At 70.2% G+C, this 115,343-nt stretch carries 108 protein-coding genes, 1 pseudogene and 1 riboswitch (1 of these 110 running past the window's edge); of the genes and pseudogenes, 28 read left to right on the top strand and 81 right to left on the bottom strand.

Features of this window, described 5'->3' with window-relative positions:
- Positions 1–251: 251 nt before the first annotated feature.
- From lgt to E1161_RS06215, 6 genes are all read right to left on the bottom strand, one after another.
- The gene (gene lgt, locus E1161_RS06190) at positions 252–1,424 is read right to left on the bottom strand and encodes a prolipoprotein diacylglyceryl transferase (RefSeq protein WP_132620528.1); all 1,173 of its coding nucleotides are present in this window, start codon (positions 1,422–1,424) and stop codon (positions 252–254) included.
- Positions 1,425–1,593: 169 nt separating this feature from the next.
- Entirely contained in the window at positions 1,594–2,373 is a 780-nt protein-coding gene (gene trpA, locus E1161_RS06195) for a tryptophan synthase subunit alpha (RefSeq protein WP_132620530.1), read from the bottom strand.
- The gene (gene trpB, locus E1161_RS06200) at positions 2,373–3,629 is read right to left on the bottom strand and encodes a tryptophan synthase subunit beta (protein ID WP_132620532.1); all 1,257 of its coding nucleotides are present in this window, start codon (positions 3,627–3,629) and stop codon (positions 2,373–2,375) included. The genes trpA and trpB overlap by 1 nt, the downstream gene beginning before the upstream one ends.
- A 40-nt stretch (positions 3,630–3,669) precedes the next feature.
- Positions 3,670–4,482 carry an indole-3-glycerol phosphate synthase TrpC gene (gene trpC, locus E1161_RS06205; protein ID WP_132620534.1) on the bottom strand — a complete coding sequence of 271 codons (813 nt, stop codon included), beginning with the start codon at positions 4,480–4,482 and terminating at the stop codon, positions 3,670–3,672.
- Positions 4,483–4,748: 266 nt separating this feature from the next.
- Positions 4,749–5,354 carry a Trp biosynthesis-associated membrane protein gene (locus E1161_RS06210; RefSeq protein WP_132620536.1) on the bottom strand — a complete coding sequence of 202 codons (606 nt, stop codon included), beginning with the start codon at positions 5,352–5,354 and terminating at the stop codon, positions 4,749–4,751.
- Entirely contained in the window at positions 5,338–6,900 is a 1,563-nt protein-coding gene (locus E1161_RS06215; protein WP_132620538.1) for an anthranilate synthase component I, read from the bottom strand. Before E1161_RS06215 ends, E1161_RS06210 begins: the two co-directional genes overlap by 17 nt.
- Before the next feature lie 85 nt (positions 6,901–6,985).
- Here E1161_RS06215 and E1161_RS06220 point away from each other — a divergent pair, with 85 nt between their 5' ends.
- On the top strand, positions 6,986–7,600 hold the full coding sequence (locus E1161_RS06220; RefSeq protein ID WP_235874825.1) for a TetR/AcrR family transcriptional regulator: 615 nt from the start codon (positions 6,986–6,988) through the stop codon (positions 7,598–7,600).
- A 13-nt stretch (positions 7,601–7,613) separates the two neighbouring features.
- Here the strand turns inward: E1161_RS06220 and hisI are convergent, their stop codons facing one another.
- The 8 genes from hisI to E1161_RS06260 form a co-directional block, all read right to left on the bottom strand.
- Entirely contained in the window at positions 7,614–7,964 is a 351-nt protein-coding gene (gene hisI / locus E1161_RS06225; protein ID WP_132620542.1) for a phosphoribosyl-AMP cyclohydrolase, read from the bottom strand.
- Positions 7,961–8,734 carry an imidazole glycerol phosphate synthase subunit HisF gene (gene hisF, locus E1161_RS06230; RefSeq protein WP_132620543.1) on the bottom strand — a complete coding sequence of 258 codons (774 nt, stop codon included), beginning with the start codon at positions 8,732–8,734 and terminating at the stop codon, positions 7,961–7,963. Before hisF ends, hisI begins: the two co-directional genes overlap by 4 nt.
- A gap of 78 nt (positions 8,735–8,812) precedes the next feature.
- Positions 8,813–10,267, bottom strand: a complete 1,455-nt coding sequence (locus tag E1161_RS06235) for an alpha/beta fold hydrolase (protein WP_132620545.1) — start codon at positions 10,265–10,267, stop codon at positions 8,813–8,815.
- 106 nt (positions 10,268–10,373) lie between these two features.
- Entirely contained in the window at positions 10,374–11,105 is a 732-nt protein-coding gene (gene priA, locus E1161_RS06240) for a bifunctional 1-(5-phosphoribosyl)-5-((5-phosphoribosylamino)methylideneamino)imidazole-4-carboxamide isomerase/phosphoribosylanthranilate isomerase PriA (protein ID WP_132620547.1), read from the bottom strand.
- Positions 11,106–11,248: 143 nt separating this feature from the next.
- Positions 11,249–11,449 carry a hypothetical protein gene (locus tag E1161_RS06245; protein WP_132620549.1) on the bottom strand — a complete coding sequence of 67 codons (201 nt, stop codon included), beginning with the start codon at positions 11,447–11,449 and terminating at the stop codon, positions 11,249–11,251.
- Positions 11,446–12,075 (bottom strand): imidazole glycerol phosphate synthase subunit HisH, encoded by a 630-nt coding sequence (gene hisH / locus E1161_RS06250; protein ID WP_132620551.1) that lies wholly within the window; start codon positions 12,073–12,075, stop codon positions 11,446–11,448. The genes E1161_RS06245 and hisH overlap by 4 nt, the downstream gene beginning before the upstream one ends.
- An 18-nt stretch (positions 12,076–12,093) precedes the next feature.
- Positions 12,094–13,005, bottom strand: a complete 912-nt coding sequence (locus E1161_RS06255; protein WP_132620553.1) for a transketolase family protein — start codon at positions 13,003–13,005, stop codon at positions 12,094–12,096.
- Positions 13,002–13,703: a thiamine pyrophosphate-dependent enzyme gene (locus E1161_RS06260; protein WP_132620555.1), complete on the bottom strand. Its 702-nt coding sequence runs from the start codon at positions 13,701–13,703 to the stop codon at positions 13,002–13,004. The genes E1161_RS06255 and E1161_RS06260 overlap by 4 nt, the downstream gene beginning before the upstream one ends.
- An 85-nt stretch (positions 13,704–13,788) precedes the next feature.
- Between E1161_RS06260 and soxR the strand changes: the two genes are divergently transcribed.
- Positions 13,789–14,250, top strand: a complete 462-nt coding sequence (gene soxR, locus E1161_RS06265; protein WP_132620557.1) for a redox-sensitive transcriptional activator SoxR — start codon at positions 13,789–13,791, stop codon at positions 14,248–14,250.
- Positions 14,251–14,407: 157 nt separating this feature from the next.
- Here the strand turns inward: soxR and E1161_RS06270 are convergent, their stop codons facing one another.
- Positions 14,408–15,088, bottom strand: a complete 681-nt coding sequence (locus tag E1161_RS06270; RefSeq protein WP_132620559.1) for a response regulator — start codon at positions 15,086–15,088, stop codon at positions 14,408–14,410.
- Positions 15,085–16,662: an ATP-binding protein gene (locus E1161_RS06275; protein ID WP_132620561.1), complete on the bottom strand. Its 1,578-nt coding sequence runs from the start codon at positions 16,660–16,662 to the stop codon at positions 15,085–15,087. The genes E1161_RS06270 and E1161_RS06275 overlap by 4 nt, the downstream gene beginning before the upstream one ends.
- A 156-nt stretch (positions 16,663–16,818) precedes the next feature.
- Here E1161_RS06275 and E1161_RS06280 point away from each other — a divergent pair, with 156 nt between their 5' ends.
- Positions 16,819–18,162, top strand: a complete 1,344-nt coding sequence (locus tag E1161_RS06280) for a cation:dicarboxylate symporter family transporter (RefSeq protein ID WP_132620563.1) — start codon at positions 16,819–16,821, stop codon at positions 18,160–18,162.
- A gap of 59 nt (positions 18,163–18,221) precedes the next feature.
- Here the strand turns inward: E1161_RS06280 and E1161_RS06285 are convergent, their stop codons facing one another.
- The 4 genes from E1161_RS06285 to hisD form a co-directional block, all read right to left on the bottom strand.
- A complete protein-coding gene (locus tag E1161_RS06285) occupies positions 18,222–18,755 on the bottom strand; it encodes a phospholipase domain-containing protein (RefSeq protein WP_132620565.1) in 534 nt (177 codons plus the stop codon).
- Between the two features lie 173 nt (positions 18,756–18,928).
- Entirely contained in the window at positions 18,929–19,546 is a 618-nt protein-coding gene (gene hisB / locus E1161_RS06290) for an imidazoleglycerol-phosphate dehydratase HisB (protein ID WP_132620567.1), read from the bottom strand.
- The gene (locus E1161_RS06295) at positions 19,543–20,661 is read right to left on the bottom strand and encodes a histidinol-phosphate transaminase (protein ID WP_132620569.1); all 1,119 of its coding nucleotides are present in this window, start codon (positions 20,659–20,661) and stop codon (positions 19,543–19,545) included. Before E1161_RS06295 ends, hisB begins: the two co-directional genes overlap by 4 nt.
- A 92-nt stretch (positions 20,662–20,753) precedes the next feature.
- A complete protein-coding gene (gene hisD, locus E1161_RS06300; protein ID WP_132620571.1) occupies positions 20,754–22,064 on the bottom strand; it encodes a histidinol dehydrogenase in 1,311 nt (436 codons plus the stop codon).
- Positions 22,065–22,485: 421 nt separating this feature from the next.
- Between hisD and E1161_RS06305 the strand changes: the two genes are divergently transcribed.
- Positions 22,486–23,751, top strand: coding sequence for a M14 family metallopeptidase (locus E1161_RS06305; RefSeq protein WP_132620573.1), 1,266 nt, complete (start codon positions 22,486–22,488; stop codon positions 23,749–23,751).
- A 74-nt stretch (positions 23,752–23,825) separates the two neighbouring features.
- Positions 23,826–24,500, top strand: coding sequence for a YqeB family protein (locus E1161_RS06310; protein ID WP_132620575.1), 675 nt, complete (start codon positions 23,826–23,828; stop codon positions 24,498–24,500).
- Positions 24,501–24,712: 212 nt separating this feature from the next.
- Here the strand turns inward: E1161_RS06310 and E1161_RS27045 are convergent, their stop codons facing one another.
- From E1161_RS27045 to E1161_RS06340, 7 genes are all read right to left on the bottom strand, one after another.
- Positions 24,713–24,871 (bottom strand): hypothetical protein, encoded by a 159-nt coding sequence (locus tag E1161_RS27045; protein WP_165939704.1) that lies wholly within the window; start codon positions 24,869–24,871, stop codon positions 24,713–24,715.
- A 67-nt stretch (positions 24,872–24,938) separates the two neighbouring features.
- The gene (locus tag E1161_RS06315; RefSeq protein ID WP_132620577.1) at positions 24,939–25,580 is read right to left on the bottom strand and encodes an ABC transporter ATP-binding protein; all 642 of its coding nucleotides are present in this window, start codon (positions 25,578–25,580) and stop codon (positions 24,939–24,941) included.
- Entirely contained in the window at positions 25,574–26,539 is a 966-nt protein-coding gene (locus E1161_RS06320) for an ABC transporter ATP-binding protein (protein ID WP_235874826.1), read from the bottom strand. Before E1161_RS06320 ends, E1161_RS06315 begins: the two co-directional genes overlap by 7 nt.
- Positions 26,536–27,402, bottom strand: a complete 867-nt coding sequence (locus E1161_RS06325) for an ABC transporter permease (protein WP_132620579.1) — start codon at positions 27,400–27,402, stop codon at positions 26,536–26,538. The genes E1161_RS06320 and E1161_RS06325 overlap by 4 nt, the downstream gene beginning before the upstream one ends.
- Positions 27,395–28,402, bottom strand: coding sequence for an ABC transporter permease (locus tag E1161_RS06330; protein WP_235874827.1), 1,008 nt, complete (start codon positions 28,400–28,402; stop codon positions 27,395–27,397). The genes E1161_RS06325 and E1161_RS06330 overlap by 8 nt, the downstream gene beginning before the upstream one ends.
- On the bottom strand, positions 28,366–29,850 hold the full coding sequence (locus E1161_RS06335; protein ID WP_235874828.1) for an ABC transporter substrate-binding protein: 1,485 nt from the start codon (positions 29,848–29,850) through the stop codon (positions 28,366–28,368). Before E1161_RS06335 ends, E1161_RS06330 begins: the two co-directional genes overlap by 37 nt.
- Positions 29,851–30,156: 306 nt before the next feature.
- Positions 30,157–30,825 carry a DUF2848 domain-containing protein gene (locus tag E1161_RS06340; RefSeq protein ID WP_235874829.1) on the bottom strand — a complete coding sequence of 223 codons (669 nt, stop codon included), beginning with the start codon at positions 30,823–30,825 and terminating at the stop codon, positions 30,157–30,159.
- A 79-nt stretch (positions 30,826–30,904) separates the two neighbouring features.
- On the opposite strand from E1161_RS06340, the gene E1161_RS06345 reads away from it, so the two are divergent.
- A complete protein-coding gene (locus E1161_RS06345) occupies positions 30,905–32,206 on the top strand; it encodes an MFS transporter (protein ID WP_132620585.1) in 1,302 nt (433 codons plus the stop codon).
- Here E1161_RS06345 and E1161_RS06350 read toward each other — a convergent pair.
- A complete protein-coding gene (locus E1161_RS06350) occupies positions 32,172–32,795 on the bottom strand; it encodes a GntR family transcriptional regulator (protein WP_132620587.1) in 624 nt (207 codons plus the stop codon). The genes E1161_RS06345 and E1161_RS06350 overlap by 35 nt on opposite strands.
- 270 nt (positions 32,796–33,065) lie before the next feature.
- On the opposite strand from E1161_RS06350, the gene E1161_RS06355 reads away from it, so the two are divergent.
- Complete coding sequence (locus E1161_RS06355; RefSeq protein ID WP_132620589.1) at positions 33,066–33,857, top strand: carbon-nitrogen hydrolase family protein; 792 nt, start codon at positions 33,066–33,068, stop codon at positions 33,855–33,857.
- Here E1161_RS06355 and E1161_RS06360 read toward each other — a convergent pair.
- From E1161_RS06360 to nadA, 4 genes are all read right to left on the bottom strand, one after another.
- Entirely contained in the window at positions 33,821–34,723 is a 903-nt protein-coding gene (locus E1161_RS06360) for a CPBP family intramembrane glutamic endopeptidase (RefSeq protein ID WP_235874830.1), read from the bottom strand. The genes E1161_RS06355 and E1161_RS06360 overlap by 37 nt on opposite strands.
- A 101-nt stretch (positions 34,724–34,824) precedes the next feature.
- Positions 34,825–35,673 carry a carboxylating nicotinate-nucleotide diphosphorylase gene (gene nadC / locus E1161_RS06365; protein WP_132620591.1) on the bottom strand — a complete coding sequence of 283 codons (849 nt, stop codon included), beginning with the start codon at positions 35,671–35,673 and terminating at the stop codon, positions 34,825–34,827.
- Positions 35,670–37,268, bottom strand: coding sequence for an L-aspartate oxidase (locus E1161_RS06370; RefSeq protein ID WP_132620593.1), 1,599 nt, complete (start codon positions 37,266–37,268; stop codon positions 35,670–35,672). Before E1161_RS06370 ends, nadC begins: the two co-directional genes overlap by 4 nt.
- Positions 37,265–38,278: a quinolinate synthase NadA gene (gene nadA / locus E1161_RS06375; protein WP_132620595.1), complete on the bottom strand. Its 1,014-nt coding sequence runs from the start codon at positions 38,276–38,278 to the stop codon at positions 37,265–37,267. The genes E1161_RS06370 and nadA overlap by 4 nt, the downstream gene beginning before the upstream one ends.
- A gap of 94 nt (positions 38,279–38,372) precedes the next feature.
- Here nadA and E1161_RS06380 point away from each other — a divergent pair, with 94 nt between their 5' ends.
- Genes E1161_RS06380 through E1161_RS06390 form a run of 3 tightly spaced genes read left to right on the top strand, consistent with a single transcriptional unit; the run spans position 38,373 to position 40,651 of the window.
- Entirely contained in the window at positions 38,373–39,077 is a 705-nt protein-coding gene (locus E1161_RS06380) for an NUDIX hydrolase (RefSeq protein ID WP_408011951.1), read from the top strand.
- A 58-nt stretch (positions 39,078–39,135) separates the two neighbouring features.
- Positions 39,136–39,816 carry an LON peptidase substrate-binding domain-containing protein gene (locus E1161_RS06385; RefSeq protein WP_328591221.1) on the top strand — a complete coding sequence of 227 codons (681 nt, stop codon included), beginning with the start codon at positions 39,136–39,138 and terminating at the stop codon, positions 39,814–39,816.
- Positions 39,817–39,856: 40 nt separating this feature from the next.
- Positions 39,857–40,651 carry a hypothetical protein gene (locus E1161_RS06390; RefSeq protein ID WP_132620597.1) on the top strand — a complete coding sequence of 265 codons (795 nt, stop codon included), beginning with the start codon at positions 39,857–39,859 and terminating at the stop codon, positions 40,649–40,651.
- Between the two features lie 78 nt (positions 40,652–40,729).
- On the opposite strand, the gene E1161_RS06395 is transcribed toward E1161_RS06390, so the two are convergent.
- Positions 40,730–41,341, bottom strand: a complete 612-nt coding sequence (locus tag E1161_RS06395) for a DUF2567 domain-containing protein (protein WP_235874831.1) — start codon at positions 41,339–41,341, stop codon at positions 40,730–40,732.
- A 166-nt stretch (positions 41,342–41,507) separates the two neighbouring features.
- Between E1161_RS06395 and E1161_RS06400 the strand changes: the two genes are divergently transcribed.
- The gene (locus E1161_RS06400; RefSeq protein ID WP_132620601.1) at positions 41,508–43,505 is read left to right on the top strand and encodes an arabinofuranosyltransferase; all 1,998 of its coding nucleotides are present in this window, start codon (positions 41,508–41,510) and stop codon (positions 43,503–43,505) included.
- Positions 43,506–43,537: 32 nt separating this feature from the next.
- On the opposite strand, the gene E1161_RS06405 is transcribed toward E1161_RS06400, so the two are convergent.
- The 6 genes from E1161_RS06405 to dnaE all read right to left on the bottom strand — a co-directional run bounded on the left by E1161_RS06405 (position 43,538) and on the right by dnaE (position 52,871).
- Complete coding sequence (locus tag E1161_RS06405) at positions 43,538–44,464, bottom strand: hypothetical protein (RefSeq protein WP_132620603.1); 927 nt, start codon at positions 44,462–44,464, stop codon at positions 43,538–43,540.
- 117 nt (positions 44,465–44,581) lie between these two features.
- Positions 44,582–45,226 (bottom strand): response regulator transcription factor, encoded by a 645-nt coding sequence (locus tag E1161_RS06410; RefSeq protein ID WP_132620605.1) that lies wholly within the window; start codon positions 45,224–45,226, stop codon positions 44,582–44,584.
- Positions 45,223–46,404: a sensor histidine kinase gene (locus E1161_RS06415; protein WP_132620607.1), complete on the bottom strand. Its 1,182-nt coding sequence runs from the start codon at positions 46,402–46,404 to the stop codon at positions 45,223–45,225. The genes E1161_RS06410 and E1161_RS06415 overlap by 4 nt, the downstream gene beginning before the upstream one ends.
- A 41-nt stretch (positions 46,405–46,445) precedes the next feature.
- A complete protein-coding gene (locus E1161_RS06420; protein ID WP_132620609.1) occupies positions 46,446–47,693 on the bottom strand; it encodes a cytochrome P450 family protein in 1,248 nt (415 codons plus the stop codon).
- 270 nt (positions 47,694–47,963) lie between these two features.
- Entirely contained in the window at positions 47,964–49,181 is a 1,218-nt protein-coding gene (locus tag E1161_RS06425) for a cytochrome P450 family protein (protein WP_132620611.1), read from the bottom strand.
- A 105-nt stretch (positions 49,182–49,286) separates the two neighbouring features.
- The gene (gene dnaE, locus E1161_RS06430) at positions 49,287–52,871 is read right to left on the bottom strand and encodes a DNA polymerase III subunit alpha (protein ID WP_132620613.1); all 3,585 of its coding nucleotides are present in this window, start codon (positions 52,869–52,871) and stop codon (positions 49,287–49,289) included.
- Between the two features lie 197 nt (positions 52,872–53,068).
- Between dnaE and E1161_RS06435 the strand changes: the two genes are divergently transcribed.
- Positions 53,069–53,956 (top strand): AsnC family protein, encoded by an 888-nt coding sequence (locus tag E1161_RS06435; RefSeq protein WP_165939705.1) that lies wholly within the window; start codon positions 53,069–53,071, stop codon positions 53,954–53,956.
- Positions 53,957–54,060: 104 nt separating this feature from the next.
- On the opposite strand, the gene E1161_RS06440 is transcribed toward E1161_RS06435, so the two are convergent.
- The 12 genes from E1161_RS06440 to ftsZ form a co-directional block, all read right to left on the bottom strand.
- Entirely contained in the window at positions 54,061–54,345 is a 285-nt protein-coding gene (locus E1161_RS06440) for a hypothetical protein (protein WP_132620615.1), read from the bottom strand.
- A 208-nt stretch (positions 54,346–54,553) separates the two neighbouring features.
- On the bottom strand, positions 54,554–55,438 hold the full coding sequence (locus E1161_RS06445; RefSeq protein WP_132620862.1) for an RluA family pseudouridine synthase: 885 nt from the start codon (positions 55,436–55,438) through the stop codon (positions 54,554–54,556).
- Positions 55,439–55,479: 41 nt separating this feature from the next.
- Complete coding sequence (lspA, locus tag E1161_RS06450; RefSeq protein ID WP_207920131.1) at positions 55,480–56,088, bottom strand: signal peptidase II; 609 nt, start codon at positions 56,086–56,088, stop codon at positions 55,480–55,482.
- Complete coding sequence (locus E1161_RS06455; RefSeq protein ID WP_165939706.1) at positions 56,085–56,672, bottom strand: hypothetical protein; 588 nt, start codon at positions 56,670–56,672, stop codon at positions 56,085–56,087. The genes lspA and E1161_RS06455 overlap by 4 nt, the downstream gene beginning before the upstream one ends.
- A riboswitch (SAM riboswitch) is annotated at positions 56,641–56,742 on the bottom strand. Its footprint overlaps the gene before it by 32 nt.
- A 188-nt stretch (positions 56,743–56,930) precedes the next feature.
- Entirely contained in the window at positions 56,931–60,083 is a 3,153-nt protein-coding gene (gene ileS, locus E1161_RS06460) for an isoleucine--tRNA ligase (protein ID WP_132620621.1), read from the bottom strand.
- A 255-nt stretch (positions 60,084–60,338) separates the two neighbouring features.
- Complete coding sequence (locus tag E1161_RS06465; protein WP_132620623.1) at positions 60,339–60,755, bottom strand: DEAD/DEAH box helicase family protein; 417 nt, start codon at positions 60,753–60,755, stop codon at positions 60,339–60,341.
- 96 nt (positions 60,756–60,851) lie between these two features.
- On the bottom strand, positions 60,852–61,691 hold the full coding sequence (gene wag31, locus E1161_RS06470; protein ID WP_132620625.1) for a DivIVA-like cell division protein Wag31: 840 nt from the start codon (positions 61,689–61,691) through the stop codon (positions 60,852–60,854).
- A gap of 51 nt (positions 61,692–61,742) precedes the next feature.
- Positions 61,743–62,054 carry a YggT family protein gene (locus E1161_RS06475; RefSeq protein ID WP_132620627.1) on the bottom strand — a complete coding sequence of 104 codons (312 nt, stop codon included), beginning with the start codon at positions 62,052–62,054 and terminating at the stop codon, positions 61,743–61,745.
- Positions 62,051–62,707, bottom strand: a complete 657-nt coding sequence (locus E1161_RS06480; RefSeq protein ID WP_132620629.1) for a cell division protein SepF — start codon at positions 62,705–62,707, stop codon at positions 62,051–62,053. Before E1161_RS06480 ends, E1161_RS06475 begins: the two co-directional genes overlap by 4 nt.
- Before the next feature lie 71 nt (positions 62,708–62,778).
- On the bottom strand, positions 62,779–63,513 hold the full coding sequence (locus tag E1161_RS06485) for a YggS family pyridoxal phosphate-dependent enzyme (RefSeq protein ID WP_132620631.1): 735 nt from the start codon (positions 63,511–63,513) through the stop codon (positions 62,779–62,781).
- Positions 63,510–64,223, bottom strand: a complete 714-nt coding sequence (gene pgeF, locus E1161_RS06490) for a peptidoglycan editing factor PgeF (RefSeq protein WP_132620633.1) — start codon at positions 64,221–64,223, stop codon at positions 63,510–63,512. The genes E1161_RS06485 and pgeF overlap by 4 nt, the downstream gene beginning before the upstream one ends.
- Before the next feature lie 73 nt (positions 64,224–64,296).
- The gene (ftsZ, locus tag E1161_RS06495; protein WP_132620635.1) at positions 64,297–65,733 is read right to left on the bottom strand and encodes a cell division protein FtsZ; all 1,437 of its coding nucleotides are present in this window, start codon (positions 65,731–65,733) and stop codon (positions 64,297–64,299) included.
- Positions 65,734–66,220: 487 nt separating this feature from the next.
- On the opposite strand from ftsZ, the gene E1161_RS06500 reads away from it, so the two are divergent.
- Positions 66,221–67,138 (top strand): SDR family oxidoreductase, encoded by a 918-nt coding sequence (locus E1161_RS06500; RefSeq protein ID WP_132620637.1) that lies wholly within the window; start codon positions 66,221–66,223, stop codon positions 67,136–67,138.
- Here the strand turns inward: E1161_RS06500 and E1161_RS06505 are convergent.
- The 13 genes and pseudogenes from E1161_RS06505 to E1161_RS06560 form a co-directional block, all read right to left on the bottom strand.
- Positions 67,129–68,091: a helix-turn-helix transcriptional regulator gene (locus E1161_RS06505; protein WP_132620639.1), complete on the bottom strand. Its 963-nt coding sequence runs from the start codon at positions 68,089–68,091 to the stop codon at positions 67,129–67,131. The genes E1161_RS06500 and E1161_RS06505 overlap by 10 nt on opposite strands.
- Before the next feature lie 447 nt (positions 68,092–68,538).
- Positions 68,539–68,850, bottom strand: a complete 312-nt coding sequence (locus E1161_RS27940) for a transposase (protein WP_328591225.1) — start codon at positions 68,848–68,850, stop codon at positions 68,539–68,541.
- 1 nt (position 68,851) lies between these two features.
- Positions 68,852–69,055, bottom strand: a pseudogene (locus E1161_RS27945) (transposase); the annotation flags it as partial.
- A complete protein-coding gene (locus E1161_RS28635) occupies positions 69,033–69,287 on the bottom strand; it encodes a helix-turn-helix domain-containing protein (RefSeq protein WP_408011953.1) in 255 nt (84 codons plus the stop codon). The pseudogene E1161_RS27945 and the gene E1161_RS28635, both read right to left, overlap by 23 nt.
- 135 nt (positions 69,288–69,422) lie before the next feature.
- Positions 69,423–70,655, bottom strand: coding sequence for a nitric oxide synthase oxygenase (locus tag E1161_RS06520; RefSeq protein ID WP_235874833.1), 1,233 nt, complete (start codon positions 70,653–70,655; stop codon positions 69,423–69,425).
- A gap of 59 nt (positions 70,656–70,714) precedes the next feature.
- Positions 70,715–71,440 (bottom strand): cell division protein FtsQ/DivIB, encoded by a 726-nt coding sequence (locus E1161_RS06525; protein ID WP_235874834.1) that lies wholly within the window; start codon positions 71,438–71,440, stop codon positions 70,715–70,717.
- On the bottom strand, positions 71,437–72,894 hold the full coding sequence (murC, locus tag E1161_RS06530) for a UDP-N-acetylmuramate--L-alanine ligase (protein ID WP_132620641.1): 1,458 nt from the start codon (positions 72,892–72,894) through the stop codon (positions 71,437–71,439). The genes E1161_RS06525 and murC overlap by 4 nt, the downstream gene beginning before the upstream one ends.
- On the bottom strand, positions 72,891–73,982 hold the full coding sequence (gene murG / locus E1161_RS06535; RefSeq protein WP_132620866.1) for an undecaprenyldiphospho-muramoylpentapeptide beta-N-acetylglucosaminyltransferase: 1,092 nt from the start codon (positions 73,980–73,982) through the stop codon (positions 72,891–72,893). Before murG ends, murC begins: the two co-directional genes overlap by 4 nt.
- 53 nt (positions 73,983–74,035) lie before the next feature.
- Positions 74,036–75,457: a putative lipid II flippase FtsW gene (gene ftsW / locus E1161_RS06540; protein ID WP_132620643.1), complete on the bottom strand. Its 1,422-nt coding sequence runs from the start codon at positions 75,455–75,457 to the stop codon at positions 74,036–74,038.
- Positions 75,458–75,461: 4 nt separating this feature from the next.
- Entirely contained in the window at positions 75,462–76,865 is a 1,404-nt protein-coding gene (murD, locus tag E1161_RS06545; RefSeq protein ID WP_132620645.1) for a UDP-N-acetylmuramoyl-L-alanine--D-glutamate ligase, read from the bottom strand.
- A 214-nt stretch (positions 76,866–77,079) separates the two neighbouring features.
- The gene (mraY, locus tag E1161_RS06550; protein WP_132620647.1) at positions 77,080–78,147 is read right to left on the bottom strand and encodes a phospho-N-acetylmuramoyl-pentapeptide-transferase; all 1,068 of its coding nucleotides are present in this window, start codon (positions 78,145–78,147) and stop codon (positions 77,080–77,082) included.
- Positions 78,144–79,616 carry a UDP-N-acetylmuramoyl-tripeptide--D-alanyl-D-alanine ligase gene (locus E1161_RS06555; RefSeq protein WP_132620649.1) on the bottom strand — a complete coding sequence of 491 codons (1,473 nt, stop codon included), beginning with the start codon at positions 79,614–79,616 and terminating at the stop codon, positions 78,144–78,146. The genes mraY and E1161_RS06555 overlap by 4 nt, the downstream gene beginning before the upstream one ends.
- 94 nt (positions 79,617–79,710) lie before the next feature.
- Positions 79,711–81,357, bottom strand: a complete 1,647-nt coding sequence (locus tag E1161_RS06560) for a UDP-N-acetylmuramoyl-L-alanyl-D-glutamate--2,6-diaminopimelate ligase (protein WP_132620867.1) — start codon at positions 81,355–81,357, stop codon at positions 79,711–79,713.
- Positions 81,358–81,614: 257 nt separating this feature from the next.
- Here E1161_RS06560 and E1161_RS06565 point away from each other — a divergent pair, with 257 nt between their 5' ends.
- Positions 81,615–82,133, top strand: coding sequence for a CHAP domain-containing protein (locus E1161_RS06565; RefSeq protein ID WP_408011961.1), 519 nt, complete (start codon positions 81,615–81,617; stop codon positions 82,131–82,133).
- Positions 82,134–82,243: 110 nt separating this feature from the next.
- On the opposite strand, the gene E1161_RS06570 is transcribed toward E1161_RS06565, so the two are convergent.
- Positions 82,244–83,962 carry an IlvD/Edd family dehydratase gene (locus tag E1161_RS06570; RefSeq protein WP_132620653.1) on the bottom strand — a complete coding sequence of 573 codons (1,719 nt, stop codon included), beginning with the start codon at positions 83,960–83,962 and terminating at the stop codon, positions 82,244–82,246.
- A gap of 202 nt (positions 83,963–84,164) precedes the next feature.
- On the opposite strand from E1161_RS06570, the gene E1161_RS06575 reads away from it, so the two are divergent.
- Positions 84,165–85,502 (top strand): MFS transporter, encoded by a 1,338-nt coding sequence (locus E1161_RS06575; protein ID WP_235874836.1) that lies wholly within the window; start codon positions 84,165–84,167, stop codon positions 85,500–85,502.
- 205 nt (positions 85,503–85,707) lie between these two features.
- On the opposite strand, the gene E1161_RS06580 is transcribed toward E1161_RS06575, so the two are convergent.
- The 4 genes from E1161_RS06580 to mraZ form a co-directional block, all read right to left on the bottom strand.
- Positions 85,708–87,462, bottom strand: coding sequence for a peptidoglycan D,D-transpeptidase FtsI family protein (locus E1161_RS06580; protein ID WP_132620655.1), 1,755 nt, complete (start codon positions 87,460–87,462; stop codon positions 85,708–85,710).
- Positions 87,456–88,121 carry a hypothetical protein gene (locus tag E1161_RS06585; protein ID WP_132620657.1) on the bottom strand — a complete coding sequence of 222 codons (666 nt, stop codon included), beginning with the start codon at positions 88,119–88,121 and terminating at the stop codon, positions 87,456–87,458. Before E1161_RS06585 ends, E1161_RS06580 begins: the two co-directional genes overlap by 7 nt.
- On the bottom strand, positions 88,118–89,152 hold the full coding sequence (gene rsmH / locus E1161_RS06590) for a 16S rRNA (cytosine(1402)-N(4))-methyltransferase RsmH (RefSeq protein ID WP_132620659.1): 1,035 nt from the start codon (positions 89,150–89,152) through the stop codon (positions 88,118–88,120). The genes E1161_RS06585 and rsmH overlap by 4 nt, the downstream gene beginning before the upstream one ends.
- A gap of 174 nt (positions 89,153–89,326) precedes the next feature.
- Complete coding sequence (mraZ, locus tag E1161_RS06595) at positions 89,327–89,758, bottom strand: division/cell wall cluster transcriptional repressor MraZ (RefSeq protein ID WP_132620661.1); 432 nt, start codon at positions 89,756–89,758, stop codon at positions 89,327–89,329.
- Positions 89,759–90,267: 509 nt separating this feature from the next.
- Here mraZ and E1161_RS06600 point away from each other — a divergent pair.
- From E1161_RS06600 to E1161_RS06610, 3 genes are read left to right on the top strand one after another with little or no spacing between them, the layout of a single operon-like run.
- Entirely contained in the window at positions 90,268–91,299 is a 1,032-nt protein-coding gene (locus tag E1161_RS06600; protein WP_132620663.1) for an AAA family ATPase, read from the top strand.
- Between the two features lies 1 nt (position 91,300).
- Entirely contained in the window at positions 91,301–92,551 is a 1,251-nt protein-coding gene (locus tag E1161_RS06605) for a DUF58 domain-containing protein (RefSeq protein ID WP_132620665.1), read from the top strand.
- On the top strand, positions 92,548–94,800 hold the full coding sequence (locus tag E1161_RS06610; RefSeq protein ID WP_235874837.1) for a transglutaminase TgpA family protein: 2,253 nt from the start codon (positions 92,548–92,550) through the stop codon (positions 94,798–94,800). The genes E1161_RS06605 and E1161_RS06610 overlap by 4 nt, the downstream gene beginning before the upstream one ends.
- An 83-nt stretch (positions 94,801–94,883) precedes the next feature.
- Here E1161_RS06610 and E1161_RS06615 read toward each other — a convergent pair whose 3' ends face one another.
- Both E1161_RS06615 and E1161_RS06620 read right to left on the bottom strand, forming a co-directional pair.
- Positions 94,884–95,303, bottom strand: coding sequence for a DUF3040 domain-containing protein (locus tag E1161_RS06615; RefSeq protein WP_132620667.1), 420 nt, complete (start codon positions 95,301–95,303; stop codon positions 94,884–94,886).
- A 293-nt stretch (positions 95,304–95,596) separates the two neighbouring features.
- Positions 95,597–96,325 carry a class I SAM-dependent methyltransferase gene (locus tag E1161_RS06620; protein ID WP_132620669.1) on the bottom strand — a complete coding sequence of 243 codons (729 nt, stop codon included), beginning with the start codon at positions 96,323–96,325 and terminating at the stop codon, positions 95,597–95,599.
- A 116-nt stretch (positions 96,326–96,441) separates the two neighbouring features.
- Between E1161_RS06620 and E1161_RS06625 the strand changes: the two genes are divergently transcribed.
- Entirely contained in the window at positions 96,442–97,272 is an 831-nt protein-coding gene (locus E1161_RS06625; RefSeq protein ID WP_132620671.1) for a ParA family protein, read from the top strand.
- 4 nt (positions 97,273–97,276) lie between these two features.
- A complete protein-coding gene (locus tag E1161_RS06630) occupies positions 97,277–98,056 on the top strand; it encodes a DNA-formamidopyrimidine glycosylase family protein (protein ID WP_132620673.1) in 780 nt (259 codons plus the stop codon).
- Between the two features lie 20 nt (positions 98,057–98,076).
- Here the strand turns inward: E1161_RS06630 and E1161_RS06635 are convergent, their stop codons facing one another.
- The 7 genes from E1161_RS06635 to rimO form a co-directional block, all read right to left on the bottom strand.
- Positions 98,077–99,345, bottom strand: coding sequence for a uracil-xanthine permease family protein (locus E1161_RS06635; protein ID WP_132620675.1), 1,269 nt, complete (start codon positions 99,343–99,345; stop codon positions 98,077–98,079).
- A 157-nt stretch (positions 99,346–99,502) separates the two neighbouring features.
- On the bottom strand, positions 99,503–100,315 hold the full coding sequence (pspM, locus tag E1161_RS06640; RefSeq protein ID WP_132620677.1) for a phage shock envelope stress response protein PspM: 813 nt from the start codon (positions 100,313–100,315) through the stop codon (positions 99,503–99,505).
- A 16-nt stretch (positions 100,316–100,331) separates the two neighbouring features.
- Positions 100,332–101,162: a PspA/IM30 family protein gene (locus E1161_RS06645; protein ID WP_132620679.1), complete on the bottom strand. Its 831-nt coding sequence runs from the start codon at positions 101,160–101,162 to the stop codon at positions 100,332–100,334.
- Between the two features lie 287 nt (positions 101,163–101,449).
- Positions 101,450–101,881 (bottom strand): helix-turn-helix domain-containing protein, encoded by a 432-nt coding sequence (locus E1161_RS06650; RefSeq protein ID WP_132620681.1) that lies wholly within the window; start codon positions 101,879–101,881, stop codon positions 101,450–101,452.
- Between the two features lie 206 nt (positions 101,882–102,087).
- Positions 102,088–102,579, bottom strand: coding sequence for a CinA family protein (locus E1161_RS06655; protein ID WP_132620683.1), 492 nt, complete (start codon positions 102,577–102,579; stop codon positions 102,088–102,090).
- Positions 102,576–103,166 carry a CDP-diacylglycerol--glycerol-3-phosphate 3-phosphatidyltransferase gene (gene pgsA / locus E1161_RS06660; protein WP_132620685.1) on the bottom strand — a complete coding sequence of 197 codons (591 nt, stop codon included), beginning with the start codon at positions 103,164–103,166 and terminating at the stop codon, positions 102,576–102,578. Before pgsA ends, E1161_RS06655 begins: the two co-directional genes overlap by 4 nt.
- Positions 103,163–104,581: a 30S ribosomal protein S12 methylthiotransferase RimO gene (rimO, locus tag E1161_RS06665; protein WP_132620687.1), complete on the bottom strand. Its 1,419-nt coding sequence runs from the start codon at positions 104,579–104,581 to the stop codon at positions 103,163–103,165. Before rimO ends, pgsA begins: the two co-directional genes overlap by 4 nt.
- A 132-nt stretch (positions 104,582–104,713) precedes the next feature.
- On the opposite strand from rimO, the gene E1161_RS06670 reads away from it, so the two are divergent.
- The 3 genes from E1161_RS06670 to E1161_RS06680 all read left to right on the top strand — a co-directional run bounded on the left by E1161_RS06670 (position 104,714) and on the right by E1161_RS06680 (position 106,522).
- Positions 104,714–105,214: an amino-acid N-acetyltransferase gene (locus tag E1161_RS06670; RefSeq protein ID WP_132620689.1), complete on the top strand. Its 501-nt coding sequence runs from the start codon at positions 104,714–104,716 to the stop codon at positions 105,212–105,214.
- A gap of 42 nt (positions 105,215–105,256) precedes the next feature.
- Positions 105,257–105,775: an amino-acid N-acetyltransferase gene (locus E1161_RS06675; protein WP_132620691.1), complete on the top strand. Its 519-nt coding sequence runs from the start codon at positions 105,257–105,259 to the stop codon at positions 105,773–105,775.
- Positions 105,776–106,018: 243 nt separating this feature from the next.
- Entirely contained in the window at positions 106,019–106,522 is a 504-nt protein-coding gene (locus E1161_RS06680) for a phospholipase (protein WP_207920132.1), read from the top strand.
- A 74-nt stretch (positions 106,523–106,596) separates the two neighbouring features.
- Here the strand turns inward: E1161_RS06680 and E1161_RS06685 are convergent, their stop codons facing one another.
- The gene (locus tag E1161_RS06685; protein ID WP_235874853.1) at positions 106,597–107,838 is read right to left on the bottom strand and encodes a sialidase family protein; all 1,242 of its coding nucleotides are present in this window, start codon (positions 107,836–107,838) and stop codon (positions 106,597–106,599) included.
- A 219-nt stretch (positions 107,839–108,057) separates the two neighbouring features.
- Positions 108,058–110,547 carry an FtsK/SpoIIIE family DNA translocase gene (locus E1161_RS06690; RefSeq protein WP_207920133.1) on the bottom strand — a complete coding sequence of 830 codons (2,490 nt, stop codon included), beginning with the start codon at positions 110,545–110,547 and terminating at the stop codon, positions 108,058–108,060.
- A gap of 93 nt (positions 110,548–110,640) precedes the next feature.
- Here E1161_RS06690 and E1161_RS06695 point away from each other — a divergent pair, with 93 nt between their 5' ends.
- The gene (locus E1161_RS06695) at positions 110,641–111,477 is read left to right on the top strand and encodes a lysophospholipid acyltransferase family protein (RefSeq protein WP_408011956.1); all 837 of its coding nucleotides are present in this window, start codon (positions 110,641–110,643) and stop codon (positions 111,475–111,477) included.
- 126 nt (positions 111,478–111,603) lie between these two features.
- Positions 111,604–113,178, top strand: coding sequence for an alpha/beta hydrolase (locus E1161_RS06700; protein WP_132620697.1), 1,575 nt, complete (start codon positions 111,604–111,606; stop codon positions 113,176–113,178).
- A 185-nt stretch (positions 113,179–113,363) separates the two neighbouring features.
- Here E1161_RS06700 and E1161_RS06705 read toward each other — a convergent pair whose 3' ends face one another.
- The gene (locus tag E1161_RS06705; RefSeq protein ID WP_132620699.1) at positions 113,364–113,594 is read right to left on the bottom strand and encodes a hypothetical protein; all 231 of its coding nucleotides are present in this window, start codon (positions 113,592–113,594) and stop codon (positions 113,364–113,366) included.
- A 146-nt stretch (positions 113,595–113,740) separates the two neighbouring features.
- Between E1161_RS06705 and E1161_RS06710 the strand changes: the two genes are divergently transcribed.
- The 3 genes from E1161_RS06710 to E1161_RS06720 form a co-directional block, all read left to right on the top strand.
- Positions 113,741–114,601, top strand: coding sequence for a helix-turn-helix domain-containing protein (locus E1161_RS06710; RefSeq protein WP_132620701.1), 861 nt, complete (start codon positions 113,741–113,743; stop codon positions 114,599–114,601).
- A 15-nt stretch (positions 114,602–114,616) separates the two neighbouring features.
- Complete coding sequence (locus tag E1161_RS06715; RefSeq protein ID WP_132620703.1) at positions 114,617–114,817, top strand: DUF397 domain-containing protein; 201 nt, start codon at positions 114,617–114,619, stop codon at positions 114,815–114,817.
- A 291-nt stretch (positions 114,818–115,108) separates the two neighbouring features.
- A protein-coding gene (locus E1161_RS06720) for a hypothetical protein (protein ID WP_132620705.1) crosses the window boundary here: on the top strand, positions 115,109–115,343 show its 5' portion. 86 nt of this gene lie beyond the right edge of the window; 235 of the gene's 321 nt are visible here — the first part of the coding sequence; the start codon lies at positions 115,109–115,111; the stop codon falls past the right edge of the window.

Here is a 115,343-nt window from a genome sequence, read left to right on the forward strand (position 1 = left end):
CCCAACGGCACCCCCGTCATCGCCCCCACCCGCCTCGATTGACGGGATTCCAGCGGAAATCCGGCACCCGATTTCCACTGGAGTTCGAGACCCGCGACCTCGGACCGGACTCCCACTGAATCCCGGTGCCCGACTTCCACTGAGATCTTGGACCGGACTTCCACTGAAATCCGGTCCGGGGTGTGAAGAAGCCGAGGCCGCGAGCTCCCGGGGGAGTCGCGGCCTCGGCTCTTGGGGTTCTGGTGAGGTCGTCAGGACTGGGTCTTGGCGTCCGTGTCGTCCACTTCGGACTTGGTGGCTTTGTCGTCGTCCCGCTTCGAACCGGTGTCCTCGTCCGGTTCCGAGGTCTCCCCGTCGATGTCCTTGGCTTCGCCGTCGGAGTCCTTGGTCTCGGGCTCGTCGGCGCCGGATTCCCCGGACCCGGTCTCGTCTCCGTCGGAGCCCTCGGTCTCGTCTCCGTCGGAGTCCTCGGTCTCGTCGGCCTCGGAGTCGCCGTTCGACTTGGGTTCTGCTGTGGAGGGGATGTCTTCGGGATAGGGCTTGCCGGCCAGCAGGGCTGGGTCTTCGCGCTTGCCCCGGACGACGAGGAGGTAGATGACCGCGCCGAGGAGGACCACCACCGAGGTGAAGACGTTGATGCGGATGCCCAGGATGTGGGTCGCCTCGTCGCTGCGCATCATCTCGATCCACACCCGACCGGCCGTGTACCCGGCGACGTAGAGCGCGAACACGCGGCCGTGGCCCATCCGGAACTTGCGATCAGCCCACAGCACCAGCAGGAACACGCCGACGTTCCACAGCAGCTCGTACAGGAACGTCGGGTGCACCACGGTGATCGGCGTCGGGTCGACCGCCACGCCCGCGATCGGGTCGGCGAGCCCGGTCTCCGGGTCGATGCGCCGGTAGATCTCCAGGCCCCACGGCACATCCGTCGGACCGCCGTAGAGCTCCTGGTTGAACCAGTTGCCCAGTCGGCCGACGGCCTGCGCCAGCACCAGACCGGGCGCGACGGTGTCGGCGAACGCGGGCAGCGGCACGCCTCGCTGGCGGCAGCCGATCCAGGCGCCCACGGCACCGAGCGCGACCGCGCCCCAGATGCCGAGGCCGCCCTCCCAGACCTTCAACGCGTCCAGCGGGTTGCGGTCCGGGCCGAAGTACTTGTACCAGTCAGTGGCCACGTGGTAGAGCCGCCCGCCGATGAGGCCGAACGGCACCGCCCACACCGCGACGTCGACGACCGTGCCCTCGCGACCGCCGCGGGCGATCCAGCGACGGTTGCTGATCCACACCGCGAGCACGATGCCGGCGATGATGCACAGCGCGTACGCGCGCAGCGGGATCGGCCCGATGTACCAAACCCCCTGCGGAGGGCTCGGGATGTTGGCCAGGAGCGGACTAGCCGAAGTGGCAACCGTGGCATTCACGACGCTTACGGTATCGGGCGCCCCACCACAGGTGAGCACCCCCCGTGCAGCATCACGGCAGGACGACGAACCCGTGACCCGGCGGCGAAGAACCTTCCGGACTGCTCATCACCGCAGAACCGCTCAGAACCCGCAGCGGTGCCAGTTGCTCGAGTCGTGCTGCCTTGCTTCAGCCTCCGCGCACGCCCGCTGCGAGGTCTGCGGCGAGGGCGCGAACGCCCTCCGGGCCGTCCTGCTCCGCGCTGGTCACGAACGCCGAGCCGACGATCACGCCGTCGGCGAAGCGCGCCACCTCGGCCGCCTGCTCGCGGGAGCGCACGCCCAGACCGACGCCGATCGGCAGATCGGTGTGCGCGCGGGTGCGCTCCACCAGGCCGGACGCGGCCGAGCCGACCGAGTCGCGGGCACCGGTCACGCCCATCACGGACGTGGCGTAGACGAAACCGCTGCTGGCCTTGGCGGTCAGCGCGAGCCGCTCCTCGGTGGAGGACGGTGCGACCAGGAAGATCCGGTCCACACCGCGCTCGTCGGTGGCGGCGATCCAGTCCTCGGCCTCGTCGGGGATGAGGTCCGGGGTGATCACGCCGAGCCCGCCCGCCGCCTGGAGGTCGCGGGCGAAGGCGTCCACGCCGTAGCGGTGCACGGGGTTCCAGTAGGTCATCACCACCGCGTTGCCACCGGCCTCGGCGATGGCGGAGACGATGTCGAACACCTGCCGAACGCGAAAACCGGCGCGCAGGGAGGTCTCGCTGGCGGCCTGGATGGTAGGCCCGTCCATCACCGGGTCGGAGAACGGCAAACCGACCTCGACGAGGTCGCAGCCACCGTCGATCATCGCCTTGAACAGCTCCTCGCTGCCCTCGACGGTCGGGTAACCGGCGGGCAGGTACCCGATCAAAGCCGCCCGGGACTCGTCGCGGCACGCCTGGAAGACCTCACGCAGGCTCATCACGCCTCCTCGTCGACGAGCCCGAAGTACTTCGCCGCAGTGTCCATGTCCTTGTCGCCCCGGCCTGAGAGGCTGACCACGATGAGCCCGTCCGGGCCCAGCTCCTGGCCGAGCTCGATCGCCCCCGCCAGGGCGTGCGCGGACTCGATCGCCGGGATGATGCCCTCGGTGCGCGACAGCAGCTGGAACGCCTGCATCGCCTCGTCGTCGGTCACCGAGTGGTACTCCGCCCGGCCGGTGTCCTTGAGGTAGGAGTGCTCCGGGCCGACACCCGGGTAGTCCAGCCCCGCGGAGATCGAGTACGCCTCGATGACCTGCCCGTCCTCGTCCTGGAGCAGGTATGAGCGGGCGCCGTGCAGCGTGCCCGGGGTGCCCTCGCCGAGGGTCACGCCGTGCTCACCGGACTCGATGCCGTGACCGGCGGGCTCGTAGCCGACCAGCCGCACGTCGGCGTCGTCGATGAAGCCGTGGAAGATGCCGATCGCGTTCGAACCGCCGCCGACGCAGGCCACGACAGCGTCGGGCAGCCGACCGGCCATCGCCAGCGTCTGCTCGCGGGCCTCGTCACCGATGACGCGGTGGAAGTTGCGCACCATCATCGGGAACGGGTGCGCCCCCGCGGCGGTGCCCAGCAGGTAGTGGGTGTGGTCGACGTTGGCGACCCAGTCGCGCAGCGCCTCGTTGATGGCGTCCTTGAGCGTCGCCGAACCGTTGGCCACCGGGATGACCTCGGCGCCGAGCAGCCGCATCCGGGCGACGTTGAGGGCCTGGCGCTCGGTGTCGACCTTGCCCATGTAGATCACGCACTCCAGGCCCAGCAGCGCGCAGGCGGTCGCGGTGGCCACGCCGTGCTGACCGGCACCGGTCTCGGCGATGACGCGGCGCTTGCCCATCCGCTTGACCAGCAGCGCCTGCCCCAGCACGTTGTTGATCTTGTGCGAGCCGGTGTGGTTGAGGTCCTCGCGCTTGAGCAGCACGCGGGCGCCGCCCGCGTGCTCGGCGAAGCGCTTGGCCTCGGTCAGCAGCGACGGGCGACCGGCGTAGTTGCGCAGCAGGTCGTCGAGCTCGGCGAGGAACTCCGGGTCCTGCTGGGCCTTGGCGTACTCGGCGGCGAGCTCGTCCTGTGCCGCGATCAGCGCCTCCGGCATGAACCGGCCGCCGTACTCGCCGAAGTGCCCGCGCCCGTCCGGATCGTGCCCCTCGGGCACGGGCGTGCCCTGGCGGTGGGCGCGCGCGGCGTCAGCCCCGACGGTCATTGCCTTACCTCCTGTGCTTCGCACGCCGCGCCGTCGAGCCTCAGCGGCTCGGACGCGGACATGCCGGGTGCGACCCGGCCGTCACCAGCTGGTTGACCGCCGATTTCGGGTTGTCGCTGGTCACCAGGCCCTCGCCGACCAGAACGGCGTCGGCGCCGGAACCCGCGTAGGCCATCAGGTCGCTGGGGCCGCGAACACCGGACTCGGCGACCTTGAGGATGTCCTGCGGCAGCCCCGGAGCGATCCTGCCGAAGACGTCGCGGTCCACTTCGAGGGTATGCAGGTTGCGCGCGTTGATGCCAATGATCTTCGCCCCGGCCTCCAACGCGCGGTCGGACTCCTCGGCGGTGTGCACCTCCACCAGCGCGGCCATGCCCAGCGACTCCACCCGATCGAGCAGCGCCTCCAGCACGTTCTGCTCCAGGGCGGCCACGATCAGCAGCACCATGTCCGCGCCGTGCGCGCGGGCCTCGTGCACCTGGTAGGGGCTGACCACGAAGTCCTTGCGCAGGACCGGTGTGGCCGGAACGCGCTTGCGCACCGCGGTCAGGTCGGCCAGCGAACCGCCGAAGCGGCGCTGCTCGGTGAGCACGCTGATCACGCGGGCACCCGCGTCGGCGTAGTCGGCGGCGAGATCGGCCGGTTCTGCGATCTCAGCCAGCTCGCCCTTGGACGGGCTGCGCCGCTTGACCTCGGCGATGACGCCCACGCCCTGCGATTTGAGCGCGGCCAGCACGTCGTGCGGCGGCGTCGCCGCCGCGGACAGCTGCTTGATCTCGTCGAACGGAATCGCCGATTCGCGCACCGCGAGATCCTCGCGAACGCCTTCGATGATGTCTTCCAGTACGGTCACGCGAACACCTCGCCGGCTGTGCCCCGAACACTCACCCGCAATGCCCAGACCCTGCTGAATGCGCGGTTGAACTCATTGCGCTCGATCACGACACTCCCCTTCCCGCCGTGCCGTCGCATGGCCGATGCTAAACCTCACCGACCGACCCCCTTACCAAGGGGTGGGCCGGGAGTCCCAGCGCAGCAAGGACCTTTGGTCCTGTCGCGAGGAGGACGCACCGGCTCCGGACGACGTCGAACAGCAGTTTTGGCAACCCTGGAGATCTTTCAGCGATCGTCTTCGTCCGTGGGATCACGACCGGCGTCCAGTTCGTTCCACAGCCGCCTGTCCGGATCCTGGGATTTCTGCTCCTTGGCGGCTCCCGGCGCCGAGTAGCGCGCGCCCATCGCCGGCATCCGGCCCGCACGCACGATCACCAGCACACCCGCGATCACCAGCAGTAACGCACCCAGCGCCATGAGCGACGGCCCGATCGGCGAGCTGGAGAGCTCACCGATCGGCGTGCTGCCCTGCGGTACGTCGCCGTTGGCGTGGGTGGACCAGCCGCCGCTGAAGTGCCCGAAGGCGCGCCAGGCCAGCAGCCCACCGGCCAGCGCGATCAGCACGCCGACCAGGCGGCGCAGCAGCCCGCCGGTGGCCAGCACCGCGGCGACGGCGGCCAGCGCCGCCAACGCCATCGGACCCAGTTCCGGGCGGAGCACCGCGCCGGTCATGCCGCTGGTCGTCTCGGTGCCCATCGGAGTGCGGAAGCGCTGGCTCAGCCAGGTCAGCCCCGAGGCTCCCCACAGCGCACCGGCACCCGCGAGCACCAGCAGCAGCACCGACCACAGCAGCCCCTTCGAGGGCGGCCGGGGCTCAGACCCGCTGGTCAACGGCCGCCTCCCGGTCGCTCGGCGCCGCCAGCGTCTCGGCGGTGGCCACGGCGTTGAGCACAGCACGGGCCTTGTTCAGGCACTCCTGGTCCTCGGCGACCGGGTCCGAGTCGGCGACGATGCCGCCACCGGCCTGCACGTAGGCGCGGCCGTCGCGGACCAGGGCGGTGCGGATCGCGATCGCGGTGTCGGCGTCCCCGGCGAAGTCCAGGTAACCGACCACACCGCCGTACTGGGCGCGCCGCGTCGGCTCCAGCTCCTCGATCAGCTCCAGCGCGCGCGGCTTCGGCGCACCCGACAGCGTCCCGGCCGGGAAGCAGGCGGTGATCGCGTCGAACGCCGTCTTGTCGTCGGCGAGCTGGCCGGTGACCGTGGAGACGATGTGCATGACGTGGCTGTAGCGCTCGATGCGGAAGAAGTCGACCACCCGCACCGAACCCGGCTTGCAGACCCGGCCCAGGTCGTTGCGGCCGAGGTCGACCAGCATCAGGTGCTCGGCGCGCTCCTTCTCGTCGCTGAGCAGGTCCTTCTCCAGCAGCACGTCCTCGTCCTCGTCGGCGCCGCGCCAGCGGGTACCGGCGATCGGGTGCGTGGTGGCCTGCCCGTCGTGCACGGTGACCAGGGATTCCGGGCTGGAGCCGACGATGTCGAAGGGCGTGCCGCCGTTGGGGTCGTCCAGCCGCAGCAGGTACATGTACGGGCTCGGGTTGGTGGTGCGCAGCACCCGGTAGATGTCCAGCGCGTCGGCCTGGGTGTCCACTTCGAAGCGCTGCGAGACGACCACCTGGAACGCCTCGCCCGCGCGGATGGCCTCCTTGGCCTTCTCCACCGCCGCGTGGTGCTCCTCGGGCCGGCGCTTGCGCTGGAAGTCCGGCTTCGGGCGGGAGAAGGTCGCCACCGTGGGCGCCGCCGGGGTCTGCAGCCGCTCGGTCATCTCGTCGAGCCTGCGCACCGCGTCGTCGTAGGCGGCGTCCACCCGCTCCGGACTGTCGTCCCAGTTCACCGCGTTGGCGATCAGCGTGATCGTGCCCTCGTGGTGGTCCAGCGCCGCCAGGTCGGTGGCCAGCAGCATCACCATCTCCGGGATCTGCAGGTCGTCCTCGGTCAGCTGGGGCAGCCGCTCCAGCCTGCGCACGGCGTCGTAGCCCATGTAGCCGACCATGCCGCCGGTCAGCGGCGGCAGGCCGGGAAGGGGGTCGGTGTGCAGCAGGCGGACGGTTTCGCGCAGCGCCTGCAGCGGATCGCCGCTGCTGGGCAGGCCGACCGGCGGGGTGCCGGTCCAGTGCGCCTCACCGTCGCGGACGGTCAGGGCGGCGGCGCTGCTGGCTCCGATGAACGACCACCGCGACCAGGATCGACCGTTCTCGGCGGACTCGAACAGGAAGGTGCCGGGTCGGTTCCCGGCGAGCTTGCGGTAGACCCCTAGCGGGGTTTCGTCGTCCGCGAGCAACCGCCGCACCACCGGAATCACCCTGCGGTCCGCCGCCAGGGTTCGGAACTCCTCGCGTCCTGGGCTGATACTGCCGATCTCACCATCGCCGACCATGGGTGTCATTGTGCCGCGCACCCGTCGGGCCCGGTGCGGGACCTCCGCTTTGCCTCGCCGGTGCCGGTGCCGCCAGGATGGGTGGGTGAGCACGACCGAACCGAAGCGGCGTGGCCGCAGGCCCCACGGCGCCGACACGAAGGCGGCACTGCTGACCGCCGCGCGCGAGGTGTTCGCCGAGCAGGGTTACGACGCGGCCACCGTGCGCGCCATCGCGGGCAGCGCCGGAGTCGATCCGGCCATGGTCAAGCACTGGTTCGGCGGCAAGGAGGGGTTGTTCACCGCCGCGGTCCAAATCCCGATCAACCCCGCCGAGATCGTCCGCCAGGTGCTGGAGGGACCGCGCGAGCAGATCGCCGAGCGGATCCTGCGCCGGTTCGTCGCCGCCTGGGACACCGTCGGCGGCGGGCAGTTCGCGGCGCTGATGCGCAGCGTCGCTGGCAACGAGCAGGCCGTCACCATGCTCCGCGAGTTCGTGCAGAACGTGCTGTTCAACCGGCTGATCAAGGTCCTGGACGTCGACCACCCGGAGCTGCGGGTGGCGCTGTGCGGCTCCCAGCTGATCGGCCTGGGCATGGCCCGCTACGTGGTCCGCATCGAGCCCCTGGCCTCGGCCGACGCCGACACCGTCGCGGCCACCATCGGCCCCAACCTCCAGCGCTACCTCACCGGGGACCTGTCAACGACGAACTCCAGCTGATACCGCGGACTGCTCAGGATTCGACGGCCAGCAGGACGTCGGCGTCGAAGCAGGTGTGATCGCCGGTGTGGCAGGCCGCGCCCTGCTGGTCGACGACCAGCAGCAGCGCGTCGCCGTCGCAGTCGAGTCGGACCTCGTGGACGTGCTGGGTGTGCCCGGACGTCTCGCCCTTGACCCAGTGGGCGCCGCGGCTGCGGGAGAAGTAGGTGGCGCGGCGGGTGGTGAGGGTGCGGTGCAGGGCCTCGTCGTCCATCCACGCCATCATCAGCACCTCGCCGGTGCCGCGCTGCTGCGCGATGGCGGCGACGAGCCCGTCGGCGTTGCGCTTGAGCCGGTCGGCGATCTCCGGGTCGAGCTCGCTCATCGGACCGTGATCCCTTCCGCCCGCATCGCGTCCTTGACCTCGCCGATGCGCAGTTGTCCGAAGTGGAAGACGCTGGCGGCCAGCACCGCGTCCGCCCCGGCGTGCACGGCGGGAGCGAAGTGCTCCACCGCGCCGGCCCCGCCGCTGGCGATCAGCGGCACCTCGACGACCTCGCGCACCGCGCGGATCATCTCGAGGTCGAAACCGGCCTTGGTGCCGTCGGCGTCCATCGAGTTCAGCAGGATCTCGCCGACGCCCAGCTGCTGCCCCTTCGCGGCCCACTCGACGGCGCAGATGCCGGTGCCCCGGCGTCCACCGTGCGTGGTGACCTCGAAACCGGACGGCGTGGGCTGCCCGTCCTCGGGAACCCGGCGGGCGTCGACCGACAGCACCACGCACTGCGCGCCGAACCTCTTCGAGGCCTCGTTGAGCAGCTCCGGCCGCGCGATCGCGGCGGTGTTCAGGCTGACCTTGTCGGCCCCGGCGCGCAGCAGCCGGTTGATGTCGTCGGTGCTGCGCACGCCGCCACCGACGGTCAGCGGGATGAACACCTGCTCGGCGGTGCGCCGGACCACGTCGAAGGTCGTCTCGCGGTCCGAGGAGGACGCGGTGACGTCGAGGAAGGTCAGCTCGTCGGCGTGCTCGGCGTCATAGGCGTTCGCCAGTTCGACCGGGTCACCGGCATCGCGGAGATCGGTGAAGTTGATTCCCTTGACGACCCGCCCCTGGTCCACGTCCAGGCACGGGATGACACGCACCGCAACACCCATGCGTCCAGCCTACGGTGACGGCCCGCGAACTTCGTCGTGGCCCCGACCACGCATGATCGAGGCCACGACGACCGTTCGTCACCAAGGTGCGGTGGGGGTTTCCACCGGGCTCGCCGCCGCGGGCACCTCCGGCTGGACGGCCGGGCAGTGGGCGCCTTCGGCGGGCATCACGCCGTCGATCAGGTAGGTGTGCGTGGCGTCAAGGGTGCACCGGTTGCGGTCGTAGACGCCGTGGCCCCAGCCGTCGTAGGTGAGCAGCGTGGCCTGCTCGATGTGGGAGTCCACAGTGGTCGCCCAGTTGTACCCCGTCGCCGGGTCGTGCAGGGCGTTGAGGATGAGGACCGGTGCGTCCGTGCGGATTCGCGGAACGTGCTGCGGGTTCTGCACCGGCGCCCGCCAGCCGAGGCAGGACGGGGCCACCACGCCGCCCACGCCGGCGCGCACGTGCGGGGCCGCCTGCTGCTGCCGCCGGAACAGTTCGGCGTAGTGCTCGGCGGAATCGACCTCGATGCGGTGGTCGTTGCAGAACGCCGCCGCCGGGTTCGGGACCGCCTCCTGATGCTGCGCGGGGGAGATCGGCGCACTGTCGCGCAAGGCGTCGAGCTCGGCTGCCAGCGCGTGCCAACTCGGCCCGTAGAAGCCGCCGACGGCTCCGCGGGTGAGCTCGACCGGCGTCATCGGCCCGGAACCGCCCGGCTCCTGCAGCTCACCGGCCTCGGCCCGCTCGTAGAGCTCGTCGTAGACCGCGCCGACGTCCTCGCCGTGCAGCGCGCACGCGGTGTCCCGGTCGCACCACTTCGCGAACTCGTGGAACGAGTCCTCCGCGGCCTCGGCTTGGGTGACCAGGAAACCGGCGGTGTCCTGGCTGTGGTCGAAGACGCTGTCGAGCACCAGCGACCGGACGCGCTCGGGGAATTGCTCGGCGTACATCTGCCCGGTCAGCGTCCCGTAGGAGATGCCGTAGAGGTTCAGCTGCTGCTCGCCGAGAGCTGCGCGGAACGCGTCGATGTCGCGGGCCGCGCTCGCCGTGTCCATGTGGTCGACGATCGCGCCGCTGCGCGCCCGGCAGTCGTCGGAAGCGCGGCGGTTGTGGTCGAGCAGCCGCTGGAAGTGCTCGGGTCCGTCCGGGAGGGGGTCCGGCGCTTGGTCGATCAGCGCGGGATCGCACTGCACCGGGTGGCTGGCGCCGAATCCGCGCGGGTCGAAGCTGACCACGTCGAACCGGGCGGCCAGGTCGGGCGCGAAGGGATTGGCGGCGACCAGCGGATCCACTCCGGTGCCGCCCGGGCCGCCGGGCATGTGGACCAGCGTGCCGATGCGGTTCTCCGGATCGGTCGCGGGACGCCGGGCCACGGCGATCTCGATCTGCTCGCCATGCGGGTTCGCCCAGTCCAGCGGGACCCGCACGGTCGAGCACTCGACCTCGGCGTTCTGCGCGCAGGGCTGCCAGTCCAGGGCGGGTTCGGCGTAGGCGGGCGCGGCCGCGCCCGCCGTGACTCCGACGGCCAGCAAGGCCCCCAGCAATCGTCGCATCGAGTTCCTCCAGGGTGGTCGGATCCGTGCTTCGGATCACGACCACCACCGTGGTGATCTCAGGCGACGGAGTCGATCAGGGTTTTCCCGGAGGAGGTCCGGAGTTTCAGCGAACGGCCGCCAGTGCCTCTTCGAGGGTGAAGTTCTGGGCGTAGAGGGCCTTGCCGACGATCGAGCCCTCCAGACCGGCCGAGGCGAGCTTCGACAGCGCGACGAGGTCGTCGACGCTCGACACCCCGCCGGAGGCGATCACCGGGGCGTCGGTGCGGGAGCAGACCTCGTGCAGCAGCTCGGTGTTCGGGCCCTGCAGGGTGCCGTCCTTGCTGACGTCGGTGACGACGTAGCGGCGGCATCCGGCGGCGTCGAGTCGGGCCAGCACCTCCCACAGGTCGCCGCCGTCCTTGGTCCAGCCGCGCGCGGCCAGGCGGTGGCCCTGCTCGGTGATGCGCACGTCCAACCCGACGGCCACCCGGTCGCCGTACTCGGCCACCACGCGGTCGGCCCACTCCGGGTTCTCCAACGCGGCGGTGCCGAGGTTGACCCGCGCGCAGCCGGTGGCCAGCGCGGCTTCCAGGGAGGCGTCGTCGCGGATGCCGCCGGAGAGCTCGACCTGCACGTCCAGCTCCCCGGTGACCTCGGCCAGCAGCTCGCGGTTGCTGCCGCGGCCGAACGCGGCGTCGAGGTCGACCAGGTGGACCCACTCCGCACCCGCGCGCTGCCAGGTCAGCGCGGCCTCCAGCGGATCACCGTAGGAGGTTTCGGTACCGGCGGCGCCCTGCACGAGGCGGACGGCCTGCCCATCGGCAACGTCAACAGCGGGAAGCAGAGTGAAGCTCACGCCCACAACCCTAATGACGCCGCGTCGCGCCCGAACACCCGGCCACCACCTCCGCCTGCCCCTTCGCAGCCGCGCCAGGTGGAGTCCCGACCGCGGGGTCGGGTCCCTCGCGCGGTATCCGAAGCCGGGACCGTCCGCGAAGGTCAGCGGCGGGACTTCTCGCTGCGGAGGATGGCCACCAGCGGAACGGCGAAGACCAGCAGGCTCAGCGCGACCACGCCCAGCAGGGGAACACCCGCCTGGATCAGGTACGGGGCGCCGACGGTCGAGGCCATGCCGACCGCGAGCACCAGCGCGATGATCCGGACCGCGTTCGGGCCGAACAGCCCGTGCCGGCGGGTCACAGGGCTTCCAGCCAGTTGCGCAGCAGCCGGGCACCGGCGTCGCCGGACTTCTCCGGGTGGAACTGGGTGGCCATCAGTGCTCCGTTCTCGACGGCGGCCACGAACGGCTCGCCGTGCTCTGCCCAGGTCACCTGGGGGGTGGCGATCGCGTCGGAGCTCTCCAGCTCCCACTTGCGGACCGCGAAGGAGTGCACGAAGTAGAAGCGGGCGTCGGCGTCCAGGCCGGCGAACAGCACGCTGTCGCTCGGCGCCTGGACGGTGTTCCAGCCCATGTGGGGCAGCACGTCGGCCTGCAGCCGCTCCACGGTGCCGGGCCACTGGCCGCATCCGTCAGCCTGCACACCGTGCTCCACGCCCTGCCCGAACAGCACCTGCATGCCCACGCAGATGCCCAGCACCGGTCGACCACCGGAGAGCCGCTGGTCGATGATCTTGTCGCCGCCGACCGCGAGCAGCCCTTCCATGCAGGCCGCGAACGCGCCGACGCCCGGGACCACCAAGCCCTGCGCCTCGACGGCGGCACGATGGTCAGCGGTCACCTCGACGTCGGCGCCCGCGCGCTGGAGAGCGCGTTCGGCGGAGCGGAGGTTGCCTGATCCGTAGTCCAAGATGACGACTCGTGCCACGGGTTCAGGCTACCGGCCTCACGCGACCCGTTCTCCGGCCCCGTGCAGGAAGTGCGCCACCTCGCCCGCGATGCCGGTCGGTCCGAGGCCGTGCGCGGCCTCGTGCTCGTCCGCGGTGCCGTAGGCGCGCAGCTCCCGGTCCCGGCGCACGCCCAGCGACAGCACCCGGTGCGGGGTGTCGGCCAGCGCCTCGGCGACCTCGTGGGCGGAGGTGCCCCTCAGGTAGGGCTCGACGAGCACGACGTCCGGGCTCGCGGTGCGGACGGCGGCGCGCAGCCCGTCGGCGTCGAAGGGCCGGATCGTGGCGGTGTAGAGGACGGTGACGTCCATCGCGGCGGTGGCCGCCAGCACCGGCGCGAGAATCGGGCCCACGGCCAGCACAACGCCGTCGCGGCCGTGCCGCACCGGGTGCCAGCCGGGCCCGGTCACCAGCGGTTCGACGTTCGCGCGATCGGACAGTCGCAGGTAGACCGGGCCGTCGTGGGCGAACTCGCGACTCAGCAGGGCATCGACCTCGTCAGGGTGGCCGGGCACGTGCACGGTCCAGCCGGGCAGCGTGTCGATCAGCGCGACGTCACCCGGAGCCATGTGGGTGCGCCCGGCCGCCGGGTAGTCGTAGGAGGCGCCGGTGCTCACCGCGATCGCCCCGACTCCCTGGTGGCCGAGGTCGAGCTTGAGCTGCTCGAAGGGTCGTTCCACGACGAACGGCGTGATCGAGTGCAGCACCGGCCGCATCCCCGCCAGGGCCAGTCCCCCGGCGACACCGACCATGGCCTGCTCCCGGATGCCGACGTTGAACACGCGGTCGGCGTGCCGGTCGAGGGCGTCGGTGAAGCGGTCGGCGGAGATCTCCGCCAGCACCAGCGCGACCCTCGGGTCGGCGTCCATGGCCTCGGTGGTGGTGCGCACGAACTGCTCGCGCATGCTCATCGGTTCCCCCCTCGGGGCTCGACCTCGGCGACCACCGCGAGGGGGCGGTCGGTGGAGGTGGCGCTCAGCGCCTGGTGGAGCGCGGTGTGGTCGCGGCCGTCGACCGCGCGGGTCGCCCAGCCCTCGCGCGCGAAGCGGTCGGCGATGCCGCCGGGCCAGCCGGTGCTGGACGAGCGGTTGTCGATCACCACGGTGGTCAGCCGGCCCAGTCCCCAGCGCCCGGCGACCTGGATTGCCTCGTGGTTGCTCCCCTCGTCCAGTTCGGCGTCGCCGACGAGCACGACCACGCGCGGCCGATCGAGCCCCCGCGCGCGCAGCCCCAGAGTCACGCCGAGGGCGAGCGGGAGGCCGTGCCCGAGCGAGCCGCTGCCGATCTCCACGCCGGGCGCCAGCATCCGGTCGGGGTGGAAGCCCAGTCGGGAGTCGAACTCGCCGAAGCGGTCCAGTTCGGCCGGGTCGAGGAAGCCCTTGGCGGCCAGGACCGCGTAGTAGGCCATCGGCCCGTGCCCCTTGGACAGCAGGAACCGGTCGCGCTGCGGATCGTCGACGCGGTCCGGGTCGACCGACAGGACCTGGTCGTAGAGCACCCACAGCACGTCGAGGGTGGAGGTGGCGGCGGAGTCGTGCTTCTCGTCGCCGGTCATCCTGGTCATCAGCGGACGCAGGTCCGCGTGTTGGTAGTCCGTCCTGATCGCCATGCGCACCAGGATGGGACTTCGAGTTAAGTCGAAGTCAAGCGCGGAATCCTCCACCATACTGAAGGTTTGAGCTAGCCTTGCCAGCGTGACGAAACTACCCGCCCTGCTGACCATCGGGGAGGTCGCGCACCGCAGCGGAGTCGCCCAGACCGCGCTGCGCTTCTACGAGGAACGCGGCCTGATCAGCTCCACCCGCACCACCGGGAACCAGCGCCGCTACCAGCGGGCCGTGCTGCGCCGGCTGGCGTTCATCCGCGCCGCGCAGCGGGTCGGTCTGAGCCTGGAGCAGATCTCCGAGGCCCTCGCCACGCTCCCCGACGACCACGCGCCCACCAAGACCGACTGGTCCCGGCTCTCCCGCCGATGGCGCGACGAGCTCGACGCCCGCATCGACGGCCTGCAACGGCTGCGGGACAACCTCACCGGCTGCATCGGCTGCGGCTGCCTGTCGCTGCGCACCTGCATCCTCAACAACCCCGACGACCGCCAAGCCGAGAACGGCCCAGGAGCCCCCCTCCTCCGCCCCGAGTCCGACCACGCGACCTGACCCCGCGCCCCGGCCGAAGAACAACACTCCCACCAGCTGATCACCACCAACGTCCCCACCGGCCGATCACCAGGATTCCAGTGGAAATCGGGGTCCTGATTCCCACTGAGATCCGGTACCGGAGGTGACCGGGTGGGGTCGGAACCCGTGGGATCGGTCAGGATTCGCCTGTCCAGGTGTAGGTCATCTCCGGGCGGCCGACCGCGCCGTAGGTGGGGAGGCGTTCGACCATGCCGGTACCGGCGAGGTATTCGAGGTAGCGGCGGGCGGTGACGCGGGAGACACCGGCGGCTTCGCCCACGGCGCCCGCTGAGCCTCCGGAGGGCATGGCCCGGAGGGCGGTGACGATCGCGGCGAGGGTTTCCTCGCCCATGCCTTTGGGCAGGGCCGCTCGGTGCACTCCCCGGAGCGTGGAGAAGGCGCGGTCGATCTCGGCCTGACCCTGGACCTCGCGGTCCTGGCCGAGGGTGGCGCGGAAGCGGGCGTAGTGCTCCAGCTTCTCGCGCATGGCGGCGAAGGTGAACGGCTTGAGCAGGTACTGCACGACACCGCTGGACACCGCAGCGCGCACCACCTTCAGATCCCGCGCCGAGGTCACCGCGATGACGTCGATGGGCAGTCCGGCGGTGCGCAGCGCGCGGGCCACCTGGAGCCCGTCCATGTCCGGTAGCCGCAAGTCCAGCAGAACCAGGTCCACCGAGGTGTGCTCGACGAACTGCAGCGCGGACTGACCGGTGCGGACCCGCCCGGCCACGGTGAAGCCCTCGACGCGGTTGACGTAGGCCTCGTGGGCCTCGCCGGCCACCGGGTCGTCCTCGACCACCAGAACCGAGATCACCGCGACGCCCCCGGGAGCCGGACGGTGAACACCGCACCGTCATCGCCACCGACGCCGACGGTGCCGCCGTGCCGCCGCACGCTCTGCCCGACCAGGGCCAGCCCGAGGCCGCGGTCGTCGGACTTCGTCGACCAGCCGCGCCGGAACAGCTCGGAGGTGTCGGCGGGGACACCGGGTCCGTTGTCGGCGACCCGGATCAGCAATTCGTCCGATGTGGATCGTATGGTCACCTCGACGCGCGGGCCCGGCCGATCGGCCACGGCCTCCACGGCGTTGTCGATCAAGTTCCCGAGGATGGTCACCAGGTCCCGGGAGTCGAGGTGCTCCAGCGCGGCGTCGTCGACCTCGGTGTCCTCGCTGAGCACCACCTCGACACCCCGCTCCCCAGCCTCGGCGCTCTTGCCCAGCAGCAACGCGGCCAGCACCGGTTCGCCGACGGAGCCGACGACCTGGTCGGTGAGCCGCTGCGCGAGGTCCAGCTCGGCGGTGGCGAACCCGACGGCTTCCTCGGCGCGTCCCAGTTCGATCAGCGAGACGACGGTGTGCAGCCGGTTCGCGGACTCGTGGGCCTGGGAGCGCAGCGATTCGGCGAAGCCGCGCATCGAGTCGAGCTCACCGCTGAGCGCCTGCAGCTCGGTGTGGTCCCGCAGCGTGACGACGCTGCCCAGGTCGCGGCCGCCGCTGCGCACCGCGGAGACGTTGACCAGCAGCACCCGGTCGTCGGTCAGGTGCACCTCGTCGAGGACCGCGCGGCGACCAAGGGTGTCCACGAGGGACGGCGGCAGGTCCAGCGCGGACACCTGCTCACCTTCGATCTCGGCGGGATCCAGCGAAAGCAGCACAGCGGCACCATCGTTGCACAGCGTCACGCGGCCGTCGGGCGCCACCAGCAGCAGGCCTTCGCGCACCGCGTGCAGGATCGCGTCGTGGTACTCGTACATCCGCGACAGCTCCGCCGGGCGCATGCCGTGGGTGTGCCGCCGGATCCGCGCGTTGACCAGGTAGGTCAGCGCGCCGCCGAGCAGCAGCGCACCGCCCGCGACGAGCACCAGCACGGTCACCTGCCTGCTCAGCTCGTCGGTGAGCACGCGCACGGTGATGCCGTCGGCCACCAGTCCCACCATCTGGGAACCCCGGTGCACCGGCACGACCGCGCGCACCGACGGGCCCAGCGTGCCGGTGTAGGTCTCGACGAGCACCCGATCGGGATCGATGTTGCCTCGGAACGGCTTGCCGATGCGGGACGGGTCGGGGTGGGTGTGGCGGATTCCCTGCGGCGACATGATCGTGATGAAGTCGACCCCCGCGTCGGCCCTGACCCGCTCCGCCAGCGGCTGCAGGGTCGCGGTCGGGTCGGGCGCGACCAGGCCGTCGGCAACGGCGGGCTGCGCGGCCAGCGTGCGCGCCACTGCCACGACCTTGTCGCGCGCGGCGTCCTCGGTCCGGCGCCCGGCGTCGTACCAGGCCAGGGCCGCTCCGGCGAGCACGACGAAGGCCACGACGAAGATCTGGAGCACGAACAGCTGGCGCGCCAGGCTCCACCGCGGGGAGAACCGGTTCCGGTATCTGGACATCACTTACTCATGTCGACGATGTGAACACAATGAACAGAAGCGAGACGGGGTTGATGCAAAGCTCGCATAGTCTCCGTCCAGATCTTTCCGTGACCTGGGACACGCACGGTGAATCGTATGTGACCCGGAGACACCGGCACCGCAAGGAGTTCAACAGTGGCTAGCAATGATGCTGCGCCGACGAAACGTCGGGACAGAACGCACTACCTCTACATCGCGGTGATCATCGCCGTGGTGGCGGGCATCGCCGTCGGCTTCGCAGCCCCCGACGTCGGCAAGGCCCTCAAGCCGTTGGGCACCGGATTCGTGAACGTGATCAAGATGATGATCTCGCCGATCATCTTCTGCACGATCGTGCTCGGCGTCGGAAGCGTCCGCAAGGCCGCCAAGGTCGGCCGGGTCGGCGGTCTCGCGCTGGCCTACTTCCTGATCATGTCTGTGGTCGCGCTGGTCATCGGCCTGGCAGTCGGCAACGTGCTGCACCCGGGCGAGGGTCTGCAGATCACCGACGAGCTCCGCGGCTCGGGCGCCGAGCAGGCCGGCGAGGAAGCGCAGAGCACCACCGAGTTCCTGCTCGGGATCATCCCGAAGACGCTGGTGTCCGCCCTGACCGAGGGCGAGGTGCTGCAGACGCTGCTGGTGGCGCTGCTGGCCGGTTTCGCGCTGCAGGGCATGGGCGAGAAGGGCCTGCCGATCCTCCGCGGCATCGAGCACATCCAGCGCCTGGTGTTCAAGATCCTGGCGATGGTCATGTGGGCAGCCCCGATCGGCGCGTTCGGCGCCATCGCGGCCGTGGTCGGCGCCACCGGCGTGGACGCGCTCAAGAGCCTCGCGGTGATCATGCTCGGCTTCTACACGACGTGCGTGCTGTTCATCTTCGTCGTGCTGGGATCGGCGCTGTGGTTGTTCGCGCGGGTCAACATCTTCTCGCTGCTCCGCTACCTGGGCCGCGAGTTCCTGCTCATCGTGTCGACCTCGTCGTCGGAGGCGGCGCTGCCGCGGCTGATCGCGAAGATGGAGCACCTGGGCGTGAGCAAGCCGGTCGTGGGCATCACGGTTCCCACCGGCTACTCGTTCAACCTCGACGGCACGATGATCTACCTGACGATGTCGTCGCTGTTCATCGCCAGCGCTCTGGGCGACCCGCTGTCGATCGGTGAGCAGGTCGGTCTGCTGCTGTTCATGATGGTCGCGTCGAAGGGCGCGGCGGGCGTCAGCGGCGCAGGCTTGGCCACCTTGGCCGGAGGTCTGCAATCGCACCGCCCGGAGCTGCTCGACGGTGTCGGCCTGATCGTGGGCATCGACCGGTTCATGTCGGAGGCCCGCGCGCTGACCAACTTCGCGGGCAACGCGGTGGCCACGGTCCTCATCGGCTCGTGGACCAAGGAGCTCGACCGCGCCCAGATGCAGCAGGTCTTCGCCGGCGACTCGCCGTTCAACGAGGAGACGTTCGTCGATGACGGTGGCGTGACCGAGGAGAAGACTCCCGAGAAGGTCTGACCCCGAACCCGGAACCGCCCTTCGCCCAGCGCGAGGGGCGGTTCCGCGTTTCCCGGGTACTACTCGGCTCTGCCGACGATCCTGCGGTGGAAGGTCTCGTCCTCGGCAGCGGTGACCTCGAGGTCGTAGTGGCCCCGCGGAGCGGGCCAGAACACCGGCAGGGCTCCGCCGGCGGCGACGCGGATGCGCTTGTCGTGCTCGGCGTGGGCGAGGGCTCGCAGGTCGAGCTGGAGCTCGTGCGGGCCGTTGTTGCGCAGTTCGAGCCTGAGCCCTCGGTCGGCGTGACGGGCCTGGACCTCGATCGCTGCGGCACGGCCGTCCAGGGAGCCGCTGAGCTCCATCCGGAGGTCGCCGGGGCCGTCGATCGTGCAGTGGTAGTGCGAGGCGACCGGAACCGGCACGAACTTCTCGCCGAGCACGTCCACGTGGTGCGGTTCGCCGTGGCTGGTGCGGATCGCGAAGCGCGCGAAGCCGGGGCCCACGCAGCCCAGGCGCAACGAGATCGTCTCACCGACCACGACCCCGCCGACCTGCGGCTGAGCCGTCGCGGCGGCGGGCCGCTCGGTCACCGGGGTCTCGGAGGAATCGCGCACACGCCCGATCGTCGCCCCACCAGGACACGTCCAGGAGACCTCCTGGTGACCCGGGGGTGAATCATGCCTACCCGCGAAGCACGACCCTCCGCCGCAACGCGATCGACAGCGGTGATGCCTCGGTGGATGCGCCGCCCACCCCGTCGGTGTGACGGGGTGGGCGCGAGTGGTCGCTACAGGGCGCCCTTGGTGGAGGGGACGACCCCGGCGAAGCGGGGGTCGGGTTCCACGGCTGCGCGCAGGGCTCGGGCGATGGCCTTGTACTCGGCCTCGGCGATGTGGTGCGGGTCGCGGCCGTGGATCACCCTGGTGTGCAGGTTGATCTGGGAGTGGAAGGCCAGCGACTCGAACACGTGCCGGTTGAGCACGAACGGGTAGTTCCCGCCGATGGTGAAGGAGTTGTACTCCTCCGGCTCACCGGTCATCACGCAGTACGAGCGGCCCGAGACGTCCACCGCGGCGTGCGCGAGGGTCTCGTCCATCGGGATCCAGGCGTCGCCGAAGCGGCGGATGCCCTTCTTGTCGCCCAGCGCCTGGCGCAGCGCCTGGCCGAGCACGATCGCGGTGTCCTCGACGGTGTGGTGGGCGTCGATGTGGATGTCACCGGTGGACTTGACCTCCAGGTCGAACGCGGCGTGCGTGCCCAACGCGGTGAGCATGTGGTCGTAGAACGGGACCGTGGTGTCGATGTCGACCTGCCCGGTGCCGTCGAGGTCGAGCTCGACCAGCACCGACGACTCCTTGGTGGTGCGCTCGACGCGACCGACCCGCGTGCCTGGCTGGAAACTCACCGTTCGATCTCCTCAATGACTGCCTTGCTCGCCGCCAGGAACGCGTCGTTCTCGGCGGGCGTGCCGATGGTGACCCGCAGGTGGCTGGGGATGCCGACGTCGCGGATCAGCACGTCGGAGTCCAGGTAGCGCTCCCAGGCGCGGTGCGCGTCGGTGAAGCGTCCGAACAGCACGAAGTTGGCGTCGCTGGGCACCGCGGTGAACCCGAGCTCCCGCAGCGCGGCCACGACCCGCTCGCGCTCGCCGATCAGCGCGCGCACCGAACCCAGCGTGGCGTCGGCGTGCCGCAGCGCGGCGCGGGCGGCGGCCTGGGTGACCGCCGAGAGGTGGTACGGCAGCCTGACCAGCAACAACGCCTCGATCATCGCCGGGGCTGCGGCCAGGTAGCCCAGCCGCCCGCCCGCGAAGGCGAAGGCCTTGCTCATGGTGCGGCTGACGATGACCTTCGCCGGGTAGCGCTCGATCAGCTCGACTGCGCTGGGCCGCGCGGAGAACTCGGCGTAGGCCTCGTCGACCACGACCACGCCGGGCGCGGCGTCGAGGACGGCCAGCAGGTCGTCCGGCGAGATCGACGCACCGGTGGGGTTGTTCGGGCTGGTCACGAACACCACGTCGGGCTGCTTCTCGGCCACCAGGCGGGCCGCTTCGGCACCGTCGAGGCTGAAGTCCGCGCGGCGCGGCGCCGGCAACCAGTCGGTGCGGGTGCCTGCGGACAGGATCGGGTGCATCGAGTACGAGGGTTCGAAGCCCAGGGCGCTGCGCCCGGGACCTCCGAACGCCTGCAGGATCTGCTGCAGGACCTCGTTCGAGCCGTTGGCGGCCCACACGTTGTCGATCGCTAACCCGACACCGGTCGCGGTGCTCAGGTAGGCGGCGAGGTCGCCGCGCAGCTCCCTGGCGTCGCGATCCGGGTACCGGTGCAGGTCAGCGGCCACTTCCTGGACCGCTGCGGTCACGTCGGCGACCAGTTCCGGCGGCGGCGGGTAGGGGTTCTCGTTGGTGTTCAGCCGGACCGAGACGTCCAGCTGCGGCGCGCCGTAGGGGTTGCGGCCGCGCAGGTCGTCCCGCAGCGGCAGGTCGGCCAGCGTCGTGTCGGCGCCGAGCACGTCACTCATGGGTGTCCTTCATCGTCATTTCGCCACCTCGGCAACCGCATCGTCGGAGGTTGTCCGCCGCACCGTTGCGGCGGTCGAGGTCTGCATCGTCTCTAGAAGCGGGCGGTCACGGCTTGGCCGTGGGCGGGCAGGTCCTCGGCGTCGGCGAGTGCGACGACCTGGTCCGCGACTTCGCGGAGCGCCTGCTCGGTGTAGGAGATGACGTGGATGCCGCGCAGGAAGCTCTGCACGCTCAGGCCCGAGGAGTGCCGGGCGCAGCCACCGGTGGGCAGCACGTGGTTCGAGCCGGCGCAGTAGTCGCCGAGCGAGACCGGCGCGTGCGGGCCGACGAAGATCGCGCCGGCGTTGCGGACGCGCGCTGCGACCGCGTCGGCGTCGGCGGTCTGGATCTCCAGGTGCTCTGCGGCGTAAGCGTTGACCACCCGCACGCCGTCGTCGATGTCGGAGACGAGGATGCAGCCCGACTGCTGCCCGGTCAGGGCCGTGCGGATGCGCTCGACGTGCTTGGTCCGGCCGACCTGGCGCTCCAGCTCGGCGTCGACGGCGTCGGCCAGCTCGGGCGAGGTCGTGACCAGCACGCTGGCGGCCAGCGTGTCGTGCTCGGCTTGGCTGATCAGGTCGGCGGCGACGTGCACAGCGTCGGCGGTGCCGTCGGCCAGCACCGCGATCTCGGTGGGCCCGGCCTCCGAGTCGATGCCGATCAGGCTGCGCAGGTGGCGCTTGGCGGCGGTGACGTAGACGTTGCCGGGACCGGTGACCATGTCGGCGGGCAGCAGCTCGCCGTCGTCGGTGTCGCGGCCTCCGTAGGCCAGCAGCGCGACGGCCTGCGCACCACCGACCGCCCACACCTCCTCGACGCCCAGCAGCTGCGCGGCGGCCAGGATCGTCGGGTGCGGCAGGCCCCCGAACTCGGCCTGCGGCGGGCTGCACACCACCAGCGACTCGACGCCGGCGGTCTGGGCCGGGACGACGTTCATGACCACGCTCGACGGGTAGACCGCGAGACCACCCGGCGCGTAGAGGCCGACGCGCTCGACCGGCACCCAGCGCTCGGTGACGGTACCGCCGGGCACGACCTGGGTGGTGCTGTCGGTGCGCTGCTGGTCGGCGTGCACGCGGCGAGCACGGGCGATGGACTCCTCCAGCGCGGCGCGCACGGCCGGGTCGAGCTCGTCGAGCGCGCGGTTGACCTCCGCGGCGGGCACCCTCACCCGTTCGGGACGGACCCCGTCGAACTTGTCGGTGTAGTCGAGCACGGCGTCGACGCCGCGGTCGCGGATGTCCTCGATCACCGGACGGACCCGATGCAGCACGTGCTCGACGTCCATCTCGGCGCGCGGCAGCGTGGCGCGCAGCGTAGCGGTGGACGGAACACGACCGCGCAGGTCGGTACGGGTGAGCATGAGCATCCTTCCAACACCTCGGGACTACACCTACCAGGGTAATCGCAGCCCGCCCCACCCGTCCGCGAGCCCAGCCCAGGGTCACAGCAGCACGCCCCTAGACCACGTCAGGCAAGCACCGGAGGTGCTTCCTCACCACACCGCCCCAGCAACCGGCACCGCCGCGGGTTCTGAGCGGCTCCCTGGGGAGGCCAGCCGCAGCGCCGTGTATCGGACATGCACGAGTCTCGGATCCCGGAGCCGGAGAGCCGCTCAGGGTTCCGCTACCCGCACCGCCAGGCAAGATGACCACTGAGCATCTGATCATTCGACAATACGGGGAAAATTGTTCAACTGAGGCCATAGTTCGCCAGGGAGTTGCCACCACCGAGAACCTCTTGGACTCTTCGGAAGTCACCTCCAGTGATCGATCGGAGATCCGATGTTCAGTTCCCGGCGCAAGGCAGCACTGGTGGCCGCGGCCGCTGGTCTGGTCCTGCTGGCACCGGTTCAGGCGGGCCTCGCCGCAGAACCGACCGGTGCATCCGCACAGGACCGTGCGATCTACACGGTTCCCAACACCGACAGCGCATCCCGCACGGAGATCAACCGCAGCGGCGCGGAGGTCCTCGGCGTCACCAAGGACCGGGTCGCCAGCGTCGAAGCGACGGCGGCGGAGGCCGAGCAGCTGCGCGCCCGCGGCTTCCAGCTCACCGAGCAGACGAAGGTCGCCGACGCGCTGCAGCGCCGCAACGGCACGCAGCCGAAGGCTCCGGGCGACTTCCCGCCCGGTGACGAGGCGTACCACAACTACGACGAGATGGTCGCCGAGCTCGACAAGACCGTGGCCGACCACCCGGACATCGCCGCGAAGGTCAGCGCGGGCAAGTCGTTCGAGGGCCGCGACATCCCGGTGCTCAAGATCAGCGACAACGTGGCGACCGACGAGGACGAGCCAGAGGTCCTGTTCGACTGCAACCAGCACGCTCGTGAGCACCTGACCACGGAGATGTGCCTGCACGTCGCCCAGCGGTTCACCGACGACCACGCGGATCCGGCCGTGAAGGACTCGGTTGACAACCGCGAGATCTGGATCATCCCGTCGGTCAACCCGGACGGGTCGTCCTACGACGTGGAGTCGGGCGAGTACCAGGGATGGCGCAAGAACCGCCAGGACCAGGGCACCGACATCAACCGCAACTGGGGCCACAAGTGGGGCTGCTGCGGTGGTTCCAGCGATGACCCGGCCGACGAGACCTACCGGGGCACCGCGGCGTGGTCCTCGCCGGAGGCGGCGGCGATGCGCGACTTCATCGACTCGCGCGTGGTGGGCGGCACCCAGCAGATCAAGGCCGCGGTGGACTTCCACACCTATTCCGAGCTGGTCCTGTGGCCCTTCGGTCACACCTCGGACGACGTCACCGAGGGCATGACCCAGCAGGAGTACGACCGGTTCGAGAAGGTCGGCACCGAGATGGCGCAGACCAACGGCTACACGCCCCAGCAGTCCAGCGACCTGTACGTCACCGACGGCGACAGCCTCGACTGGATGTGGGGCCAGCACAAGATCCTGGCGTTCACCTTCGAGATGTACCCGTCGAGCAGCGGTGGTCTCGACGGCTTCTACCCGCCGGGCGATGTGATCGAGCGGGAGACCGCCCGCAACGACGCCGCAGTGGACATCCTGCTGCGCGAAGCGGGTGCCTGACCCGTCCAGGAGGGGGATGGGGGGAGGGCCCGGGGTGTGCGCGCCCCGGGCCCTCCCCTCGCGATAATGAAGCCATGGGCACCGCGACGACGATTCACCCGCCCGCACTGGTGCGCCGGGGCTCGTGGATCTACTGCCCGCTGCTCGGCGCGGTGGCGGGGTTCCTGCTGCGGGTGGTCGCCGCGTGGGTGGCGGGTCTGCAGTGGGCGCCGTTCCAGGGCGTGTTCGAGCTGGCCGCCTCCGGTGCGGATCCGTGGGGGATGTTGGTGGCGATCGCGCTGGGCCTGATCATCGGCCTGGGTTTCGCGGGGTTGTTCGCGCAGGAGCGGCTGACGGTGACCGTCGGGCCTGAGCAGGTCGTGCTGGCGACCGGCCGCAACGCGCACGAGATCGCCGGGGCCGAGGTGGACGCGGTGTTCACCGAGCGCGGACACCTGGTGCTGCTGGACGACACCGGCGCCGAGCTGGCCCGCCGCAAGTCGGGGCTGGACCGGCTGGCGCTGCGCGCCGCGTTCCGCGAGCACGGCTACGCCTGGCGGGATTGCGACCCCTACGCGGGCCGGTACGTGCTCTGGACCGAGGACACCGATGAGCTCTCGCTGCGGGTCAACGCGCTGATGACCGAGCGCGACCGAGCGCTGCGCAGGCGCGACCACAAGGAGGCCGCGCTGCTGCGAACCCAGTTGGCGGAGCAGGGGGTCGTCCTCAGGGACGGCCACCGCAAGCAGTACTGGCGCCGCGTGGACTGACGCACCAGGCGAGGTCGGGCAAGCGACGAAGTCGCCCTCGCACTGCCCCACCTGAGCACACGGCACCGCCGCGGGTTCTGAGCGGCTCTCCGGGGACAACCGCAGCGCCGTGTAAGGGACACATGCACACGTCTCGGATCCCGGAGCCGGAGAGCCGCTCAGGTTCCGCTACTCGCTCCGCTCCGCAGCAAGACCACTGGGGTCGGGGAGCATCAGGAAAGCATCAGCACGATCGAGCCGATGGCGATGCCTGCGACCACGACGACTGCGGCCACGATCATGATCATGCGGATCTTCGGGCGGTCGTCGGCGACCTCGCTCTGCGCGCGCTCTCGCCACTGGACGAACGTGGTGCCTTCTTGCTCGCTCACTTCAGCTCCTGAGAGTCGTTCGTACTTCTTCGAAGCGGCTCCCCGAGTACCGCATTGCGCCACGATGTCATATCAACTCGGACACGTGAACCACACGGTGCGCCCATCGGTCCAGCAGCGCCTCGTCGTGGCTGATGGCCAGAACTCCCGTGTCGTTCTCCCGGGTTCGCCGGTCGACGACGCGCACGAGCGCGGCGGTGGTGGAGGCGTCGAGCATGGCCGTCATCTCGTCGCACACCAGGTAGCGGGGCTGCGGGGCGAGCGCGCGGGCCAGGCAGGCGCGTTGCAGCTGGCCGTCGCTGACCTCGTGCGGCCGGCGGGTGAGCAGTTCGGCGGTGAGCCCGACTTCGTCGGCCAGTTCGGTGATGTCGCCCGCTTCCCCGCGCGCGAGCAGCGGTTCGGCGATGATGTCGCGGAGCGTGAAGCGCGGGTCGACGGCGGGTCTCGGGTGCTGGAAGACGATCCCGACCGCCTTTCGCGTTTCCGGGGGTGTGCGGTGCCGGAACCGGGTGATGTCGCCGCCATCGAGGGACACCCGTCCGGACCAAGGCCGGTGCAGCAGCGCCAGAACGCGCCCCAGCGTCGACTTGCCCGAACCGCTGGGCCCGCCGAGACCGAGCACTTCACCTGCGGGAACGTCGATGCTCGCGCCGTCGAGGACCGGTTCGCCGCGCCGGTAGCCGACGACGACGTCGGTGGCGCTCAGCACGGCGCGTGAGCGGCGATCCACCGCTCGCCCCGAGCGAGGAGGGTCGGATCTCCGGTGCAGTGCGCGAATCCGGGCTGGTCCGGACAGCGTTGGCAGTACACGCAGCCCCACTCCCCTTCGATGCGGTCGAGTTCGGTCAGCGACGGCGGGTGGCCGGGGATCGGTTCGAACCCGCCCTCGGGCAGAGCGGCCAGCAGGCCGGCGGTGTAGGGGTGCCACGGATCGTTCAGCACCTCGTCAGCGGGCCCGGCTTCGACGATGCGGCTGGCGTACATCACGGCCACGTCGGTGGCCACCCGGCGGGCGGCGGCGAGGTCGTGGGTGATCAGCAGGACCGCGCGACCGTCGGTGGCGGCATCGGCGAGCAGGTCGACGGTGCGGTGCACCAGCGGCCGATCCAGACCTGTGGTCGGCTCGTCGGCGAGGATGATCCGCGGATCCCCCGCGAGCGCCAGCGCGAGCGCGACGCGTTGCGCCATGCCGCCCGACAGCTCGTGGGGGTAGCGGTCCAGATCGGCCGGGTTGAGGCCTACGCGGCGAGCGAGTTCGTCGGCACCGCTGGGCCCGCGCAGGGAGTCGATGGTCTCGACGAGCTGCGCGCGGGCCGTGCGCACCGGGGTCAGGTGGGTGCCCGCCGACTGCGGGACGAGACCGACGCGACGACCGCGAATCCGCCCTGCCAGCACCGGTTCCGGTGCCGCGAGCAGGTCGGTCCCGTCGTCGAGCAGCGCATGGCCGCGCGTTTCGGCGTTGCCGGGCAGCAGACCCAGCAGCGCGGAAGCCAGAACGGACTTGCCGCAACCGGATTCGCCGACCAGCGCCAGCACGCGTCCCGGCCGCAGCCGCAGCGCGGCGTCGCTGACGGCACGCACCAGCACACCGCACGGCAGCCGGAACCTGACCGAAACTCGGTGCAGCGTCAGCAGATCAGTCACCTCGGGTGCCCTGATGTCGGTCACAGCGACAGCTCCGATCGTCGTCTCGGCACGATCCGGTCCCGCCAGGTCGCGGCCAGCCCGGACACCGCCAGAGTGGTGGCCACCAGCAGGCACGACGGGAACAGGACGATCCACCAGGCGCCGAGCAGCACGGCGTCGCGGCCGTCACCGAGGATGTTGCCGATGCTGGCCAGGTGCGGCGGCAGGCCCAGCCCGAGGAAGCTCAGCGCGGTCTCGTGCCACACGGCGTGCGGGACCAGCAGCACCGCCGACAGCGCGGCCTGCGGCACGATCGCCGGCAGCAGGTGCCTGCGCAGGACGCGCGTCCGCGACGATCCACCGGCGATGGCGGCCTCGACGTGGGGGCGCTGCCGCAGCGACAAGACCTCGGAGCGCACGACGCGCGCGACCGTCGTCCAGTGCGTCAGCGCGATCGAGCAGATCACCGCGACCAGGCTCCCCCTGTACAGCGCGACGATGACCACGCCGAGCAGCAGGTGGGGCACCGAGTTGACGGTGTCGACCAGCCGCATCAGCAGCCGGTCGGCCCAGCCGCCGAGCCCTCCGGCCACCACCCCCACCAACGAACCGAGCACTGTGGACACCAGGGCGCTGAGAGCGGCGACCAGCAACGACACCCGCAGTCCGGCCATCGACTGCACGAACAGGTCGCGGCCGTTGGAGTCGGTGCCGAAGGGGTGCGCGAGGCCGGGTGCGAGGCGGATCTGCTCGTAGCTCACGGCCTGACCGCCCAGCAGCATGGGCACGAGCACCGCGCCGAGCACCAGCAGCACCAGGACCGCGAGCGACGCGCGCAGGCGGGTGAGCGGGCGCGCCCGGGAAATTCCCGCGCGACCGGCCGGTTCCCAGGTCAGCTCAGCCATCTGCGGCCACCCTCGGGTCGAGCAGGATCGCGGCGACGTCGGCCAGAAGCGACCCCAGCAGCACAGCCGCCGTGGCCACCAGGGTCACCATCGCCAGCAGCGGGTAGTCCACGGCAGTAGCAGCGGTGACCACCGCACCCGCCAGGCCCGGCCAGGAGAACACCTCCTCGACCAGCACGGTCCCGGTGACCAGCTCCGGGATGCGGGCGCCGATGAGCGTCACGAACGGCAGCAGCGCGGTGGGCAGGGCGTGGCGCAGCACCACGACCCGCTCGGCCAGGCCTCGCGCGCGGGCACCGGTGACGTGATCCTCGGCCAACGAGCCCAGCATCGACTGCCGGACGTGCAGCACCAGCCACGGGGTCTGGGACACGCCGAGCACGAGCGCGGGCAGCGCGAGGTGTTCGGCGACCTGGCCGAAGGAGACGTCCTGCCCGGCGTCGGTCAGGCCGGCGACCGGCAGCCAGCCCAGGCCGAGCGAGAACACCGCGATGGACAGCAGCGCCAGCACGAACGGCGGGACGCCTTCCAGCGCGTGCCCGGCGGCCGTGATCAGCCGGTCCACGACGCCGCCCTGCCGCCACGCGGCGATCGTGCCGCCGATCAGCGCGAGCAGCACCGCCAGGGCGAGTCCGGTAGCGGCGAGGAGGGCGGTCCAGGGCAGCCGTTCGGCGACCACCTGCGCGACGGGCTGGCGCAGCGACCGGGAGATCCCGAGGTCACCGGTGAGCACGCCGCTGAACCACTGCCAGAACTGCTGCAGCACGGGCCGGTCGAGGCCCAGCTCGGCGCGCACCCGGGCCACGTCGGCGGCCGAGGCGGTGAACAGCCGCACCCCGAAGTACTGGTCGATCGGGTCGAACGGCGAAGCCGAGGCCAGCAGGAACACGCCGAGCGCGACGATCACCAGCACCGGGACGGCGAACGCCAGGCGCCTCAGCACCAGGCGCGAGATCGCCCGGGTCATGCGCTCGGCTTCCAGGTCTCGACGTTCCACCACGGGCCCCAGGTGGTGCCGTGGGTGTGCGGCTCGACGGGCGGCTGGTAGCCGGTGGAACCGCCGTCGCGCAGCACGTAGCTGTGGTCGATGAACGCCAGGTAGACCAGGCCGGGATCGGCGACGTAGGCGCGCTGGGCCTGCCGGTAGGCCTCCGCGCGCTTGGCCGGGTCCAGCTCGCGGCGGGCCGAGTCGAGGGCGGCGTCCACCTCGGCGTTGCGGTACTGGCCCGGGTTGTTGTAAGTGCCGGTACCGATCGCCGACGAGCTCAGGCTGGAGTAGACCTGCGGGTCCGGGTCCATCGGGTTGCCGCCGCCGAGCACGATGCCGTCGGTGGCCAGCCTCCCGGCGACCGCGGAGCGGTCCACACCGGCGAGTTCGACCTCGATGCCGACCTTGTTGGCGTCGGAGGCGAAACCCGTTGCCAGATCCCGGCGGAGGCTGTCGTCGGCGAAGTACATCACGGTGAACTTCGCGCGGGTTCCGTTGCGCTCGCGGATGCCGTCGGCTCCGACTCGCCAGCCCGCGTCGTCGAGAATCCGGCCCGCCTGCCGCGGGTCGTGGGCGAAGGTCGCCGCGGGCTCGTGGTGGGCGCCCATCGACGGCGGGATCGGGGTGTAGGCGGGCTTTCCGTGCCCGCCCAGCAGCGCCTTGATCATGCCGTCGCGGTCCACGGCGAGGTTCAGCGCGGTGCGCACAGCGCGGTCACCGGCGACCGGGTGGGTGTTGGGCAGCGCGATGCTGCGGTAGTCGGCTGTTTCGTGGTGCACGACGCGGAAGCCGTCGCGCGCGGCACCCTCGGCGAGCACCGGGGGCAGCACGGTGCCGTCGAACTCGCCCGCGGCTAACCGCTGCGCGCGGGTGTTGTCGTCCTTGGCGAACACGACGGTGATGTCGTGCACGGCCGGCGCGCCGCCCCAGTAGTCGGGGTTGGCGGCCCAGGTCATCTGGTCGCCCTGGCGCCATTCGACGAGCCGGTACGGGCCGGTGCCGACGGGCCGGGTGTTGAGCGGCGAGTTCTCCTGCGAGGACGGAGTGCTCAGCGCCTCGTTCGGGACGATGCCCAGGACGAGCTTGGAAGGCCAGGCGGAGTAGGGGAATTCCAGGTCGAAGCGCACTGTGTGCGGGTCGACGGCCTGGACGTCGGCGAGCATGTCGTAATCGCTGGAGACCGTGGAGGCGTACGCGGGATCGATGGCCGCGCGGTAGGTGGCGACGACGTCCTCGGCGTCGAACGGCGTTCCGTCGTGGAACTCCACGCCGTCGCGGAGCTTCACGGTCCAGCTGGTGGCGTCGGCGTTGGCCTGCGGCTGCTCCACCGCCAGAACAGGCCGCAGCTGCGCGCGCCCGTCGAAGGCCAGCAGCCCGTCGTAGAACTTCGCCGCCCCCTCGGCTCCGTACCCGAGCAGCGGGTTCAAGCTCTCCGGCTCGTACCCGTCGGCGAGCAACATCGCACCGGACTCCCCGGGCTGCGAAGGCGCAGCACAACCCGCGACCACGACCCCCACCACGACCGACAACCCAACGACCAAGCTCCGACGTTTCAGCACTCACGCACCATAGAGGTTATTGCAACTCCTTCTCAATAACCTGAGATCTTCCTCGCCACCTCCTCCAGCACGACCGACCGCAGGCGGCAAACCGGATCGCGGCGGTGTTCGATTCCCTGAAAACCCCCGTGGTCGGGGGACGGGGTGCAGGAGCAATCCGTCCCCCGAGCCCGGGAACGCACCGGAGGTGACCTGTCCCTGTGGTCGTCAGTCGACTGGTCCTGGCATGACGTCGACCGCGTAGGTGCAGGTGATCGTGTCGTTGGTGCGGGGGTCGGTGAGGTCCACGCGCCAGGTGTCGGCGAACTGGTTGACGTTGGGGATCATGGGGATGGTGCCGGAGATCAGGATCGTGCCGGGTTGCGCCAGGCCTCGGGCGCGGAGCTCTTCCAACCAGTAGTGCGGGGTGAGCAGGTCGGCGAGGGTGCCGTCCTGGATCTTCTCGCCGCCGGCCCAGGCCGTGAGCGTGATCTCGTCGAGGTGGTCCTCGACGTCGGGCAGCCGCCACGCCTTGCGGCCGACGACGTCCGGCCCGGCCTGCTTGCTCCAGGCCACGCCGTGCACCTCCAGCTCGCGGTCGGTGTGGTCGCAGGCGGCGGTGAGCAGCACGTCGTCCTCGGTGATCACCAGTGCCCACTCGGCCTCACCTGACGTTCGGCCGTGCTGCACCGGGACCACGTCGGTCTGCATCGCCAGGTAGGGCGCGACCGGGTAGAGGCAGGGCGTGCGGGTCGGGGCGGGGACGCCGAGCTCGGCCAGTTCCGCCACGTGGGCGGCCACGTCCTCTTGGCTGCGCCCGGCGTACCCGGCGTTGAGCAGCGTCGTCACCGAGACCTCGACCGCCCGGCCACCGACATCGAAATGAAGTGGGAACACAACACCCTCCCGTTTGGCATACCTCTTGTATACAGTTCGTATCACACTGTGCCGGTCCACCTGGAAATCGAGGGAGCCCATGACGAACGCGACCGCGACCGCCGCAAGACCGGCGCGCAAGGACCTGATCAAGGCATTCGTGGCGAGTCTGAGCGGCACCTCCCTGGAGTGGTACGACTTCGCCGCCTACTCGGTCGCCTCGGCGCTGGTGTTCGGCCAGTTGTTCTTCCCCAGCCACGACCCGCTGTCGGGAACGCTGCTGGCGTTCTCCACCTACGCAGTCGGCTACATCTCGCGCCCGCTGGGCGGATTCGTCTTCGGCCGCCTCGGCGACGTGCTCGGCCGCAAGCAAGTCCTGGTGATCACGCTGCTGATCACCGGGATCTCCACCGTCCTCATCGGACTGCTGCCCACCCACGACCAGGTCGGCGCGCTCGGCGCGGTGCTGCTGGTGGTGCTGCGGTTCGCCCAGGGCGTGGGCATCGGCGGCGAGTGGGGCGGCGCGGTGCTGCTGTCCAGCGAGTACGGCAGCGACGAGCACCGCGGGTTCTGGGCGTCCGCCGCCCAGATCGGGCCGCCGGCCGGGAACTTGCTGGCCAACGGCGTCCTCGCGGGACTGGCCGCCGGGTTGACCTCGGAGCAGTTCATGTCCTGGGGCTGGCGGGTCGCATTCCTACTGTCGGCCGTCCTGGTGATCTTCGGCCTGTGGATCCGCGTGAAGCTGGAGGAGACCCCGGTCTTCCGGGAGATCCAGCATAAGGGCGAGCAGGCCGGCGCCCCGGTGCGCGAGGTCCTCACGCAGGAACCGCGCGCGCTGATCGCCGGAATCCTCTCCCGCGTCGGCCCGGACGTGCTCTACGCGCTGTTCACCGTCTTCGTGCTCACCTACGCCACCCAGCAGCTGGACATGCCCAAGAGCTGGGCGGTCACCGGCGTCATGCTCGGCTCCTCCCTCCAGCTGTTCCTCATGCCGCTCGCCGGGGCGCTGTCGGACCGCTTCGGCCGCCGCCGGGTCTACGCGGTCGGTGCCGTCGGCGGCCTGGTGTGGCCGTTCGTGTTCTTCCCGCTGGTCGGAGGCGGGTCCGCGGGGCTGCTGATCGTCGGCGTGATCGTCGGGCTGATCTGGCACGCCCTGATGTACGGGCCGCAGGCCGCGTTCATCGCCGAGCAGTTCAGCCCGGCGCTGCGCGCCACCGGCGCCTCGCTCGCCTACACGCTCGCCGGGATCATCGGCGGCGCCCTGGCTCCGCTGCTGTTCACCTCGCTCTACGCCTACTTCGACACCTGGGTCGCCCCCGCCTGCTACCTGGCGGCGACCTGCGTGGTGACGCTGATCGGCCTGTGGCTCAGCCGGACTGCAACACCCGCCGGGTCGCGTTGAGGTGTTCGGTGATCGCCGCGGTCGCGGCCTCCGGGTCGCCCGCGGCGAGCGCCGAGCAGATCGCCTCGTGCTCGGCCAGCACGGACTTGCGGCGCCCGGCCGAGCGGAACAGCGCCTCGACACCGGCGCGGATCTGCCGGGCGCGCAGGCCGTCGTAGGTCTTGGACAACATCCCGTTGCCGACTGCGGCCACCAGCGCCGAGTGGAACCGGTGGTCGTGGTCGATGAACTCGCGGGCCTGGTCCTCGCCCAGCCCGCGCTGCTCGTCGAGCTGCGTGCGCATCTCGGCCAGCGGCACCGCGTCGAGCTCGACGGCGCGGCGGGCGGCGTAGCACTCGACCATCGTGCGGATCTCGAACAGCTCGCCGATCTCCCGCCCACCGAGCGGGGCGATGTAGGCGCCGCGCTTGGGCACCAGCTGGACCAGTTCCTCGGCGGCGAGCAGCAGCAGGGCCTCGCGGATGGGAGTGCGCGACACGCCGATCTCGTCGGCCAGGGCCTGTTCGTTGACGAACTGCCCCTGCGTGCTGGGATCGCTCAGGACGGTGTCCTTGAGGTGGGCGTAAGCGAGTTCACGTCCGGACGGCACTTTGACCCCTTGCTTGCATATAATCGGTATACAAGCATCGTATCGGGTTCACACCGGCACTACTGGTTTTGCATGGCGGTGCGGGCGGGGGAACCTGAGCCAGTCCGTGGACTTCGTGCGCCGCCCCGCGACCTAACGCGGCGTCACGGCGCACTCGCCGCGAAGCCGCTCCGGACCCCGTGCAGTGCCAGCTGAGAGAGCGCTCACCGAAGAGAAGAGGAAGTGGCTCCGCCACTTCGAAGCAGAACTCGTCGAAGGATGGTTGTGGCTATGCGAATCGCGTTGTGCCAGATCGTGTCGGGCCCCGACCCGAAGGCCAACTTGGAACTGGTCGCCGACGGGATCCGCCGGGCCGCCGGGGAAGGCGCCGACCTCGCGGTGTTCCCCGAGGCGACGATGGCCTGCTTCGGCGTGAAGCTGGCACCGCTGGCAGAGCCGCTGGACGGCCCGTGGGCCACCGAGGTCCGCCGCCTCGCGCAGGAAGCCGGCATCGCCGTGGTCGCGGGAATGTTCACCCCCGCCGACGACGGGCGGGTCACCAACACGCTGCTGATCACCGGTCGCGGAGTGGATGCCTCCTACGACAAGATCCACCTGTTCGACGCGTTCGGCTTCGCCGAGTCGAACACCGTCGCCCCCGGCGCTCAGACGGTCGTGGTCACCCTCGACGGCGTAGGCATCGGCTTCACCACCTGCTACGACGTCCGGTTCCCCGGGCTGTTCCAGAAGCTCGCCGACGAGGGCGCATCGGTGATCATCACTCCGGCGTCGTGGGGTTCCGGGCAGGGCAAGCGCGAGCAGTGGGAGCTGCTGGTGCGCGCCCGCGCGCTCGACTCGACCTCGTGGATCGTGGCCTGCGGCCAGGGCGACCCGCGCAGCATCGGCCGCGAACCCTCCGGCAAGGCCCCCACCGGCATCGGCCACAGCCTCGTCGCCACTCCCCTCGGCCTCGTCCACGCGCAGCTCGGTGCCGAGCCCGGCGTCGAGGTCGTCACCATCGACCCGGACGCGGTCGAAGGAGCCCGTCAGGCCGTTCCGGTGCTCACCAACCGGCGCTTCTGAACGGCTCGGAACGCCAGCGCCGTCGCGACGAGCAGTACGACCGTGGTGATGACGCTGCCCTCGACGCCGAAGCCGCCGCCGGTGAGCAGTTCAGCCGTTCCCGGCTCGGGGTCCAGGCTCAGCAACGTGGCCTGGATGTCCATCCCGGACACCTGGATCCCGGCCACGTTGCCCTGGCACCAGTTCCACACGACGTGGAAGGCGCACACACCCCACAGCGATCCCTCGGCCACCGCCCACAACCCGAGCGCCAGACCGATCAGCAGGACGTTGACCAGCGGTAGCACGCCGACGTCGAAGTTGGCTCCGTGCAGGAGCGCGAAGACCAACGCCTGGAAGATGACCGCCGCCGTGAGCCCCCACTTCCGGTAGGCGGTCTGCAGCAGGTACCCGCGGCTGACGACCTCTTCGGTGCACGCCTGCGCGGTGAACCCCACCAGCGCCAGCAGCACCGCCCCGACGTGCGCGAACCGCACCGGCCCCACCAGGTACTGACCGCTGACGAGGTTCACCACCACCGGCACCGCCAGCAGCACCACCGCCACACCGGTGCCGAACGCCAAGTGCGCGCCGATCCGAGAAGCCGGGAAGAACCCGAGGCTCGCCAGCGGACGCCGCTCCTTGACCACCACCCAGAGCGCGAGCAAACCGCTCGCCCCGAGGAAGCTCAGCAGCAGCACCAGCTGTGCCCCGATCCCCATGGGCCCGCCCACCAGGGCCAGCGCGGAAACCCCGAGCACCGGCAACAACGCCAGCGTCACCACGGCGGGCCCCACCAGCAGGCACACGACCGCCACCAGGAGCCCCAGCACAGGGCCGGTGGGCCGTCGCGCCGCCGAGGCACCGCCCAACAGAGCCGAATCCACCACGCGCACCTCCCGTTCCACCCGATCATGCCGGAACACGCGCGCCACCCGACGACTCGCCGCAGCCGGGCGAGTCGTGCCAGGTCAGGGATTCCTCCGGATCACATGTCCAGGCCGAGGTCCAGGGACGGGGAGGAGTGGGTCAGGGCTCCCACCGCGAGGTAGTGGACGCCGGTTCGGGCGTAGGCCGCCGCCACGTCGAGGGTCAGACCACCGGAGGCTTCCAGCTCCGTGCCCGGCGAGAGCACCCGGGTGCGCGCCACCGCTTCGGCGCACTGGTCCGGGGTGAAGTTGTCGAGCAGGACCAGGGAGACGTTCTCGGCCAGGACCTCTTCGAGCTCAGCGAGATCACCGACCTCGACCTCCATCGGGAGGCCCGGGGCGTGGGTGCGGCAGGCTCGGACGGCGGCCGCCGGGGAACCCGCCGCCACGACGTGGTTGTCCTTGATCAGGATCGCGTCGCCCAAGCCCATGCGGTGGTTGACGCCGCCACCGCAGCGCACCGCGTACTTCTGCAGGTCGCGCAGGCCCGGGAGGGTCTTGCGGCTGTCGCGGATCTTGCAACCCGTGCCGGCCACCGCGTCCACCCACGCCGAGGTCGCGGTGGCGATGCCGGAGAGGTGGGTCAGCAGGTTGAGCGCGGTGCGCTCGGCGGTGAGCAGGCCCCGGGCCGGTGCCTTCACCCGCAGCGCGCAGTCGCCGGGAGCGATCCGGTCGCCGTCGGCGCGTTCGTCGAGCACCTGGTAGGCGTCGGCACCCAGCACCTCGTCGAGCACCAAGCGCGTCACCGTGAGCCCCGCCAGCACACCGGCTTCGCGGGTGTTGAAGCCCGCCTCGGCGACCGCGTCCTCCGCGACCGTGGCCTCGGTGGTGGCGTCCGGCCCGTAGCGCAGGTCTTCGGCCAGAGCGGTGCGAACGATCTCGCGTGCGCCGTCGAAGTCGAAAGTCATGCCGCTGTCCTCGCGATCCCGGGCTCGGCGTGGATCAACCACCCCGAGGCGTCCAGCCGGAGCACCGTGCTGCGCCGCCAGCGCAGGTCGTCGGTGTCCGGGAAGTCGGTGCGCCGGTGGCAGCCGCGCGATTCAACGCGGATCCGTGCCGCCGCCAGCAGGGCCTGCGCGGTCAGCGTCAGCGACGCGTCCTCGACCGCCTGACGCGTCCGCAGTGGACGGACGACGGAGGCGCGGTCCAGCACCGAGCACGCCTCGGCCATCCCATCCTCGCTGCGGCCGATGCCCGCGTACCTGCTCATGGTGCGCTGCAGCAGGTCTCGCTCGACGACCGCGAACGCGGGCGGTGCGACCTCGCCCACCGGCGTGCGCGACAGCAGGCCGCACCCGAGGTCCTTGGCCACCGCGGAGGCCGCTCGCCCGCCCACGACCAGCCCTTCCAGCAGGCTGTTGGAGGCCAGCCGGTTCGCGCCGTGCAGGCCCGTGCAGGCCACCTCCCCCGCCACGTACAGGCCGGTCACCGCCGTACGACCATCCACATCGGACACCACACCACCGCACGAGTAGTGCGCCGCGCTGGCCACCGGGATCGGCTCGGCCGTCGGATCGATCCCCGCCTCCCGGCACGAGGCGTGCACGGTCGGGAAGCGCTCGGCGAAACCGGTGATCCCGGTGGCATCCAGGAAGACGTGCTCGGCACCGGTCTCCGCCGCGCGGCGGGTGATCGCCGCCGACACCACGTCGCGCGGCGCCAGGTCGCCCAGCGGATGCACCCCGTCCATCACCCGGTCGCCGCGCACGTCCAGCAGCACCGCGCCCTCGCCGCGCACCGCCTCGGTGACCAGCGGACGACGTCCGCGCGCCTCGCCCTCGGCGTAGAGCACGGTCGGGTGGAACTGCACGAACTCCAGGTCCGCCACTCCCGCGCCGACACGCAGCGCCAGCGCCACACCGTCCGCGGTGGACACGTCGGGGTTCGTGGTCGCGGCGTAGAGCTGGCCGAGACCACCGGTGGCCAGCAGCAACGCGGGCGCGTGCAGCACACCGGGACGACTCTCGGAATCCATCGCCAGCGCCCCGGCGATCGCACCGCCCTCACCACGCAGCAGCTCGACCACGCAGTGCTGCTCCAGCACCGGGATCCCGCCACCGCGCACGGCCGACACCAGCGCCCGCTGCACCTCGGCGCCGGTGGCGTCGCCACCCGCGTGGATGACGCGGAACGTCTGGTGCCCGCCCTCGCGGGTGCGTGCCAGCGCGCCGTCGACGGCGTCGAACTCCGCCCCCGCCGCGCGCAACCGCCCGATGGCCTGCGCACCGTCGGCGAGGATGTCGCGCACCGCCTGCGGCGAGCACAACCCGACACCCGCGGCCAGCGTGTCCTCGACGTGCTTGTGCAGGCTGTCGCCCGGGTCGAGCTCGTCCGGCCGCACCACGGCGATGCCGCCCTGCGCCCAGCCGGTGTTGCCCGCCTCGACGGAATCCTTGCTCAGCACCAGCACCCGCAGACCGGCTTCGCGGGCGCGCAGCGCGGCAGTCAGACCGGCCACACCGGTGCCGACGACCAGCAGGTCGGCACCGGCCTCCCAGGTCACTCCCCACCGCCGGGCTTGCCGATGGCGATCATCCGCTCCACCGAGGCCCGAGCGCGGTCGGCGACGTCGGTGGGCACGTGCACCTCATCGGCGCCTTCGCGCAGGCAGCGCAGCAGTGCCGCCGGGGTGATCATCTTCATGTAGCGGCAGGAGGCCCGGTCGTTGACCGCGCGGAAGTCGATCTCCGGAGCGGCCTTCCGCAACTGGTGCAGCATGCCGACCTCGGTGGCCACCAGCACCGAGCGCGCGCCGGTGTCCCTCGCCGCGGTGAGCATGTCGCCGGTGGACAGGATCTTCACCCGCTCCGGCTCCACGGTGCCCTCGCCCGCGAGGTAGAGCGCGGAGGTCGCGCAGCCGCACTCCGGGTGGATGAACAGGTCCGCCTCCGGCGACGCGGCGGCGCGCTCGGCCAGCTCAGGCCCGTTGATCCCGGCGTGCACGTGGCACTCACCGGCCCAGATGTGCAGGTTCTCCCGGCCGGTCTCGCGCTTGACGTGCGCGCCCAGGAACTGGTCCGGGCAGAACAGCACCTCGCGGCCCTCCGGGATGGAGCGCACCACGTCCACCGCGTTGGAGGAGGTGCAGCAGATGTCGGTCTCGGCCTTCACCTCCGCGGTGGTGTTGACGTAGGAGACGACGACCGCGCCCGGGTGCTCGGCCTTCCAGGAGCGCAGTTGCTCGGCGGTGATCGAGTCGGCCAGCGAACAACCCGCCCGCTCGTCGGGGATCAGCACCGTCTTCTCCGGGCCGAGGATCTTGGCGGTCTCGGCCATGAAGTGCACGCCGCAGAAGACGATCGTGCTCGCGTCACTGCCGGCCGCGATGCGGCTCAGCGCCAGCGAGTCACCGGTGTGGTGGGCGACGTCCTGGATCTCGGGCAGCTGGTAGTTGTGCGCCAACAGCACGGCATCGCGCTCCTCGGCCAACCGCCGGACCTCCTCGGCCCAGGCGGCATCGGCTTCGACGCCGGTGTAGCCGGCATCGGTCCGCTGCCACGTCGCAGTCGCCATCTCGTCCTCCTCGCCGGGGACTCCGAGACGCGCCGGAGACCCCGCAACTCACCCCGGATCACGGCCCCGAGGTTTTCGCCTTATAATCGAAAACGTGCCACATCGTAACATCGAGGCAACGGCGGATGGCAGAGACCCAGGTCACGAAGTTCTCGCCGGCGTCCTGCAGATCCGCGACGAACGACTCCAGGTGATGCTGTGGCAGCGCGCCAAAGGGCCCGCGCTGCACCGCTGGTCGCTCCCCCGCGGCTGGCTGGCCGCCGACGAGGACGTGGAGGCGTCGATCCGGCGGCAGCTCGCCGAGAAGGTCGACGTGCACAAGCTCTCCCACGTCGAACAGCTCTCGGTGTTCAGCGCCCCCGGGCGGGTGCCGGACCGGCGGGTGATCGCCACCGCGTTCCTGTGCCTGGTGCCCGCCGACGTCGACCCCGAAGTGCCCGCGGACACCCGCTGGTTCCCGGTCGACGACCTGCCCGCGACGGCATTCGACCACGAGGAGATCGTGCTCGCCGCGCGAGACCGGCTGCGCGCCAAGCTCTCCTACACCAACATCGGGTTCGCGCTCGCCCCGGCCGAGTTCACCGTCTCCGAGCTGCGCGGGATCTACTCCGCCGCGCTCGGCTACCAGGTCGCGGCGACGAACCTGCAGCGCGTGCTGTCCCGGCGAGGTGTCCTGGAGCCCACCGGCCGCACCGTGCCCGCCGGACGCTCCGGCGGCAGACCGCCCGCGCTGTTCCGCTTCACCTCACGAGACCTGCAGGTGACCGACCCGTTCGCGGTGTTCCGTCCTCCGGCCTGAACATCGCCTGTTTCACTTGGAGCAGCCTCGTTGCGTCGATCGAAGTAGTTTGGGAGGCGTGTTGGACACGTTGCCGCTGTTCCCCTTGGGGTCCGTGCTGCTCCCGGGCGGGCACCTTCCGCTGAACATCTTCGAGCCGCGCTACCGCGACCTCGTGCACGACCTGCTCAACGAAGCCGTGCCCGACCGCCGGTTCGGCGTGGTCACCATCCGGCAGGGGTGGGAGGTCGGCGAGGACAACGTCGACTCGTTGTACGACGTCGGATGCACGGCGGTGCTCGACGAGGCCCGGCAGCTGCCCGGTGGACGCTACGACGTCACCGCCTTCGGCGAGCGGCGGTTCCGGCTGCTGCAGATCGACCGCGAGTCCGCGCCGTACCTGCTGGCCCGCGTGCAGTGGCTGCCCGACACCGAACCGGAGCACGACCCCCCGGGGCGCCGCGAACGGCTCACCGCGGGGGCGCGCGACGCCCACCAGCGCTACCACGCCTCGGGCATGCGCAGCGGGCCCCGCGAAGTTCCCGGCGAGGACTCCGAATCCGCCGACCTGTCGTACCTGCTGGCCGACGACTGCGTGCTGACCACCGAGGACCGCCAGGCGCTGCTGGAGGAGACCGACCCGCTGATCCGGCTGCGCACCGTCCGCAAGCTGCTGCTGCGGGAGGCCGAGTTCCTGCGCGAGCTGCGCGCGGTTCCAGCGCCGCTGGCCGAGTTCGCGCAACAACCCAGCCTGAACTAGCAGGGGTCGGTTGGGGGTCCGCCCGATCTGAGATCGGCGCATGTCCTCGCCTGGTGGCCCCTGGGAGCCGCAACGGCAGTACCGGGGCTTCGACGCCTTCCAGCAGCCGCAGCAGGGTTTCGAGCCGCCTCGCAGGGAGAAGCGCGGGTGGCTGGTCTTCGCGCTCTCGCTCGGTGCTGTCGTGCTGATCGGCGCGATGGCCGCAGTGCTGGTGTTCGGCCTCCGGAGCCAGGAGGCGGAATCGCAGCCGCCCGGCCCGGCCCCGCTGCCCTCGACCTCGGCGGAGCCGGCGGTGGCGGGGTGGCGCGTGGTCGCCGTGCCCAAGCGCCGAGCCGTGTACGACGTGCCGCAGGACTGGGAGGTCGAGCCGAACTCGGAGAACGTGCACGCCGTCGGACCACCGGAGGACGCGGTCACGCTCACCGGGGTGTCGCACCAGCAACTGGGTTTCTGCCCGGGGGACGACAACAGCTTCCGGGCGATGGCGGGCGCCAGCGCGCGGCTCGGACCGGACAGCACCGCCGTCGCCGCGGAGGCCATCGGCACGTTCATCGGCCACGCGTTCACCCGTGACGGCGTTGCCCCGCTCGTCGAGCAGTCACCGCCGGAGCAGCTGCGGCTCAGCGGCGGGCTCCCCGCCACGCGCATCAACGCCCGGGTCACCCTGCCCGCTCCGGCGGGCTGCGATGCCCGCGCGGTCGCGGTCACGACCGTGGCCACCAACAACGACGGCAAGAGCTCGGTGGTCTTCATCGCCGCGGCCGACCAGGACGTGCCGGGCGCGGTCACCCCCGCGACGCTGAACGCGATCGGCGGCTCGTTGCGCCCGCGGTGAGGGGCACACGGCAGCCCTGGTCCGAACTGACTCGACACGACAGGCTTGATCATGGGTCCAGCCGGACCAGGACCACCGCTACTTCAGTCGTCGCCCCAGGTCGTCGAAGCCGTTCCAGGACGTCGCGATGCCGTAGCCGAGGGAGAGCGCCAGCGGCATGGCGACCAGCACCCACATCGTGGTGATCTCCGGGGCGACCGTGATCACGTCGCCGAGCTGCGGGTTCGGCGGCAGCGGGTAGAGCCCGGCCGCGAGCGAGCCGCCCGTTCGAATCCCCAACCAGGAGGCCACCAGCGAGCCCAGCACACCACCGATGAGCAGGATCGGGCCGCGCCTGCCGCGAATCCGCCACAGCACCGCGGCGGTGAGCAGACCGGCGGCGAAGGCCAGCAGCGTGAAGATCGCGATGCCGTCGAACTCGTGGTAGTTCTCCACCTGCAGCGGGCTCACGGTGCCGCCCCGCCCCAGCACGCTCTGCTGCGGAGGCGCCATCCGCGACCACAGCCAGCCCATCGGCAAACCCAACAACGCGATCAGCGAGATCGCGCTGATCGCCGGCAGCAGGTCGGCCTTGACCACCACCTCCGGACGGGGTGGGGTCAGGAACGAGAGCAGCGCTGGTTCCTCGGGCTCGACCCGCTCCGGGAGAGCACGTGTCGTGCCCGAATCGTCCACTGGGCTGTCGGACAACCGCCGACCTCCTCCTCGCCTTCGCCGCCACCGGCCCGGCTTGCGAAATCCTCCGGTCACCATAGCGTTTTCTCGCGCCCTCCCAGTCACCCGATGAACGGGCGCGGGGCGCACATCAACTATTCTGCGCGAGCCCTCATGTCGGCTACGCCGAAGGACGAGTGAAGTGGTGGGAATCCTGCCGTCTCCCCAGGTGACCGGACCGAGCCCGATCGACGAGCCGCGGCAGAGCTCGGCCGTCCGGCTCCCGCTGCGCGACACCGCAGCCGAACTGGTCGCCGGTTCCGCGGTCGCCGCAGTGGTGAGCATGGTGCTGCAGTTCGCCGCCGCGCGGCTGAGCATCAGCGAACCCAGCTACGCTCCCGAGGCGCTGACGATGCTCAGCAGCGGTCTCGTGCTGGCAGCCCTGTTCGCGCTGCTGGCGTTCGGGTACCGAGCCACGCGCATCGGCCGCTGGGGCAAGCTCGCCGCTACCTGGGTCGCGTTGAGCGCCTTCAGCACGTTGTCGCTGGCCATCCCGCTGCAGTCCTCGCGCTTCTACTACGGCGGATCGTCCACCGACAACGGGTTCCGCATGCAGTTGATGACGCGCATGGCCTCGACGCTGGGCCTGGCCGACATGAACTACGCGGAGACCGCGCCCTACTACCCGAGCGGCTGGTTCTGGCTCGGCGGCCGCTTCGCCAACCTCCTGGGCTGGGAGGGCTGGGCGGCCTACAAGCTCTACGCGCTGTGCTGGGTCGCGGTGACCGCGGTCGTGGCGTTCACGCTCTGGAGCGTGGTGCTGCGTCGCCGGCTCGCCCTGCTGGCCGCCGTCGTGACAGCGCTGTCGGGCATGCTGCACGGCATCGTGGAGCCCTACGCCTGGCCGTCGGCGGCGTGGCTGCTGCCCGTGGCGGTGCTGGCCTGGCGCTCGCTGCGGACGACTGAGGGCGCACCGCGCTGGACGCTGATCTGCATCGGCGGTTACGTCGGGTTCGCCGCGATCACCTACACGCTGCACTTCGGCTTCGCCGTCGCGATGATCATGCTGATGGCGCTGATCACCGGCGTGCACCGGGTTCGCCAGGGCGCAGGTGTGGGACCGGTCGTCAAGCAGCTTTTCCTGCGGCTGCTGCCGATCGGTGTGGTCAGCCTGGTGATCGCGCTGCTCGTGTGGCTGCCCTACCTGCTGTCCACCAGCTTCCTGCTCGACAACCCGCGTAGCGCCGCGCAGCACTACCTGCCGGAGGACGGCGCGTTCCTGCCGGTGCCGATGACCGAGGCGACCGCGTTCGGCGGGCTGTGCCTGGCGGGCTTCGTGTGGTTGTTGTTGCGCTGCCGCCACAGCGAGATCGCCGCTTCGATGCTGGCGATCGTGCTGGCGATCTACGGCTGGTTCGCCCTGTCCACGCTCGCCCTGCTGGCCAAGACGACGCTGCTGGCGTTCCGGCTCAACGTCGTCCTGGACCTGACGCTCGCGGTCGCCGGCGTGCTCGGGCTGTTGGAGCTCATCGGCTACCTGCGGCGCAGGATCGACCCGCGGTACGCGGTGCAGATCAGCCTCGTCGCCTGCGCGCTCGGCCTGATCGGCGCGGTGAGCATCACCCAGGAGTCGATCAGCGGCAAGCTTCTCGGCTACACCGAGCAGGCCTACACCGATTACTACCCGACCGGTGACAACGCCAAGGGCAACAAGGACCCCGGGCAGCGCGGGTCCTGGTTCGACGACGAGATCCGGGCGGTCGCCGCGCTCACCGGTCGCGAGCCCGACCAGAACGTGCTGCTGAGCACCGACTACAAGCTCATGTCCTTCCAGCCGTACTGGGGGTTCCAGCAGGAGACACCGCACTACGCCAATCCGCTGGCCGACTACGACGAGCGGGCGGCCGAGATCGAACGCTGGACCAAGGCCACCAGCAGCCAGGAGCTGCTGCAGATGGTGCACGGCTCGAAGTTCGAGAGCCCCAACGTGTTCATCCTCGACAACCCGCAGAGCCGCTACTCCGAGGTGGAGACCCCGCCGGAGCACGCAGGCGATCTCGCTCTGCAGCTCAAGGGCGACGCGTTCCCGCAGAACCCGAACGTGCGCGACTACTACGTCTACTTCGACCGCGAGCTCTTCGACTCCCCTGCCTTCGTCAAGCGCGACGTCGGTCCGTACACGATCATCGCGCTGCGCTGATCCGGCGGCCGGGCACGGCCTGTCGAGGACGTTCATCGGACAGCCTCCACCGCGGACCGCGCCCGGCGGAACGAGTAGTGCATCGCAGCCGCGGCGAGCGCGACCGACCACAGCGGCCACAGCACGATCGGCAGCCAGACCAGCGGGTGGTTCGGGATCCCTGGGTTGTCGGCGAGCGCCTGCAGCACCAGCAGCCTGCTGCCCGCCATCACCAGCACGGCGACGAACAGCGCGGGCAGCACCGCCATCCGCACCGGCACCGGCTTGCCCGCGAGCCCGACCACCCAGCGCGGGAAGCGCTCACCCCACGGGCGGATCAGTCCCCAGGTCAGGACAGCACCGCCCGCAGCGGCCGCCGCGAGCCCGAGACCGCCCGCGGCGCTGGAGTTCGCCATCGACAAGCCGGGGAACCCGATCGCCATCAGCACCCGGCTCACGGCGTACGCCAGCGGCACGGCGATGGCGATCCACGTCCACATCCGTCCTCGGCCCGACGACCCCGCTCCACCACCCCGCACCGCCTGCTCGATCCACGTCCACAGCATCGTCACGACCAGAGCGACCACGACCAGCTGGAGCACCAGCGCCACCGACAGGTACTTCCGCAGCGGATCGGGATCTCCCGCCATCGCCGAGCCGAGCAGGAACGGCAAGTACCCGACAGCGGCCAGCACGCCCGGGCCGAGCAGCACCAGCAGGCCGACGATCGAGGCCGTCCGCAGCGGGACCGCCGCACGGCCCGCGGACACCAGCGCGGTCGCCGCGGTCACCGCACCGATCACCGCGACCACCAGGTTCGCGGCCGGCTGCGGCAGCAGGGTCAAGGCGGAGGCGAAGAAGTCGGACGGGTCGGCCATCGGGCTGACCGCACCGGTGATCGCGCACACCGACGCGACCATCACCAGCAGAGCACCACCGCCGAGGACGAAACCTCGTGCGAACTTCCGTTGTTCAGTCATACCGGCAATGGTCGTGGTTCCGGCAGCGCGCGACCTCCACCGCGACGAAGAGACCTCCTCCTCCTCGAGGAGGAGGTTCCGGAGACCCCGCGGACGATCCGATGTCCCGAGGAGCCCTCAGACGACGCCGTTGTCGTAGGCCCAGATGACCGCGTGCAGCCGGTCGCGGACGTCCAGCTTGCGCAATATCGCCGCGACGTGGGTCTTCACCGTCGTCTCCGCCAGGTGCAACTCGGCGCCGATCTCGGCGTTGGACGACCCGCGCGCCAGGGCCGCGAGCACGTCCCGCTCCCGGCCGGTCAGCGAGTCCCAGCGCGGATCGGGACCGCGCGGCGCCGCCCGCCTGGCCACCTCCAGCAAGGTGCGGGTGGCGCGCGGCGAGACGATCGAATGCCCCTTGTGGACTTCTCGCACGGCGGCGGCGACCTCCTCCCCCGGCGTGTCCTTGGTGAGGAAACCACCCGCGCCGGCCCGCAGCGCGGCGAAGAGGTTCTCGTCCAGGTCGAAGGTGGTCAGGATCAGCACCCGGGTACCCGGGTGCTCGGCGGTGATCAGCTCGGTCGCGGCGATGCCGTCCATCCCGGGCATCCGGATGTCCATCAGCACCACGTCGACCCGGTGCCTGAGGCAGGCCTCCACCGCCGCCGACCCCGAATCCACCTCGGCCACGACCTCGATGTCCTCGTGCAGGCCGAGCACGATCCCGAGCGCGGAGCGGATCAGCTCCTGGTCGTCGGCGACGACCACGCGAATCGCGGTCACCGCTCCCCCAACTCGAACTCCGCCCGCACCGTCGTGCCCGCACCGGGCTCGCTGCGCACCACGAACCGCCCTCCGATCTGCCGCATCCGCTCGGCCATCCCGACCAGGCCGTACCCACCGCGCGCGGTGAGGTCATCGGCGGTCCCCGGGCCGTCGTCCGTCACGATCACGGTAAGCCGCTGCGGTTCCCAGACCAGGAAGATCCGGCACCTCACCTCCGGTCCGACGTGCTTGAGCGCGTTGGTGACCGACTCCTGGACCACCCGGTACACCGCGTGCCGCTCTGCGGTTCCCAGATCGTGCCTGGTCCCGGAGCTGCGCAGCTCCACGTCGGCCCCGGCCTGGCGAAAGGAACCGACCAGCGAGTCGAGATCCCGCTCCTGTTCCCCACTCACCGGGTCGTCACCCGAACGCAGGACTCCGAGCATCCCGCGCATTTCCTGCATCGCGTCGCGGCCGACGTCCAGCGCGGTCGAGAGCATCTCCCGCGCGCGTGCGGGATCGCGGTCGAACAGCACGCGCGCGGTGTCGGCCTGGGTGAGCACGACCGCCAGCGAGTGCGCCGCCACGTCGTGGATCTCGCGGGCGATCAACCGGCGCTCCTCAGCGATCGCCGCGCGCACCTGCTCCTGCCGCAGCTGCTCGGCGCGTTCGGCGTTCTCCTCCAGCGCGCGCACGTAGGACACCCGGATCCGCCGGTACCGCCCGAGCGCCCACGCCGAGAGCACCGAGGCGACCGCGACGGCCCCGAGCACGACAGGCGGAGCCCCTGCGCCCGGGAAGCTCACCACCATCCGGGCCACCACCAGCGCCGAGCCGATCAGCCCGCAGGCCACGGGCAGCACCTGGTGGTCGGTGTAGGCGATCACCGAGTACAGGAGCACGGGGTAGATCGCGGTGAACGGCAGCAGCACGGGCGGAACGCCACCGGGCAGGTCCGGCAAGGCGACCAGCGCGAGCATGCAGGCGCTGGCCACCGGCAACGCCGCGAAGGGCCGGATCCTGCGCAGCGCCACGCACACCGCGAGGCCGATCAGCGCGATCACCGAGACGATCCACAGCCACGGTGCCGCACCCCGCAGCGCGCTCAACGACGCGCCGGCGGCGAGGACGAGCACGAGCACGGCCGCGACGCCGTCGAGCGCCAGCCGCTGGTCGGGCCGCCACGAGGTGAGCATCAGCCCACCGTAGGCGCGTGGCGACGAGCCCCACCTCCTCCTCACGGATGAGGAGCCGGGCGAACCGGGAGCGCGCGGAGCCCGTGGATGAGGCTGGAGTTCCGGCGGCCGAGCTCCTCCGGCGACGTGGCCAGCGTCAGGTCCGGGAAGTGCGCGACCAGACCGCGCAGCGCGATCTGCGCCTCCACCCGGGCCAGCGGGGCACCGAGGCAGAAGTGGATGCCGTGCCCGAAGGCCAGGTGCCCCTGGGTGTCCCGGGAGATGTCGAACGAGTCGGCGTCCGGGAAGCGCTCCGGATCGCGGTTCGCGGCGGCCAGGCCCGCCCAGACGAATTCGCCTGCGGGGATCTCGGTTCCGCCGATCGTGATCGGCTCGGTGGTGAAGCGGAACGTGGTGTGCATGAGCGGGCCGTCGAAGCGCAGCACCTCCTCCACCGCGCCGTCCACCAGGTCCGGGTTCGCGCGCAGCGCGGCGAGCTGGCCCGGGTTGGTCAGCAGCGCCAGGACGCCGTTGCCGATCAGGTTCACCGTCGTCTCGTGACCGGCCACCAGCAGCAGGAACACCATCGAGATCAGCTCGGGCTCGCTGAGCCGGTCCTCGTCCTCGGACACCTCGATCAGCGCCGTGAGCAGGTCGTCGCCGGGGTTGTCCCGCTTGGCGGCGAGCAGCTCGGTCAGGTACTTCGACATCTCGCCGGCGGCCTGCGCCGATGCCTCGGCGTCGAGGTCGTCGAGCAGCTGGTTGGTCCAGAGCCGGAAGTCGTCGCGGCGGCTCTCGTCGACGCCCAGCAGCTCGCATATCACCCGGATCGGCAGCGGGAACGCGAACGCGTCCAAGATGTCCACTTCGACCTCACCGGCCATCGCGGTCAGCAGTTCCTCGCTGATCTGCTCGATCCGCGGCCGCAGCGACTCGATCCGGCGGGCGGTGAACGCCTTGACCACCAGCTTCCGCAGCCGCGTGTGGTCCGGCGGATCCATGTTGAGCATGTGCATGTCGAACCCGCCGCCGGCGAACTCGCCGTCTTCCGACCCCGACGGGTCCGGCTGCTCAGCGCCGGGCGCGAAGCGGTCCATGATCAGCCGGAAGGTGGTCTGCGCGTCCTTGCCCAGCCGAGGATCGGCCAGCAGCGCGCGGGCGTCGTCGTACCGGGTCACCACCCAGACCGGCAGACCGCTCTCGTTGACCAGCCGGTGCACCGGTCCGGCGGCCCGCAGCTCCGCGTAGCGGCGGTGCAGGTCCTGCGCGAACCCGGCGTCGAAGGCGATCGGGTCGGTGTGCGCCGTCATGGAATCCCCCATCCGCGAGTTGTGGCGTGTTCCTGAACCGCGTGCGAGCGCGCGGCCGAGCCGTGAAGGCCGTCTGAGCAGCTTGCGCCGCCACGACTTCCGGCACGTCTTCGGCGAGTGCGCCGCGTGCTGGCGCACATCGAGGGGCCCACCGAACCAGGAGGTGTCTGAGGTCTCGCCACCCGCACGGTCACGCAGGACGAGTACAGGAACAGGCTCCGCGTTCCAGTAAACCGCGCGCGCACCGCCGCTCGCCGGGCAAACGGGAAACTACGCCAGCCGGACCGGCAGCCGCTGCAAGCCGTGGATGAGCGTGGAGAACCGCCATTCGACGTCGTCGAGATCCCCGGCGGCGCTCAGCCCGGGGAAGCGCTCGGCGAGCTGGCGCAGCGCGATCTGCGCCTCCATGCGGGCGAGCTGGGCGCCCAGGCAGAAGTGGATGCCGTGCCCGAACGACAGGTGCCCGTGCGGGTCGCGGCCGATGTCGAAGCGCTCCGGCTCTGGGAACTTCCCCGGGTCGTGGTTGGCCGAGGCCAGGCCCACCCACACGATCTCGCCGGCCGGGATCTCCACATCACCGATCACCACGGCTTCGGTGGTGTGCCGGAAGGTCCCGTGCATCACCGGGCCGTCGAAGCGCAGCACCTCCTCCACCGCGCCGGTCACCAGGCTCGTGTCGGCGACCAGCGCCGCCCACTGGTCGGGGTTGCGCAGCAGCGCCAGCACACCGTTGCCGATCAGGTTTACCGTCGTCTCGTGGCCTGCCACCAGCAGCAGGAACACCATCGAGATCAGCTCGCCCTCGCTGAGCCGGTCCTCGTCCTCCGACACCTCGATCAGCGCGGTCAGCAGGTCATCGGCCGGGCTCTGGCGCTTGGCGGCGACGAGCTCGGCCAAGTAGGCGGCCATCGCCGCCCCGGCCTGCGACCGCGATGCGTCATCGGAGGCGTCCAGCAGGGTGTTGGTCCACTGCCGGAAGTCGTCGCGGCGGCTCTCGTCCACGCCCAGCAGCTCGCAGATCACCCGGATCGGCAGCGGGAACGCCAGGGCGTCGAGCAGTTCGACCTCGGTGGACCCGGCCATCGCGTCCAGCAGTTCGGCGGCGATCTCCTCCACGCGAGGCCGCAGCGACTCGATCCGGCGGGCGGTGAAGGCCTTGACCACCAGCTTGCGCAACCGCGTGTGGTCCGGCGGGTCCAGGTTGAGCATCTGCTCGCTGAGGTCGTCGCTGTTGAAGGGACGACCGGTGCCGCCGGCCTTGGCCAGGATGACCTCGCGACTGCGGCGGAAGTCCTTGGCCAGCCGCGAATCCGTCAGCGCCGCCTTGACGTCGTCATGCCGCGTGATCGTCCAGACCGGCAGGCCGTGCGGGGTGATCATGCGCTGGACCGGTGTGGCGGAGCGGATTTCGCCGTAGCGGTCGTACAGGTTCGAGACGAATCCGCTGTCGAACGGCACGGCGTCGAGGTGCGCCTCAGTGGTGGGCATGGAGTTTCCTTCGGGTAGGCGGGCAGAACCCTCAATTCCAGTGAACACCGTTCACCACGGCTTGTCACACCGGGCTGAGGGCCCTCTCAGCGCAAACCCGACGAATCACGCCACTTCGAAGCAACCCGCCCCCAGCAGCCCCTTGAGCTCGCCCTGCAAACCGTTCTCCGTCGACACGAAGAAGTCGCTCGACAGCGCCAGCCGCGTCGTCCCGCGCGGGCCCTGCAGCTTCAGGTGCACCGGAGTCGTGCCGGAATGCGCCTGCAGAGTCCGCTTGAGCTCGTTGACCAGCGACTGGTCCACCCTGCCCACCGGCACCTTGATCACGAACGCCGAGTCGCCGCCCTGATCGGTCTCGGCCGCCGAGATGTCCACCGGGACCGCGTCCGAGGCGAAGACGCTGATCGTGCCCTCGCGCTCGTTGATGCGGCCCTTGACCGCCAGCGCGGTGTCCTCCACCAGGCAGTCGGCGAACATCTCGTAGGACTTCGGGAAGAACAGCACCTCGACCGAGGCGTCCAGGTCTTCCAGCGTCACGATCGCCCACGGGTGGCCGTTCTTATTGATGCGGCGCTGGATCCCCGAGATCATCCCGGCGATCTTGATCTGCTCCTTGCCGCCGCTCGACTCCCGCTCGCCGCCGACGAGCTCGGCGATCCCGGTGTCCTGGTACGGCGCCAACAACCGCTGCGCGCCGTCGAGCGGGTGCGCCGAGACGTAGAGGCCCAGCATCTCGCGCTCGTAGGCCAGCAGCTGCTTGCGCGGCCACTCCTCGGCGGTGAACTGCAGGTGCGCCAGCGGCGATGCTTCGGCGCTGGCGTCGGATTCGTCCGCGCCGAACAGGTCGAACTGACCCATCGCCTGCTGCCGCTTGAGCCCGATCACGGCGTCCACCGCGGCCTCGTGGTGCTGCGACAGCGACATCCGGGTGTGCTGCAACGAGTCGAACGCCCCCGCTTTGATCAGCGATTCGATGACCCGCTTGTTGCACGCAACGATCTCCGACTTGTCCAGGAAGTCGGTGAACGAGGTGTAGCGCCCCTGCTCCTCGCGGCTCTTGACGATCGAGGCCACCACGTTCGAACCGACGTTGCGGATCGCGCTCATGCCGAAGCGGATGTTGCCGGAGACGGCCGCGAAGGTCTCCTTCGACTCGTTGACGTCCGGGGACAGCACCTGCACGCCCATCCGGCGGCATTCCGCCAGGTAGACGGCCATCTTGTCCTTGTTGTCACCGTTGGATGTCAGCAGCCCGGCCATGTACTCGGCCGGGTAGTTGGCCTTGAGGTAAGCCGTCCAGTACGCCACCAGGGCGTAACCGGCCGCGTGCGACTTGTTGAACGCGTAACCGGCGAACGGCAGGACCGTCGCCCACAGCTTGTCGATGGCCTCGTCGGAGAAGCCCTGGTCTCGCATGCCGGCCTGGAAGCCCTCGAACTCCTGGTCCAGGACCTCCTTCTTCTTCTTGCCCATCGCGCGACGCAGGATGTCCGCTCGACCGAGGCTGTACCCGGCGACTCGCTGCGCGATCGCCATGATCTGCTCCTGGTAGACGATTAGGCCGTAGGTCTCGGCCAGGATGTCCTTGAGCGGCTCGTCGAGCTCCGGGTGGATGGGCTCGACCGGCTTCTTGCCGTTCTTGCGGTCGGCGTAGTCCAGGTGCGCGTTGACCTCCATCGGGCCCGGCCGGTACAGCGCGTTCGCCGCCACCACGTCGCCGAACTCGGTGGGTTGCATGCGCTTGAGCAGCTCACGCATACCGCCACCTTCGAGCTGGAACACTCCCAGGCTCTCGCCGCGCGCCAGCAGCTCGTAGGTCTTGGCGTCGTCCAGCGCGAGCTTGGAGAGGTCGATCTCCAGGTCGTGGTTCTCCTTCACCATCTCCAGCGCGTCACCGAGGATGGTGAGGTTGGACAGGCCGAGGAAGTCCATCTTCAGCAGGCCGATGGCCTCGCACGACGGGTAGTCCCAGCCGGTGATGATCGAACCGTCGTCGCGCGCCCACAGCGGCACCGTGCCCATCAGCGGATGCGAGGACAGGATCACCGCGCATGCGTGCACACCGGCGTTGCGGATCAGGCCCTCCAGCCCGCGCGCGGTGTCGAAGATCTGCGACACCGATGGGTCGGTCTCGATCAGCGCGCGGACCTCGGCGGCCTCGGTGTAGCGCTCGTGCTGCGGGTCGACGATGCCCGACAGCGGGATGTCCTTGGCCGCGATCGGCGGCGGCAGCGCCTTGGAGATCTTGTCGGCGATCGCGAAGCCCGGCTGACCGTGGTGGACGCGGGCGGCGTCCTTGATCGCCGCCTTCGTCTTGATCTTGCCGAAGGTGATGACCTGGGCGACCTTGTCCCGGCCGTACTTGTTGATCGCGTACTGCAGCACCTCGTCGCGACGGCGGTCGTCGAAGTCGAGGTCGATGTCGGGCGGGGAGTCGCGCTCCGGGTTCAGGAACCGCTCGAAGATCAGGCCGTGTTCCAGCGGGTCCAGGTTGGTGATGTGCAAGATGTAGGCCAGCAGCGATCCCGCGGCCGAACCACGGCCCGGTCCGACGTGGATGCCCTGCGACTTCGCCCACCGGGTCAGGTCACCGACCACCAGGAAGTACGCGCAGTAGCCCTTGGTGTCCAAGACGTCGAGCTCGTTCTTGATCCGGTCCAGGCACTCCTGGCTCGCGCCGTCCGGGTAGCGGGTCGGCAGGTACTGCTCGACCTCGGCCTCCAGCAGCTCCCGCTCGGACTTGCCGCTGCCGTCGGTCACGCGCGGCATCCGGTCCTCGAAGGACCAGACGTCCTCGTAGGACTCCACCATCTCGGCGACAAGCAGCGTGTTGTCCGCCGCGCCCGGGACCTCGGCGTCCCAGTACTCGCGCATCTCCTCGGCGGACTTGAGGTAGTAGCCGTCGCCGTCGAACTTGAACCGGCTGTCGTCGGACAGCGTCTTGCCCGACTGCACGCACAGCAGCGCGCCGTGCGAATCGGCCTGGTCAACGGTCACGTAGTGGCTGTCGTTGGTGGCCAGCGGCTTGAGGTCGAGCTCCTTGGCGATCTTCAACAGGCCCTCGCGCACGGACCGCTCGATCGGCAGCCCGTGGTCCATCAGCTCCAGGAAGAAGTTGTCCTCGCCGAAGATGTCCCGGTAGTCGGCAGCGGCCTGCAACGCATGGTCGTACTGCCGCAGGCGCAACCGCGTCTGCACCTCGCCGGACGGGCACCCCGTGGTCGCGATGATCCCCTCGGAGTGCTCGCTGATCAGCTCCCGGTCCATGCGCGGCTTGCGGTACATGCCCTCGAAGCTCGCGCGGCTGGACAGCGTGAACAGGTTGCGCAGGCCAGTGGCGTTGCGGGCGAACATGGTCATGTGCGTGTAAGCACCCGCGCCCGAGACGTCACCGCCCTCGCCGAACTCGTCGGTGCCACGCTGCTTGGCCTCACCCCAGAACACCGGTTTCTTGTGGAATCGGTTGTGCGGCGCCAGGTATGCCTCGATGCCGATGATCGGCTTGATGCCGGTCTTGCGCGCCTGCTGGTAGAACTCGTCCGCGCCGAACATGTTGCCGTGGTCGGTCATCGCGACCGCCGGCATCCCGAGCCGCTGCGCCTCCGCGAACAGCGCACCCACCTTCGCCGCACCGTCGAGCATGGAGTACTCGGTGTGCACGTGGAGGTGGACGAAGGGGTCGGCAGACACGGAGAAGTCCTCCTTCGCGGCGGGATTGAAGAGCTGCCAGCCTAACTCCGGGCACCGACGCCACCCGCCGGTTCCCCCTGGCGTTGCGCGGAGTCCCACGCGCCCGCGTGTCGCAGATCATGCGCAGGTCGGCGTCGGTGTCGCGGAACGCGTGCCTCACCACCACGCGCCTGCCCGAACGGGTAGCGTGGGACGACGTGACTGGCCCTGATCCCGTGGATGTGCGCCTGCTGAGCGTCGTGGCAGAGATGGGCCGAGCGACGGTCCCGGACATAGCCGGTCGGCTCGGCATGGACGTGCGCGACGTCGCCGCGCGACTCGCCGCGCTGTCCACCACCGGGCTACCCCTGATCGTCGGTGTCGAATGCGACCAGCAAGGAATCCGCAACGCCGTCGCCGCAGCTCAGCAGTGGGCGGCGCAGAACGCGGCCAGCGGTCCGCACCCGGTGGCACCCGGGCAGCACACCGGGTCGCACCCGATGTCCGGGCCGTACCAGGTGTCCGGTCCGCACCAGGTGTCCGGTCCGCACCCGATGTCCGGGCCACATCAGGTGCTCCACCCGCAGCAGCCGGTCGCGCCGACGCCGCCGATGAGCACGTGGGGTCCTCCCGGCTCGGCCGCGTGGGCGCGCGGCGATCAGCCGGCCGCTCCGACACCGGCCCCGACCGGCAAGGTCGGCACCAAGCTGGACGTCCACGGGATGTCCGGCGAGCAGATCAGCATCCAGCTCATCGAGGTCGTCGACCCGGCGGACTTCCTGTTCACCGCGGCCGGGTACGAGCTCCAGCCCGGTGAACGCTCCGTCGTGGTGCACACCGAACTGACCAACAACGGCCAGGTGCCGTTCGCATCGCTGCCCGACATGTACCTGGAACTGGTCACCAAGGACGGTTCTGCGGTAGCCAAGGCCCCGGTGTCGATGTCGTCGCGCACACCGCACCGGATGGGCGTGCAGCCCGGCGAAACAGCCGGTGGTCACACGGTTTACGTGCTCCCGGAGTCCACAGAGCTCTCGGCGGTCCGCTGGACCCCGCAACCGGGCGACCACCAGCGCACCCTGATCTGGGACATCACCGACCTATAGGGGCCGTGCGGGAAGTGCGCCGCCGCCGTCCCAGGTCCCCAGAGGGCCGCTCCCTTCGGATTCGCGCTACCCGCCCCGCCGAGCGAAGCGAGTGCGAAGGGTCATCAGGTGTCGCGGCGGAAGAAGTCCAGCGGGTTGCGCCTGGACTTCTCGGGACGCTGCTTGCTGCGGTACTGCAGCGTCGGCCAATCGCGGGCGTCGTTCTTGGGGAGTTCGGGCTCGGGCTCGCCGATGACCGAGGGCGTGGCCGGGCCGACGTCCTGGGCGCTGATCACCTCGCCGAGGCTGTTCAACCCCTCCGGCGGAGTGTCGAGGTCCGCCTGCGGATCGATCACCGGCATGCCGCGTGGCGGGGTCGGTGTGTCCGATCCCTGGAATTCCTGAGCCATCGGACCCCCTTCGTCGCGCGATCCGATCACCACGTTACCCGGTCCACGAGCTTCCATGCGGCGGAGCCGCTGTTCCCGGTGCGGATTTCAACTCGCACCGCCGCGGTCCTTCAGCGGCTTCGTGGCGATACCGCCGTGCATTGGACACGCATCAGGGGCGGAGCGCGGAGACCACGCAGCCGCTCGGGTTCCGCCCCCTCGACAGTTCCTAGCCGTCCTGATCGCGCAACTCGTCGAGTGCGTTCTGCAAGTCTTCCGGGTACTCGCTCTCGAACTGCACCCAGCCGCCCGAGGGGTGCTCGAAGGACAGGCTCCGGGCGTGCAGCCACTGCCGGGTGATGGCCAGCCGCCGGGCCAGCACCGGGTCGGCGCCGTAGGTGAGGTCGCCGACGCAGGGGTGCTTGATCGCCGAGAAGTGCACCCGGATCTGGTGGGTGCGGCCGGTTTCCAGCTTGACGTCGATCAGCGAGGCGGCGCGGAACGCCTCCACCGTCTGGTAGTGGGTGATGCTCGGCTTGCCGCCGGTGACCACCGCGAACTTGTAGTCGTGCCGGGGGTGGCGGTCGATCGGGGCGTCGATGGTGCCCCGGCTCGGATCGGGAAGGCCCTGCACGACCGCGTGGTAGCGCTTCTCGACGGTGCGCTCCTTGAAGGCGCGCTTGAGCACCGTGTAGGCGTGCTCGCTCTTGGCCACCACCATCACGCCGGTCGTTCCCGCGTCGAGGCGGTGCACCACGCCCTGGCGCTCCGCAGCACCCGAGGTGGCGATCTGGACGCCCGCCGCGGCCAGGCCGCCGACGACGGTCGGGCCCTCCCAGCCGGGGCTGGGGTGCACGGCGACGCCGATCGGCTTGTCGATCACGACGATGTCGTCGTCCTGGTGCAGGATCTTCATGCCCTCGACCGGCACGGCCACCACCTGCAGCGGCTGCTCGGCGGCCGGCAGGGTGATCTCCAGCTGAGAGCCGGCCATCAGCCGGTCGGACTTGCCCGCCGGGCTGCCGTCGACCAGCACGTCACCGGCTTCGGCGAGTCCGGCCGCGGCGCTGCGGGACAGGCCGAGCAGCTTGGACAGGCCGGCGTCGATCCGCATGCCTTCCAAGCCCTCCGGCACGGGGAGGTTTCGGAGTTCGCTCACGACTTGTCGGCCTTCTGCTTGCGGTGGATCGTCCCGTCGAAGTCGCGACCCAGCAGCGACAGCAGCACCACGAGGATGCCGCCGCAGGTGATGCAGCTGTCGGCGACGTTGAACACCGGGAACACCTGACCGCCGGGCGCAAGGAAGGACAGGAAGTCCACCACGTGTCCCTGCAGCGGGCCGGGCGCCCGGAACAACCGGTCGCCGAGGTTGCCGCAGGCACCGCCGAGCACCAGGCCGAGGCCCACGGCCCAGCCCGGCGAGCGCAGCTTCGGCGCCAGCCACACGATCACGCCGACCACGGCGATGGCGAGCAGCGCGAGCAGCCAGGTCAGGCCGGTGGCCATCGAGAACGCGGCACCGGGGTTGCGCAGCACGTCGAGGTAGAACAGACCGCCGAGCACCTTCACCGGCGGGTTGCCCTCCAGGTTCGCGACCACGGCGATCTTGGTCACCACGTCCAGGGCCAACCCCACCGCCGCCACTCCGAACAGCAGCGCCAGCAGCTTGCCGGACGCGCCCTTCGGTGCGTCCGCTGGCGGGTGGGTCCCGGCGGACTCCGACGAGGAGGCGGCCTGCTCAGGAGGTGGGTGCTCGGTGCTCACGCCGCCATTGTCCCCGACCCGCGTGAACGCCGGCGCACCAGGACCGCCGCCCCGGCCTCGGGGCCTCGTTCGAGGCAGGAAACGGCGGCAGCGGGCGCTGGTCGTAGACGGGCTCCCAGCGACCGTCCACCTTCCGATAGCTCGCCGCGGTACCGTCGCCGACCAGGGACTTCAAGGCCACGACCAGGCGGTCGACGTGCTCGGCCGTGGTGCCCGGGCCGATGCTGACGCGCAGCGCCCCGCCCGCGTCCGCCGCCCGCTCGGGCCAGCAGGTCCTTGGTGGCCAGGTGAGCGCAGAACAGGCCGTCGCGGACTCCGATGGCGTGCTCGGCCGACAGCACGGCGCCGGTCAGGCCCGGGTCCTGCCCGTCGATCGTGAAGCTGACGACGCCGACCCGGTCGTGCCCGGTGCCGAACGAGCTCAGCTCGCGCAGTCCGGGAATCTCGGCCGAACCCGGGAGCACGCGGCTGAGCAGCGAGGACTCGTGCTCGACGACGCACTCCCAGCGGGTGGCGAATGTCCCGCAGGCGGTGGCCAGGGCGTGCACGGCCGAGCCGCACTGCGCGACCGGCCAGGTCTTCACCCGGGGCACCCCACCGCGGTTGGAGGGTTGCCGGCCAGCAAGCCGGGGCTTGGCGCTGGCGCTCATGACCTTCGCGACGGAGGCTAGCGCCACCCCCGGCCACGACAACGCCGTCTCACTCGGTGGCCTGCAAGCAACGGGGGTCCTGGTGCGAACTGCCCGGACTTCGCGACCGTGATCGTGACGGTCCCGACCAGAACCGCCCCCTCCTCATGAACGAGGCCCCGGGAGCGAGTCCCGGGGCCTCGGAAAGCGGGGTCAGACGCGGGAGACCGCGACCCTGATCTCGGTCCCGTCGCCGACGGTTCCGGTGGCGGCGTCGGCCGCATCGCCGGGGTCGACCGCGTCGGCGAGGGTCTCGCCCGCGATGAACTCGCGGTGCGCCTCGACGGCCTCGGCCACCTCGGTCGGGGCGTCGACCGTGACCGTGATGCGGTCCGAGACATCGAAACCGGCGTCCTTGCGGGCGTTCTGGATCACCCGGACGACGTCGCGGGCCAGGCCCTCGGCCGCCAGCTCCGGCGTGACCTCGGTGTCCAGCACGACCAGCCCGTCACCGCCCGGCAGCGCCGCCGCGGCACCGGAGTCGGTCGAGACCAGCCGCTCGGTGAACTCGCCCTCCTGCAGCTCGATGCCCGCAGCGACCACGGTGGACCCGCGGTGCTGCCAATCACCGGCCTTGACGGCCTTGATCACGGTCTGCACGTCCTTGCCCAACCGCGGACCGGCCGCGCGGGCGTTGACCGCGATCTCGAAGTGACCGTGCGCGGCCACGTCGGTGCTCAGCTCAAGGCCCTTGACGTTGACCTCGTCGCTGATCAGGTCGGCGAACGGGCGCAGCGCCTCGGCCTGCGACGTGGCCACCACCAGGGAGGCCAGCGGCAGCCGGACCCGCAGCTTGTTGGACTTGCGCAGCGCCAGGGCCGAGGAGCACACCTGGCGCACCTGGTCCATCGCCGACACCAGCGCGGCGTCCGCGGGCAGCTCGTCGACCAGCGGCCAGTCGGCCAGGTGCACAGAGCGGCCGCCGGTGAGCCCGCGCCACACCGCCTCGGCGGTCAGCGGCAGCAGCGGCGCCACCACCCGGCAGGTCACCTCGAGCACCGTGTGCAGCGTGTCGATCGCTTCCTTGTCACCCGCCCAGAACCGGTCCCGGGAGCGGCGCACGTACCAGTTGGTCAGCACCTCCAGGAACTCCCGCACGTTCGCGGTCGCGGTCGCCAGGTCCAGCGAGTCCATCGAGGACTGCACGTCGCCGACCAGCTCGTGGGTCTTGGCCAGCACGTAGCGGTCGAGCACGTGCTCGCTGTCGGTGCGGAACTCCCCGCTGATGCCTTCGGCGTTGGCGTAGAGCGCGAGGAAGTACCAGGAGTTCCACAGCGGCAGCACCGCCTGGCGCACCGCGTCCCGGATGCCCCGCTCGGTGACGACCAGGTCGCCGCCGCGCAGGATCGGGCTCGACATCAGGAACCAGCGCATCGCGTCGGAACCGTCGCGGTCGAAGACCTCGTTGACGTCCGGGTAGTTCTTCTTGGACTTCGACATCTTCGAACCGTCGTGGCCGAGCACGATGCCGTGCGCCACCACGTTGCTGAACGCCGGCCGGTCGAACAGCGCCGTGGCCAGCACGTGCAGCGTGTAGAACCAGCCGCGGGTCTGGCCGTGGTACTCGACGATGAAGTCACCCGGGAAGTGGTGCTCGAACCACTCCGCGTTCTCCATGGGGTAGTGGACCTGCGCGAACGGCATCGAGCCCGACTCGAACCAGCAGTCGAGCACCTCCGGCACCCTGCGCATCGTCGACTTGCCGGTGGGGTCGTCCGGGTTGGGCCGGGTCAGCTCGTCGATCTCCGGGCGGTGCAGGTTCGTCGGCCGCACCCCGAAGTCGCGTTCGAGCTCGTCCAGCGAACCGTAGACGTCGGTGCGCGGGTGCTCGGGGTCGTCCGACACCCACACCGGGATCGGCGAACCCCAGTACCGGTTGCGGGAGATGTTCCAGTCGCGGGCGTTCTCCAGCCACTTGCCGAACTGGCCGTCCCGGATGTGCGAGGGAACCCAGTTGATCTGCTTGTTGAGCTCGACCATCCGGTCCTTGAACTGGCTCACGGCCACGAACCAGGACGACACCGCCCGCTGGATCAGCGCGTTGTCGCAGCGCCAGCAGTGCGGGTACTGGTGGTCGTAGGTCTCGTGACGCAGCAGCAGTCCGCGTTCCTTGAGGTCGCGGGCGATGTGCTTGTTGGCCTCGAAGACCTGCACGCCCTCGTACGGAGGCACCTCGGCGGTGAACTTGCCGTGCGCGTCGACCGGCACGACCGGCACGATGTCGGCGGCGTCGGTGACGACCTTGTCGTCCTCACCGAAAGCCGGTGCGATGTGCACGATCCCGGTGCCGTCGTCGGTGGTGACGTAGTCGGCGGCCAGCACCTGGTGGGCGTTCTCCCGACCGGCGAAGAAGTCGAACGGCGGCTGGTAGCGAGTGCCCAGCAGGTCCGAACCCTTGTACCGGGCCACCACGCGGTCGGCGACGTCCTCGCCGAGCTCGCGGGCGTAGGCGGGCAGACGGGCTTCGGCGAGCAGGTATCGCTCGGTGCTCTCGGCGGGCGCGACCAGCGCGTAGTCCACGTCCGGGTGCACGGCGGCGGCCAGGTTGGACGGCAGGGTCCACGGCGTCGTCGTCCACACCAGGGCCAGCGCGCCGTCGAAGGCCTTCCCGGGCGCGGTCAGGCGCAGGCCCACCGTCACCGCCGGGTCCTGGCGCGGCCGGTAGCCGTCGTCCATCCGGGTCTCGGTGTTGGACAGCGGCGTCTCGCAGCGCCAGCAGTACCAGAGGACCCGGTACCCCTCGTAGACCAGACCCTTGTCCCACAGGGTCTTGAACGCCCACATGACGCTTTCCATGTAGTCCAGGTCGAGCGTCTTGTAGTCGTTCTCGAAGTCCACCCAGCGCGCCTGGCGGGTGACGTAGTCCTCCCAGTCCGCGGTGTAGCGCAGCACGGAGGTCTTGCACGCCTCGTTGAACGCGGCGATGCCCATGCTGTCGATCTCGGCCTTCGAGGTGATGCCGAGCTGCTTCTCGGCCTCGACCTCAGCGGGCAGGCCGTGGGTGTCCCAGCCGAACCGGCGCTCGACCCGCTTGCCGCGCATCGACTGGTAGCGCGGGACAGCGTCCTTGACGTAGCCGGTGAGCAGGTGGCCGTAGTGCGGCAGGCCGTTGGCGAACGGCGGGCCGTCGTAGAAGACGTACTCGTTCGAGCCGTTGTGACCCGCCTCGCGCGCATCGATGGAGGCGCGGAAGGTCTTGTCGTCGGCCCAGAAGTCCAGCACCTGGCGTTCGATCGCCGGGAACGCGGGCTGGGCCGCCACGCCGCGCTCGTCGGACGCGCCGAAGGAAACCTTGGGGTATGCCATCGCGGAGCTGCTCCTCGCAGTGTGTCGTTGCCGCCCTGGAGGACGGGGACGACGTCCCGGACTCGCCGGGCACCGCGGTACCACCCCGCTTGCCGAGGGCGCGAACGCCGACGGCCACTCGATTGCCGGCTGTGACGGGCCGGACCCGTCCGGTTCTACTGAGGCGCCGCAGGTGCCCGTTCTTCCGGAGGCTCCCCGGTGATGGCCGGATCAACGCCTGGTCCTCACAGAGTACCGGGATGTCGCCAGTGGTTTTCACCGGCTCCGGCCGGACTCCGCCGCGATCGTCGCGTTGGGCGCGCACCGGGCGCACGGCGTGAAGCCGAGCTCCCGCGCCTCACCGAGCTCCAGCGGCAGCGTCTCAGCCTCACCGAGCCACTCGCAGGTCCGCACGTGGTATCGCGGACGTTCGTCGACCACCACGACCCCGGCGTCCGGATCGGCCGCCTCGGCCGCGTTGCTGCGTTCCTCACCCGGCTCCGCGCCCAGCCGCCGGGCCGCCGCGATCTCCTCGCCACCGCGACGGGTTCTGATCCGGTCGGCGAACAGCAGCGCCGCCCCGAGGAGGCTCGCCAGGACCGAGATCCAGGCGAGGCCGGAGCCTCCGCCGAGCACGGCCGCCACCAACGTCGCGGCGGCCACCAGGACCAGCAGCAGAACGACCAGCAGCACTAGCTTTCCCGTCTCTCGCCGTCCCCCTCTCGACACATACCGGCGGTGACGGGCCATGACCCATCACCGCCGGTGCGCCAAGTCTTGAACGGGGAATCAGCCCGCTTCGGCCGCCCTGGTCCCGAAGCTGTAGCTGGTGGCCTGCTGACCGGAACGGCTTCCGCTGCTGCTCTCCGCTGGCGCGGCAGAACCTCGGTCCTGCAGTTCGCGAAGCTGAGACTCCAGGTAGGTCTGCAGTCGAGTGCGGTACTCGCGCTCGAACGTGCGGAGAGTCTCGATCTTCTTCTCGAGGGCGTTCTTCTCGTTCGTGATGTTGCCCATCACCTCAGCGTGCTTGCGCTGCGCATCGCGTTCCAGGCTGGCGGCCTTGTCGCGCGCCTGCCGCTCAAGCGTTTCCGCCCGGGTTCGGGCGTCGTTGAGCATCGTCTCGGCTCGAGTTCGAGATTCGTTGACCATGCTGTCGGACTTCGAGCGAGCCTCCGACAGCAGCTGCTCCGACTTGGTCCGGGCCTCGGACAACATGCCGTCGGCCTCGGCCTTGGCCTCACCGGTCAACCGGTCGGCCATCTCCTGCGCGAGACCGAGAACCTTGGCGGCCTGCACGTGGTGATCACCGCCCGGAGAGGTCTGCTCGGCAGCGGTCGGCGCCGGGACCGGGGTGAGCCGGCGCGGTTCCTCCGGTGGGGCGGCTGGGGGCGAGGCAGCAGCGGACGCAGCCTGGCTGCGGGCGTCGTCCAGGTCGACCTGGGCCGACTGCAGCTGGGACTCCAGCTGCTCCACCTGGCCACGCAGGTCGTTGTTCTCCTCAACCAGCCGGGCAAGCTCGGCTTCAACCAGGTCGAGGAATGCATCCACCTCGTCCTCGTTGTAGCCCCGCTTGCCGATCGGAGGTTTGCTGAACGCGACGTTATGCACGTCGGCGGGGGTCAGGCCCACAAGATCACCTCACGCACTCCTTCGGCAGCTGCGGGTCGGTCGGGTTCCCCGTCACCCGGCCGGTTGCACCAGTCGCATCAGTATGAACACGACCAGCAGCAGCACCATAATCGATAGGTCCAGTCCGACGCCGCCGATCCGGACCGTCGGAATCACCCGACGCACCAACTTCACAGGTGGGTCGGTCACTGTGTAGATGCTCTCCAACGCGATTGCAACCCCCCCAACGGGTCGCCAATCGCGGGCGAACACTCTCACGAGTTCCACCACGATACGCGCCGTGAGCAGGAGCCAGAAGAAGAACAGAACGTAGAACAGGACGATCTGCACCGGGTTCACGCCTTCAACTGTGCCACCACTCATCCGTAGTTGAAAAAGGCCCCCTCTGCTAGACGTCGCTTGTCCTCTGCCGCGACGTCGACGTTCGGCGGTGAGAGCAAGAACACCCGGTTGGTGACCTTCTCGATCGAACCCCGCATCGCGAACGCCAGACCTGCGGCGAAGTCGACCAGGCGCTTCGCGTCGGCCTCCTCCATCTCGGTCAAGTTCATGATCACCGGCGTGCCGTCCCGGTACTGCTCGCCGACGGTCCGCGCTTCGCTGTAGCTGCGCGGATGCAGAGTTGTGATCTTGCTCAAGTTGAATTGAGCACCTGTGTCGGTCACCGCCCGCAGACGCGAAACGCTGTCACCGCGCGACTGACTGTTGGGCAAAGTGCTGCGCGACGGCGTCTCGGACGCCCACTGCCGCCGCGGTCGCGGCGGCTCCCGGAACTCCTCGGCGTAGGACTCGGTCTCCGCGTCGGCTTGGAAGCCACCGCGGGTGCCCGCCGACCTGCGCCGGGGAGATCCCCGGTCTTCGTCGTACGCGGCCCGGTCGCTGTAGGTCGGACAGGAGTCGTACGCAAGACGATCATCGTCGTACCGCTCGCGGTAGGCGATCTCGTCCTCGTACTCGTCCACCTCGTCGGCCGGGACCATGCCGAAGTAGGCCTTCAACTTGTGCAGAGCGCTCATCGGCATGCCCTTCCTCTGCGGCTCCCTGACACCGAGCACGAGGTGGCCGGCCTTCGACCCCCTTTTGACGGCTACGGCGAGGTTAGCCGCCGCCCGCCGAGCAGCGCGGTTCCGACACGCACCCTGGTCGAGCCGTGGGCAACGGCACTTTCCAGGTCACCGGACATCCCCGCCGACACATCCACAGCTTCGGGGTGATCGACGCGCAAGCGCTCGAAGATCGACGATAGTGTGTCAAAAGACACAGCTGCGTCGCCGCCGAGCGGAGCCACTGCCATCACTCCGCGCAACCGAAGTCCGCTCGTTCGCGTGATCATGTCGGCGAGTCGGTGAACGTCCTCCGGCGAGCAGCCGCCCCTTCCGGTGGTTCCGTCCAGGCTGACCTGCACCAACACGTCCAAAGGGCGCTCCCGCTCGCCCGTTTCGAGGGCGTTCGTGGTTGCGCGGGAAAGCGCTTCGGCGAGCCGTTCGCTGTCGACCGACTCGACCACGTCCGCCCAGCGGGCCACCGCGCGAGCCTTGTTCCGCTGCAACTGGCCGACCATGTGCCAGCGCCGCGCGGCCTGCGGCCGCAGCTCGGCGAACTCCGCCACCTTGCCGCGCGCCTCCTGCTCGCGGTTCTCGGCGAAGGACGACAGCCCGAGATCGGAGAGAAGAGCCACATCGGATGCGGGGAAGGTCTTGGTCACAGCGAGCAGTTCGACCTCCTCCGGAGACCGGCCGGCGGCGTGGCACGCCTTCGCCAAGCGCTCCCGGACCGCCGCCAGCGACTCGGACAGCTCCGCGCGACGTTCTTCGGGCGTCACGACTGCTCGTCCATCCAGATCACCGAGGCGAAGCGCCCGGTCTTGCCGTTGTCGCGCCGGTGGCTGAAAAGCTCCCGGGTTTCCATGGTGCAGCGCGGGTCGACGCCGATCTTGGCGATGCCGACCTGCGCGAGCTGCTCGAACAACCCGGCCCGCAGGTCGAGCCCGGTGGTGCCCTTGCGGGTCTTGCAGGCACTGCCCGGCAGGTGCTCCTCCACGTCGGCCTGCATCTCCGGCGGCACCTCGTAGCAGGCACCGCAGGCTGCGGGCCCGATCAGCGCTTCCACCCTGTCGAGCTGCGCACCGGCCTCGCGCATCGATTTCAGCGCCGCAGGCAGGACTCCCACGCGCGCGCCCACGCGTCCGGCGTGTACCGCGGAGATCACCCCGGCCTCCGGGTCGCCCAGCAGCACCGGAACGCAGTCGGCGGTCAGGGCGACCAGCGCGAGCCCCGGTTGAGCCGTCACCAGCGCATCGGAGGCCTCCACCGCCGCCGGCTGCGGGCCGTCGACGATGGTCGCGGTGCGGCCGTGGATCTGCTCCATCCACACCAGGTGGTCCTCGGCCAGGCCGATGCCCTCCGCCAGCTTGCGCGTGTTGGCCGCGAGCGCCTCCGGCGCGTCTCCGACCCTGCCGCCGAGGTTGAAGGAATCGAACGGCGCCTTGGAGCTACCGCCCTCCCGCGTGGTGGTCACGCGCCGAATCCGCACTTGCCCAGCCTCCTGATGAAGAAAAATCGACACCGGGAACCCGCGGTCCCCGGTGTCGATTCTCGCTCATGCGTCAGCGCCGCATGAACGGCGGAATGTCGACGTCGTCGTCGGTGTCGTCGCCCACCGGCACGGCCCGGTTCGGCAGACCACCGGGGCGCGAGTGGCCGGTGGAGTGCGTCGGGTAGCCGCCGCTGGGGCGGCCGGGCACCGACGCGCCCTGCTGCCCGGTGGTCGAACCGTCGCCGCCGTAGGGCCGCGGCTGCGGGCTCTGCGGCTGGCTCGGGGGCGGTCCCTGCTGCTGAAAACCGGTCTGCTGCGGCGTGGTCGGCTGCTGCGGAGCCGGGGGCTGCTGCTCGGTCTGCGGAGCCTCCGGTGCCGGGGCGGGCGCCGACTGCTGGACCGGAGCCGGCTGCGCGGGCACCGGAGCGCTCGGCTGCGCCGGGGCCTGCTGGGTCTCGGTGCTCGCCGGGACGGCGGGCTTCTCGGCCTTCGGCGCGGAGGCCTCGGCCTCGTCGCTGCGCCCGCCGACGCGCGTCGGCTCGAGCTTCTTGTGCGTCGGCGTGCCGGAGTCGAACCCGGCGGCGATCACCGTGACCCGGACCTCGTCGCCGAGCGAGTCGTCGATGACCGTGCCGAAGATGATGTTGGCCTCGGGGTGCGCGGACTCCTGCACCAGCGACGCGGACTCGTTGATCTCGAACAGGCCGAGGTCCGAACCGCCCGCTATGGCCAGCAGCACGCCGTGGGCGCCTTCCATCGACGCCTCCAGCAGCGGCGAGTTGATCGCCTTCTGCGCGGCTTCGACGGCTCTGCCATCACCCCTCGCCGAGCCGATGCCCATCAAGGCGCTGCCCGCTCCGGACATGACGCTCTTGACGTCGGCGAAGTCGAGGTTGATCAGACCAGGCGTGGTGATCAGGTCGGTGATGCCCTGGACACCGGAGAGCAGGACCTCGTCCGCCGAGCGGAAGGCGTCCATCAGGCTCACGCCGATGTCGCCGAGCTGCAGCAGGCGGTCGTTCGGGATGACGATCAGGGTGTCGCAGCAGTCGCGCAGCTCCTTGATGCCCTGTTCGGCCTGGGACGCGCGGCGCTTGCCCTCGAAGGAGAACGGCCGGGTGACCACGCCGATGGTCAGCGCACCGAGCTTGCGCGCGATGTTGGCGACCACCGGGGCGCCACCGGTTCCGGTGCCACCACCTTCACCGGCGGTCACGAACACCATGTCGGCGCCCTTGAGGACCTCTTCTATCTCCTCGGCATGATCCTCGGCGGCCTTGTGCCCGACCTCCGGTGCCGCACCGGCACCGAGACCGCGAGTGAGCTCGCGCCCGATGTCGAGCTTGACGTCGGCATCGGACATCAGCAGGGCCTGCGCGTCGGTGTTCACCGCGATGAACTCAACACCTTTGAGCCCGACCTCGATCATGCGGTTCACGGCGTTGACGCCGCCGCCACCGATGCCGACGACCTTGATCACCGCGAGATAGTTGTGCGGGGGCGTCATCGGATCCGCCTTCCTGATCGTGGCTGGTGTGCTCTCTGCATCGACCGCCGGGACGGCCGCTGAGCCGGTGCCGCCGATGCGGCTCCCCCTGGTCGTCGGCGCGGGGGCGACGTACTTCCGACCCCGTGCCCGGTCCGGACCGTAGGCGCGATCGCACCCCTGCGTCCAGCAGCCACGCCGGTTTCGGTAGCAGGAGTCCGGTGCTGTGCACCTCGTCGCTTCCGCCCGACGTCGTCCGTGTTGCTCAGCGGGTCCGCCCGTTGCCGCAGCGAGCCCGTTTCTCGTTCCTCCCCTTGCGATGACCACGTCCGCGAACGTGATCACCACAACGAACACCGTACCTCGCCGCCCGCTCACTCGGTTGAGGCAGTCGAGAATCCCCAACGGCTTCTTCGCAGCGGACAGCGCCGGGGAATCCGGACTGCAGGTGTCTGGTTCGGGTGCGACCGTCTCCGCTCGCAGGGGTCGGAACGTCAGGAAGGAAGCCATGGCAGCGGATTGGCGAGACAGGGTCGTGCTGGTCGCCGGGGCGACGCGGGGTGCGGGACGTGGGATCGCGGTGGAGCTCGGCGCGACGGGTGCGACGGTGTACTGCACCGGGCGCACGACCCGGACCCAGCGCTCGGACTACGACCGCCCGGAGACCATTGAGGACACCGCCGAGATGGTCACGCGCGCCGGCGGTGCGGGCATCGCGGTCCGGGTCGACCACACCGTCCCGGACGAGGTCCGGGACCTGGTGCGCCGGGTGGAGTCCGAGCAGGGGCGGCTGGACGTCCTGGTCAACGACCTCGGCGGCGAGCACCTGATGGACTGGAACAAGCCGATCTGGGAGCAGGACCTGACCAAGGGGCTGCAGCGGCTGCGCACCGGCATCGAAGCTCACATGATCACCAGCCACTTCGCGCTGGCCCTGCTGAGCAGGCGCTCGGGCGGATTGGTCGTGGAGCTCACCGACGGCACCGCCGAGGTGAACGAGCGGTTCTACCGCAGCGAGTGCGGCGCGTTCTTCGACGTCGCCAAGACGGCGTTGCACCGGCTGGCCCGCGCGCAGGGCGAGGAGCTGGCACCGCTGGGCGGCACCGCGGTGTCGCTGACGCCCGGCTGGTTGCGCTCGGAGATGATGCTGGAGCACTTCGGGGTCACCGAGGAGAACTGGCGCGAGTCCACCGTCGCCCCACCGGGTTTCGCGATCTCCGAATCCCCCGCCTACGTGGGCCGCGCGGTGGTGGCGCTGGCGGGCGACCCGGACGTGGCGCGCTGGAACACCCAGTCGCTGTCCAGCGGTTTCCTGGCCAAGGAGTACGGCTTCACCGACACCGACGGCTCGCAGCCGGACGCCTGGCGGTTCCTGCAGGAGGTCGAGTGGGGTGGTGGAGGGGGCGACGCGGCCGACTACCGGTAGAGCGCGGCGAAGCGCTCGGCGGCGCTCGCGAGGTCCTGGCGCAGCGGTTCCGGCGCCAGGACCTCGGCTTCCGGTCCGAGCGCGAGGATCTGGGAGAACGCGACCTGCAGCGATTCGGCCCGGAACGTGGTGCGGACCCAGCCGTGCTCGTCGGGTTCTCCAGCGGCGGCCTCGGCTTCGGCGGCGGCCGGGCCGTCGACGGTGCCGCGCAACCGGCGGAGCCCGGTGGGGCTGAGCCGGACCTCGACGTCGAGGGTGAGCAGCGAGCGGGAGAACTCCTCGGCGGTGCGGTCCCAGAACGCGGCGAGGTCGAAGGTCTCGTCGCGGACGAACTCCTCCCCCTCGCTGACCTCGCGAAACCGGTCGACCCGGTAGGTCCGGAACGTCCCGTCGCAGCGCGCGGCCAGGTACCAGACACCGGCTTTGAGGACGAGACCGTGCGGTTCGAGCTCGCGCCGGACGAGGCGTTCCCCGCGCTGGTAGCCGACGGTGATGCTCAGGTCGCGCCACACCGCGCGGCCGATTTCGGCCAGCAGAGCGGGTGTTTCGGCTTCGCGGAACCAGCGGGGAGCGTCGAGGTGGAACCGCTGACCGACCCGTTGCGGCGCGTCCTGGAACGGCGGCGCCAGCGCCGCTGCCGCTTTCAAGCGGGCGGCCTCGACCGCCTCGCCCAGCCCCATGTCGACCGCGGCCCCGGGCACCCCGGACAGGAACAGCGCCTCGGCCTCCTCGCGGTGCAGGCCGTTGAGCTTCGACCGGTAGCCGCCGAGCAACCGGTACCCGCCACCGCGCCCGCGCTCGGCGTAGACCGGCACCCCGGCCTCGGCCAGCGCCAGCACGTCGCGCGCCACGGTCCGCTCGGAGACCTCCAGCTCGCGCGCCAGCTCAGGCCCGTTCATCGACCCCCGGACCTGCAACAAGCACAACAACGACACCAACCGAGCCGCCCGCACCCCCCAACCGTACGACCAACCACCGACAAAACCGCTCGCAACGTACTTCGCGCACGAGCTTGATCGCACGAAGCAGCGCTCCACGGGAGTGGACCATGCCGGTCTTGACGATCTGCGGGCCGGACGACGAGACGATCGAGCATCTCGGCAATGGAGCCGCTCGATACGGCCACACGATGGAAGCCGAAGCCGTGGAGTTCATTGGAGCCCCTTGACATCGCCAACACCCGCGAAGAGCCTCCGAAGCAGCGGGCACGCACTCTTCGCCGACCTCGACCTCCCCAGACTGCCTCGCCTCTCTCGCACCTCAGCGCAAGCCAGTAGCTCAGAGGAATCGAACGAGCCAGCGTGGCACGAAGTGAAATTCTCGTATTGACCTCCTCACCAGCCTAAACGCCGGTGATTCCTACCGCTGATGACGACGCACGGGCGCGCCGTCATCTCGCTTCAGTGGGTTCCTGCTTCACCTCGCTTCGCCGCCCTTGCGGGTGGTCTTACCTGCGTTCCACAGGCTGTCACCGCCAGTCCACCGGCGTTAGCGACGTTCACCGCCGCGTTGATATCCCTATCCAGCCACACCCCGCAGACCTTGCACGGCCACATGCGCACATGCAGTGGCTTGCGGCCGTCCTCGGTCTCGCAGTTCGAGCAGGTCTGCGAGGTGGGTTCGAACCGACTGATTCGAACGAAGTGTCGCCCGTTGCGCAGCCTTGTACTCCAACATGGCCGTGAACGACGCCCAACCAGCGTCGAGAACAGACTTCGCCAGACTCGTACGCGCCAGCCCCGACACCGACGAGTTCTCCACCGCGATCGCTTGGTTCTCGCGGATCAACCGAGTGGAGAGTTGATGGTGGAAGTCCCGGCGTGCGTCGGCAACTCGAGCACGCGCGCGTGCCAATTTGACCCTGGCCTTCTCCCGATTCGCCGATCCCTCCTTCTTACGCGCGAGGGCCCGCTGCAACCGCTTGAGCTTCGCTTCTGCCTTGTGCAGAAATCTCGGAGCATCGATCTTGGTGCCGTCGAGCGCACCCGAACGCCCGAGCCAGCGCCGCCTGCTGACCAGGAGTCGAGTTCAAGCGGAACTGGTACCGGAGCTTCACGCATTTGTCGTATCGATGTCTCGTTGCAGGAGAACCACTTTCGCTACAAACGGCACGAACGGTCTTCCACTGCTGCGAAATTGGGATATCCACAACGCTCAGTCAGCAAGACGGGCCCGAAGTCCCTGCGATCACCGTTTCCGCGTCACCACTCGGGCCACAACTACGCAGACCGATGACGAGCAATGGGCGGAAGGACTCCTCATGCCTACGCTGGAGCCCGAAGGGTCAGGCGAAGTGGGGTGGGCCTCCGGTGAGGGCGCGCTGGGTGGCCTCGTCGTCGGCGTAGTAGTTCGGGCCCGAGGCTTCGGTGTCGTAGTAGCGGTGGAAGACCGGGGTTTGGGCGCCCGACATCGGCGGGACGATCCAGGACCAGTCGACCGGGCACTTGCGCCCCGCCGACTCCTCCTTCGCCAGGTGGGTGAGGAAGCGGTGCGATTCGGTGTGGTGATCGGTGATCGTCACACCCGCCTGGTGGTAGGAGTGCAGGACAGCGCGGTTGAGCTCGACCAGCGCGCGGTCCCGCCACAGGGTGTCCTCGCGCGAGGTGTCCAGGCCCAGGCGCTCGGCGACGACCGGGACGAGGTTGTAGCGGTCGGTGTCGGCGAAGTTGCGGGCACCGATCTCGGTGCCCATGTACCAGCCGTTGAACGGCGCGGCCGGGTACGAGACGCCTCCGATGCTCAGCCGCATGTTGCTGATGACCGGAACCGCGTGCCAACGCAGCCCGAGCTCGGCGAACCACGGCAGCTCGGGATGGGTCATCGGGACCTCGTGCACCACGTCAGGGGGCAGCGCGAACATGTGCGCCCCCTCCTCGCGGGTCTCCACCACCAGCGGCAGCGGATCGAAACCCGTGCGGCGGACCGGGGCTCGCCAGCCGAAACCGGTGACGGTTTCGGTGAACCGGGCGTAGCGAGGGTCGCCGAGCACCTCGCCGTCCTGGTCGCGGTAACCGGCGTAGCGGATGAGCTGCTCGTTCCAGATCCGCGGCGCGGGCCGCTGCGGGGTTTCCGGTGGGAAGACGCTGATCACCGGGCGGATCTTGCCGCCGTTGGTGGCCATCCGCAGGTGCTCCACGCAGTGCCCGGCCACACCGGAGACCGTGTGCACGTCGCGCAGGTCGCGGACCTTCAGGCTGCGCCAGTACAAACGGCCGATGCAGCGGGCGCTGTTGCGCCAGGCGACCTTCGCGCCGTAGGAGAGCTCGTCGGGGGTGTGCCGGTAGGTGCCGGTCGTCTCGACCTCGTAGCGCATCCGCGCCAGCCGCTGTTGGATCGGGGCCTCGACGCGGTTCTCGGCGTGGAACAGCCGCAGGAACTCCTCGGCCTCGGCGAGGTCGACCGCCGGCGCCCAGGGCGCGGGTGGCGGTGGGACGGGTCGTAATCGGCGGGTCCGCTCCGCCGCACCTGATCCCCCGGAGAAGACCGCCTCCGGCGCTTCACCACTCACCCTGAACACGCCGCCCACGTTAGCGCGGCGGAAACGATCTTGATCCGGTGCCGTTCGTTGACGGCCGTTCAGGCGACCGTGGGCAGCGCGGGTGTCGTAACGTCGTAAACCTTGCCGGGGCGGGTCAGCAACGGCGGCAGGATCAGAGCCTTGCGCTGGGTGTCCTCCAACGAACCCCAGTCGACGGTGCGACCGCCGGTGAGCTCCAGCCGCACGTCGCTCGGGCTCCGCGCCACCACCGCGGTCACCTCACCCCGCACCGGGACCGGCAGCGCCACCAGGACCGACAGCGCGGCGCGGGTGGTGGGGTCGTCGGCGGCGGCCTTCGACGCGCGCAGTTCCGGCACACCGGCGGGCGGCTCGGCGACGGTCTCGAACGGCACCCCGGCCACGTCGAGCAACCGGATCCCGTCGGTGGCGCGGAAGTACGCCGCCGGGGTCCGCTCGGTGACCTGGATGATCACCGTCGACGGCCAGTCCAGCACCGCCGTCGCGTCGGCGACCTTCGGCAAGCCGCGCAGGTGCTCCCGGATCCGCTCCGGGTCGACCCGCAGCATCGGCGTGCCCTCGGCGACATCGGCGGCCTGGATCACCGCGTCGGAGGACAGACCGTCGTTGCCCTCCACGCGCACCGTTCGCACTCCCAGCAGCGGCGAGAAGTAGGCGACCAGGAAACCGATGGTCGCCACCGCCAGCACGCCCGGCAGCAGGAAACGCCGCCTGGCGGGAGCGGGCGGCTCGCTCCGGCGCACCGGACGGCGCCGCGCTCGCTCCGCCGCGCTCCGGTCCGTCACCCGTGGTCCTCCCCGTTGCCGTCGCCGCCGGAAGCGACGGTCCGGTCGAGCTCACCGAGGATTTCCGGACCGAGCATCGTCACGTCACCCGCGCCCATGGTCAGCACCAGGTCGCCGGGACGCACCAGGCCCGCGACGCGCGGACCCGCGTCGGTGAAGGACGGCTCGAAGTGCACGTTCTCGGCGGGCAGCGGGATCGCGTCGGCGATCAGCTTGCCCGTCACGCCCGGCTGCGGGTCCTCCCGCGCGCCGTAGACGTCGAGCACGACGACCTCGTCGGCCAGGCCCAGGGCCTCGGCGAACTCGGCGGCGAAGGTCGCGGTACGGGAGAACAGGTGCGGCTGGAACACCACGACCAACCGGCCCACACCGGCGACCGGGCGGGCCGCGCGCAGCTGCGCGGCGACCTCGGTCGGGTGATGGGCGTAGTCGTCGTAGACGCGGATGCCGTTGACCCGGCCCTTGAACTCGAAGCGGCGCCGCACGCCGCCGAACGCGGCCAGGCCTTCCAGCATCCCCTCCAGCGGGGCGCCGAGCTCCAGGCCGGCCAGCAGGGCCGCGACGGCGTTGCCCGCCATGTGCTCGCCGGGGACGGCGACCTGCACGTCGACCAGCTCGCCGGACACGCCCACCAGCTCCACCGACACCACGCCGACACCCTGGGTGGCGCGGTAGCCGGCCAGCCGGGCGTCGCCGTCGGCGCAGGCGTCCGCGCCGTAGCGGCGGACCCGCACGCCCGCGGATTCCGCTTGCGCCGCGAGGGCTTCCGCGCCGGGGTCGTCGGAGCAGACGATCAGCACGCCGCCCGGTTCGATGCGGCCGATGAAGTCCTCGAAGACCTTGGTGTAGGCCTCGGCGGTGCCGTGGTGGTCCAGGTGGTCGGGTTCGACGTTGGTCACCACCGCCACCGACGGCGCGAACACCAGGAACGATCCGTCGCTCTCGTCGGCCTCGGCGACGAAGACCCCGCCATCGCCGTGGTGCGCGTTGGCGCCGGACTCGTTGAGGTCGCCACCGATGGCGAACGACGGGTCGATCCGGCAGTGCTGCAACGCCACGGTGAGCATCGAGGTGGTCGAGGTCTTGCCGTGCGTGCCCGCGACGCAGGCGACGCGGTGGTCGGACATCAGCCCGGCCAGCGCTTCGGCCCGCCGCAGCACGGTGATGCCGCGTTCCTGCGCGGCGACCAGCTCGGGGTTGTTCGGGCGGATCGCGGTGGAGACCACCACGGCCGTCGGCTCCTGGTCGAGCAGGTCGAGGTTCTCGGCGTGGTGCCCGATCCCGATGCTCGCGCCCTGGGCGCGCAGCGCCATGACGGTGCGCGAGTCGCGCGCGTCGGAGCCGGAGACCTGGCGGCCGCGGGCGAGCAGGATGCGGGCGATGCCGCTCATCCCGGCCCCACCGATGCCCACCAGGTGAACCCGATCGAGCAGTCGGTCCATGTCGGCGGTCATTGACCCGCCACCTCCATCACGATGCGGGCGAGCACCTGGTCGGCCTCGCGGTGGCCGCTGCCCATGGTGGCCTGGCTCATCATCTGCAGCCGCTGCGCGTCCAGCGCCATCGGGATGATCTCGTCGATGACCCGCTGCGGCGTCAGCTCGGCGTCGGCGACCAGCCGGGCTCCTCCGGCGCTGACCACCGGCTGGGCGTTGAGCGCCTGCTCACCGTTCCCGTGCGGCAGCGGCACGAACACGGCGGGCAGGCCGACGGCGGAGACCTCGGCCACGGTCATCGCACCGGACCGGCACACGACCATGTCGGCGGCGGCGTAGGCGAGGTCCATCTTCTCCAGGTACGGCACGGTCCGGTAGATCGGTGCGCCCATGACCTGCTGGATGGCGACGCTGTTCTTGGGTCCGTGCGCGTGCAGCACGCCGATGCCGGCGCGGCCGAGCGCCTGCGCGGCACCGGAGAAGGCGGTGTTGAGCGTCTGCGCGCCCTGCGAACCGCCGAAGACCAGGATCGTCGGGGCGTGCGGGTGCAGCCCGAAGTGCTGGCGGGCCTGCATCCGCAGCTTCCAGCGGTCCAGCCGGGTGATCGACTCGCGCAGCGGGATGCCGATGGCCTGGGCGCCGGGCAAGCCGCTGTCCGGCGTCGCCGCCAGCACGCGGGCGGCGAGCTTGGCGCCGACCTTGTTGGCGAGCCCTGCGCGGGCGTTGGCCTCGTGCACCACGATCGGCACCCGGCCGCGGGCGGCCAGGTAGGCGGGAAGCGAGACGTAGCCGCCGAAGCCGACGACCACTTGAGCGCCGACCTTGTCGAGCACGTCGCGGGTCTGGTGCACCGACTCGCGCACCTTCAGCGGCAGCTTGAGCAGGTCGGCGTTGGGCTTGCGGGGCATGGGCACCGGCGGGATCAGCTCCAGCGGATACCCGCGAGCCGGGACCAGCCGGTTCTCCAAGCCTCGTTCGGTGCCCAACGCGGTGATGTGGGCGTCGGGGCGGACGCGTCGTACCGCGTCGGCCAGCGCCAGGGCCGGTTCGATGTGCCCCGCGGTGCCGCCTCCGGCGACCACCACCGACAGCCGCCGCATGCCCATCGCAGCGCCCTGCGGTTCGCCCAGGCGCTGGATGCGGACCGTCTGTTCCCCGCTCAACGGTGTCCTCCTCGTGTCTGAGCCCGGGACCCGGGCCCGCTGCGCGCACCACGTGCGCGGGGTTCTGCTCCGCTCCGGCGCGTTCCGGACGCGCCGGAGCTCTTGGCACCGGGCCGGGTCCGGGGAACGGGCCGGGAAGTCTTCCGCCTCGCCGGCGGACGGTAGGGCGCCGGGGTGGGCAGTCGCAGCAGCTTGCCGACCCGCCCCGGCCCCAGAGACCGTAGCGCGGCGATGGCTTCGGGTTCGTGCCGGGCGAAGTTCGCGAGCAGGCCGAACACCAGCATGCTGGTCACCACCGAGGAACCGCCCGAGGAGATCAGCGGCAGCGGGAGGCCGGTGGTGGGCAGCAGGCCCACCACGTAACCGATGTTGATCACGGCCTGGCCGACCAGCCAGGTGGTCAGTGTCGCCGCGACCAGCCGGATGAAGGGGTCGGTGTTGCGGAAGGCGATGCGCATGCCCACGTAGGCCGTGGTGGCGTACAACATCAGCACCACGGCGCAGCCGATGAACCCGAGCTCCTCGCCGATGACCGCGAAGATGTAGTCGTTGTGCACGTTGGGCAGGTACTGCCACTTCGACCAGCCCTGGCCGAGGCCGCGGCCCACCAGCCCTCCGTCGGCCAGCGCGAACAGCGCTTGCATGGCCTGGTAGCCGCTGCCGGAGGGGTCCGAGGCCGGGTCGAGGAAGGACGTCAGCCGCGCCATCCGGTATTCGGCGATCATCGCCAGCACGATGCCGCCGGTGACCGCGCCCAGCGCCATCACGAGGAACAGCCGCAGCGGGGCTCCCGCGAACCACAGCAGCGCCAGCAGCACGACGAACAGCGTGATCGTCGAGCCGAGGTCGGGCTGCATCATCACGAGCGTGAACATCAGCAGCGCGGCGGGCACCACGGGCACCAGCAGGTGGCGGTACTGGGTCATCAGGCCGCGCTTGGTGACCAGCACGTGCGCGCCCCACAGCGCGAAGGCGATCTTGGCGAACTCGACGGGCTGGAACGACACGCCGGCGACGAAGAACCAGCTGCGGGCACCGTTGAGCTCGGTGCCCACACCGGGGATCAGCACGAGCACCAGAAGTCCGAGGCAGAGGGCCAGGATGCCGAGGCTGTAGCGGCGCAGCAGGCGCACCGGGGCGCGCACCGCGATGTAGAACAGCACGAGCCCAGCGCCGCAGTACATGACCTGCTTGACGAACACGCTGTAGGACGAGCCGTCCCTGTTGAAGGAGTCGACGCTCGACGCCGAGAGCACCATCACCAGGCCGAACACCGTGAGCAGGCCGAAGACGGCCAGCAGCAGGTGGAAGGAGGCCAGCGGGCGGGTGAGCCAGGCTGTCAGCGTGGACAGCACCGTCACCCCGGCTCGCCTGCGGGGGTCTCGCGCGGCAGCGCTCTTCGTCGCAGCGGTGGCCACCGGATCACCCGCCGCGCGTCGTCGCCGCCGGGGTCTCGGACAGCACGTCGCGCACCGCGTCGGCGAAAGCCCTGCCGCGGTGGGCGTAGTCGGTGAACATGTCCATCGACGCTGCCGCGGGGGCGAGCAGCACCACCGAGCCGGGCCGCGCGCTGTCGTGCGCCAGGCGAACCGCTTCGAGCATGCCCGCATCGTCTCCCGATGCGACCTCGTGCACAGGCACATCCGGGGCGTGTCGGCCGAGTGCGGCGGAGAACTCGCCCCGGTCGCGGCCGATCAGCACGGCGGTCGCGAGCCGTCCGGCGTTGGCGCGGACCAGCTCTTCGACGTCGGCGCCCTTGAGCAGGCCGCCCGCGATCCACACGACGGAGTCGTGGGCACGCAGGGCGGCGTCGGCGGCGTGCGGGTTGGTGGCCTTCGAGTCGTCAACGTAGGAAACCCCGCTCGCTTCGGCGATGAGCACCGAGCGGTGCGCGCCCGGCTCGAAGCCGCGCAGTCCCGCTGCGACGGCCGCCGGTTCGACGCCGTGCGCGCGGGCCAGCGCAGCCGCGGCCAGCGCGTTCGCCACGTTGTGCGGGCCCGCCGGGCGGACCTCGGACAACCGGGCGAGTTCCACGTCCTCACCGAAAGCGCGGTCGACCAGCCGGTCTTCGTCGACGCCGAGCTGATCAGCTCGCGGGACGCCGAGGGTGAACGACACGCGCCGTCCCCCGGCGGCCCGGACGAGGCGGGTGGACCACTCGTCGTCGGCGTTGAACACCGCGACGTCGTTGCCCGCGTACACCTTCGCCTTCGCCTCGCCGTAGGACTCCAGCGAGCCGTGCCAGTCGAGGTGGTCGTCGGCGAGGTTGAGCACCGCACCGGCCTCCGGGCGCAGCGCCCGCTGCCAGTGCAGCTGGAAGCTGGAGAGCTCCACCGCCAGCACCCGGTGCCCCGCGCGGACCGCGTCCACCACGGGCAGCCCCACGTTCCCGCAGGCCACGACGTCGGCACCGGCGGCGCGCAGGATCGACTCCAGCATGCTCACCGTGGTCGTCTTGCCGTTCGTACCGGTCACCGCGAGCCACGTCGCGGGACCTCCGGGCCGCTCCTGGTCCAGCCACCAGGCGAGCTCGACCTCACCGATCACCTCGATCCCGGCAGCGGCGGCCGCGGCGGGCAGTGGCGCGTCGGGACGCCAGCCGGGGCTGGTGACCACCAGGTCGGTGTCCTCCGGCGGGGTGTTGTGCCCCGGGACGAGCTGCGCGCCCTGGGATTCCAGCGAGGCGAGCGCGGCGAGCCGAGCGGCCGAGCCGTCGGTGACCGTCACCTCGGCACCCGCCGCCAGCAGCGCTTCCGCCGCCGACCGCCCGGACACCCCGGCACCGGCGACCAGCACCCGCAACCCTCGGTACCGGCTGTCAGCCACTGCGCCTCCCCGCTTCCTCTGTGTCACTTCGTCGCATCCGGTCGGCTCAGCCGCTCAGCCCACCCTAGGCACTCGCACCGCCGCGGGTGCGTCAGCGGCTTCGTGGCGAGGGCGACCACTCCGGATCGGACCTGCACCAGGAGTGGCACCCGCATCCGCGGAGCCGCTGGCGTTCCGCTACCGGCAGCACCGCCGAGCCGGGTGTGCCCATGTCCTACCTGGCCAGCGCCAGCCAGTCGGCGTAGAAGAGCCCCACGCCGAACATGCAGCTGATGCCCGCCAGCACCCAGAACCGGATGATGACCGTCGTCTCGGCCCAGCCCGCCAGCTCGAAGTGGTGGTGGAACGGGGCCATCCGGAACAGGCGTCGGCGGGTCGTGCGGAACACCACGATCTGCAGCACCACCGACAGCGCCTCGACGACGAACACGCCACCGATGATGATCATCAGCAGTTCGGTGCGGGTCGCCATCGACAGGCCCGCCAGCAGGCCGCCCAGCGCCAGGGAGCCGGTGTCACCCATGAAGATCTTCGCGGGCGCGGCGTTCCACCACAGGAACCCGACGCAGGCGGCCATCGCCGCCGCCGCGACCACCGCGATGTCCAGCGGGTCGCGCACCGTGTAGCAGCCCGGTGCCGGGCCGGCGCCGAAGCAGTCGTTGCGCAGCTGCCAGAAAGCGATGAGCACGTAGGTCGCCAGCACCATCGCCGCCGTACCACCGGCCAGGCCGTCCATGCCGTCGGTGAAGTTGACCGCGTTGGACCAGCCGCTGATCGCGATGTAGGCGAAGATCACGAACCCGACCGCGCCGAACGAGATCACCGTGATGTCCCGCAGGAACGACAGGTCCACCGACGCCGGGGTGACGTCGTTCCTGTTCGGGAATTGGATCGCCAGGATCGCGAACACCACCGAGGCGACCAGCTGGCCGACCAGCTTCGCGGTCTTGTTCAACCCGAGGTTGCGCTGCTTGCGGATCTTGATGAAGTCGTCGAGGAACCCGACGATGCCCAGCGCCGTGGTCAGCCCCAGCACCAGCAAACCGGTGACGGTGGGCGGCTCGCCCATCACCAGGTGGGTGACCAGGTAACCGCACCACATCGCGACCAGGATGGCCATGCCGCCCATCGTCGGCGTACCGCGCTTGGCGGCGTGCTGGCCCTGCACCTCTTCGCGGATCTCCTGGCCGAAGCCCTGCCGGGAGAACACCCGGATCAGGTAGGGCGTGAACAGGATCGAGACCACCAGCGCCACCGCGGCGGAAATCAGAATCGGCTTCACTGCTGCTGCTCTCCATTACCGCCATCGGCGAACAAGGCTTCCGCGACTCGCCACAGCCCGGCCGAGTTGGACGCCTTGGTCAAGACCACATCACCCGGACGCAGCTCGGCGCGCAGCAGCGCGACGGCCTCGTCGATGTCCGCCACGAGCACCGATTCCTCTCCCCACGACCCTTCCAGCGATGCGGCCTGGTGCATCGCCTGGGCCTCTTCGCCGACCACCACGAGCCGGTCGATGTTCAGCCGGACGGCCAGCCGCCCGATCTCGTCATGCGCTTCCACGTCGGCGTCGCCGAGCTCGGCCATCGGCCCGAGCACTGCCCACGCCCGCGCGGGGCGTCCCCTGGTCATCGCGGCCAGCGTCTTCAGCGCGGCGCGCACCGACTCGGGGTTGGCGTTGTACGCGTCGTTGACCACGGTGACGCCGTTCGGGGTCTCGGCGACTTCCATGCGTCGCGCGGAGACCCGCTGGATCGAGCCCAGCCGTTCGGCGACCTGCGGCAGCGTCGCTCCCAGCTCCAGCGCCACGGCGGCGGCCGACAGGGCGTTGCCGACGTGGTGCTCGCCGAACAGCGGCAGCGTCACGCGTTCCTTACCGGCCTCGGTGACCAGCGTGAACGTCGGTCGCGCGAGCTCGTCGACGTCGACGTCCTCGGCGCGCACGTGCGCGTTCGGGGACTCACCGACGAAGACCACCCGCGCCCGGGTGCGCTCGGCCATCGCCGACACCAGCGGGTCGTCGGCGTTGAGCACCGCAACGCCGTCGGCGGGCAGCGACTCGACGAGCTCGCCCTTGGCCTGCGCGACCGCCTCCTGCGAGCCGAACTCGCCGAGGTGCGCGTGGCCGACGTTGAGGACCACGCCGATGCGCGGCGGGGCGACCTCGCAGAGGTTCGCGATGTGGCCGACGCCGCGGGCCGACAGCTCCAGCACGAGGTGCCTGGTCTGCTCGTCGGCGCGCAGCACCGTCCACGGGTGGCCGAGCTCGTTGTTGAACGAGCCGGGCGGCGCGACCGTCGGCCCCATCGGGGCCAGCAGCTGCGCGATGAGGTCCTTGGTGGACGTCTTGCCGGACGAGCCGGTCACGCCCACGACGGCGAGCTCCGGCAGCCGGTCCACGACGTGGCGGGCCAGCTTCGCCAGCCCGGCCAGCACGGCCGCGCCGGTGCCATCGGTGTCGCCCGCCAGCGCCATGGCGCTGGAACGCTCCTCGACCGGCACCGTCGGCACCAGCACCGCGGGTGCGTCCACCTCGCGCGCGGCGAGCACGCCGGTCGCGCCATCAGTGATCGACTGCGCGGCGAAGTCGTGCCCGTCGACGCGTTCTCCCGGCACGGCCACGAAGAGCCCGCCGTCGGTGATCTTGCGCGAGTCGAACTCGACCCCGGCGCTGACGATCTCCGAACCTTCCGCACGGTGAAGCCTGCCGTCCACCGCCGAAGCGATGTCAGCAAGGCTGAGCCGGATCAACCTGCCTCCTCGGTGTTCTTGCGGGACATCCGCGTCCGGCGGGCCGGGTTGCCACCCGGCCTCCTGATCTGCTGCTTCGCCAGCGTCTCGGCGCTCACGCGCCCGCTGTCGTGTCCCGCCCCCGACGATCTTGGGTTTCTTCGTTGTGGCCAAGCCTATGGCGCAGCGCGGCGGCCAACTCCTCCCGGTCCGAGAAGGGGTGCACCACGCCGGCCACATCCTGTCCTGTCTCGTGGCCCTTGCCCGCGACGACCACGATGTCGCCGGGCTTGGCACGTTCGACCGCTGCGACGATGGCCGCTCGGCGGTCGCCGATCTCGATCACCTCACCACGCTCGCCGGTGGGCACCTCCTGGGCCCCCTCCAGCATCGCGGCCCGGATGTCGGCCGGGTCCTCGCTCCGCGGGTTGTCGTCGGTGACGATCAGCAGTTCCGACCGCCGTGCGGCGGCTTCACCCATCAGCGGGCGCTTGGCGGTGTCCCGGTCGCCTCCGCAACCGAGCACGACGATGACGTCACCGTCGACCTGCGCTCGCGCGGCGTCCAGCACGGCCGAAACAGCACCGGGTTTGTGCGAGTAGTCCACCACAGCGGTGAAGTCCTGCCCCAGCGCGACACGCTCCATCCGGCCGGGTACGTCGACCTCGGCCAGGCCCTTCTCGATCGCGGCCAACGGCACCTCGGCGGCGTGCAGCACACCGATCGCCAGCAGCGCGTTCGCGACGTTGAACGGGCCGGGCAGCCGCAGCCGGATCGGCATCTCGACGCCGCCGGGACCGTGCGCGGTGAAGGTCTGCTCGCCGGTCGGGTAGGCGGTGACGTCGGTGGCGGTCCAGTCGGCGTGGGTGCCCTCGGTGGAGACGGTGACCGTGCCGGAGGTCACCAGCCTGCGACCCCAGTCGCCGTCCACGCAGACCACCTCGTGGTCGGCGCGTCCGTCGAACAGCAACGCCTTGGCCTGGAAGTAGTCCTCCAGGTCGCGGTGGAAGTCCAGGTGGTCCTGGGAGAGGTTGCTGAAGGCCCCGACGGCGAAGCGGGTGCCCGACACGCGGCCCATGGCCAGCGCGTGGCTGGAGACCTCCATGGCGACCGTGGTCACGTCGTGCTCGACCATCACCGCCAGCAGCGCCTGCAGATCGGGGGCCTCGGGCGTGGTGAACGCGCTGTCCAGGCGCTCTCCGGCGATCCGGGTCTCCACGGTGCCGATCTGGCCGGTGGTGAGGCCGGCAGCGTTGAGCGCGGATTCCAGCAGGTAGCTGGTGGTCGTCTTGCCGGACGTTCCGGTGACGCCGAGGATCTTCAGCTTGCTGGACGGGTCTCCGTAGACCAGCGCCGACGCCCTGCCCAGGACGCCGCGCGGGTCGGCGTGCTCCAGCAGCACCACGCGTCCCTCGCGGACCGCGGGATGCTCGGTCAGGTTCGCGCGGAGGATTCCGTCGGCGTCGGTGAGCACCGCGTGCGCGCCCGCGTCGAGCGCCTGCTCGGCGAAGTCGGCGCCGTGCACGCGGATGCCGGGTAGGGCGGCGAAGAGGTCGCCGGGACGCACGTGTTGGGCGCGGAGTGTGGCACCGGTGACGACCGCTTCGAAGGCGGGTTGACCAGGTACGCGCACCACGCGCGCGCCGATCTCATCGGCGAGCTTGTTGATGTGCACCGGCTCGACGCGGGTGGGTCGAGGCGGGGCAGTCGCGACCGCGGAAGGCACGTCGCGCAAGGCTACCGGTACCACCGTCGGCCGCATCTCCATGGTCGCCCACCCGTTCGGCCGCACGACCGCTGCGCCGAACCGAGCAGTGGTGGTCCGGGCGTTGCGCGGTTCGGGGCGCGCGATTCGACGCCCCGTGCACGTCCGTTCCGAAGCGTGACGGAGGCGGGGCGGGTTGTCCGTTTCCAGCCCGGCGAGCGCCGTGGCGAGAAGTCGACGCACCCCTTGGCCCACGACATTCCGGACCTATAACGTTCCGATTCCTGTTGGGGATTTTCCAGTCCTTGGAGGAAATCGTGAAAAGCCATCGTCCGGGCCGCGTGGCCGCCACCGGTCTCGCCGCCGCACTGGTCCTCGCTCCGCTGACCGACCAGACCGCCCTGGCCGCACCCGCGCCGACCGCCGAACCCGCCGCCACCGCACCGGCCGCCGTCACCCCGTTCGACGCCGGCGACGGCACCGCCGCAGGAGCCGTCGAGTGGTTCGAGGCCCACGCGGGAGACACCTCCTACGAGGGCATGTGCGAGATGGCCGCCGAGAACGCCTGGGGCGTCACCGGCGTCTGGCCCTCCGCCATCGACCACTGGAACGGCGCGGTCGCCGCCGGCAAGGCCCACACCGACGGCTCCACTCCCCCGGCAGGCGCCTTCGTCTACTGGAACATCAGCGAGTACGGCCACGTCGGCATCGCCGACGGCAACGGCGGGTTCCACAGCAGCAGCGTCAACGGCGCCATCGGCCACGCCGACAGCACCTCCTACTTCGCCGACTACCTCGGCTGGAGCGAACCGCAGGTCCCGGCCGGTCTCTGAGGCCAACCAGCCCGATCTCCCGCGATCCCCGGCCACGGCCGCAACCAGGACCCGGGGTACCGCCGCAATCGGGAACGCGGGAACCGCCGTGATCGCGGTACGTCGCTCGGTCAGTGGCCGTCGCGGGGGACGTAGCTGCCGGACTTGCCGACGAGGAAGTCCAGGTCGGCACCGTCGGACGCCTGCAGGACGTGGTCGTAGTAGAGCCGTTGCCAGCCGCGCTCGTAGGGGTTGTCCGGGTCCTTCCACTCGGCCCGGCGGCGCTGGAGCTCCTCGTCCGGTACCTCCAGGTCCAGCCGCCGGTTCGGCACGTCGATGCTGATGGTGTCGCCGGTGCGGACGAACGCGAGTGGACCGCCGGCGGCCGCCTCGGGCGTGACGTGCAGGACGACCGTGCCGTAGGCGGTACCGCTCATCCGGCCGTCGGAGATGCGGACGATGTCGTCGAACCCGGCGTCCTGCACCTTCTTCGGCACCGGGACGTTGGCGACCTCGGGCATCCCCGGGTAACCCTTCGGGCCCGCGTTGCGGACCACCAGCACGGTGTTCTCGTCGACGTCGAGATCGTCGTCCTTGCACACCGCGTAGTACTCGTCGACGTCCTCGAACACCATCGCCGTGCCCCGGTGCACCAGCAGCCGCGGCGAAGCCGCGGACTGCTTGATCACGGCGCCACCGGGCGCCAGCGATCCGCGCAGCACGGCGGTGCCGGTGCCCACGGCCTGGAACGGCTCGTCGAAGGAGGTGATGACCTCGCGGTCGTGCACCTCGGCGTCGGCGATGTTCTCGCCCATCGTCTTGCCGTTGACGGTGATCGCTTCTCGCTCGACCAGCCCGCCGAGCTCCTTGAGGACCGCGGGCAGCCCGCCCGCGTAGCAGAAGTCCTCCATCAGGAACTTGCCGCTGGGCTGCAGGTTCACCAGCGTCGGCACCTCGCGGGTGTCGAGGTCGAAGTCGTCGACGGTGAGCTCCACGCCGACCCGCTTGGCGATCGCGATCAGGTGCACCACGGCGTTGGTGGAGCCGCCGATGGCGGCGTTGGCTCGGATGGCGTTGCGGAACGCCTCGCGGGTCAGGATGTCCGAGGGCTTGAGGTCCTCGGAGACCATCTCCACGATCCGCTGCCCGGTCTGCTGCGCGGTGGCGTAGCGGCGGGCGTCCACGGCGGGCCAGGACGCGGCGTAGGGGAGCTGCATGCCCAGCGCCTCGACGACGCAGGCCATGGTCGAGGCGGTGCCCATCGTCATGCAGTGCCCGTTGGAGCGGGACATGCATCCCTCGATGAAGTAGCACTCCTCCTGGTCGATGCGGCCCGCGACCAGGTCGGCCTCGGCCTGCCACACGGCCGTGCCGGAACCGATGTCGGTTCCCCGGTACTTGCCGTTGAGCATCGGGCCGCCGGTGAGCATCACGGCGGGCAAGTCGACGCTGGAAGCGGCCATCAGCAGCCCGGGAGTGGTCTTGTCGCAACCGGAGAGCAGGACGAGGCCGTCGAGCGGGTTGGCGCGGATGGTCTCCTCGGCCTGCATGGCCAGCAGGTTGCGGTAGAGCATGGTGGTCGGCCGCATCAGCGTCTCGCCGAGCGCCATGTTGGGGAATTCCAAGGGGAATCCGCCCGCCTGCCACACGCCGCGCTTCACCGATTCGGCGATGCGCTGCTGGTGGGCGTTGCACGGGGCCAGCTCCGACCAGGTCGTGCCGATGCCGATGACCGGCCTCCCGTCGAACACCTCGTCGCTGTAGCCCTGGTTCTTCACCCAGGAGCGGGCGGTCATGCCCGCTCGCCCGTAAGCCCCGAACCAGCTGGCGCTGCGCCGCGGCGTGCTCATCGCGTCCTCCCGAGCTGTGGTTTTCCAGCGGATGGGAGCGACGTAACCAGCTCGTGCGGCGGCGCGCAATAGCCCATTCGCAATACCGAACAGTGATTGTGATTTCGAACAGGACCGTTGACGCTGCCCACGCGGCACTCCTACGCTCGTGACCCAAATCACGAACATCGTTCGACATACCGAACCTCGACGAGGAGGCACGGTGCGATCCGACGCCCCGGCGCTGCGCACAGCGGTACGGCGAGTCATGGTCCGACTGATCCCGTTCCTGTTCCTGATGTACATCATCGCGTTCCTGGACCGCGTCAACATCGGCTTCGCCAAGGAGGAGTTCCAGGCGCACGCTGGGATCTCGGAGGCCGCCTACGCGCTCGGCGCGGGGCTGTTCTTCATCGGCTACGCGCTGTTCGAAGTCCCCAGCAACCTGATCATGACGCGGGTCGGTGCCCGCTGGTGGATGTGCCGGATCATGGTCACCTGGGGCCTCATCTCCGCAGCGATGTCGCTGGTCAACAGCGAGTTCCTGTTCTACCTGCTGCGCTTCCTGCTCGGCGTGGCCGAAGCCGGGTTCTTCCCGGGCGTGATCCTCTACATCACCTATTGGGTTCCGCACGCCTACCGCGCCCGCTGCAACGCGCTGTTCTACTTCGGCATCCCGCTGGCCTCGGTGCTCGGCGCACCGCTGTCGGGCGCGCTGCTGGAGCTCGACGGCGCGGCCGGGTTCCTGGGCTGGCAGTGGATGTTCGCCGTCGAGGGCCTGATCGCCTGCGTCGTCGGCGTGTGGGCGTTCTTCTACCTCGACGACTCCCCCGCCCACGCCAAGTGGCTCACCGAGGACCAGCGCACCACCCTGCAAGCCGCGCTGGACGCCGAGGACGAGGCGAAGCGGGGACCGCACCGGCTGCTCTCGGCCCTTGTCGACCTCCGGGTGCTGTACTTCTGCCTGATCTACTTCCTGATCCAGTGCAGCGTCTACGGCATGACCTTCTACCTGCCGACGCAGGTGTCCGAAGCAGTGGGCAGCGAGGTCGGTCTGCTCGTCGGGCTGGTCACGGCGATCCCGTGGACCGTGGCGCTGGTGGTCAACATCGTGGTCAACACGGCCGCGGACCGCCTGGCACAGCCGAAGAAACGCTTCGTCGCGGCCGCCTGCGTCGCCGTCGGCTCGGTCGGCATCGCTGCCTCCGCGGCCTTCAGCAACCCGGTCCTGGCCATCGCGGGCCTGTCGGTGGCAGCGGCCGGCTACATCGCCGTGCAGCCGGTCTTCTGGACCTTCCCGGCCGCCTACCTGACGGGAACCGCCGCCGCGGCCGGCATCGGTTTGATCAACTCGCTGGGCAACCTGGGCGGCTTCGTCGCCCCGGTCGCCAAGACCTGGATCGAATCGACCCTCGACTCCGACGCAGCAGGCCTCTACCTCCTGGCCCTCTGCGGCTTCGCCGCAGAGGGCCTCTTCCTCACCCTCACGAGATCCGAAGACCCCGCTCGGGCCACGACACCGCAGAACTCCCGAACCCCGAAGAACCTCAACCCGAACTGACCCGCACTCCTTCGCAAGCGCACCCGAACTGCCCCGTGCGGCACAACAACCGGCTCCCCCCGAGGAGGAAGATTTCCAAAGTGCCTGTTCGACGGCTCGAACCGAGCCTGCTTCTCCGTCGTTCCGGGTCGTTGGCCACTCGGCCGCGACAGCAGCCCGTTCGACCCGCGGTCAAGGTGAGGAAGAGCCGGTTGGATTTTCCCGCTCACGGGGTCTGGAGGGTCTGCAGTGGGGCTTGTTCCTTGGACAGCGGAATTTGGTAGCGCTGGGTGAGGAAACTGGCGATGGTGTTGAACAGCGGCGCCGCCGAGCTGGATTCGCGCGAGCCGGACGGGGCGTCGAGCATCAGGCCGACCACGAACCGCGGATCGTCGGCGGGGACCATGCCCGCGAACGTGATCCAGTACTTGGACTGGCTGTAGCAGCGGCACTCGGGATCGATCTGCTGCGCCGTACCGGTCTTGCCCGACACCTGGTAGCCCGGCATCGCGGCAGCCGGGCCGGTGCCGTCGTTGGCGCTTCCAGGACCGTTCTGCACCACCGAGCGCAGCATGTCCTTGACGGTGTGCGCGGTTTGCGGGCTCACGACCCGGACCGGTTCCGGGCGCGGCCGTTCGATCCGCGTTCCGTCCGGAGCGATCTCGGCTTCGATGATGCGCGGCGGCACGCGGACGCCGTCGTTGGCGATCGCCTGGTACATGCCCGCCATCTGCAGCACGGTCATCGACAGGCCCTGCCCGATGGGCAGGTTCGCGAAGGAGGAGCCCGACCACTTCTCGCGCGGGAGCAGGCTGCCCGCGCTCTCGCCGGGCAGGCCGATGCCGGTCAGCTTGCCGAGCCCGAACGCCTTGGCCAGGTCGTACCACCGCTGCTCGCCGAGCTGTTGGGCGACCATCAGCGTCCCCACGTTGGAGGACTTGCCGAGCACCCCTGTGAAGGTCAGCCCGATGGTGCCGTGCTCCCACGCGTCACCCACCGTGCGGTCGGCGACCTCGATGCTGCCCGGCACCTGCAACACCGTGTCGGGCTTGATCACGCCCTGCTCGATCGCGCCCGCCGCGGTGATCAGCTTGTTCACCGAGCCGGGCTCGAAGGGCGTGGTGACCGCCGGGTTGCCGAGGTTGCCGACCCACGGCCCGCGCGGGTCGAAGGTCTTGTCGTTGGCCAGCGCGTAGACCTCGCCGGTCTTGGCGTCGAGGACCACCGCGCTCGCGCTCTTGGCACCCGCGCGGACGGCGTAGTCGGAGACCGCCTGCTGCACCATGTGCTGCAGGTCCGAGTCCAGGGTCAACTGCACGTCCGAACCGGGGGTGGCCGGTTCCAGCTCCCGCTCGGTGCCGGGGATGACCAGGTTCGATCCCATCGCGGTGTCGGAGACCTTGGTGCCGTTGCGACCGGCGAGGACCTTGTTCATCGCCAGTTCCAGGCCGATCTGGCCCTGGACCTCGCGCTCGTCCATCCGCCAGTTCGCCGCGCCTATGACGTTGGCCGCCAGGTTTCCCGCCGGGTACTCGCGGGTGGCGCGGTACTCGGCGCCGATGTGCGGGTACTTCTCGGTGATCAGGTTGGCCTGGCTGGGATCGATCTCGGGGCCGAAGTAGGTGAACGCGGCGTCCTTGAACAGCGCGTCCAGCACCTCCTGCTCGGTGATCTGGCCGGGCAGCGTCTTGGCGATGAACCGGGCGATGTCCTGCTTGTGCTGCACCGAGGTCGGCTTGCTCGGATCCTTGGCGTGCTGCTCGTCGAACGCCTGGGTGAGCTGGCGCGGGTTGGCGTAGAGCTGGCGCGCTTCGCTGGAGAAGGCGAGCACGGTGGAGTTGCGGTCCACGATGGACCCGCGTTCGGCGGGGATCGCGTCCTTGGTGATCCGCTGCTTCTCGGCCTGGCTGGACAGCGCACCGGCTTCCACGCCCTGCACCTGGACGAGCTTGGCGCCGGTGACCAGCAGCGCGATCACCATGAGCAACCGCCCGACCAACAACCGCCGGTTGCTTCCGGCGACGTTGGTGCGGGCGGCGGCGGTGCGGTGGCCTTCTCCGGCTCGCCGACGACCACGACCGAACCGTCCGGCTGCGGTACCAGGTGCGCCGGCGCCGGGGCCTTGACCATGCCCAGCTCCTGCTCGGCGCGGCGCTGGATCTCCGGCGTCGAACCCATCGTGCTGACGTCGCGCTGCAGCTGCTCCTTGCGCTCGTTGAGCGCGTTGACCCGGGATTCACCCTCCTGCAGCTGGTAGCTGCCGCTGACCGCCGAGATCGACAGCCACAGCGTCGCAGCCAGGCCGGTGGCCAGCACGACCATCACGACCACGACCAGCGGCAGCCGGGCCAGCGTCGAGACCCGTTCGTGCACCAGCTGCTTGGCGCGCGGCATCGCCGCGACGGGACGCCGGTCGTCGATGCCCTGCCGGACCTGGCGCGGGCGCCGGGCCGACTGCTCGCGGCGCTCCTCGCGACGCGCGTAGGCGCGCTCGGCGGCGGCCGAACGGGTGCGGCGCTTGTCGGCCTTCTTGGGCGGCTTCAGCCCGCTCGGCTGAGGTGCCGTGCGTGTCTTCTCGACGGTCTCGGCCTGGGCGCTGTCGTTGCGTGAAGCCGCGTTGGCACGTGCAGGTGCAGTCATGTCGCCTCCTCGCCGTTGCCCCCGCGGATCCGCTCGGCGGCGCGCAGCCGCACCGAAGCCGCCCTGGGGTTCGTCTCTCTCTCGTCCTCGCCGGCCTGCTCGGAACCCCGGGTGAGCAGCCGGAACTCCGGCCCGTGCCCGGGAAGTTCGACCGGCAGGTCGACCGGGGTGCGGGATTTCACGCGATCGGCGAGTACCCGCTTGGTGATCTTGTCCTCCAGCGAGTGGTAGGACATGACCGCGATCCGCCCGCCCACGGCAAGCGACTCCACGGCCGCGGGCAGAGCCCTCTCCAGCACGTCGAGCTCGGCGTTGACCTCGATGCGCAGCGCCTGGAAGGTGCGCTTGGCCGGGTGCCCTCCGGTGCGCCGGCTGGCGGCCGGGACTGCGTTGTAGAGCAGCTCGACCAGCCGTGCGCTGTTGCTGAACGGTTCCTTGTCGCGCTCGCGCAGGATCGCCGAGGCGATCTTGCCCGCGAACTTCTCCTCGCCGTAGACCCGCAGCACCCGCGCCAGGTCCTCGTGCGCGTAGGTGTTGAGGACGTCGGCGGCGGTGCGCGGCGCACCAGGGTCCATCCGCATGTCCAGAGGTGCGTCCCGCGCGTAGGCGAAACCGCGGTCGGCCTCGTCCAGCTGCAACGAGGACACGCCCAGGTCGAACAGCGCAGCGTCCACAGCGGACAGCCCGAGCTCGTCGAGCACCCGCTCCCACTCGTCGTAGACCGCGTGCACCAGGTGGATCCGGTCCGCGAACGGCGCCAGCCGCTCGCCCGCCAGGCGCAGCGCGTCCGGATCGCGGTCGAGTCCGACCAGCGTCAGCCCCGGGTGCGCGGTGAGCATCGCCTCGGAGTGCCCGCCCATGCCCAGCGTGGCGTCGACGACGACCGCCCCGTCCCGGGACAACGCAGGCGCGAGCAGCTCCAGCGTCCGCTCCAACAGCACCGGCACGTGCTTGTCGCGGGCGGAACCGCCCGTCTCATGCGGCTCGTCGGCCACTGCGGTCCCTCCCTCCCGCGTGCCGTTCTTGCTCATAACCAGCGATCGGTGCGCACTCAGCAGTGCGCACCGACCGTCGCAGCCTTGATCCCCCTCTTGCGCCGGATCCCGTCAGGTCCCCGCCCGCCCGTCGCTTCCTGGTACCGGGGAAGATGCACCAGGAGGCGAAAGCCGAGCGGACCGAGGCCTCACGAAACCCGACTGCCACGCCTAGAAAACGCCGGGCAGCACCTCCTCGCGAGCCTGGGCGTAGCCCTCCTCGTGCTCGTCGAGGTAGCTCTGCCACCTCTCCGCCTGCCAGATCTCCAGGCGGGTGATCGCGCCGATGACCACGCATTCCTTGTTCAATTCCGCGTAGCGCCGCAGCTCCGGTGCGATGGAGATCCGCCCCTGACCGTCGGGTCGCTGCTCGTCGGTTCCGGCGAACAGGTACCGCTGGTAGGCGCGAACCGCCTCGTTGGTGAACGGAGCCTCGGCGACCTTGCGCGCCATCTGCTCGAACTCGTCGCGCGGGAAGACGTAGAGGCAGTGGTCCTGACCTTTGGTGACCATCAGACCCCCCGCCAGTGCGTCCCGGAACTTCGCCGGCAGCGTCAAGCGCCCCTTGTCGTCGAGCTTGGGGTGATGGGTACCGAGGAACATCCCGGTCCACCTCCCCCGGCCCGGATCGCCCCTGCCGACGACTGGTCCCCGCGCCGGACCGGCGCGGAGTCAACTGCCGACGGAGGCAGCAGGACCCCCTTTTGCCCCACCGCGCCCCACAGTACCCCACTCCTCTCCACCGTCAACACGAAACGCCCCCTTCACCCAGGCGAGGTCGCGGCTGTTTCCGCAGGTAGCACGCCGTGGGGGCGGAGTGGGGGAGAACGGGGGCGCCGCCGTGCCCCCACCCCACCACGCACCACCGCCGGTCCACCAGCCACGATGAGTGGGGGATTCGCGAAAACCGCCGGTCAGCACGCGTGTAGATCAACTAGTCGGGCGGGCGGTTATGCTCAGTCCGTTCGATGTCCGGCAGCCGCCGGGCATCGGTGGTGGGGTGAAGTGGGGGCAGTGCCGCCTCCGGCTCCGCCAGCCCGGTCCGGGTGTCCTCCCGGCACCCCCGGTCTGCGGGCCAGACACGACCGGGAGGGCGCAATCCAGGAGGTGGCGTGACGCCGAAGACCCAGTTGACCGGTGCCGTCGGGCCAACGACCGATGGGCCCGTCGCGGCCGCGCCCGGCATCGATCACGTGCACGGGACCATCCAGCGCATCGCCGCCAACGTCGAGCAGGTACTCGTCGGCAAGCCCGAGGTGGTCCGGATCGCGCTGGTCACCATGCTCGCCGAGGGACACCTGCTGGTCGAGGACGTCCCCGGTGTGGGCAAGACCTCCCTGGCCAAGGCCCTCGCGCGCTCGATCGACTGCACCGTCAGCCGCATCCAGTTCACCCCGGACCTGCTGCCCAGCGACATCACCGGCGTGTCCATCTACAACCGGCAGACCGAGAGCTTCGAGTTCCGGCCGGGACCGGTGTTCGCCAACATCGTGGTGGGCGACGAGATCAACCGAGCCTCGCCGAAGACCCAGTCCGCGCTGCTGGAGTGCATGGAGGAGCAGCAGGTCACCGTCGACGGCGACACCTACGCGCTCGGCTCGCCGTTCATGGTCATCGCGACGCAGAACCCGGTCGAGATGGAGGGCACCTACGCCCTCCCGGAAGCCCAGCGCGACCGCTTCACCGCGCGGGTGTCGATCGGCTACCCCGACGCCAAGGCCGAGCTGGCGATGGTCGACGAGCACTCCGGGCACGACCCGCTGAGCCAGCTGCGCCCGGCCGCCGACGCCGCCGAGGTGCAGGAGCTGCTGCGCGTGGTCTCCCAGGTGCACACCTCCACCGACATCCGCCGCTACGCGATCGAGCTGGTCACCGCGACCCGCAACCTCGCCGAGCTGCGGCTGGGCGCCTCCCCGCGCTCGACGCTGCAACTCGTGCGGGCCGCTCGGGCGCAGGCGGCGCTGGCCGGCCGCGACTTCGTCATCCCCGATGACCTGCAGGCCGTGGCCGGTCCGGTCCTGGCGCACCGGCTGGTGCTGACCAGCGAGGCGCGCGCGGCCCGCCGCTCGGCGACCGACCTGGTGCGGCAGCTGCTGGAGCGCATCCCGGTGCCGCGCGGCGACATCCACGACGAACGAGGCTGACATGCTGTCCGGGCTGACCATCCGCGGCCGCTGCCTGCTGGCCGCGGGCGTGGCAGCCGGGATCTGCGCGCTGGTCCTCGACGAGCGGGACCTGCTGCGGGTCTCGGCGTTCGTGATCGCCTTACCGCTGCTGTCGCTGGCGCTGTCCGGCCAGGTCAGGTTCGGGGTGGCGGCTCGGCGGGTGGTCGAGCCACCGCGCGTGGAGGTCGGATCGCGTGCTGACGTGCAACTGCACATCAGCGCCAACGGCCGTTTGCCCGCCGACGGGCTGGTCCTGGAGGACGGCACCCCGCACGCGCTGGGTGGCCGCCCCCGGTTCCGGCTGCCGATCGTGCCCCGCCACGGCGGCCAGGTGCTGGCCTACCCTGTGATCCCCGCGCTGCGCGGCATCCACCACATCGGACCGCTGCGCACCTGGATCGGCGATCCGTTCGGCCTGGCCCAGTTCGAACGCGAGCTGGCCGGGCGCTCCCGGCTGGTGGCCACGCCGCAGGTCGTCGAGCTGGCCGGGCTGCCCGCCGGGTCCGGGCTGGGCACGGGTGAGGACGGCACCGCGCGGCTGCGCGCCGGGCACGGCGAGGACGACGCGATGGTCCGCCAGTACCGGCAGGGCGACGACATCCGCCGGGTGCACTGGAAGTCCACCGCGCGACGCGACGAGCTGATGGTGCGGGTGGAGGAACGGCCCTGGCACGGCGGCGTCACGGTGCTGCTGGACCGGCGTTCGGCCGCGCACCGGGGCAGCGGCGCGAGCAACAGCGTCGAGTGGGCGATCTCCGCGGTCGCCAGCATCTGCCTGCACCTGGCCCAGCACGGGCAGCAGGTTCGGCTGGTCACCGAGGACGGGCGTCCGCTGACCCGCAACATCGGCGGCGACGACGGCGGACGGGACGAAGCGCTGCTCGACTCGCTGGCCGCCGTGCGCCCGTCCCCGCAGCGCGACCTGGAGTGCAGCCGCGACCCCGGGGACGGGCACGAGCTCATCGCGGTGCTCGGCGAGACCACCGCCGCGGCCGTCGCCGAGCTGACCAAGCTCCGCCCGCAGGAGACCCGCAGCATCGCGGTGCTGCTCGCGGTCCGGTCGTGGAACAGCGACGGCGCGGGCAACGACGTGGACGACGCCGCGCGCAGGCTGCGGGCGGCGGGCTGGACAGTCGTGGTGGCCGAGGGTCCGCGAACGCCGATCACCGAGGTGTGGCGAGAGCTGTGCGGGCAGACCAAGGCAGGCGACACCGCGGGAATGATGCAGTGAGCACGGACAAGACCGGTTCCCTCGACACCTCGTTGGTCGGCGCTGCGGCGGGAGCGGTGGCCGTCATGTGCGCCTCGGCGGCGTTCGCCGGGGTGCTGGCCGACCTGCGCTGGCTGCTGCCCGCGCTGATCACGGTCGCTGCGGTCGTGGGCACGGGCGTGCTCGGCAGGCGCCTGGGCTGGCCGACCGTGGGCATCGCGGCCGGTCAGCTGGCCGTGCTGCTGGTGACGCTGACCGTGCTGTTCGCCGGGCCCAGCGCGTTCCTCGGGGTGCTGCCCGGACCCGCCGCGTTCGGCGAGCTGGCCCGGCTGCTGGGCGGGACCAGGGAGCTGATCAGCACCGGCGTGCCTCCGGTGGCCGCCGATCCGCCGCTGCAGGCACTGGTGTGCCTCGGCCTGGGCGTGGTGGCGCTTCTGGTGGATCTGATCGCGGTGGGCATCGGCACGCCCGCGGTGACCGGCCTCGTGCTGCTGTGCGTGTTCGCGATCCCGGCGTCGTTGTCGGACCGGATGCTGCCGTGGTGGTCCTTCGCGCTGGGCGGCGCCGGCTACGCGCTGCTGCTCGCCTGCGGCGGCCACCACCACAGGTGGCGGCGCTACGAGGAGCCCGACCGGGTCGCTCGCACGCTGTTCGGCCGGACCACCTCCGTGGTCGCGGGAACGGCCGGGGTGATCGCGGTGTTGGCCGGTTCGGTGTTCACCGGGGTCGGCACCGAGGGCCGGCTGCCGGGCTCGGTGCCCGAGGAGTTCAGCGGCACCGACGGGATCGGGCTGCAGCCGTTCACCTCGCTGCGCGGGCAGCTCAACCGCGACCAGGTGGTCGAGCTCTTCCGCGTCCGGGGCCTTCAGCAGGACAGCTACCTGCGCGCGATGACGCTGCGCAAGTTCGACCCGCGTTCCGGCTGGCAGCTCGACGGCTTGACGCAGGGCGTCGACGCGAACGCCCCGCTGCCGCTGCCGGAGGGCACCACCATCGGACGTGGCAGGCCCGAGCGGATCGAGGTCCAGCCGATCGGGTACCGCGATCCGTGGCTGCCGGTGTTCGGCACGCCGGTCGAGGTGTCGGGCATGGGCCGGAGCTGGCGGTACGACCCGGCCGCCGGGATCGTGTTCACCCAGACCAACCAGGAGACCCGGCCCTACACCCAGCAGGTCATCGTCCCGGACCCCTCGCCGGAGGAGCTGCGCGCCGCGCGCGGGCCGATGTCGATCGACCCCGCCTACGTCGACGCCTCGGGCATCGCGCCGGAGGTCGCCGAGCTCGCGCGGCGGCTGACCGAGAACGCGCCCACCGAGTTCGACAAGGCCGTGGCGGTCAACCGGTACTTCACCGACCCCGCCAACGGCTTCCGGTACGACCTGAGCACGGCGCCCGCGACCGGGCAGGACGCGCTGAGCGACTTCCTGTTCCGGGGCAAGCGCGGGTTCTGCGAGCAGTACGCCTCGTCGATGGCGGTGCTGCTGCGCTCGATCGGCATCCCGTCGCGCGTGGCGGTCGGATTCACCGCCGGTTACCAGGACGGCACCGAGCAGGTCATCACCACCGAGGACGCGCACGCCTGGGTGGAGGCGTACTTCCCCGGCTGGGGCTGGCAGACCTTCGACCCGACGCCGCTCAGCGACGGACGCACCGCGCTGCCGCAGTTCCTCGACACCGCGCTGCACCCGCCGCAGGCGGCCGCTCCGCTGCCCGGCCAGCCACAGCCCGCCCCCGCGCCCGGGGCTCCGGTCCCGCCCGCGGCGGGGGCGCAGCCCGACCAGCCCGACGCCCGTGACGTGCCCGAACAACGCCGCGATCCGGCCGATCACAGCTGGTCGGTGGCGGTGCTGGTGCTGATCGTGCTGTTGGCCTGCGCAGGCGCGGCGACACCGCTGGCGGTGCGCGAGATCCGCCGCGGTCAGCGCCTCCAGGCGATCACCGAGGGCCGCGCGGGTGCGGCGGACACCGCGTGGCGGGAAGTTCTGGACGAGTTCCGGGATCGCGGTCACCAGCCGCGCGACACGCACACGGCCCGGCAGCTCGCGGAACGGCTGGTCACGGACCACGAACTGGACACGACGGGCGCCGAAGCGCTGGAACAGCTGGTCAAGGCCGTCGAGCGGGAGTGGTACGCGCCCACCTCCCACGCGGACGGCACCCTGCGGGAGACGCTGAAGGCGATCACCACGAGCCTCCAGCAGAACGCTCCGCTGGACCTGCGCTCCCGCCTCTTCCCGCGCTCCGCCCTACCCCCGTGGCGCACCTCCTGAGGGTGGGCTGGCCCCGCGTCCCGCACGCACGAAGATCGCCGCCGGTCCACGTGGGGCCCGGCGGCGATCTTCGATGTGCGGTTCTACTGCTCGAAGCGCTTGCGGAAGCGCTCCTCCATGCGTTGGGCCAACGAGCCGCGCGCGGAGGCACGGCCGGAACCGCGCTTCGGCTTGTCCCCGCCGCCGCTGTTGTTGTCCGTGGCCTCGGCGTCATCGCCGCCACCGCGCAACGCGGAGAGGACGATCACTGCTCCGCCGAACATCACGAGGAAGCCGACCACGCTCAACACCGGGATCTCCGCCGGACGGAGGGCGGGGATCACCGCGCCGACGACCAGCAGGGCAAGACCCAGCACGAAGACGGCGATGCCCTGCAAACGCCGACGTCGGGATGGGCGTTGTAGCCGTCCTCCGCGCACGGTGGAGGCGAATTTGGGGTCCTCGGCGTAGAGCGCGCGCTCGATCTGCTCGAGCTGTCGCTGCTCGTGCTCGGAGAGTGGCATGACTCCTCCTCCGGCACAGGTTCTCGATGGCGCCGGGCTTGCCGACCGGCGAACGCTTGGGGGCGTCACCACTGAGGATACGGTTCCAGCGACGCGACGACTACCCGGTCCGGCCACCGGAAACCTGCGACCTTGCGGACATCCTCGGATCGGGACTGCGATCGACTTCTTCCACGAGGTCAACGACCAGCCGTGTTCAGCCGAAGCACCCTGGGTAGTCGCGGTCGATGATCATTTCGTCACCTGGACGGCCGATCGTCGAGATTCCCGGAACCGCACGGTCCGACCTGCTCTCAGCTGGGCTTCCGGGCGATCGCGTGCAGCCGGGTGGCGATGTCGCGCAGCGGCGAGCGGGTCGCCGCGGCCTGCTCCAGCTCCGCGACGGCGTCGGCGGTGCGCGGGTTGTCGTCGGTGACCGAGCCCGGCACGAGGTCGCTGAGCGCCCCCTGGCCTTGGACGAGCTCGACGGTGAACCCGCCCGCGTTCAGCGACCGCTGGAGCCCGTCGGTGTCGAACCGGCGCTGCAGGGTCTCCGATCCGGCGTCCAGGGCGCCGTCGGCGTCGTTGAGCAGCCGCAGCGCCTCACCGACACGGCCTGCCAGGACCCTGCCGAGGACCGCCGCGTAGCGATTGGCGACCAGCACCGACACCGCGCCGCCGGGGGCGGTGGACGAGGCCAGCGCCGCGATGGCGGCGTCGACGTCGTCGACGACCTCGAGCAAGCCGTGCGCGAGGACGAGGTCGGCACCACCGTCGGGGCTGAGCGCGGCGAGGGCTTCGGTGTCACCTTGCAGCGGGGTGACGCGATCGGCGACGCCAGCGTCCTCGGCGCGGCGCTGCAGGGTGGCCAGAGCGTCGGGGCTGGGATCGATGACGGTCACCGCGCAGCCCGCTTCGGCCAGCGGCACCGCCCACACGCCGCTGCCGCCGCCGACGTCGAGCACGCGCGGTCGGCGGCCGAGCCGCTGCGCCGCGTCGGCGATCTCGGTTTCCAGCACCTGGTGGACGGCGTCCGATCTCATGCCAAAAGCGTAATGCCGGGTGGGCCGAGATCCGCAACGGCGTGCCGCACCAGGACCGCCCGGCCAAAACACGGCCAGCACTGCTCATGTCGACGCCGGTTCCGTAGGCTGACCGCGTGCAGACGGTTGCGGTGCTGAGTCTCAAGGGTGGCGTGGGCAAGACGACCGTGGTGCTCGGGCTTGCCTCGGCCGCCATGCGGCGCGGGGTTCGGACGCTGGTGGTCGATCTCGATCCGCAGTGCAACGCCACGGCCGCCCTCGAACCGGAGAAGACCGCGAAGGGGCTGACCGATGTCCTCGCCGAGCCCAGCCCGGAGGTGTTGCGGGCAGCGGTGACCGGCAGTTCGTGGGGTGACCAGGTCGACGTGCTGGTGGGTTCGGAGGACGCCGAGAACCTCAACGGGCACACCGACGGCGATCACCTGTCCCGGCTCGACGACGCGCTGTCCGAATTGGACGATCTGATCGCCGAGGGCGAGCTCCCCTACCAGCTGGTGCTGCTGGACTGCCCGCCGTCGCTGGGTCGGCTGACCCGGTCCGCGCTGGTGGCGGCCGACCGGGCGCTGCTGGTGACCGAGCCGACGATCTTCGCGGTGTCCGGTGTCCAGCGCGCTTTCGAGGCGGTCCAGGCCGAGCGCACCACCAACCCGGACCTCCAGCCGCTGGGCGTGGTGGTCAACCGGGTGCGGCCGAGGTCGCACGAGCACCAGTACCGCATCGACGAGCTCCGGGACATCTTCGGCCCGCTGGTGATGCCGGTCGCGCTGCCGGACCGGCTCGCCGTCCAGCAGGCGCAGGGCGCGTGCATGCCGATCCACCAGTGGGGCACGCCGGGTGCTCGCGAGGTCGCGCTGGCGTTCAACCTCATCCTCGCCCGCACGTTGCGCGCGAGCCGGACCCGCCGTCCGGTGCCCGAGGACGAGGACCTCGCCGAGGAAGTCGAGTGAACCGGTGCCTGAGGGCGACACGGTCTTCCTCGCCTGCCACCGGCTGAACCAGGCCCTGGCCGGGCGGGAGCTGATCCGCGGTGAGATCCGACACCCTCGTCTGTCCACTGTGGAGTTGAACGGCCGGGTGGTGAGCGAGGTCCGCCCCGCGGGCAAGCACCTGCTGATCCGCTTCGATCACGGCCGCACGCTGCACAACCACCTGAGGATGGACGGCGCCTGGCACCTGTACCCGCCGAGCGGCCGGTGGCGGCGACCCGGACATCAGGCGCGCGCCATCCTGGCGACGGCCGAACAGGTCGCGGTCGGCTTCGCCCTGCACGACCTGCGCTGGCTGCCCACCTCGCGCGAGTCGGAGCTCATCGGGCACCTGGGCCCGGACCTGCTGTCGCCGGACTGGGGCCCTGAGCAGGAGGACGAGGCGCTGCGCAGGCTCACCGCCGACCCCGAACGCGAGATCGGCCTGGCCCTGATGGACCAGCGCATCATGGCCGGCGTCGGGAACCTCTACAAGACCGAGGTCTGCTTCCTGCTCGGCCGCTCCCCCTGGACCCCGGTGGGCGAGATCGACGCCCGCGCGGCTGTCCGGCTCAGCCACGACCTCCTCCTGCGCAACGCCTGGCACCCGGAGCAGAGCACCACCAAGAGCCTCCGCCGCGGCGACCAGCACTGGGTCTACGCCAGGAGGACCTGTCTGCGCTGCGGGAACACGGTGCGAAGAGGATCACAGGGCCAACCCCCGGACCACCGCGTCACCTACCACTGCCCCCGCTGCCAACCCTGATCCCAGCGGAGATCGGGACCTCAGGGGACGTTGCGGAGGTCTGCGAGGTTCCGCAGGAGGGGGTAGACGATGACGATCCCGATGGAGCCCCACACCAGGCCGGTGATGCGGAGGTCTCCGACGCTGAGCGTCAGGTCGCCGACACCGGCGATGACGGCCGTGCCGAGGACCGCGAGGTTGACCGGGTCGGCGAAGTCGACGCGGGCGTCGAGCCAGATCCGGACTCCGACCAGCGCGAGCATCCCGAACAGGACGAGCGTCGCTCCGCCGAGGACGCCCATCGGCACCGTGTTGATCAGGGCGGCGAGCTTCGGGGAGAACGACAGCACGATCGCCGACAGCGCCGCGACGAAGCAGGACGCCGTGGAGTAGACGCGGGTCGCGGCCATGACGCCGATGTTGGCCGCGTAGCTGCTCACCGCCGAGCCACCGGCCGAACCCGACATCATCGTGGCCAGTCCACCGCCGATGAGCGCGTCACCGACGAAGGGGTCGAGATCGCGGCCCGACACGGCTGCGACCGCCTTGAGGTGCGCGACGTGCTCGGCGACCAGCACTATCGCCAGCGGCAGCACGAACGGCACCACCGAGACGTGCACCTGCGGCGTGATCACCTCCGGGATCCCGATCCACGGCGCCGCGGCCAGCTCGGCGACCCGCTCGGGCACCAGCTGCCCCATCCCGGCCGCGTACAGCCAGCCCACCAGGACGCCGACCAGAACCGCCGCTCGTCCCGCCATGCCGCGACTGATCACCGTCAGCAGCACGACGGTCCCCAGCGTCAGGGCGGCGGGAACCCGCTGCTGGTCGAAGGACGAGACGGACTGCGGGGCGAGGCTGAGCCCGATCATGAGCACGATCGCGCCGGTGACCACGGGTGGCATCGCGGTTTCCAGCAGGCGCACCCCCAGCGCCTTGACGGCCACGCCGAAGGCCAGCACCACCAGTCCGACAACCATGATCCCGCCGAGCAGGGCCGCCGGACCGGCGCCGACCTCGCTGACCGCAGCGCTCATCGGCACCACGAACGCCACCGAGGAACCCAGGTAGCTCGGCACCCGGTTGCGGGTGATCACCAGGAACAGCAGCGTGCCCACACCGGAGAACAGCAGGGTGGTGGCAACCGGGAAACCGGTCAGCAGCGGCACGAGCGTGGTGGTGCCGAACATCGCGAGCAGGTGCTGCACCCCGAAGCCGATCGTCAGCGGCCAGCTCAGGCGCTCCTCGGAGGACACAACGGAATCGCGCAGCAGTCGTCGACCGTTGCCGTGCACGGCCCACAACGCCACATTGGCCTCCCCGAGCCACCTTCAGGTGGAACAACTGTCACGGCATGTGATGACTGGGGAAAGATTACTATTCGGCATCACGCGATCAAGCCACCCGGTCCATCGATTGTGAGAAATCGACTACCGCCTGTGATGCGAATGCCGCGCGTGGTGAAGATCAGTGCTGAGAGGACCCGTCCACTTCGCCGAAGACCTCGCGCATGCCGACGGCGAGACCGGCCAGCCGGTCCGTGGCGTCCTGCAGCAGGTGCCGCTGCTCGCCCGAACCGCTCGCGGCCACCGCGCGCCCGGCCGCGGCGACCACACCGCCGTAATTTGATACGCCCTCGTCCAGCTCCGCCCGCAAACGGTCGACGTCCGCGCGGAGCTCCTGCTGCTCGGCAGGTGGCGCGTAGCGCATCGCCGACTCCACCGCGACCAGACGCTTGGCGCCCCGGCGCAGCTCCTCCGCAGCGGTGTCCGCGGTCGCCCGCGCCTCGGCCGCCGAGGCGCCCGCACCGGCCGAGGTGAGCTCGGCCAGCGCGTTGTTCAGCGTCTGCTCCGCCTCCCGCAACCGCTGCATCGGCGGTCGCGCGGCCGAACCCGCAGCGGGCAGCGGCTCGCTGGCGGTGGACTCCGGCAGCGGCGTGTTCTTCAACTTCCGGTACTTCAACCCCGCGCTGACCGCGCCCACACCACCGGCCACGGCGACACCGCCGAGACCCAACGCGGCGGTCTCCCCGGCCAGCGACCACGCGAAGACCGTATCCACGATCGGCGTCATCCACGAAGCGACGGCGCCCAACCCGAAGACACCGGCGGTGGCGCCGCTGGTGCCCGCGAGCCGCTTGGCGGTCTTGCGCCGGCGGACAAGCCGGGCGCGCGGATCGCGCCAGTCGGCCCACTTGCGCCGGACCTCGGTCGCCACCGGCCCGCGCAGGGTTTCCAGGGCGGCCTCGCCCAGATGCGCGAGCTCCTGTTTCCGGGACATGGCGCCTCCGCCTCGATCAGGCCTGGTCGGCCTGCGGCTTCTCCTGCTTCTTCGTCTCCGCAGGGGTCTGCTCACCGCTGCTGGAGAGCTCCTGCTGCGAACCGCCGGTGACCTGCTGCTGCTCGCCGCCACCCATGGAGGCGCGCAGCTGGGCTAGGCGGCTTGCGCCGGCCGCGTCCACGGATGCCTGCTCGACCTCCATCATCCGGCCCTGCACGCTGTTCTCCGCGAGCTCCGCCTCGCCGAGGGCGGTGGTGTAGCGGCGCTCGATCTTGTCCCGGACCTCGTCCAGCGAGGGCGTGTTGCCTGGCGCGGAGACCTCGGTCATCGACTTCATCGACGCCGAGACCTGCTCCTGCATCTTGGCCTGCTCCAGCTGGCTGAGCAGCTTGGTGCGCTCGGCGATCTTCTGCTGCAGGACCTGCGCGTTGCGCTCGACGGCCTGCTTGGCCTGCTCGGCGGCACCCAGCGACTGGTCGTGCAGCGTCTTGAGGTCCTCGACGCCCTGCTCAGCGGTGACCAGCTGGCTGGCCAGCTGCGTCGCGGTCTCCTCGTACTTCTGAGCCTTGGCCTCATCGCCTTCGGTGCGAGCCTGGTCGGCCATCACCAGCGCCTGCTTGGCCGAGGCCTGCAGCTTCTCGACCTCGCCGAGCTGGCGGTTCAGCTTCATCTCGAGCTGGCGCTGGTTGCCGATCACCGACGCGGCCTGCTGGGAGAGGCTCTGGTGCTGCCGCTGGGCCTCTTCGATGGCCTGCTGGATCTGCACCTTGGGGTCGGCGTGCTCGTCGACCTTCGACGAGAACGACGCCATCAGGTACTTCCAGGCCTTCACGAACGGGTTGGCCATCTCCTCCGCCTGCCTTCTCTCCGCTTGCCGGCTGCCCCCAGCCGATCTCTCGCCGATACAACGCATCAGGAGCCTCGGCTGGTTCCATCGTGTCAGGTAGTTGTGTCCGCTTCCACCAAACACGGCAGATCTCCGGGTATTTCCCGGAGCGCTCAGCGTTGATCGAACCAGCTTCGTCCGACCGCCGCCGCTCCGGGGGCACAACGGACGTTGAACCGTGATCAACTAAAACCCGACCGCCCCGGGGCCGGTGGCACGCGGGGCGGTCGGGTGTGTCGTCTAGTCGTTCAGGCGGCCACTACCTGCTTGCGCACAGGAGCGCTGATGCGCTGGCTGAGCACCGGCTGAAGCCCCGCGCGGGCGTCACCGGCATCGGCGAACTGCTGCTCGGCGTCGGCGAGCTCAGCACCGAGGAGGCTCGGCACCAGCTGACCACCGTCGAGGTCCGCGGTCGCTGGCTGCTCGACGACGGATGGCACGACCATCGTCCCGTCGAGGTCACCGGCCACGGTCACCAACAGCTCTGGCAGCGGCAGGTCCAAGGCATCACAGATCGAGGACAGCAGCTCACTGGACGCCTCCTTGCGGCCCCGTTCGACCTCGGACAGGTATCCGAGGCTCACCCGGGCAGCGCGCGAAACGTCCCGCAACGTCCGAGACTGTGCGGTCCGGGCGCGGCGCAGCCGTTCACCGACCGCCTCCCGCAACAATGCGGTCATCGCGCGCCTCCCTTCCTTCATCGCCTTCCGCGTGCACTACGCGTGAACGCCCCCTACGTTACTCATCGATGGGCCGGAACGAGAACGATCGAGCGGAAGTCCGCCCAGGGCGAACGGTCCATGATCGATCGGTCTAGTCCCCGTTGGGCCATGTCTGCGCAGCGCACAGCGCACGCGAACACCTGCCGACCCCTCCTTCAAATTGTTCAACGCAGCAGCCCGGCGAAGTGTTCCAGAGCCACCCGAACGGCCGCCGCGCGCACCGCGTGACGATCACCGTCGAGCACCACCGTGCGCACCTGCGTTCCCCGCGGACCGGCGAAGCCCAGGTGAACGGTGCCAGGAGCGACTCCGTCCTGCGGGCCCGGGCCCGCCACCCCGGTGAGCCCGAGGCCCCAGTCCGCCCCGCACCGACGCGACGCGCCGACGGCGAGTTGGGCGGCAACGTCCGGGTGAACCGCGCCGTGCTCGGCGAGCAGGTCGGCGTCCACCCCGGCGAGCCGCTCCTTGAGGTCGGTGGCGTAGACGACCAGACCGCCGCGCACCACGGCGCTGGCGCCGGGCACCTCGGTCAGCACGGCGGTGACCAGTCCCGCGGTGAGCGATTCCGAGGTCGCGACCGTCTCACCGCGCTGCCGCAGAGCCTCGATCAGCGCCGCGACCTGCGGGTACGGCAGGCCGAGGGGTTCGAGGATCATGCGCCGGCCTTCGTGCCGCCCGCGGCCCGCAGCCGCAGCGCGCGGATCACGTAATCCAGGCCGGTCACGACGGTGGCGATCAGCGCCGCGCCGAGCACGACCCAGCGCGGGATGTCGATCCAGGAGCCCAGCGGGAGCAGGTAGAGCCCGATCGCGATGGCTTGCAGCAGCGTCTTGATCTTGCCGCCGTGGCTGGCCGCGATCACTCCGTGCCGGATCACCCAGAACCGAAGCAGCGTCACGCCCAGCTCGCGGACGATGATCACCCAGGTCGCCCACCACCACAGGTCGCCGAGCAGGCTCAGCCCGACCAGCGCGGCGCCGGTGAGCGCCTTGTCGGCGATGGGATCGGCGATCTTGCCGAAGTCGGTGACCAGCCCGCGCTTGCGGGCGATCTCGCCGTCGATGCGGTCGGTGATGGAGGCCAGCGCGAACACACCGGTGGCGATCCAGCGCCACAACGCGTCGTGCCCGTCGCCCCAGAACAGCGCGACCAGGAAGACCGGGACCAGCAGCAGCCGGGACATGGTCAGCACGTTGGCGATGTTGAGGACGGGCGCCTGCGGCGCCTGGCCTTCTGCCGTCATGGCTGCTCCCCGGACTTCTCCAGCGGCCGCACCACGAGGTCCACGCCTTCGCTGTCGATGACCTCGCAGCGCACCAGCTCACCCACGGCGAGCTCGTCGCACTCGACGATCAGGCATTCGCCGTCGACCTCGGGCCCCTGGTGATCGGCGCGGCCGATGACGTCGTCATCGTCGAAGCGCTCGACGATGACGCTGACCTCGGTGCCGATGCGGTCCTCGGCGCGCTGCGCGATCAGCTCGTCGGCCAGGGCGGTCAGCTGCTCGACGCGCTTGGCGACCACGTCCGGGTCGAGCTTGTCGTCGAAGCCGGCGGCCTCGGTGCCGTCCTCGTCGGAGTAGCCGAACACGCCGATGGCGTCGAGCCGGGCGCGGGTGAGGAAGTCCTGCAGTTCGGCGAAGTCCTGCTCGCTCTCACCGGGGAAGCCGACGATGAAGTTGCTTCGGATGCCCGCTTCCGGGGCCAGCTCCCGGATCTGCTCGATGAGCTGCAGGAACGACTCGGTGGAACCGAACCGGCGCATCCGGCGCAGCACGGACTCGCTGGAGTGCTGGAAGGACAGGTCGAAGTAGCGCGCCACGCCCGGCGTGGTGGCGATGGTGCGCACCAAGCCCGGGCGGGTCTCGGCGGGCTGCAGGTAGGACACCCGCACGCGCTCGACGCCGTCGAGCTCGGCAAGCCTCGGCAGCAGGGTTTCCAGCGCGCGCTGGTCGGAGAGGTCCTTGCCGTAGGAGGTGGAGTTCTCGCTGACCAGGAACAGCTCCTTGGCGCCGTTGCGGGCCAGCCAGGCGCCTTCGCCGAGGACCTCCTCCGGCGGGCGGGACAGGAAGGAGCCGCGGAACGACGGGATGGCGCAGAACGAGCAGCGGCGGTCGCAGCCGGAGGCGAGCTTGAGCGCCGCGACCGGTGAGTCGTCGAGCCTGCGGCGGGAGACCTCGCGCGCGGCGGGGACCCAGCCGTGACCGGGGACGGCGACCTCGGCCGCGGCGGCCGGGCGCGAGACTGGGCTGATCGGCAGCATCGTGCGCCGGTCCTGCGGCTGGTGGGGCTGCACGGCGCGACCGGCGAGGACGTCATCGAGCCGGTCGGCGAGGTTGTCGTAGTGGTCGAAGCCCAGGACGGCGTCGGCTTCGGGCATCTGCTCGGCGAGTTCGGCGCCGTAGCGCTCTGCCATGCAGCCGACGGCAACGACCTTCGCTCCGGTGTCGGAGGCGGCCAGCAGCGTGTCCACGGAGTCCTTCTTGGCTGACTCGACGAAGCCGCAGGTGTTGACCACGACGACTTCGGCGTCGTCGGGTTCGACGAGGTCCCAGCCCCGGCCGTGCAAGTTCCCGGCGAGTTCCTCGGAATCGACCTCGTTGCGGGCGCAACCGAGCGTGACCATGGCGACTCGGTGGTGTTGCTGCTCGGTTGACATAGGTCGAGCCTAACGTCCCTGCTGTCGACCCTCGGCAACGAGCCTGCCACCGCAGAATGCCTCCCGAGTGGTGGCCAGGATTACGACTGTCCGGAAGACCGTCGTCCTCTTGAGTGGTTAGGCTTACCTAACGTGAATGCCATCGAGGTGCGACCGGCCCGAGTCCGCGACGCGCGAGCGATCAAGTCGCTGATCGACCACTACGCGGGAGAGGTGGTCCTCGGCAAGGAACTGGTCACCCTCTACGAGGACATCCAGGAGTTCCGGGTCGCCGAGGGCGACGGGCACATCATCGGCTGCGGAGCGCTGCACGTGCTGTGGGAAGACCTCGCCGAGATCCGCACCGTGGCCGTCGACCCGACGGAGAGGGGACGCGGGGTCGGCCACCTCATCGTCGACCGGCTGATCGAGCACGCGGCGGAGCTAGGGCTGCCCCGGATCTTCGTGCTGACCTTCGAGACGGAGTTCTTCGGCAGGCACGGCTTCCGGCCGATCGCCAACACGCCCGTCCCGCCGGAGGTCTACGACGAGATCCGTCAGTCGCCGGACGAGGGCGTCGCCCAGTTCCTGGACCTGGCGCACGTCAAGCCGAACACCCTGGGCAACACGCGGATGCTGTTGCAGCTGGCCTGATGTTCGCGCGCTCCGCCGAGGACGCGGCGCTACGATGAATGCATGAATGGTTATGCGCCGTCGGAGATAGTGATTCGGCGGGCTCGGATCGGTGACGTTCCGACGATCAAGGCGCTGGTCGACACCTACGCGGGAGAAGTGCTCCTGGAGAAGGAACTCGTCACGCTCTACGAGGACATCCAGGAGTTCTGGGTGGCCGAGGACGGCGGTCGCGTGGTCGGTTGCGGCGCGCTGCACGTGCTGTGGGAAGACCTCGCCGAGATCCGCACGGTGGCGATCGACCCGGTGGTCAAGGGACGCGGCATCGGTCACCGCGTCGTCCGGCGGCTCGTCGAGCTGGCCACCGAGCTGGGCCTCACGCGCGTGTTCGTGCTGACCTTCGAAACGGAGTTCTTCGGGCGGCACGGTTTTCGCACCATCGACGGCGCTCCGGTCAGCCCCGAGGTCTACGAGGAGATGCGGCGGTCGGTCGACGCGGGCGTCGCGGAGTTCCTGGACCTGGCCAACATCAAGCCCAACACCCTGGGCAACACCCGGATGCTCCTCGAACTCCCGGCGTGACCAGGTCTTCTCGAGCACCAGGCGAGGGGCTCAGCTCGTACCGCCGACGATGTCACCACTGTGGCAAGCGGAGTGGCGCGCGAGTCCAACGCTCAGGGTCCGTCGCCCGCAGCGAGGTGGACCCGAGGTCCGGCAAGTCGTTCATCAACCGTTCGCGTTCGTAAGTTCGCAACTTTCTCACAAGCCCCTCTGGCACCGGTTATAAACACCTGTGGTCATTCGTTCCACCCAGAGGAGACCGCCTTGGAACGCAACCGTCGCCGTGGCCTGATCGCCACCGTGGCCGCCACCGGTGCCTTGCTCCTGACCAGCGGAACGGCGCTCGCCGCCGACCTCACGCCCGAAGAGCTGCAGAAGACCACCGACAGCTACCTCTTCGAGTACTCGCTCGACGAGTTCACCCAGATCCGTTCGGAGCAGCCCCACGCCGACCAGCTCGACTGGTCGTCCGACGGCTGCTCCTACTCCCCGGATTCGCCGTTCGGCTACGAGTTCCTGGAGAGCTGCGACCGGCACGACTTCGGCTACCGCAACCACAAGTCGCAGGAGCGGTTCACCGAGGACAACCGGCTGAAGATCGACGACAACTTCCACGACGACATGTACTCGGCGTGCGATGGCGACGGCGCCTGCGAGTCAACAGCGGACCTGTACTACGAGGCCGTTCGCCAGTTCGGCGGGTCCGCCTCGTCGGTCGCCGAAGCCGTGGAGATGGCCAACATCCCGGAGCGCGCGGCCCAGCGCTGACGGGTCACGACAGCAGAAGACCCCCACCCGGCGGGAGGACCATCTCTCCGGGTGGGGGTCGTTCGTGAGGGCCGTCAGCGGCCGATTCGGGTGTCCATCGGACGGGGTTCGGACTTCGCCGCCGCGGTCCCCCCGTCGATCGGGCCGACGCCGTAGAACGCTTCGCACGGCCCGCCGATGTAGTGCTCGAAGTCCGTGGTCACGTGGATCATGGACTCGCCGTCCTCGGTGGCCAGCAGGGTGGGGCTGAAGTTCCGGCAGGAGCTGCCCTGGTTGTAGCTGAGCTGCACCGGGGACGGGACCTCCTTCCACGGCCCGTCGAGGTCCTCCGGGTTGTCGTTGACCATCACGGTCTTGCCGTTGCCGGGTGCCCAGCCGCCGTTGTCACCGCCGAGCATCTGGTAGCCCAGCAGCAGTCGTCCGTTGGGGTTAGGACCGGGCGCGAGCGCGATGGTCGGCGTTCCGAGGGGCTGCCCACCGGTGTCGGAGACGATCTCTGTGCCCAGGTCGTAGGGGTCGCCCCAGTCCCAGCCGTCGGAGGATTCGCGGATCCAGACCGTGCACGTGTGCACCGGGTCGTAATTGCAGACCTCGTAGACCATCAGGTAGGTGCCGTCCGGCAGTTTGCGGACTCCCGACATTCCGGGGCGCACCGTGAACTCGTCGTTCTTCAGCATGTCCTTCACATCGGTCCAATTGCGACCGTCCGAGGACCGCACCTGCACCAGTTTTTGATCGTGCTTCGGGTCGCTGTCATCGGAATAGAAAGCGACCAGATCGCCTTGCTCGGAAACGGTGAACTCGGGTTCCCACACACCGGGCCCGACCGGGGCCTGCACGAGGTCGGAGAGGTAGCTCCAGGTCTTGCCGTGGTCGTCGCTGCGCCACACGCGGATGCTGGTCCGCCGCTCGTCCTCGTCGGAGCCGATGCCCGCGGAACCGGCCCACAGCAGCGTCCCGGCAGGCATGTCGCCGACCTGCTGCGGCAGCTCGTACAGCGTCGAGCAGCACATTCCCTTGGTGTCCTCACCTGCGGGATCGCGGATCTCGGAGAGCGGCTGGAAGGTCTTGCCGTCATCGCGGCTCTCGAAGATCACCGCGAAACCGGCGTTGTCCCGGTAGGTCGTCATGCTCGACAGCACGCGGCCGTTGGCCTCGCCGGAGTTCTCCAGCCGCACCAGGCGCGGATAGCTGGACCCGCCGACGCGCAGCAGCTCACCCTTGTCCACGTCTTGGGTCCCGACGTCACCGGGAGCGGGTGCGGACAACGCCGCGTGTTGGAATCCCGCGGCCACCAATGCCGCCGAGAACAACACGACCAACAAAGCGCGAACTTTTCGGTAGACCATGCGCAATACCCCTCAACCCGCGGGCGGTTCGGCCGTCAGCGGCGGAAAGGCTATCTCAGGACAGATCTTGATCGAGCCCTTCTGGAAATTCGTTCAGAGCAATTGGGAGAACGCAAACGGAGCAGTGGGAAGAATGCGGAACGAACGGTGGCGAACAACCGTGAAAAGCGCGGAAAAGCGAAACGGTCACCCCTCTTCGCCGGGTGGTGGCCCGCCGCGGATCGAGTAGAGGGCGTTCTCCAACTCGTCGGGCTTGACCAGCACGTCACGCGCCTTGGAGCCCTCCGACGGACCGACGACCCCGCGCGATTCGAGCAGGTCCATCAACCGGCCGGCTTTGGCAAACCCGACGCGCAGCTTGCGCTGCAACATCGACGTGGACCCGAACTGGCTGGTCACGACGAGCTCGGTGGCCTGCAGCAGGACGTCGAGGTCGTCGCCGATGTCGGAGTCGACCTCCTTCTTCTCCCCTGCCTTGGCCGCGGTGACCCCGTCGGTGTAGTCCGGGTCGGCCTGGTCCTTGGTGTAGGCGACGATGCGGTGGATCTCGTCGTCGGCGACGAACGAGCCCTGCACGCGCACCGGGCGCGAAGCACCCATCGGCAGGTAGAGCGCGTCACCCATGCCGATCAGCTTCTCGGCGCCGGGCTGGTCGAGGATGACCCGGGAGTCGGTCAGCGACGAGGTCGCGAACGCCAGCCGCGAGGGCACGTTGGTCTTGATCAGACCCGTGACCACGTCCACCGACGGCCGCTGGGTGGCCAGCACCAGGTGGATGCCCGCGGCACGGGCCTTCTGCGTGATCCGCACGATCGCGTCCTCGACGTCGCGCGGGGCGGTCATCATCAGGTCGGCCAGCTCGTCGACGATCGCCAGGATGTAGGGGTACGGCTTGTACTCGCGCTCGCTGCCCAGCGGAGCGGTGATCTCGCCGGAGCGCACCTTGGCGTTGAAGTCGTCGATGTGCCGGACCCGGTTGGCCTGCATGTCCTGGTACCGCTGCTCCATCTCCTCCACCAGCCAGGCCAGCGCGGCGGCGGCCTTCTTCGGCTGGGTGATGATGGGTGTGATCAGGTGCGGAATGCCCTCGTAGGGCGTGAGCTCCACCATCTTCGGGTCGATCAGGATCATCCTGACCTCCTGAGGGGTGGCGCGCGCCAGCAACGACACCAGCATCGAGTTGACGAAGCTCGACTTACCGGAACCGGTCGAACCCGCGCACAGCAGGTGCGGCATCTTGGACAGGTTCGCGGTCACCATGTGACCTTCGATGTCCTTGCCCAAGCCCATGACCAGCGGGTGCGTGTCCTTCGCGGCTTCGGTGGAGCGCAGCACGTCGCCGAGCCGCACCATCTCGCGGTCGCTGTTGGGCACCTCGATGCCGACCGCGGACTTGCCGGGGATCGGGGCGAGCAGCCGCACGTTGTCGGTGGCGGCGGCGTAGGCGATGTTCTTGGTCAGCGCGGTGATCTTCTCGACCTTCACGCCGGGCCCGAGCTCCACCTCGTAGCGGGTGACCGTCGGGCCGCGGGTGAAGCCGGTGACCTGCGCGTCGATGTTGAACTGCTCCAGGACCGCGGTGATGGCCTCGATCATCGAGTCGTTGGCCTTGCTGCGGCTCTTCGGCGGGTCGCCGTCGGTGAGCACGTCCAGTGGCGGCAGCTGGTAGTCGCCCTCGACGTCGCGGCTGATCAGCGGCTGGTCGCTCTTCTTCGGCTTCTCGGGCTTCTCCGGCTTGGCGGCCGGGACCTCGGCGGCCTTGGGCTTGGTGGGTTTGGCCGGCTCGTCCGGGACGTCGTCGAGCGAGAGCTGCTCGTCCCGCTCGGACATCGCCGACTGGCGGCGCCGGGACGGGCGGCGCAGCTTGACCGTCTTCGGGTCGCCTTCGAGGTCGGCCTTGCTGGGCGCGGGTTCGGAGCCGCCCTCGTCGTCGTAGCCCTCGCCGCGCAGCTTGGCGAGCACGTCCCGGACCGAAGACCCGGTGAGCACGAGCAGCCCGAACAGCCCGGCGAGGACGAGCACGGGGACGGCGACGTAGCCGGTCAGGCCGTAGGCCAGCGCACCGCCGGCGACGAATCCAAGAGCACCTCCCGCGACGGGCCATGTTTCGGACTCCAACGGGGAACCCGACAGGACGTGGATGGTTCCCAGCGTCGCGAACAGCAGCAGCACCGACCCGATGACCACGCGCGGCCGGGCTTCGGGGCTGGTCTCGGTGCGCATCAGGAGTACCGCGGTGATCAGCAGGACGATGGGGAGCACGAGCGCGCCGATGCCGATGACCGAGCGCAGCGCCCAGTCGAACCAGTGACCGACCGGCCCTCCCGCCTTCCACCACACGCCCGCAGCCACGACGACGGCCAGCGCGAGGTAGATCAGAGCGATCCCGTCGCGGCGGTGGGCGGGGTCGAGCTCGCGGGTCTTGCCGACCGCGCGGACCACGCCGCCGAATCCGCCACCTCGTTTCCCGGTGCTCTTGGCTGGGGTGCGCTTCGCGGGCGTCTTGCGCGGCGCGTGCGTCGACCTGGGGCTCGGCTTGCTCCGCCCCTTGGAGGCGGTGCTCCCGCCCTTCGCCCCCGCGGAGGAACTGCCACGCTTCGCGGCGGAGCCACTACGCTGCGTCGCCGCCTTGCCGCGCGACGAGCCCCGCCCCCCGTTAGTTGTCCGGCTCGCCATGCCCCACACGGTATCGGCACCCGCCTCTCCCGTCACAACAACCACAGGGGTTCGCGCCGATCCGGCGCACAAGCCATGAGATCCTTGCCCATCATGGTTGCCCTGCCCAGCCGCCCGGAGCCGACACACCGAAGCGACCGCGAGATCCTGTTCCGCGCCACGCCGAGGTTGTGGCGTGCGCTGATGTGCGTGGACCGCGCGGTGATCGCGTTGACGGGGCGGCTGGTCATCACCGGGGACGTGCCGGACGACCTGCGCGGGAAGCCGTTGCTGATGGCGGCCAACCACATCGGCAACCTGGATCCGCTGGTGCTCATCGCGGCCTGCCGGCAACGCCGGATCTCGCCGCGCTTCGTGGCCACGGGCGGCCTGTTCGACGCGCCGGTGATCGGTGCGATCATGCGCGCCGGTCGTCACGTCCGCGCCGACCGGGGCAAGGCGAGCGCGGGCGAGGCGCTGGGCAAGGTCGTCAACGCCCTCACCGAGGACGCGAATCCGGTTCTGGTCTATCCGGAGGGGCGGCTCACCCTGGAGCCGAACATGTGGCCCGAGCAGGGCAAGACCGGTGTTGCTCGGATGGCGCTCGCCGCGGGGACCGAGGTGGTCCCGATCAGCCAGTGGGGTGCGCACGAGGCCATGTGCTACGGCATGGTCCGCGTGGAGAGCGTCCGTGACCTGTGGGTTCTGTTCTCGTCGTGGCTGCGGGCAGTCGTGCGGCGGCCGACGATGCGGGTCCACTTCGGCGCACCCGTGGACCTCTCCGACCTGTCCGCCGATCGCGTCGGTGACGCCGCGCGCGCCCGCGACCGCATCATGCGCGCCATCACCGAAGGTCTGGTCCCGATGCGCGTGGACGAGCCGGAGGCGCCGCTGCACCACGACCCGACCCGACCGGTCACCGACAAACCCTCTCCCTGGCTGAGCAGGTGACCGAACGGAAGCGCGGCCGTTTCGACCACTTCTCGCCAATCACGGTCCCTGACCCGATTCGATCTCGTTGACTGTCCACACCGCATCGCCGTCACAGGCGAGAACTCGGACAGACGAGGACGATTCATGAAGGAAGTCGCCACCACCGCGCTGGCGCTCGGGCTGCTGATCGGCTCATCGCCGATGGTCGGCTCGGCATCCGCCGCGCCGGCACCCGATTTCACCCCGGCGCCGATCCAATGGGCTCCGTGCACCAGCGAACCCCTGCAGAAGGCCGGTGCCGAGTGCGGCATGGTCTCGGTTCCGCTGGACTACGCCGACCCGGCGGGCGAGCAGATCAAGCTCGCGGTCTCGCGCATCGAGCACACCGTCCCGGAGGACCAGTACCAGGGAGTCATGCTGGTCAACCCAGGCGGTCCGGGCGGTTCCGGGCTGAACCTGAGCGTGCTCGGCTCGTACGTCCCGAAGAACGCGGGAGCCGCCTACGACTGGATCGGCTTCGATCCGCGCGGCGTGGGCAGCAGTGAGCCCGCGCTGTCGTGCGACCCGAGCTACTTCGGCTACGACCGCCCGCACTACGTGCCGACTCCCGAGCTGGAGAAGACCTGGCTGGAGCGCACCGAGGGCTACGCGAAGGCGTGCGGCAACGCGGGAAAGCTCCTCGACCACATCAAGACCACCGATTCGGTCGAGGACATGGACAGCATCCGCGAGGCGCTGGGCCAGGAGCAGATCAACTACTACGGCTTCTCCTACGGCACCTACCTCGGCCAGGTCTACGGCACGCTGCACCCGGAGCGGATGCGGCGCGTGGTGATGGACGGCGTGGTCGACGTCGAGGACGTCTGGTACCAGGCGAACCTGAACCAGGACGTGGCCTTCGACCGAAACATCAAGATCTTCTTCGACTGGGTCGCCCGCAACGACGCGACCTACCACCTGGGCGGCACCGCAGCCGAGGTGGAGGAGCAGTTCTACGACCAGCTCGCGAAGCTCGACCAGCAGCCCGCCGGTGAGGTGATCGGCTCGTCGGAGTGGACGGACCTGTTCCTGCAGGCCGGGTACTCGACGTCGGTCTGGCCGGAGCGCGCGCAGGCGTTCTCGGCGTGGGTCAACAACGGCGACTGGGCCCCGGCCAAGGCGCTCTACGACGACACCAACACCCCGGGCGACGACAACGGCTACGCCATCTACACCGGCGTGCAGTGCACGGACGTCCAGTGGCCGACCAGCTGGGAGCAGTGGCGCGAGGACAACTGGGAGACCCACGCCAAGGCGCCCTTCGAGACCTGGGGCAACGCCTGGTACAACGCTCCGTGCCTGAACTGGCCCGCCAAGGCGGGCAAGCCGGTCGAGGTCGACGGCAGCGAGGTCGAGAGCGCGCTGCTCATCAGCGAGGAGCTCGACGCCGCCACCCCGTTCCCGGGCGCGCTGGAAGCCCGCAAGCGCTTTCCGAACTCCAGCCTCATCAGCCTCCCCGGCGGCACCACCCACTCGGGCTCGCTGAGCGGGAACGCCTGCGAGGACGACCAGATCGCGGACTACTTGCTGACCGGCGAGCTCCCCGCTCGCCAGCCCGGCGACGGCCCGGACACCACGTGCGAGCCGCTGCCGCAACCCACGCCTGAGCAGGTGGGCCCCCGGTCCACCCACGGCCAACCGGCGGTCTTGCAGGAAGCCCTGCGGTCCAACCACCGCTGACCCAGCGCTACTTCGCGACCAGCAGGTCGAGGCGACGGTCGGGTAGCCCTTCCGAACCTGGATGTCGAGGGAGAACTGATCGAGTTCGCGATCGGGGTGGTCGGCCGACACGCGGGGAGAGGGCGTGTCGGCCGACCTTCGCGGTTTCGACGCCTGTCGGGGGAAGTCGGCGTCAAAACGGGGCTTCAGGTGTGGGCGTTGAGCTCCGATATGAGAGTTCGGTTGCACTCCGCGCAGGTGGGGGCCGTGACCCAGTCGAGGTCTGCGGGAGTGGCCATCGCGACCTCGACGCCGCACACGGTCGTGTCGGACGACTGGCGTTCCCAACGACGTCCTCGGAACGCGTGGCGCGCGAGAGCGCCGGAACCCGGGTTCGGGGTCGGTAGCCAGTAGTGCCGCGCTGGCTCGAGGTTCATCGACGCACTCCGCTCTGTCAGATCGACTGTGCTGATCAACTTAAATCTGCGATCGCGGATTACGGAATTGCCGAAACGAGTGATGTTCCCGCGAACCCGAATCCGGAACACTTGCGAGTGAACAAGATCGGATTCGGAGGCGATCGATGGCGACACCCACCGTGCGGCGGCTTCAGCTCGGGAACGAAATGCGCCACGTGCGCATCAAAGCCGGCCGGGAGCAGGCCGAAGCTGCCGACGCCCTGGACGCCGGAATCGGCAAGATCAGCCGGTTGGAGCTGGGCCAGGGCGGCATCTCCAAGGGAGACCTCAAGCTCCTGCTGGAGTTCTACGAAGTCGACCCCGACGAGATGCAGTGGATGTTCGAGCTCGCCAAGACGCGCAGCAGCCGAGGCCGCTGGGGCGATTATCGCGCGGTCTTCCCCGAGTGGTTCCGCATGTACGTCGACCTCGAAACCGACGCCGAGGAGATCCGCCAGGTCAAAGGCGAGATCGTGCCGGGAATCCTGCAGACCGAGGGGTACATCAGGGCGATGGACACCTCCTCGGCCAGGCGCGAGAGCGAGGACATCGACGCCAACGTGGCCGCGCGGCAGGAGCGACAGGCGATCCTGACGCGGGACGAGCCACCGACCGCCTCGTTCGTGCTGTCGGAATCGTGCCTGCGACGCCGGGTCGGAACCCCCGAGGTCATGCGCGAGCAGCTCGACCACCTCGCCGAGATGGCCCTGCAGCAGAACGTGAACGTCCAGGTGCTGCCCTTCGACGTGGAAGCGCCTCCAGGCGGGACCTCGTACGGCTTCACCATGCTTCGCATCCCGTCGAACGGGATCGCTGCTCCGCTGGAGTTCGTCTACGTCGAATGCCTGGACGATGCGCGCTACTTGGATGCGAAGGACGCGGTCTTGGCCTACGCCAGACTGTGGGATCGGTTGCAGGCGGCTTCACTCTCTCCGAAAGACTCTCTGAAAGTCCTACGATCGGTGCGCAACCAGTACTCGGAGTAGACGCGAGGTCGCACCATGATCGAAGGACGTGTCCTCTCGGACGCGACGTGGTTCAAGAGCAGCTACAGCGCGACGCAGGACGAGTGCGTCGAAGTCGCGATCACCAGCACCGCCATCGGCGTCCGGGACACCAAGGACCGAGACGGCGGAACCCTGGTCTTCGACAACACCACCTGGTCCACCTTCTTAACCCACCTCAGAACCCCCACGAACTGAGAAGCGAGACCAAGAGCGGAGAACCGACGTGCGGCGGGGCGCCTCCACAACCGAAGCGCCCCGCCGCACGGCCTCACGCGCAGGCAGGCGCAACCGGCGCGAACGCCCAAATCAGCGCGAAGCCCCGGTCGCGGATTACGACATCCGAGTGGCGCGACCACCGAATCGGCTCACTCAGTAGGGTGATCGCGTCCATAATGTGCGCCGGTCCACAACGCTGTGATCACCACAGGTGATCGCCGAAGATGGACCCAAGCCAGACGTGTCATTCGAAGTAGGGGGAACACCGCCGTGGCCGGGTTCGTAGTCGATGCAGCGGGACTTCAGAGTGCGATCAAACGCTTGGAGAAGATCCGGGACGACGCCCTCGCCATGGTCGACAGTGCAGCACGTGTGGAGCCCGGCGAGCTGACGGCCAAGGACACCTACACGAACAAGGCACGCTTGGCGATCACCGAACGCGCAGCGGGTGAAACAGGCTCGTTGCGGATGACGGCGCACGATCTGACCAAGAAGCTCCAAGAGA

Source organism: Saccharopolyspora aridisoli (genome assembly GCF_004348445.1).
GTDB classification, from domain to species: domain Bacteria; phylum Actinomycetota; class Actinomycetes; order Mycobacteriales; family Pseudonocardiaceae; genus Saccharopolyspora; species Saccharopolyspora aridisoli.

Bases quoted from the DNA above. Each gene is read 5' to 3' on its own strand.
- E1161_RS06425 (WP_132620611.1), bottom strand. From the start codon at position 49,181: ATGCCCACCACTGAGGCGCACCTCGACGCCGTGCCGTTCGACAGCGGA.
- E1161_RS06560 (WP_132620867.1), bottom strand. From the start codon at position 81,357: ATGCGGCCGACGGTGGTACCGGTAGCCTTGCGCGACGTGCCTTCCGCG.
- rsmH (WP_132620659.1), bottom strand. From the start codon at position 89,152: ATGAGCAAGAACGGCACGCGGGAGGGAGGGACCGCAGTGGCCGACGAG.
- nadA (WP_132620595.1), bottom strand. From the start codon at position 38,278: ATGGCGACTGCGACGTGGCAGCGGACCGATGCCGGCTACACCGGCGTC.
- E1161_RS06710 (WP_132620701.1), top strand. From the start codon at position 113,741: ATGGCGACACCCACCGTGCGGCGGCTTCAGCTCGGGAACGAAATGCGC.
- E1161_RS06235 (WP_132620545.1), bottom strand. From the start codon at position 10,267: ATGCGACGATTGCTGGGGGCCTTGCTGGCCGTCGGAGTCACGGCGGGC.
- E1161_RS06305 (WP_132620573.1), top strand. From the start codon at position 22,486: ATGTTCAGTTCCCGGCGCAAGGCAGCACTGGTGGCCGCGGCCGCTGGT.
- ftsZ (WP_132620635.1), bottom strand. From the start codon at position 65,733: ATGACGCCCCCGCACAACTATCTCGCGGTGATCAAGGTCGTCGGCATC.
- E1161_RS06580 (WP_132620655.1), bottom strand. From the start codon at position 87,462: ATGGTGATCGCGCTGCTGGTCACCGGCGCCAAGCTCGTCCAGGTGCAG.
- E1161_RS06500 (WP_132620637.1), top strand. From the start codon at position 66,221: ATGGCAGCGGATTGGCGAGACAGGGTCGTGCTGGTCGCCGGGGCGACG.
- E1161_RS06620 (WP_132620669.1), bottom strand. From the start codon at position 96,325: ATGAGATCGGACGCCGTCCACCAGGTGCTGGAAACCGAGATCGCCGAC.
- E1161_RS06295 (WP_132620569.1), bottom strand. From the start codon at position 20,661: ATGAGTGACGTGCTCGGCGCCGACACGACGCTGGCCGACCTGCCGCTG.
- E1161_RS06615 (WP_132620667.1), bottom strand. From the start codon at position 95,303: ATGCCACTCTCCGAGCACGAGCAGCGACAGCTCGAGCAGATCGAGCGC.
- rimO (WP_132620687.1), bottom strand. From the start codon at position 104,581: ATGTCAACCGAGCAGCAACACCACCGAGTCGCCATGGTCACGCTCGGT.
- E1161_RS06325 (WP_132620579.1), bottom strand. From the start codon at position 27,402: ATGGCTGAGCTGACCTGGGAACCGGCCGGTCGCGCGGGAATTTCCCGG.
- E1161_RS06480 (WP_132620629.1), bottom strand. From the start codon at position 62,707: ATGAGCGCTCTGCACAAGTTGAAGGCCTACTTCGGCATGGTCCCGGCC.
- hisI (WP_132620542.1), bottom strand. From the start codon at position 7,964: ATGAGCGAGCTCGACCCGGAGATCGCCGACCGGCTCAAGCGCAACGCC.
- E1161_RS06605 (WP_132620665.1), top strand. From the start codon at position 91,301: ATGCTGTCCGGGCTGACCATCCGCGGCCGCTGCCTGCTGGCCGCGGGC.
- nadC (WP_132620591.1), bottom strand. From the start codon at position 35,673: ATGACTTTCGACTTCGACGGCGCACGCGAGATCGTTCGCACCGCTCTG.
- E1161_RS06420 (WP_132620609.1), bottom strand. From the start codon at position 47,693: ATGACGGCGCACACCGACCCGATCGCCTTCGACGCCGGGTTCGCGCAG.
- E1161_RS06335 (WP_235874828.1), bottom strand. From the start codon at position 29,850: ATGTTGCTCGCCGACGGGTACGAGCCGGAGAGCTTGAACCCGCTGCTC.
- E1161_RS06700 (WP_132620697.1), top strand. From the start codon at position 111,604: ATGAAGGAAGTCGCCACCACCGCGCTGGCGCTCGGGCTGCTGATCGGC.
- E1161_RS06585 (WP_132620657.1), bottom strand. From the start codon at position 88,121: ATGACTGCACCTGCACGTGCCAACGCGGCTTCACGCAACGACAGCGCC.
- hisD (WP_132620571.1), bottom strand. From the start codon at position 22,064: ATGCTCACCCGTACCGACCTGCGCGGTCGTGTTCCGTCCACCGCTACG.
- E1161_RS06215 (WP_132620538.1), bottom strand. From the start codon at position 6,900: ATGGTCGGCGATGGTGAGATCGGCAGTATCAGCCCAGGACGCGAGGAG.
- E1161_RS06405 (WP_132620603.1), bottom strand. From the start codon at position 44,464: ATGACTGAACAACGGAAGTTCGCACGAGGTTTCGTCCTCGGCGGTGGT.
- E1161_RS06310 (WP_132620575.1), top strand. From the start codon at position 23,826: ATGGGCACCGCGACGACGATTCACCCGCCCGCACTGGTGCGCCGGGGC.
- E1161_RS06655 (WP_132620683.1), bottom strand. From the start codon at position 102,579: ATGATCCTCGAACCCCTCGGCCTGCCGTACCCGCAGGTCGCGGCGCTG.
- E1161_RS06445 (WP_132620862.1), bottom strand. From the start codon at position 55,438: ATGCGGATCGACGCCGGCCTGTCCAAGCTGCTCGGCCTGTCCCGCAGC.
- E1161_RS06475 (WP_132620627.1), bottom strand. From the start codon at position 62,054: ATGAGTGGTGGCACAGTTGAAGGCGTGAACCCGGTGCAGATCGTCCTG.
- pspM (WP_132620677.1), bottom strand. From the start codon at position 100,315: ATGTCCCGGAAACAGGAGCTCGCGCATCTGGGCGAGGCCGCCCTGGAA.
- E1161_RS06275 (WP_132620561.1), bottom strand. From the start codon at position 16,662: ATGTCCAGATACCGGAACCGGTTCTCCCCGCGGTGGAGCCTGGCGCGC.
- E1161_RS06255 (WP_132620553.1), bottom strand. From the start codon at position 13,005: ATGAGCATGCGCGAGCAGTTCGTGCGCACCACCACCGAGGCCATGGAC.
- E1161_RS06345 (WP_132620585.1), top strand. From the start codon at position 30,905: ATGACGAACGCGACCGCGACCGCCGCAAGACCGGCGCGCAAGGACCTG.
- ileS (WP_132620621.1), bottom strand. From the start codon at position 60,083: ATGGCATACCCCAAGGTTTCCTTCGGCGCGTCCGACGAGCGCGGCGTG.
- murG (WP_132620866.1), bottom strand. From the start codon at position 73,982: ATGGGCATGCGGCGGCTGTCGGTGGTGGTCGCCGGAGGCGGCACCGCG.
- mraZ (WP_132620661.1), bottom strand. From the start codon at position 89,758: ATGTTCCTCGGTACCCATCACCCCAAGCTCGACGACAAGGGGCGCTTG.
- E1161_RS06390 (WP_132620597.1), top strand. From the start codon at position 39,857: ATGTCCTCGCCTGGTGGCCCCTGGGAGCCGCAACGGCAGTACCGGGGC.
- hisF (WP_132620543.1), bottom strand. From the start codon at position 8,734: ATGGGTGTTGCGGTGCGTGTCATCCCGTGCCTGGACGTGGACCAGGGG.
- E1161_RS06650 (WP_132620681.1), bottom strand. From the start codon at position 101,881: ATGACCGCATTGTTGCGGGAGGCGGTCGGTGAACGGCTGCGCCGCGCC.
- E1161_RS06675 (WP_132620691.1), top strand. From the start codon at position 105,257: ATGAATGGTTATGCGCCGTCGGAGATAGTGATTCGGCGGGCTCGGATC.
- E1161_RS06695 (WP_408011956.1), top strand. From the start codon at position 110,641: ATGGTTGCCCTGCCCAGCCGCCCGGAGCCGACACACCGAAGCGACCGC.
- E1161_RS06440 (WP_132620615.1), bottom strand. From the start codon at position 54,345: ATGGCTCAGGAATTCCAGGGATCGGACACACCGACCCCGCCACGCGGC.
- trpB (WP_132620532.1), bottom strand. From the start codon at position 3,629: ATGACCGTCGGGGCTGACGCCGCGCGCGCCCACCGCCAGGGCACGCCC.
- E1161_RS06355 (WP_132620589.1), top strand. From the start codon at position 33,066: ATGCGAATCGCGTTGTGCCAGATCGTGTCGGGCCCCGACCCGAAGGCC.
- E1161_RS06705 (WP_132620699.1), bottom strand. From the start codon at position 113,594: ATGAACCTCGAGCCAGCGCGGCACTACTGGCTACCGACCCCGAACCCG.
- E1161_RS06715 (WP_132620703.1), top strand. From the start codon at position 114,617: ATGATCGAAGGACGTGTCCTCTCGGACGCGACGTGGTTCAAGAGCAGC.
- E1161_RS06415 (WP_132620607.1), bottom strand. From the start codon at position 46,404: ATGCTCACCTCGTGGCGGCCCGACCAGCGGCTGGCGCTCGACGGCGTC.
- pgsA (WP_132620685.1), bottom strand. From the start codon at position 103,166: ATGACGGCAGAAGGCCAGGCGCCGCAGGCGCCCGTCCTCAACATCGCC.
- E1161_RS06260 (WP_132620555.1), bottom strand. From the start codon at position 13,703: ATGGCGATCAGGACGGACTACCAACACGCGGACCTGCGTCCGCTGATG.
- E1161_RS06570 (WP_132620653.1), bottom strand. From the start codon at position 83,962: ATGAGCACGCCGCGGCGCAGCGCCAGCTGGTTCGGGGCTTACGGGCGA.
- murC (WP_132620641.1), bottom strand. From the start codon at position 72,894: ATGACCGCCGACATGGACCGACTGCTCGATCGGGTTCACCTGGTGGGC.
- trpA (WP_132620530.1), bottom strand. From the start codon at position 2,373: ATGAGCCTGCGTGAGGTCTTCCAGGCGTGCCGCGACGAGTCCCGGGCG.
- E1161_RS06645 (WP_132620679.1), bottom strand. From the start codon at position 101,162: ATGGCCAACCCGTTCGTGAAGGCCTGGAAGTACCTGATGGCGTCGTTC.
- E1161_RS06690 (WP_207920133.1), bottom strand. From the start codon at position 110,547: ATGGCGAGCCGGACAACTAACGGGGGGCGGGGCTCGTCGCGCGGCAAG.